97 protein-coding genes, 1 other RNA gene, 2 pseudogenes and 3 riboswitches (2 of these 103 cut by a window edge) are annotated in these 115,343 nt (G+C 28.7%); of the genes and pseudogenes, 10 read left to right on the top strand and 90 right to left on the bottom strand.

Going from position 1 to position 115,343, the window contains the following annotated elements; genetic code table 11:
* From BN2920_RS06185 to BN2920_RS06160, 6 genes are all read right to left on the bottom strand, one after another.
* A protein-coding gene (locus BN2920_RS06185; RefSeq protein ID WP_058294322.1) for an ABC transporter ATP-binding protein crosses the window boundary here: on the bottom strand, positions 1-168 show its 5' portion. 621 nt of this gene lie to the left of the window's left edge; the window shows 168 of its 789 coding nt (coding positions 1-168); it begins with the start codon at positions 166-168; its stop codon lies off the left edge, out of view.
* Between the two features lie 10 nt (positions 169-178).
* Positions 179-1,228: a FecCD family ABC transporter permease gene (locus BN2920_RS06180; RefSeq protein WP_058294140.1), complete on the bottom strand. Its 1,050-nt coding sequence runs from the start codon at positions 1,226-1,228 to the stop codon at positions 179-181.
* Positions 1,229-1,243: 15 nt separating this feature from the next.
* Complete coding sequence (locus BN2920_RS06175) at positions 1,244-2,188, bottom strand: ABC transporter substrate-binding protein (RefSeq protein ID WP_058294139.1); 945 nt, start codon at positions 2,186-2,188, stop codon at positions 1,244-1,246.
* Between the two features lie 34 nt (positions 2,189-2,222).
* A riboswitch (cobalamin riboswitch) is annotated at positions 2,223-2,430 on the bottom strand.
* Between the two features lie 200 nt (positions 2,431-2,630).
* Positions 2,631-2,972, bottom strand: a complete 342-nt coding sequence (locus BN2920_RS06170) for a hypothetical protein (RefSeq protein WP_058294138.1) — start codon at positions 2,970-2,972, stop codon at positions 2,631-2,633.
* Positions 2,965-4,887, bottom strand: coding sequence for an OPT family oligopeptide transporter (locus tag BN2920_RS06165; RefSeq protein WP_058294137.1), 1,923 nt, complete (start codon positions 4,885-4,887; stop codon positions 2,965-2,967). The genes BN2920_RS06170 and BN2920_RS06165 overlap by 8 nt, the downstream gene beginning before the upstream one ends.
* A 373-nt stretch (positions 4,888-5,260) precedes the next feature.
* On the bottom strand, positions 5,261-5,767 hold the full coding sequence (locus tag BN2920_RS06160; RefSeq protein WP_058294136.1) for a GNAT family N-acetyltransferase: 507 nt from the start codon (positions 5,765-5,767) through the stop codon (positions 5,261-5,263).
* 684 nt (positions 5,768-6,451) lie between these two features.
* On the opposite strand from BN2920_RS06160, the gene BN2920_RS06155 reads away from it, so the two are divergent.
* Complete coding sequence (locus BN2920_RS06155) at positions 6,452-7,498, top strand: serine hydrolase domain-containing protein (protein WP_058294135.1); 1,047 nt, start codon at positions 6,452-6,454, stop codon at positions 7,496-7,498.
* Positions 7,499-7,680: 182 nt separating this feature from the next.
* On the opposite strand, the gene BN2920_RS21255 is transcribed toward BN2920_RS06155, so the two are convergent.
* The 4 genes from BN2920_RS21255 to BN2920_RS06145 form a co-directional block, all read right to left on the bottom strand.
* Entirely contained in the window at positions 7,681-7,854 is a 174-nt protein-coding gene (locus tag BN2920_RS21255; protein WP_157065761.1) for a hypothetical protein, read from the bottom strand.
* Between the two features lie 445 nt (positions 7,855-8,299).
* On the bottom strand, positions 8,300-8,602 hold the full coding sequence (locus tag BN2920_RS20905; RefSeq protein WP_276325916.1) for a protease inhibitor I42 family protein: 303 nt from the start codon (positions 8,600-8,602) through the stop codon (positions 8,300-8,302).
* Between the two features lie 29 nt (positions 8,603-8,631).
* Positions 8,632-10,932 carry a M56 family metallopeptidase gene (locus BN2920_RS06150; protein ID WP_058294134.1) on the bottom strand — a complete coding sequence of 767 codons (2,301 nt, stop codon included), beginning with the start codon at positions 10,930-10,932 and terminating at the stop codon, positions 8,632-8,634.
* 4 nt (positions 10,933-10,936) lie between these two features.
* Positions 10,937-11,305, bottom strand: a complete 369-nt coding sequence (locus BN2920_RS06145) for a BlaI/MecI/CopY family transcriptional regulator (protein ID WP_172437840.1) — start codon at positions 11,303-11,305, stop codon at positions 10,937-10,939.
* 1,079 nt (positions 11,306-12,384) lie between these two features.
* On the opposite strand from BN2920_RS06145, the gene BN2920_RS06140 reads away from it, so the two are divergent.
* Both BN2920_RS06140 and BN2920_RS22575 read left to right on the top strand, forming a co-directional pair.
* Complete coding sequence (locus BN2920_RS06140; RefSeq protein WP_058294133.1) at positions 12,385-12,594, top strand: hypothetical protein; 210 nt, start codon at positions 12,385-12,387, stop codon at positions 12,592-12,594.
* Positions 12,595-12,823: 229 nt separating this feature from the next.
* Positions 12,824-12,928 carry a hypothetical protein gene (locus BN2920_RS22575; RefSeq protein ID WP_159136059.1) on the top strand — a complete coding sequence of 35 codons (105 nt, stop codon included), beginning with the start codon at positions 12,824-12,826 and terminating at the stop codon, positions 12,926-12,928.
* Between the two features lie 239 nt (positions 12,929-13,167).
* Here the strand turns inward: BN2920_RS22575 and BN2920_RS06135 are convergent, their stop codons facing one another.
* The 4 genes from BN2920_RS06135 to BN2920_RS06120 form a co-directional block, all read right to left on the bottom strand.
* Positions 13,168-13,689 carry a GrdB-related putative oxidoreductase gene (locus BN2920_RS06135; RefSeq protein WP_058294132.1) on the bottom strand — a complete coding sequence of 174 codons (522 nt, stop codon included), beginning with the start codon at positions 13,687-13,689 and terminating at the stop codon, positions 13,168-13,170.
* Between the two features lie 102 nt (positions 13,690-13,791).
* Positions 13,792-15,105: a PTS cellobiose transporter subunit IIC gene (celB, locus tag BN2920_RS06130; RefSeq protein ID WP_058294131.1), complete on the bottom strand. Its 1,314-nt coding sequence runs from the start codon at positions 15,103-15,105 to the stop codon at positions 13,792-13,794.
* Between the two features lie 26 nt (positions 15,106-15,131).
* On the bottom strand, positions 15,132-17,048 hold the full coding sequence (locus tag BN2920_RS06125) for a BglG family transcription antiterminator (RefSeq protein WP_058294130.1): 1,917 nt from the start codon (positions 17,046-17,048) through the stop codon (positions 15,132-15,134).
* A gap of 20 nt (positions 17,049-17,068) precedes the next feature.
* Entirely contained in the window at positions 17,069-18,157 is a 1,089-nt protein-coding gene (locus BN2920_RS06120; protein WP_058294129.1) for a DUF871 domain-containing protein, read from the bottom strand.
* A 620-nt stretch (positions 18,158-18,777) separates the two neighbouring features.
* Here BN2920_RS06120 and BN2920_RS06115 point away from each other — a divergent pair.
* Positions 18,778-19,668: a glycoside hydrolase family 16 protein gene (locus tag BN2920_RS06115; RefSeq protein ID WP_058294128.1), complete on the top strand. Its 891-nt coding sequence runs from the start codon at positions 18,778-18,780 to the stop codon at positions 19,666-19,668.
* A 149-nt stretch (positions 19,669-19,817) separates the two neighbouring features.
* The gene (locus BN2920_RS06110; RefSeq protein ID WP_058294127.1) at positions 19,818-20,645 is read left to right on the top strand and encodes an AraC family transcriptional regulator; all 828 of its coding nucleotides are present in this window, start codon (positions 19,818-19,820) and stop codon (positions 20,643-20,645) included.
* Between the two features lie 84 nt (positions 20,646-20,729).
* On the opposite strand, the gene BN2920_RS06105 is transcribed toward BN2920_RS06110, so the two are convergent.
* The 17 genes and pseudogenes from BN2920_RS06105 to BN2920_RS06040 form a co-directional block, all read right to left on the bottom strand.
* Positions 20,730-22,964 (bottom strand): glycoside hydrolase family 2 TIM barrel-domain containing protein, encoded by a 2,235-nt coding sequence (locus tag BN2920_RS06105; RefSeq protein WP_479680403.1) that lies wholly within the window; start codon positions 22,962-22,964, stop codon positions 20,730-20,732.
* A 121-nt stretch (positions 22,965-23,085) separates the two neighbouring features.
* Positions 23,086-23,973 (bottom strand): sugar-binding domain-containing protein, encoded by an 888-nt coding sequence (locus BN2920_RS06100; RefSeq protein ID WP_157065764.1) that lies wholly within the window; start codon positions 23,971-23,973, stop codon positions 23,086-23,088.
* A gap of 690 nt (positions 23,974-24,663) precedes the next feature.
* Entirely contained in the window at positions 24,664-25,881 is a 1,218-nt protein-coding gene (locus BN2920_RS06095; protein WP_058294124.1) for an IS701 family transposase, read from the bottom strand.
* Positions 25,882-26,052: 171 nt separating this feature from the next.
* Positions 26,053-26,544, bottom strand: coding sequence for an LPXTG cell wall anchor domain-containing protein (locus BN2920_RS06090; protein ID WP_058294123.1), 492 nt, complete (start codon positions 26,542-26,544; stop codon positions 26,053-26,055).
* A 515-nt stretch (positions 26,545-27,059) separates the two neighbouring features.
* Positions 27,060-30,779 carry a carbohydrate binding domain-containing protein gene (locus tag BN2920_RS06085; RefSeq protein WP_058294122.1) on the bottom strand — a complete coding sequence of 1,240 codons (3,720 nt, stop codon included), beginning with the start codon at positions 30,777-30,779 and terminating at the stop codon, positions 27,060-27,062.
* Between the two features lie 287 nt (positions 30,780-31,066).
* Positions 31,067-31,240, bottom strand: a complete 174-nt coding sequence (locus BN2920_RS22010; RefSeq protein WP_268259395.1) for a PTS sugar transporter subunit IIB — start codon at positions 31,238-31,240, stop codon at positions 31,067-31,069.
* 493 nt (positions 31,241-31,733) lie between these two features.
* A pseudogene (locus tag BN2920_RS06075) lies at positions 31,734-31,928 on the bottom strand (family 1 glycosylhydrolase); the annotation flags it as partial.
* 95 nt (positions 31,929-32,023) lie between these two features.
* Positions 32,024-32,923: an ROK family protein gene (locus BN2920_RS06070; protein WP_058294120.1), complete on the bottom strand. Its 900-nt coding sequence runs from the start codon at positions 32,921-32,923 to the stop codon at positions 32,024-32,026.
* 1,066 nt (positions 32,924-33,989) lie between these two features.
* Positions 33,990-34,344: a transfer-messenger RNA gene (ssrA, locus tag BN2920_RS20895) on the bottom strand.
* Between the two features lie 429 nt (positions 34,345-34,773).
* The gene (locus BN2920_RS06065; RefSeq protein WP_058294119.1) at positions 34,774-35,484 is read right to left on the bottom strand and encodes a YczE/YyaS/YitT family protein; all 711 of its coding nucleotides are present in this window, start codon (positions 35,482-35,484) and stop codon (positions 34,774-34,776) included.
* Positions 35,485-35,653: 169 nt separating this feature from the next.
* Complete coding sequence (mgtA, locus tag BN2920_RS06060) at positions 35,654-38,305, bottom strand: magnesium-translocating P-type ATPase (protein WP_374116942.1); 2,652 nt, start codon at positions 38,303-38,305, stop codon at positions 35,654-35,656.
* A gap of 113 nt (positions 38,306-38,418) precedes the next feature.
* Complete coding sequence (locus BN2920_RS22290; RefSeq protein ID WP_268259064.1) at positions 38,419-38,547, bottom strand: hypothetical protein; 129 nt, start codon at positions 38,545-38,547, stop codon at positions 38,419-38,421.
* Positions 38,548-38,667: 120 nt separating this feature from the next.
* Positions 38,668-38,822, bottom strand: a riboswitch (M-box (ykoK) riboswitch).
* Between the two features lie 224 nt (positions 38,823-39,046).
* Entirely contained in the window at positions 39,047-40,438 is a 1,392-nt protein-coding gene (gene gltA, locus BN2920_RS06055; protein WP_058294117.1) for an NADPH-dependent glutamate synthase, read from the bottom strand.
* Positions 40,438-41,328, bottom strand: coding sequence for a sulfide/dihydroorotate dehydrogenase-like FAD/NAD-binding protein (locus BN2920_RS06050; RefSeq protein ID WP_058294116.1), 891 nt, complete (start codon positions 41,326-41,328; stop codon positions 40,438-40,440). The genes gltA and BN2920_RS06050 overlap by 1 nt, the downstream gene beginning before the upstream one ends.
* 424 nt (positions 41,329-41,752) lie before the next feature.
* Positions 41,753-43,006 carry a sensor histidine kinase gene (locus BN2920_RS06045; RefSeq protein WP_058294115.1) on the bottom strand — a complete coding sequence of 418 codons (1,254 nt, stop codon included), beginning with the start codon at positions 43,004-43,006 and terminating at the stop codon, positions 41,753-41,755.
* Between the two features lie 27 nt (positions 43,007-43,033).
* Entirely contained in the window at positions 43,034-43,162 is a 129-nt protein-coding gene (locus tag BN2920_RS22285) for a hypothetical protein (RefSeq protein ID WP_268259063.1), read from the bottom strand.
* A gap of 20 nt (positions 43,163-43,182) precedes the next feature.
* The gene (locus BN2920_RS06040; RefSeq protein WP_058294114.1) at positions 43,183-43,746 is read right to left on the bottom strand and encodes an accessory gene regulator ArgB-like protein; all 564 of its coding nucleotides are present in this window, start codon (positions 43,744-43,746) and stop codon (positions 43,183-43,185) included.
* 254 nt (positions 43,747-44,000) lie between these two features.
* Between BN2920_RS06040 and BN2920_RS06035 the strand changes: the two genes are divergently transcribed.
* A complete protein-coding gene (locus BN2920_RS06035; protein ID WP_058294113.1) occupies positions 44,001-44,561 on the top strand; it encodes a class I SAM-dependent methyltransferase in 561 nt (186 codons plus the stop codon).
* Between the two features lie 783 nt (positions 44,562-45,344).
* Here BN2920_RS06035 and BN2920_RS06030 read toward each other — a convergent pair.
* From BN2920_RS06030 to BN2920_RS06000, 7 genes are all read right to left on the bottom strand, one after another.
* Complete coding sequence (locus BN2920_RS06030) at positions 45,345-46,511, bottom strand: 2-aminoethylphosphonate aminotransferase (RefSeq protein WP_230142847.1); 1,167 nt, start codon at positions 46,509-46,511, stop codon at positions 45,345-45,347.
* Positions 46,501-47,640 (bottom strand): phosphonopyruvate decarboxylase, encoded by a 1,140-nt coding sequence (gene aepY, locus BN2920_RS06025; RefSeq protein WP_058294112.1) that lies wholly within the window; start codon positions 47,638-47,640, stop codon positions 46,501-46,503. Before aepY ends, BN2920_RS06030 begins: the two co-directional genes overlap by 11 nt.
* A gap of 93 nt (positions 47,641-47,733) precedes the next feature.
* On the bottom strand, positions 47,734-49,032 hold the full coding sequence (aepX, locus tag BN2920_RS06020) for a phosphoenolpyruvate mutase (RefSeq protein WP_058294111.1): 1,299 nt from the start codon (positions 49,030-49,032) through the stop codon (positions 47,734-47,736).
* A 2-nt stretch (positions 49,033-49,034) separates the two neighbouring features.
* Positions 49,035-49,808: a phosphocholine cytidylyltransferase family protein gene (locus BN2920_RS06015; protein WP_058294110.1), complete on the bottom strand. Its 774-nt coding sequence runs from the start codon at positions 49,806-49,808 to the stop codon at positions 49,035-49,037.
* Positions 49,809-49,981: 173 nt separating this feature from the next.
* On the bottom strand, positions 49,982-51,901 hold the full coding sequence (abc-f, locus tag BN2920_RS06010) for a ribosomal protection-like ABC-F family protein (protein WP_058294109.1): 1,920 nt from the start codon (positions 51,899-51,901) through the stop codon (positions 49,982-49,984).
* A 476-nt stretch (positions 51,902-52,377) separates the two neighbouring features.
* Positions 52,378-53,022 carry a DUF4397 domain-containing protein gene (locus BN2920_RS06005; protein ID WP_058294108.1) on the bottom strand — a complete coding sequence of 215 codons (645 nt, stop codon included), beginning with the start codon at positions 53,020-53,022 and terminating at the stop codon, positions 52,378-52,380.
* Entirely contained in the window at positions 53,022-53,687 is a 666-nt protein-coding gene (locus tag BN2920_RS06000; RefSeq protein ID WP_058294107.1) for a hypothetical protein, read from the bottom strand. Before BN2920_RS06000 ends, BN2920_RS06005 begins: the two co-directional genes overlap by 1 nt.
* 157 nt (positions 53,688-53,844) lie before the next feature.
* Here BN2920_RS06000 and BN2920_RS05995 point away from each other — a divergent pair, with 157 nt between their 5' ends.
* Positions 53,845-55,152: an aminotransferase class V-fold PLP-dependent enzyme gene (locus tag BN2920_RS05995; protein WP_058294106.1), complete on the top strand. Its 1,308-nt coding sequence runs from the start codon at positions 53,845-53,847 to the stop codon at positions 55,150-55,152.
* 86 nt (positions 55,153-55,238) lie between these two features.
* Here the strand turns inward: BN2920_RS05995 and BN2920_RS05990 are convergent, their stop codons facing one another.
* Positions 55,239-56,456 carry a 6-phosphofructokinase gene (locus BN2920_RS05990; RefSeq protein ID WP_058294105.1) on the bottom strand — a complete coding sequence of 406 codons (1,218 nt, stop codon included), beginning with the start codon at positions 56,454-56,456 and terminating at the stop codon, positions 55,239-55,241.
* A 261-nt stretch (positions 56,457-56,717) separates the two neighbouring features.
* On the opposite strand from BN2920_RS05990, the gene BN2920_RS05985 reads away from it, so the two are divergent.
* The 3 genes from BN2920_RS05985 (at position 56,718) to BN2920_RS05975 (ending at position 58,078) form a co-directional block, all read left to right on the top strand.
* Entirely contained in the window at positions 56,718-57,269 is a 552-nt protein-coding gene (locus tag BN2920_RS05985) for a manganese efflux pump MntP (protein ID WP_058294104.1), read from the top strand.
* 76 nt (positions 57,270-57,345) lie between these two features.
* On the top strand, positions 57,346-57,765 hold the full coding sequence (locus BN2920_RS05980) for a Fur family transcriptional regulator (RefSeq protein WP_058294103.1): 420 nt from the start codon (positions 57,346-57,348) through the stop codon (positions 57,763-57,765).
* A 127-nt stretch (positions 57,766-57,892) separates the two neighbouring features.
* Positions 57,893-58,078, top strand: coding sequence for an alpha/beta-type small acid-soluble spore protein (locus BN2920_RS05975; RefSeq protein WP_058294102.1), 186 nt, complete (start codon positions 57,893-57,895; stop codon positions 58,076-58,078).
* A gap of 88 nt (positions 58,079-58,166) precedes the next feature.
* Here the strand turns inward: BN2920_RS05975 and BN2920_RS05970 are convergent, their stop codons facing one another.
* The 51 genes and pseudogenes from BN2920_RS05970 to BN2920_RS05735 all read right to left on the bottom strand — a co-directional run.
* Positions 58,167-58,559 carry an HsmA family protein gene (locus tag BN2920_RS05970; protein ID WP_058294101.1) on the bottom strand — a complete coding sequence of 131 codons (393 nt, stop codon included), beginning with the start codon at positions 58,557-58,559 and terminating at the stop codon, positions 58,167-58,169.
* Positions 58,560-58,564: 5 nt separating this feature from the next.
* Positions 58,565-58,996: a MarR family winged helix-turn-helix transcriptional regulator gene (locus BN2920_RS05965; RefSeq protein ID WP_058294100.1), complete on the bottom strand. Its 432-nt coding sequence runs from the start codon at positions 58,994-58,996 to the stop codon at positions 58,565-58,567.
* A 185-nt stretch (positions 58,997-59,181) separates the two neighbouring features.
* Positions 59,182-59,643: a hypothetical protein gene (locus BN2920_RS05960; RefSeq protein ID WP_058294099.1), complete on the bottom strand. Its 462-nt coding sequence runs from the start codon at positions 59,641-59,643 to the stop codon at positions 59,182-59,184.
* 447 nt (positions 59,644-60,090) lie between these two features.
* Positions 60,091-62,700, bottom strand: coding sequence for an ATP-dependent chaperone ClpB (gene clpB / locus BN2920_RS05955; protein ID WP_058294098.1), 2,610 nt, complete (start codon positions 62,698-62,700; stop codon positions 60,091-60,093).
* A 438-nt stretch (positions 62,701-63,138) separates the two neighbouring features.
* Complete coding sequence (locus tag BN2920_RS05950; protein WP_058294097.1) at positions 63,139-64,620, bottom strand: flotillin family protein; 1,482 nt, start codon at positions 64,618-64,620, stop codon at positions 63,139-63,141.
* A 156-nt stretch (positions 64,621-64,776) separates the two neighbouring features.
* Positions 64,777-65,616 (bottom strand): helix-turn-helix transcriptional regulator, encoded by an 840-nt coding sequence (locus BN2920_RS05945; protein WP_058294096.1) that lies wholly within the window; start codon positions 65,614-65,616, stop codon positions 64,777-64,779.
* 13 nt (positions 65,617-65,629) lie between these two features.
* Positions 65,630-66,937: a helix-turn-helix domain-containing protein gene (locus BN2920_RS05940; RefSeq protein ID WP_058294095.1), complete on the bottom strand. Its 1,308-nt coding sequence runs from the start codon at positions 66,935-66,937 to the stop codon at positions 65,630-65,632.
* Between the two features lie 314 nt (positions 66,938-67,251).
* The gene (locus BN2920_RS21250) at positions 67,252-67,425 is read right to left on the bottom strand and encodes a YtxH domain-containing protein (protein WP_125149305.1); all 174 of its coding nucleotides are present in this window, start codon (positions 67,423-67,425) and stop codon (positions 67,252-67,254) included.
* Positions 67,426-67,502: 77 nt separating this feature from the next.
* Positions 67,503-68,453, bottom strand: coding sequence for a ribonuclease H1 domain-containing protein (locus BN2920_RS05935; protein WP_058294094.1), 951 nt, complete (start codon positions 68,451-68,453; stop codon positions 67,503-67,505).
* 19 nt (positions 68,454-68,472) lie between these two features.
* Positions 68,473-69,432: a YkvA family protein gene (locus BN2920_RS05930; RefSeq protein ID WP_058294093.1), complete on the bottom strand. Its 960-nt coding sequence runs from the start codon at positions 69,430-69,432 to the stop codon at positions 68,473-68,475.
* A gap of 272 nt (positions 69,433-69,704) precedes the next feature.
* Positions 69,705-70,181, bottom strand: coding sequence for a GNAT family N-acetyltransferase (locus BN2920_RS05925; RefSeq protein ID WP_058294092.1), 477 nt, complete (start codon positions 70,179-70,181; stop codon positions 69,705-69,707).
* Between the two features lie 20 nt (positions 70,182-70,201).
* Positions 70,202-70,855, bottom strand: a complete 654-nt coding sequence (locus BN2920_RS05920) for a CatA-like O-acetyltransferase, family 3 (protein ID WP_058294091.1) — start codon at positions 70,853-70,855, stop codon at positions 70,202-70,204.
* Between the two features lie 113 nt (positions 70,856-70,968).
* On the bottom strand, positions 70,969-71,820 hold the full coding sequence (locus BN2920_RS05915) for a GNAT family N-acetyltransferase (RefSeq protein ID WP_058294090.1): 852 nt from the start codon (positions 71,818-71,820) through the stop codon (positions 70,969-70,971).
* A 27-nt stretch (positions 71,821-71,847) separates the two neighbouring features.
* Complete coding sequence (locus tag BN2920_RS21245; RefSeq protein ID WP_125149309.1) at positions 71,848-72,036, bottom strand: hypothetical protein; 189 nt, start codon at positions 72,034-72,036, stop codon at positions 71,848-71,850.
* 57 nt (positions 72,037-72,093) lie between these two features.
* Entirely contained in the window at positions 72,094-72,936 is an 843-nt protein-coding gene (locus BN2920_RS05910) for an ATP-binding cassette domain-containing protein (RefSeq protein WP_058294089.1), read from the bottom strand.
* A gap of 179 nt (positions 72,937-73,115) precedes the next feature.
* Positions 73,116-74,882, bottom strand: a complete 1,767-nt coding sequence (locus BN2920_RS05905; protein WP_058294088.1) for an ABC transporter ATP-binding protein — start codon at positions 74,880-74,882, stop codon at positions 73,116-73,118.
* 1 nt (position 74,883) lies between these two features.
* Positions 74,884-76,617 carry an ABC transporter ATP-binding protein gene (locus BN2920_RS05900; RefSeq protein ID WP_058294087.1) on the bottom strand — a complete coding sequence of 578 codons (1,734 nt, stop codon included), beginning with the start codon at positions 76,615-76,617 and terminating at the stop codon, positions 74,884-74,886.
* Positions 76,618-77,351: 734 nt separating this feature from the next.
* On the bottom strand, positions 77,352-77,939 hold the full coding sequence (gene rbr / locus BN2920_RS05895; RefSeq protein ID WP_058294086.1) for a rubrerythrin: 588 nt from the start codon (positions 77,937-77,939) through the stop codon (positions 77,352-77,354).
* Positions 77,940-78,255: 316 nt separating this feature from the next.
* On the bottom strand, positions 78,256-79,107 hold the full coding sequence (locus tag BN2920_RS05890) for a MetQ/NlpA family ABC transporter substrate-binding protein (protein WP_058294085.1): 852 nt from the start codon (positions 79,105-79,107) through the stop codon (positions 78,256-78,258).
* A 96-nt stretch (positions 79,108-79,203) separates the two neighbouring features.
* Positions 79,204-79,842: a methionine ABC transporter permease gene (locus BN2920_RS05885; protein ID WP_058294084.1), complete on the bottom strand. Its 639-nt coding sequence runs from the start codon at positions 79,840-79,842 to the stop codon at positions 79,204-79,206.
* Positions 79,842-80,807, bottom strand: coding sequence for a methionine ABC transporter ATP-binding protein (locus BN2920_RS05880; RefSeq protein ID WP_058294083.1), 966 nt, complete (start codon positions 80,805-80,807; stop codon positions 79,842-79,844). The genes BN2920_RS05885 and BN2920_RS05880 overlap by 1 nt, the downstream gene beginning before the upstream one ends.
* 98 nt (positions 80,808-80,905) lie before the next feature.
* Positions 80,906-81,029: riboswitch (SAM riboswitch) on the bottom strand.
* Between the two features lie 296 nt (positions 81,030-81,325).
* On the bottom strand, positions 81,326-81,793 hold the full coding sequence (gene smpB, locus BN2920_RS05875; RefSeq protein ID WP_058294082.1) for an SsrA-binding protein SmpB: 468 nt from the start codon (positions 81,791-81,793) through the stop codon (positions 81,326-81,328).
* A 207-nt stretch (positions 81,794-82,000) separates the two neighbouring features.
* Positions 82,001-84,199, bottom strand: coding sequence for a ribonuclease R (rnr, locus tag BN2920_RS05870; RefSeq protein WP_058294081.1), 2,199 nt, complete (start codon positions 84,197-84,199; stop codon positions 82,001-82,003).
* A gap of 348 nt (positions 84,200-84,547) precedes the next feature.
* A complete protein-coding gene (locus BN2920_RS05865) occupies positions 84,548-85,114 on the bottom strand; it encodes a hypothetical protein (RefSeq protein WP_058294080.1) in 567 nt (188 codons plus the stop codon).
* Positions 85,115-85,771: 657 nt separating this feature from the next.
* Positions 85,772-86,431 (bottom strand): class I SAM-dependent methyltransferase, encoded by a 660-nt coding sequence (locus BN2920_RS22470; RefSeq protein WP_242868320.1) that lies wholly within the window; start codon positions 86,429-86,431, stop codon positions 85,772-85,774.
* 9 nt (positions 86,432-86,440) lie between these two features.
* Positions 86,441-87,346: pseudogene (gene cysK / locus BN2920_RS22465) on the bottom strand (cysteine synthase A); the annotation flags it as partial.
* The gene (locus tag BN2920_RS05855) at positions 87,347-88,504 is read right to left on the bottom strand and encodes a trans-sulfuration enzyme family protein (protein ID WP_058294078.1); all 1,158 of its coding nucleotides are present in this window, start codon (positions 88,502-88,504) and stop codon (positions 87,347-87,349) included.
* A 451-nt stretch (positions 88,505-88,955) separates the two neighbouring features.
* The gene (locus BN2920_RS05850) at positions 88,956-89,975 is read right to left on the bottom strand and encodes a D-cysteine desulfhydrase family protein (protein ID WP_058294077.1); all 1,020 of its coding nucleotides are present in this window, start codon (positions 89,973-89,975) and stop codon (positions 88,956-88,958) included.
* Positions 89,976-90,419: 444 nt separating this feature from the next.
* Positions 90,420-91,343 carry a radical SAM protein gene (locus BN2920_RS05845; protein WP_374116948.1) on the bottom strand — a complete coding sequence of 308 codons (924 nt, stop codon included), beginning with the start codon at positions 91,341-91,343 and terminating at the stop codon, positions 90,420-90,422.
* Between the two features lie 6 nt (positions 91,344-91,349).
* Positions 91,350-91,700: a NifB/NifX family molybdenum-iron cluster-binding protein gene (locus tag BN2920_RS05840; protein ID WP_058294076.1), complete on the bottom strand. Its 351-nt coding sequence runs from the start codon at positions 91,698-91,700 to the stop codon at positions 91,350-91,352.
* Positions 91,701-91,780: 80 nt separating this feature from the next.
* Complete coding sequence (locus BN2920_RS05835; protein WP_058294075.1) at positions 91,781-92,635, bottom strand: MetQ/NlpA family ABC transporter substrate-binding protein; 855 nt, start codon at positions 92,633-92,635, stop codon at positions 91,781-91,783.
* A 21-nt stretch (positions 92,636-92,656) separates the two neighbouring features.
* Positions 92,657-93,325 carry a methionine ABC transporter permease gene (locus tag BN2920_RS05830; protein ID WP_058294074.1) on the bottom strand — a complete coding sequence of 223 codons (669 nt, stop codon included), beginning with the start codon at positions 93,323-93,325 and terminating at the stop codon, positions 92,657-92,659.
* Positions 93,322-94,101, bottom strand: coding sequence for a methionine ABC transporter ATP-binding protein (locus BN2920_RS05825; RefSeq protein ID WP_058294073.1), 780 nt, complete (start codon positions 94,099-94,101; stop codon positions 93,322-93,324). The genes BN2920_RS05830 and BN2920_RS05825 overlap by 4 nt, the downstream gene beginning before the upstream one ends.
* A gap of 139 nt (positions 94,102-94,240) precedes the next feature.
* On the bottom strand, positions 94,241-95,098 hold the full coding sequence (nifH, locus tag BN2920_RS05820; protein WP_058294072.1) for a nitrogenase iron protein: 858 nt from the start codon (positions 95,096-95,098) through the stop codon (positions 94,241-94,243).
* A 207-nt stretch (positions 95,099-95,305) separates the two neighbouring features.
* Positions 95,306-96,604, bottom strand: coding sequence for an O-acetylhomoserine aminocarboxypropyltransferase/cysteine synthase family protein (locus BN2920_RS05815; RefSeq protein WP_083498719.1), 1,299 nt, complete (start codon positions 96,602-96,604; stop codon positions 95,306-95,308).
* Between the two features lie 42 nt (positions 96,605-96,646).
* The gene (locus BN2920_RS05810; protein ID WP_058294070.1) at positions 96,647-97,978 is read right to left on the bottom strand and encodes a nitrogenase component 1; all 1,332 of its coding nucleotides are present in this window, start codon (positions 97,976-97,978) and stop codon (positions 96,647-96,649) included.
* Positions 97,966-99,444, bottom strand: a complete 1,479-nt coding sequence (locus BN2920_RS05805; protein ID WP_058294069.1) for a nitrogenase component 1 — start codon at positions 99,442-99,444, stop codon at positions 97,966-97,968. The genes BN2920_RS05810 and BN2920_RS05805 overlap by 13 nt, the downstream gene beginning before the upstream one ends.
* Before the next feature lie 237 nt (positions 99,445-99,681).
* Complete coding sequence (locus tag BN2920_RS05800; RefSeq protein WP_058294068.1) at positions 99,682-99,834, bottom strand: YezD family protein; 153 nt, start codon at positions 99,832-99,834, stop codon at positions 99,682-99,684.
* Positions 99,835-100,350: 516 nt separating this feature from the next.
* Positions 100,351-101,031, bottom strand: coding sequence for a TIGR00266 family protein (locus BN2920_RS05795; RefSeq protein WP_058294067.1), 681 nt, complete (start codon positions 101,029-101,031; stop codon positions 100,351-100,353).
* A gap of 138 nt (positions 101,032-101,169) precedes the next feature.
* A complete protein-coding gene (locus tag BN2920_RS05790) occupies positions 101,170-103,194 on the bottom strand; it encodes a sodium-translocating pyrophosphatase (RefSeq protein WP_058294066.1) in 2,025 nt (674 codons plus the stop codon).
* A gap of 173 nt (positions 103,195-103,367) precedes the next feature.
* A complete protein-coding gene (gene secG, locus BN2920_RS05785; protein ID WP_058294065.1) occupies positions 103,368-103,598 on the bottom strand; it encodes a preprotein translocase subunit SecG in 231 nt (76 codons plus the stop codon).
* 226 nt (positions 103,599-103,824) lie between these two features.
* Entirely contained in the window at positions 103,825-104,184 is a 360-nt protein-coding gene (locus tag BN2920_RS05780; protein ID WP_058294064.1) for a DUF805 domain-containing protein, read from the bottom strand.
* A 114-nt stretch (positions 104,185-104,298) separates the two neighbouring features.
* Complete coding sequence (gene eno, locus BN2920_RS05775; protein WP_058294063.1) at positions 104,299-105,594, bottom strand: phosphopyruvate hydratase; 1,296 nt, start codon at positions 105,592-105,594, stop codon at positions 104,299-104,301.
* A 441-nt stretch (positions 105,595-106,035) separates the two neighbouring features.
* Complete coding sequence (locus tag BN2920_RS05770; RefSeq protein ID WP_058294062.1) at positions 106,036-106,617, bottom strand: hypothetical protein; 582 nt, start codon at positions 106,615-106,617, stop codon at positions 106,036-106,038.
* 349 nt (positions 106,618-106,966) lie between these two features.
* Positions 106,967-108,505, bottom strand: a complete 1,539-nt coding sequence (gpmI, locus tag BN2920_RS05765) for a 2,3-bisphosphoglycerate-independent phosphoglycerate mutase (RefSeq protein WP_058294061.1) — start codon at positions 108,503-108,505, stop codon at positions 106,967-106,969.
* A gap of 486 nt (positions 108,506-108,991) precedes the next feature.
* Entirely contained in the window at positions 108,992-109,738 is a 747-nt protein-coding gene (tpiA, locus tag BN2920_RS05760; protein WP_058294060.1) for a triose-phosphate isomerase, read from the bottom strand.
* A 335-nt stretch (positions 109,739-110,073) separates the two neighbouring features.
* On the bottom strand, positions 110,074-111,252 hold the full coding sequence (locus BN2920_RS05755) for a phosphoglycerate kinase (protein ID WP_058294059.1): 1,179 nt from the start codon (positions 111,250-111,252) through the stop codon (positions 110,074-110,076).
* 185 nt (positions 111,253-111,437) lie between these two features.
* A complete protein-coding gene (gap, locus tag BN2920_RS05750) occupies positions 111,438-112,439 on the bottom strand; it encodes a type I glyceraldehyde-3-phosphate dehydrogenase (RefSeq protein WP_058294058.1) in 1,002 nt (333 codons plus the stop codon).
* A 77-nt stretch (positions 112,440-112,516) separates the two neighbouring features.
* Positions 112,517-113,545 (bottom strand): sugar-binding transcriptional regulator, encoded by a 1,029-nt coding sequence (locus tag BN2920_RS05745; protein WP_058294057.1) that lies wholly within the window; start codon positions 113,543-113,545, stop codon positions 112,517-112,519.
* Positions 113,546-113,710: 165 nt separating this feature from the next.
* A complete protein-coding gene (gene rpoN, locus BN2920_RS05740; protein ID WP_058294056.1) occupies positions 113,711-115,084 on the bottom strand; it encodes an RNA polymerase factor sigma-54 in 1,374 nt (457 codons plus the stop codon).
* A 197-nt stretch (positions 115,085-115,281) separates the two neighbouring features.
* Positions 115,282-115,343, bottom strand: partial view of a DegV family protein gene (locus BN2920_RS05735; RefSeq protein WP_058294055.1) — the final stretch only. It continues 775 nt past the right edge of the window; the window shows 62 of its 837 coding nt (coding positions 776-837); its start codon lies beyond the right edge, outside the window; it ends in the stop codon at positions 115,282-115,284.

Here is a 115,343-nt window from a genome sequence, read left to right as displayed (position 1 = left end):
TAAAAATCTAAGAATATGACGTATAAAAGAAGTCTTACCTGATCCATTTGGTCCCAGAATACCATAAAATCCCCCTTCATGAAAATCTTCTGAAATATTATTTAATATATAATTTTCATTATCAGGCTTCCAGCATAAATTATTTACTGATAAAGTTTTATCTTTCATTTTCAACATCTTAAAACCTTCCACTTTTTGTATTACGATAAAGTAAATATATAAAATATGGTGCTCCAAATACTGCAGTAATAACCCCTACTGGTATTTCTGTAGGTTGTGCTATTGTTCTTGCAATAGTATCACAAATAACCATAAAACCAGCACCACCAAAATAAGAAAATAAAATTAAAAATCTATGATCTGATCCCACAAGTAATTTCATGCAATGTGGAATTATCAATCCAACAAATCCTATTGTTCCACTTACAGATACACCGGATGCTACTAAAAGTGCACATATTAATATCAAAATATTTTTTAATCTAACTGTATCTATTCCTAAGCTACTTGCTATATCATCACCAGTCAAAATTACATTTAAGTCTCTGCCAAACATAAATATAGTAGTAACACAAATTACTGATATCACCGTTAAGAATATAACCTTATTCCAATTAGCTGAACTAAAACTTCCAAGCTGCCATAAGTACACTTTTTCTAATTGCTCCCTATTATAGATCATAAGTAAAGATATTAATGCACTCAGCATTGTTCCTATAGCTGTTCCTGTTAATAACAAATTTGTAGTCATAAATTGTCCACCTAAACAACCAATTTTATATACTAAAAGTACTGATAAAACAGCACCAACAAAGGCAAAAATACTAGTTATTCCTAGACCAAAAAAATTCAATGTAATTCCTGATAAAATAGCCAAAGTTGCTCCAAGGGATGCTCCTGATGAAATCCCAAGTATATGAGGATCTGCTAGAGAATTTCTAAATATTGCTTGGAAGGTGCACCCCACCACTGCAAGGGCTCCTCCAACAAGAGAAGCCTGCAATATCCTCGGTAGGCGCACCTTCCAAATAATAACTTCATATACTTCTTTTATATCTGCTGTATCTATCAAATTATTTATAATTGGAATTTTAGAAAGTATAACTTTAAAACTATCGCCAATTGTAATAGATGATGATCCAACAGACGCAGAGGCTAATATACATAGGAACAAAAAAATACTCAATATAATAACATAAAAACAATACTTTTTTTTCTTTGCTTCCACTCTATTATCCTCCTATTATTTAAATGCTTCTGGATGGAATATTTCAGCTAATTTTAATAATCCTTCTGAATTACGGTATCCTTGACGATCTAATAGATTATTGTCAATTTCATATACTCTACCTTCTTTAACAGCAGTTAATTCTTTATATCCTTCTGTAGACATAAAGTTTTCTTTTTCACCTGCTCTTACGACTATAATATCTGGGTCTGATTCTAATAATGATTCTAATGAAAATGACCAGCTATCTGATTCTGGTACTATATTGTTTCCACCAGCTAATTTTATAAGCTGACCTACAAATGTATTTTCTGGTGCTGAGAAGTCTCCACTTTCTCCATATCCAACAACATAATATACACTCGGCTTTTCTAATTCAGAAACAGTTTTTGTAACTTTATCAATTGAAGCTTTCATTTCTTCTACTGTCTCAGTTGCTTCTGGCTGTTTATTTAATGCTGTTCCTAATGTCTCAATCATACCATATACACCAGTAACATCATTTTCTTCATATAAACCAATCACTTTAATACCTGCTGCTTCAAGTTTAGCTGTATTTTCTTCATCAAAATGTGTAGAAGCAATAACTAAATCTGGTTCTAATCCAATTATCTTTTCAATATCTGGTTTTCTTAACGTTCCAATAGATTCTACATTCTCTACTTGCTCTGGATAATCACAATAATCTGTTCTTCCAACTAATTTATCTTCTGCTCCAAGTTTATATATAATTTCAGTTATATTGGGAGCTACAGAAATAATCTTCTTCGGTTCTTTTTCAAGTGTTAGCTCTTTTCCAAACGAATCTTTAATTTTAACAGGATATGATACCTTTTCTGATTGAGCTGATTCCTTTGCATTATTTCCACCTGATACATTGCTATTTCCACAACTCATTAAACCTATAGACATGACAACAAATAATAGTAATACCGAAACTTTTTTTAATAGTTTATTCATTTTATCTCCTTCTTGTTTTCTCCCGCCCAAAGAAGAACACGATTTAAGTTATGGCAGGTTTCCTGACTTAAGAATCATATTACTTACCAAATTCCTTCTCAAGCTTAATGCTCAATGGTAAATATAATTTTGGCTTTCATCCTCTCTCACAGTAGTGGGGGCTGCTATGGAATCTCACCATATTCCCTTTTAACTTCTAAACATTATGTTAATATAGAAGCACCATACTAATACGCAATTTATTATATATACCTCTTTAATATATTTCAAGGATAAATAATTTTATTAACTTTGAAACATAAATATGAAATTCATATAGCTGCTGTATTATCAGTATCTTATAAAATAAAGCACGTTAAAAGAATATATATTTTTAAATTCTTATATTCTTTTAAAAAAACACACATCACTATAAAATGTGCGGTTTTCAATAAACTATTTCTCACTCTACTTCTTCAATATACTTACAATTAATGTATATATGATTTAGAAAAATAAATAATCTTTCATAAAGCGGATATATTTTTTCACCAAATCTGCCTTCTAAAATCTCACCTATTTCTTTAACAGTTTTGATCCCATCAATCTGCATAAATACTTCACTGCTATATTCATCTAACATTATCTTTTTATACATAGGAATTTTAAATCTTAACCTTCTAAAAAACTTCTGTATTTTATGATCTTGCTTTTCAAGTACAGTAACTCGCCTGTTTTTATCTACTTCATATTTAATATAGTCACATATTTTAAATTTTAAGTTTAAAACTTCATCATTATTCATTGTTGTTCACCTTAGATAACATGATTGGTATTGTAGTAGCTACAACTAAAATTACTAATAAAAGTATAGCCATCATATTACTATCAGCAAATCCTAATGGAGTTTTAGGTGTTATAATCCCAATTACTTGTAATACAATTCCTAACAATCCTATTATAGATCCACCTGCAACAAGCCCTGATGATAAACTTATTCCATTTGATACCCTAATTTCTTTTTCCTTTTCACTTTTACTCATTTTTTCAACAAATACCCTTATTAAGGCTCCTACTAATATTATAGAAGTTGTTGATATAGGTAAATAAAATCCTATAGCAATAGTCATTATTGGTAAATCCAATAAGAATAAAAATAATGCCATAACAACACCTACTATAATCATAGGCCAAGGTAAATCACCTGACATTATACCTGAAGTTAATGTAGACATTAAATTGGCTTGAGGCAATGCAAATTGTGCATTTACTCCTGTAACCGCTAATTGTCCTGAAAGTACCATTATTGTTCCTGTAACAACTATAACACCTATTATACTTGCTATTGCAAAGGAATTTTGCATTTCTTTTTTACTTCCACCTATTACATATGTCACTTTTTGGGATTGACTATATCCACCGGCTACTGATATTGCTACAACCATAAATGCAGCAAATAAAAGTAATGATTTATTATCAGCTTTAGTAGTCCATCCCATTATAACAAATACTAATGTTAATATAACTAATGAAGCTATTGTCATACCTGATACAGGAAGATTTGATGTTCCTATTGTACCAGTTAAACGTCCAGCAACAATTACAAATAATAAGGATAAAATTAATGAAACAATCACGGCTATTATAGCCATTGTAGTACTTTGAGAAACTATAAATGCTGCTATAAATGCTATTATAATTCCTCCTAAAAGTACCATGATTTCACCTGAACTCTTTCCCGAGTTTTTATCACTTCCTGATTTTGCTTTGAATGTTTCTTTCAAAGAAATAAATATAGTAGGTATAAGCTTAATAGCTCCTATTATACCTCCACAAAGCATCATTCCTGCTCCTATATACTTAACATAACTTGATGATATTGCATTTACATCCATTTGATGAAGTAATATTGTAGCATCATTCCATGTCTGCATATTACGATCTGCCAAATCAGTGAAATAACCTATCAATGGAGCAATACCAAAGTTAGCTAAAACTGAACCTGCAAACATATATAAAGATACTTCTAATCCTACAATAAATCCTATACCTAATAATAATGGATTTACTTCAGTAGAAAACTTCCACTTATAAAACTTACTTCCTATAAAATTAATAGTATTATTAATTACATTTAAAAATGATCCTGTTAAAATATTTATAATACCACTTATTACAAAACCAATTCCCATAAATTTTATAGCATCTCCGCCACCTTCTGATGCAACAAGAGTTTCAGAAATTGCCATTGATTCTGGATACATAAGCTTTCCATGCTCTTCAACTATTAAGTAGTTATAAACTAATGATAGACAGCCTATACCAAATAAAGCTCCACCAATCCCTACGCTTACTCCTTCTAAAAAAGTAATATTCCTTCCTATTAATATGATTGCAGGTAACACAAAAATCATACCACTTGCTATAGATTCTCCACCACTTGACATTCCTTGTATTATGTTTTTTCCTGCAACTCCTTTGCTGCTTGCAAATGCCTTTATAAACATTGAACCTATTATAGCACCAGGTATTCCTGCTGCAACAGTTAATCCAGATTTCATGCCTGAATAAGCAGTAGATGCTGCAAATAGAGCTGCTAATATTATTCCTATTATCATTACTGCTAAATTTGATCCTTTATTTGATTTTCCAGATAAATATGGAACATATTCTTTTCCATCTACTCCGCCATAAGCTTCTTTAGGTAATTTGTTGTTCATAAAATATTCTCCTTCTTTTGTTTTATTAATCCAATTATATTTAGTATATCCATTTTATTATTTAAAATAATTTAACCTTCTATTTTTTATAAAATAAATATAAATCTTCACAATCAAAAAATAGTACCTTTTCAGCCTTATGACGCTTAAAGAAACATTGTATAAAAATTTTGCATGATAAATAATATGGAAATTAAAGAACCCCACAAAAATCTTATATTTAGATTTTTGTGGGGTTCATATTTATAGAAAAAATGTTCTTTAAAATCATCACTCTTAAATTATAATATATTTAATAATTTACTATACTTGAATAATTCTATTAATCTTTAGACGTAATATTTAAAAAGATTCATTAATATAAATAATACAACTAGGAAGCAATTTTGAAAAACATTTCTTTAGTTATTTGATATTCGATTTCTCTATCCAATTCTTTAGCTTCCATAAATCCTATTCCTTTAAATAAATTTCTTGATCTATCATTTGTTTTTTTGATTTTTGCAATAACCTTATTTGTTCTCATATCAAAAAACGCTTTTTTTAAGGCTTCAATTACAGCATCGTGACCTATACCTTTTCCCCATAACTCCTTTTCTCCAACTGCGATTACTATTTCAATATCCCCATTTTTAGGGATTAATCTTAAAAAACCGATTGTTTCATATGTGGCTTTAATAGTAAAAAAACTGCAATTATTATTAAATAAATGAGTTAGTATAGGCATATCTATTCTGTTTATAACATTAATTAGATTCTCTTTAGCATTTACACCTTCATTTAAGTTACTTGCTATTTCTTTATCGCTAAGCCAATAAGCCATTTTTTCTGCATCAGATTTATATACTTCCTGACTTAGCTGAATACTAATCGTTTCCACTAGTTACACTCCTTAATCTATCTATTCTCTTTACGAATATATTATTACTGGACCGGCCTTACATACATATTACTATCAATATGGCAATAAGTAAAAATCTATATTGTTTATTATTTGAGTTTGGCTTATTTTTTAAATGTTTCTCTCAACTTTTTACTCTTTTTCTATACAAGTTATATTTTCCATTTTTAGCCTTTAATTTCCTTTTAAAGTTATTAAAAGGATTTTTATTACATAACTAATTATCAATATTTTATAATGAAGCTTTCAAATTCTATTTAAAATATTATCTATATTATAGCTGTACGATTTCAAGTTATATTTGCATTATAATCTGTGATAATTAGAATATTTTATATTTGTCTATTAATATAATTATTTATTATATTAAACTGAAAGATGAAATCACAATTTCCGATAAATAATTTATATACATGCCAACTTCGTCTTTAGCTTCTTTGTATAACAAATTCTGATATAAACTTTAATGCAATAAAGTATTTAAAATATGAATACTTTATCTAAAATTTTTTTAAAATCTCTTTAATTTTTCTTATATTTCATATTTTTTTAAATACTCATTGAAAAAAATTTTAAATCATATTATTCTTCATTGTAGTGGAATGTTATTATTCTGCAATGTTCCGGAACAATTATTGTATTAATAGAAAGGGATTTGATAAAATGAAAAATTCAAATTGTAATTATACTGCGGCTCAATGGCAAAGTGTACCTCCTTCTAAGGTAGATATAAATGAAGAAACGCTTTTAAAGCTTGATCCTATTATACGTTCACAATATAACAATATAAATGGAATTATTATTGTGCATAAAGGAAATATTGTTCTGGAGAGATATTATAATGGATATAGAATTAATGATAAATTTCATGTAGCATCTATAACTAAAAGCATTTTAAACGCCTTAATTGGTATTGCTATAGATAAAAAATATATCAAAAGTATTGAAGAACGAGTACTTGATTTCTTTCCAGAATACACATTTTCATCACATGATGAACAAAAAAATAAAGTTACGCTCCATAACCTTCTTACCATGACTACTCCATACCCATTTGAGGATTGGAAAGAACCATTAGACAAGCTATGTACTCAAGCCGATTGGGTAAAATATACTCTTGATTCCCTAGGAGAAGATGGTGAGATTGGCAAGTTTAAATATTCAACAGCAGGAGCACATCTAATTTCAGCTATAATTACACGTTCTACAGGAAAGTGTGCACGAGATTTTGCAAATGAATACCTATTTAAACCAATCGGAATTAAACCAATTTCAGATTACAAAGTAGATAAATTTGACTATGAATATTTGTTTGGCAAAAAATTAAAGGGATGGCCTCATGATCCTAATGGTAATTCTACAGGTGGGTGGGGACTTAACCTAACAACTAGGGATATGGCTAAATTGGGCCTCCTATATTTAAATAACGGTATTTGGAATGATAAACAAATACTCTCTAAAAATTGGATTAAAGAATCAACGACTATGCATGAAGGAGAAAATGATTTTATGTCCTATAAATATGGCTATTTATGGTGGCTTCAAAAAGATGACGTTTTTTCATATTCAGCTATAGGAGATGGAGGTAATATGATTTGTTGTATACCAGAAAAAGATTTGGTAGTAGCAATTTCATGTGAAATAATTCCGCAAACAAATGATAGATGGGAACTTATAAAAAACCATATTATTCCATTTATAAAAAATTAAGATTTATATTAATGTAAATAATATAAAACAAAAAAACTACTATCAATCAGAGATTAATAGTAGTTTTTTATAATTATTAAAAAATCTTACATTATAGTATACTTAATCAAATAAAAAGTCTTTAGTATAATATGTTAATATTCTTGTAAAAATAATCATTTATATATCTATAATTCATTTTTCTAGTTCAATCCTGCTGCTGCTTTACGATTGCTTATTTCCTTTTTTGCTCTATCTATATAGCTATTTATCTTACTTCTTTCTGAATCACTTTTTGCATTTTGTAAATTATGTTCATAAACTCTTAAAATTTCATTTTCATTTTTAATATCTATTTCTGCATTCATTTTATTCATACTGATTACTTCCTTCTTTAATTTAATACTATTTTATATAATAATAAAATTTCATAAATTTCATTTTTACTTATATTAAATAATACTATTTATATAGTAAAAACAAAGTTTAATATTGATACAATAATTATATCTTTCGATTCTAAATATATGCATTTATAATTTCCATAGCTTTCGATATTATATCTAATATATTTTCTTTAAATATTTTTTTCGCCTCCTGGATATTATTTGCATCTATTTAAACTAATTCTTTGCACTATACTATAACTCTATTTTTGTTAAACACCTCTTTTTAATACATCATATTAACATAGGCAATACTTTTTATGATTAAAAAAATGTATATATTAAAGTCCTCAGATGATAATTATTAGATATCTCTTTCTATTAATTATTATAGCACTTTTATCTTTATTTGTTAAGAAACAACAATAATTATATTCTATATATAAAGTAAGATAACTAAATATTTTTCTTTTATAAAAATATTTAGTTCTTTATCAACTGTACAGATATAAGTCTTTATTTCATATACTTTTTCTTTCTCCCAAGGCTGACTATATCTAAAAGTAATTTCAGTTGTACCTTCTTTTAAAGCCAAGAACTTCCAAGTGTATATTCCTCCAGAACCATATAATCCATTATTATTGGTAATATACTCATCATAATCTTCATTTATAATACCATCTGTCTTAGTGCTATATTCCCAGCCACAGCTTGCTATTGGGTTTCCTTCAAGACTTATATTTATTTCGGTTAGCTATTTTATAAATTTTATTTTTCTCCTCTAAATACATCTATGACATTCTCAGGTGCATAATAACCATAGTACTCTGTAGAACTAAAATTTAATGAATCAGCAAGCTTAGTTTCTAACCCATCTTTTGTCTTCCATAAACTAAATAAATCTCCATCTTTTCTTACAAACAGCACTTCATTGTTTGATAAATATTTAGGCATAAAATCAAATGATTTGCTATTTGTAATTTGACTTACTTTCTTTGTATCAACATTTACTGCATATATATAGTGTGGTTGACTTTCCCAATTTTTTAAACTTTCCGTTTCATCATCTTTTAAAGTGTTACTTCCAGAATACATTATATTTTTTCCATCGCTAGAATAGTCAGGTGTCATTGATACTTGGTCTTTTGGAATTAAACTTGTAAATGTGTTATTTTTCACATCGAAAACTCCCAATGTTTTATTATAATACATCTCTCTATATTCACCATTATTAACTGCAACATAGTTACTATTCACTGGATTTTGTGAAATATTATCTTTATATGCCAAAGCAATCATATTATCATTTTCTATAAACTTATTATTTAAAATATCATATACTGTAAATTCTGTCATATCAGCAGACATTGAAGCAGCATTAGGTTTGTTCCATATATATAAATACCTATCATCATTTGAAATTTTCGAAATATTAGGTGTTGATCCTATTGATTCCAACAAGTCAGACATTTTTGCTTCTTCTCCAATATCTTTATCATTCCCCTTTTTACTTTCTAAAATAACCTTTTCTTCTTTAGTATCTAAATCATAAACAATTATTCCTATTGATTTAATATACTGATCATTTCCTTCAGTATATTCTAGCTGTTTATTGGCATATATCTTATTCTTACTATCACAATTAATATTGTAGTAGTTATACTTATTATTTATAATACTTGTTGAATTTTTTAAATTAATATCATACTTTAATATTCCAGAATTCTTAACAGAATAAATCAACTTTTCTGAACTGTTCCAATTATATGACTCTACATTTTTTGATACTTCTATTATTTCTTTAGTCTTAATATTGCAAACATATAAATTGTCTTCCTTGGTATAAGCTATATATTTACCATTTCGAGATATTATAGGCAAATTAATATTATCGCTTTTATCAAGAAGAATTGGATTGCTTCCCTTTAGTTCTGACATATATAATCCATCCTTTGACACAAAAACGGCAAATTCCGTTGTTTTATTAGTTGCTAAAGTATTATTGCCTTCAGCAAATACAGATTTCGCTGCCAATAGACTTGTAGATGTAAACATAACAACAGCTATAAGTGAAATGCCAACAATTAACTTACGTGATTTTTTAAAAAATATTATATTTTTCAATCTTTTTTCAAGCTCCCTTCTACTTTTGCAAACTGATGCCCCTAATGATAATGATTTATTTTGCGAATATTCTATTTGTTCTAATATAATTTCTCCATAATATTTTCTTTTTACTTTATCCATATTTTTAATAATTTGTTCATCTAAAGACAATTCGCAAATTATATTTATCTTATTTCTAAGAATATATACAACAGGGTTAAGCCAGTTGATTACATTTGCAATAAGTGGCATTATTTTTATCCATAAGTCTTTACGTTTATAGTGAATTAATTCATGTGTAAGTACTATTTCAAGCTTGTCCAAATATTGATTCATTTTAGGAATTATAATTACAGGAGCAAATATACCTGTAATCATTGGACTTCTTATAAATGAACATTCTTTCAAAATTATTTTTCTATTTATATTCAATTTTTTCTTACATATTTCTAAAGAAGTAATTATAGATTCATCTTGAATTAAATGACTTATATTTTTAAGCTTTTTAGAAAAAGACATATACACATATATTTCTTTAGCTGTAAATATTATTGCACCTAACATCCATACATAAAATAATATTTCTTTATTAAAAATCTCAAACATTATTTTTGATTTTTCCAAATCACATTGTTGTTCACTTGTAGATTTTAATTGCTTGTCTTTATTATTCGGAACTTGATTACTAATTATTCCATTATGTTCTTGTGATGAATTCATTTTATTAATGTGTAATATCTTACTTTCACTTTGGGCAGGCAGGTAATTATTGTAAATTGTTACTGATGGTAATTTAACAAAAGTTCCTATAGGTATAATAAAAACTAAAAGTGTCAGAACTAACATATAATAATTCCAAGTTGCACTAAAGTTTTTATTTGTAAATGGCTTAAATATACAAGTAATTATAAATAAAAAGCTTCCTGTTACAGACATTTGTAGAATCGGGGTTAAACTCCCCATATTTCTATACCTCCTTAAGCCATTTTTTTAATTCAGCTATATCATTTTTGCTTATTTTCTTATTATTAAATAATGTGGCTATAAAATTTTTAACAGAACCATTATGCATATCTTCTAAGAAATTATCGGCTTGAATTGCCTTGTATTCATCTTCAGTGATTTTAGCAGAGTAATGATTTAATTTTCCCACTTTAGTCATACTTAATATTCCTTTTTCCACCAACCTTGATATAAGAGTCATTACTGTTGTAGTTTTCCATGAATTATCTTTCGGCAATTCTTCTAAAATCCCCCCTGTTGTAACCTGCTCATTTTTCTTCCAGATAATTTTCATTATTTCCATTTCCGCTTCTGAAATCTTTCCCAATTTCATATATATCATCTCCAAAATTTAATTCTACAATCTGTAGTTTATGTTTTTATACTACGCCTTGTAGAATGTATTGTCAATATATTCCTTGTAAAATTATTTAACTATAATAGTGTATTTATCTGAAAATAAGTCTCCATTCTATGCAATGGCATTGAATGAGAAGATTTTCTTTTTCCTTTGTAGCATTAATCATATCTATGAGTTTGCTTTTCTTTACCACTCTATATTTTCTATAGGCGATTATTATGAAGATCCATGAAAATACTAAGATTACTATAAGGATAAAATTTATTGAAATTGTAAAAGGATGGATTTTGCTAATAGCTTAAAAAATAGTTTAGATAAGATTATATCAAATGCAAGTTAAATTGAAAAAAACTTGAAGTTCTAATATTAAAAATGATGAAAATGCCTCCCTGGTTAAAGCCTCACTAAAATGTGTGCACAAATACTCAAAATATAAGAAAATATCTGAATTTATATATTTAAACTTCTCCATAAAAAGCAAAACAATGGTTGAGCCAATTATTTCAAGGCCTTTCCATTGTATCACATTGTTTGTTCTTATTTGGTGGAGGCGAAGCATTGTCTTTGAAAGCCACCATTCTATTCTTAAATAAAAATACGAATAACATTAAAAATATCTATATTATAAAAATCCTCAACTTTCATAGAAGAAAAGTAGCTTATTATTCTTAACTCTTTATTGTTGCAGTTTGCAATTGTCAGAATTATATATCTAGCAAATGCTATTGAAGTATAAAAGCATCTTTGAATTATCAGTGTTTTATTCTGAAGCAGATTTTAAATCATTTAGTAATTTATCATTATATTATTGAGATAGTATTTCTCTACTAGTAAATAATTCAACATATAAGTAAAACTCTTCTTTAGTTTTTATTCTCTGTCTTATCCAATAGTTTATATTTTTTATAATTAACTTTTGATTGTTTCTTAATACATTTCTACTTTTTATCCATACATTTCTTATATATTCATATTTAATTTCAAGATTTTTAGCTGCGTCATAAATATAAGATTCACAAAAAAATAAAATTACAATCCATCACCTTCTCACCATGACTACTCCATATGAATTTGAAGGTTGGAACGAACCATTAGATAAGCTATTTGCTCAAGTTGATTTGATAAAATATGCTCTTGATTGGTTAGGAGAAGGTGATGAAATTGGCAAGTTTAAATATTCAACAGCCGGATCTCATTTACTTTCATCTATAATTACACGTTCTACAGGAAAATGTGCAATGTGCATGAGAGTTTGCAAATGAATACCTATTTAAGCCAATTGTGATTAAACCAATGCCAGATTACAAAGTAAAAATTTAATATTTATATTAATATTATTTGTAATATCGGATATTTTTACCGATCAAGAATAAGTTAATTTTAAGATGTTTTTAAAATATGTGGCTAGTCAGCCTATACTTCAGCACTCACACCTGCTACTAAAAATTTACTCAAGTATTAAATCCCCTTAAGTAACACAAAATATAATTAATAATTTTTTTTGGGAATAATAACGTTAAACGTTCTGCTGATAGATTTATTTATGAAAAGACTAATAGAATACCAACTGTTCTTCCAATGATAATGGAAATCTAAGCTTAAATAAAAAAATATAGGTAAACAATATAATAGCAAATTGTTTACCTATATACACACATTTATGCTTGGAAATATTTATCTTACAAGTTTTCTAAAAAGTATAATTGATAACGATGATTTGATTTATAGCTTAGGTATACCTAAAATTATTTTTTATCAATTATTTATTTGATTTAACTGTAATCTATCATAATATATATACTTCATTAAGCATCTTCACTGGAAAATTTAAGCTTTTAAAAGCATAATTTCCTCTTAATTTCCGTTATATTTATTCCTTCAACCATTGTTTTTGCAAAGATGCATATATTATTAAGAGCTTCATTCAATCCTCCATCACCTTTTTTAGGCATCTTAACAATATTAATACTATCTTTATAGCCTGCTATTACATCTTCATTTTCTTTTGACATCACAGCAAATGCTTTTATAGAAGTTTTAGTTGTAATATCTGTTGCTAATTGTGCACACATTTTTGCATAATCTTCATAATTAAAAGCTGGTCCACATACTACAATATCCGGTTTGATTTTTTCTAACATAGCACATATTTTACGGCTAACTTGATCTGATTCTGAAAAATAAGTTCCAGTTCCACAATAAAATATTGCATCTATCCTAGAATCTATCTCTTTTAAATACGGTTTCATCATAATTGCTGGACCAATCATCTCTCTAGTTCCAGTTAATGGTATAGATTTATCTTCCTTTGTACCACGTCCAGATTGAATCTGGTCAAATATCATTACAATGTTCATATCCTTATCTCCATTTACTTATTTTTAAATGTTCATTAGCTTTACATCAAATCTGTAATCATAAGCTTTTCAAAATTAACTACAAATACTTTACATAATGCTTTATAAATCATCAAATGAAATTGCATTATCTGAGTCACTAACTGATTCCACTTCATCTTTTATATATTGTTTATCCATCATTTTTACAAATGGCATATAAATAAATATACCACCAATTAAAAGAATTAGTTGAAGCAAAGCGCCTCTCCATCCAGTTGTCAAAAATCCTGATATAATAACTGGTGTTGTCCATGGTAAACTTACCCCACTGCAAAATGGTACTAATCCACTTAACATTACAAAGTATGATACTAAAATATTTATAAGAGGTGTTAATAAAAATGGAATCAAAATCATTGGATTTAATACAATCGGAAGACCAAATATAATAGGTTCATTTATTCCAAATAATGCTGGAGCAAAAGATATTCTACTCAAATCTTTAATACGTTTTGATTTACAGAATAATACCATAGCAATTACCATCGATAAAGTAGAACCAGCTCCTCCAAATGTTGTAAATAAATCATAAAATTGTTGATTTATTACATGCGGAAGTGGATTTCCAGCTTGATATGCTGCTAAATTTTCCATTGATAACGGTGTTAATATTGGTTGCATGATACTTCCTACAATTGATCCACCATTTATTCCAAAGAACCAGAATACATGTTGAAATCCCATTGCAATTAATACGGCACCTACTGTACTACCTAGTGATTGAAGTGGTCCTTGTAAGCATTTAAATATAAAATCAAATGCATTACCATATGGTGTTAATGAAAATAAAATATTTATTAGAAAAAATATAGTTAAAACTACTGCAGAAGGTACTAATGCTTCAAACGATTGAGTAACAGCTGGAGGTACACCTTCTGGCATTTTTATCATCCAACCTTTTTTCTTTACAAATGCATAAATATGAACTGATATAAATGCAGTAATAATTCCAACAAAAATTCCTTTAGATCCTATCCATCCAAGAGGAATTCCTGGTAATGTAACATTTCCGTCTGTAACTGAATATGGCATCAAAATAAACCACGATACAAGTGCTACTGCTGCTCCAGACAATTTATCTACATTTAGTTCTCTCGAAAAAGAATATGCAATTCCAATAACAGCAAAAATAGCCATAATGTCAAATGTAGCATTTGTTGGTTTTGACATATATGAAGTCCAATTATCGCCAAAAAACTTTGCCCAAAATTCTACCCAATTAGGAATTGGAAAATTTGCAACTAGTAAAAAGAAGGAACCAATAATTAATAGTGGAGTTGTTAATAAAAATCCATCCCTAATAGCAAGTAAATATCTATTTTTACCAATCTTTTCAGCAAGTGGTATAAAAATTTTTTCAAGTTTATCTATCATTAATAATCTCCTCTTATTGTTATTTTTTAGACTTTGACTTTGTTAATAAATTCGTCATAACTGCACGATTCACACAATAATTCCATTTTATTCGGATTATTTATAAGATAAGATATCCAATCAAATAATATTTTAATAAGTTGTTTCTCAAATTTATTAATTACGACTAATATTACAAATTTTATATAAAATCCACCCCATTTTATCGGTCTTTTAAGTTGTGCAACTGATATGATTGTTTCTTCTCCTAAAAAACCTAATGTATGTGGAATTGCAAATGTATTAGTTATTGATGTGGCACATATCTTTTCACGATTTAATACTAATTCTTTAAATTTAGAATTTACCTTATTATCAACATATAATTTATCGCACATATATTCTATGATTTCGTCTGGTGTAGAAAGTTCAATAGATTCATAATAGTATTCTTTATATATACGCTTCCTTATATTTAAGTTAAATTCTACCCTGAAATTGTTGATTTCTAACTTATTTAATATTTTACAGATACTCATATTTACATCTAAATCCGAAAATAATTTAATAACTACCATCTCTATTGGTAAATTATGAATAAATGGTGTAGTAGTAAGAATTAAATCTGGCTTTATTTGGTAAATACTATTTTCTTCAAAGTAATGAAGTATTTCTACAATATCAATATAATTTTTGAATATATGTAATATTTTTTCTACATATACTTTTGAAAACATTTGATTATACGGAACTATAGCTACAGCTCTATACTTAACTCTATTCTTAGCCCATCCACTCGAAACTCCTATATATAAAGAAATAATTTCAGCTTCACTATACGGTATATCTATACTTAATTTTTTTGCCCAAAATTCTACAATGTACAATCCAACTTCAAATATATGTGGATTCTCAAATCTAATATTACTTATATTTTGATTCTCTAACTCAACATTATTGTTCTTGCGTTCAATTATTCTATGTAATTGCATTTTCAAACTATTAATTAAGTAATTATCCCATCTAATGTCTATATTAAAAACTTCATAAACTTCTTCTAATACCTCAGTTACAATATCCATAGTATTTATAAATTTTTCTTTAATACTTACTAATTCATTTGCACCACAATTTGATAAACCTTTATTGCTAATCATAAGTGCAAGTGCTTCTATTTCTATGTCTTTTACCTTAATATTAATTTTTTTTGATATACTCTTATAAAATGTACTTGAAATTTCATATTCAATTCTCCTATTTAACTTATCTTGCAATATATTCGAATTTATATAATTTCCTTGAATCATTCTTTGAATATTTATTCCTATCTGAAGTATTAAGCTTGGAATCATTTCTTCATAAATTGAATAGTTATATTTTTCACAAGTGCAAATTAATATATCTTTTATTTCAATAAGATTAAATAATTTAAAAAATACTGAGAGCTGATTTAAATTTAATAAATTTTTCTGAACTTTTGATATTATTAAATCTTTACAAAGTTTTCTTTTGTTAATTTCATCACCCTGTAAATATATATATCCAAATCTATGAATTAATTTTAATCCACTATATTGTTCTAACATTTTACGAATTCTACAAAGGTCCCGCTTAATTGAATGTTCACTTACATATATTTTACTTTGAAGACTTACCAGATTAACTTCTTTTCTTTCGATTAATAGCTTTCGAATTATATAGATACAACGTGAAATTGAAGTTTGTGGAATTTTAACTTCCTCTTTTTTATAAAGATAAAAATATACATCTTGATTAATTATTCTATATCCTTTTCTTATGTTAGATTTAATTAATTGGATTGAAGCTTGTTCATTAATAAATTCTATATCAGAGCGAATTGTTCTATCAGTTACTTTCAATATATTTGAAAGTTTTTTCCCTGTAATCCATTCTTCTCTCTCTTTTAATATATTAATTAATCTGTTCTGTCTATCATTTAACATAATTCAATCCACAACTTAACTTACTTAAACTTGAATCGCTTTCTTGGCTCCATATAATCTAATAAAAATAATTCATTTTCAGGAATATGTCCTATTACATTTTTCCTATTATCGTTAGGCATATCCTTTAAAGCAATCTGAAGTTCCCCTTTATATCTAGAATAATTATCATTCAGTATTACTACATCACCTCGTTTTAAATCACGAGTATTTTCTGCTGGTATTGATGCTTCAGAGAACATTGCTCTCGGTTCACTTGAACGTATCATATATTCGCTGACATCACCACGATCTGCATGATTCTTTTCATAATATAAAATATTACGCTCTATATTAGTTAGCTGTTTTTCAAATTCAATTCCAAATGTTAAAATTCCAGAATTAATTTCAGAACATGATTTTAATTCTTCTTCAGAAGCATATGCATTAGCAATAATTACATCATCAATCATTTCTGTTGCAAACAAGTGTCTAACTTGTAAATCAATAGGCAGACCTCTATGCATTTCTAATGTACATAGTCCTTCATTAACAGGCCAAGGACCAAAAGTATTTTCATTATTACTTGATACAAACGCTGCTGTATGCAGATTATATGATTTCATTAATTTATTACAGTTATTAAAGTGATTTAAACTTAAACCCGTATATTTTTGTGGATAAAAATTATGACACGTAATTAACTGATTTCTGTTTGGAAAATTGCTCATTATGTTTTCAATGTATCCATTACCTGAACTTGCATTCAGTTCAATTTTGATATTGTTTTCATTGTAGGTCATAAGACTTTCTTTAATTCCATCAAATCCTTCATCCAGACGTATACCATCTGCATTTATTTCTTGGAATAAAGATAAGTTATCATATGATACATTAAAAATATCAAATACTTTGGGATTTACATCGAATATTATCTCCATACCTTCTTCATGAGCAGTATCAATTAGTTGTTTAAACTCCTCCAATAATTCTTTTTTTGTTTTCTTTCCTACACTTAAAAGACATGTAAAAACTCTTTTAAATCCATATTTTCCAGCTAAGTGAATATATTCAATGTCTTTTTCTTTTGTTGAATGTTCTGGGTAAATAGATATTCCAAGTCTTTTCATTATTGTTATTCCTCCTTTAGTAATATATTTTTAAGTAATCTATCTTTATTTAAGAAAGATAATTTAAAATTTATTTTGTAACAATATTTTATTTATAAATAAATTTTAAATCTTTTATAATGTTAATTATATTAGAAAACTTTATTCACAAAAATAGACTCAAGATGCTAAAATATGTATTTATGTTTCCAAAAGATTTTATAAAAAATGGCTCAGCACTAAAAACTTTACTTGACAATATGAAGCAAGACTTTTTTAGAATTTAATAACCGTGCATTGACATCTTGATTCTGTCAAGAGCACATTTGTGTGTTGATCCTACAAAATTATTCATTTTTATATACACTTCAATGTTATAACAAAAATATTAATAAGTTTTTAATAGATAGATCTAAATCCTTACTTTAATTAAAATATTATTTTATTAAAATGTAACTTTGATAATTAGATTTTTAAAATCATATTAATTCCTAGTAGTTAGGAAATCAAATTACCTATTATCCGTCAATTACAGTGTATAATTTAATTTAATGAAAGTACTTTCTTAAACTACTAGATGATAAAATACTATGTATTCTTAAAATCTCAATTAAAAATATTTAATTAAAGGAGTAAATATTATGGCAATCAAAAAAATTTTATCATTTTCTTGTAAATTATGTTTTATTTCATTTGCGTTAACATCATTTCTTAATCCAATTGCAAAAGCTGATACAATAACATCAACTTCACCAACTTTACCTTATGCAACATCATATTATAATGGATATAATATGGTTTGGAATGATGAATTTAATGAAAACAATTTAGATCTTACCAAATGGAAGTATGGAACTACTCCAGAAAATGGTTCAATGAAATATGTGAATTCTTCAGATAATGTTTATGTAAAAGATGGTAATTTGGTATTAGCCGCAATTAAAGATGATTCACTTGGTGACAAGTTTACTGCAAGTTCTGGAATGGTAATTACTGAAGGTTTAGCTTCTTGGAAATATGGACGTTTTGATATTCGCGCAAAGCTTCCTGTAGAGCAAGGCATGTGGCCTGCAATATGGATGATGCCTCAAGATTCAAAATACGGCTGGCCAAATGATGGTGAGATAGATATAATGGAAGCTCTCGGCTCAGAAAAAAATAAAATATATGGCACACTTCATTCTGGAAACAATACTGATGGAGGTCAAAGTACTGGTGTAACTTATACATTATCAAGCGGAGATCTTTCTGATGATTATCATACTTATTCAATTATTTGGGAGCCAGAAAAGATTCACTTTTTAATTGATAATAAGGAATATGGTGTTGTTGATAAATGGCCTTCATACTTCAAAGTAAACGATACTCAGTATTCATTAGATTTTCCTGATCCATTTAACAAGCCATTCTACTTAATGTTAAATTTAGGTGTAGGCGGAGACTGGGGCGGTGAGCCAAATAATACTACTAAATGGGGAGAAAATACAAAGATGTATGTAGATTACGTACGCGTTTATCAAAAATCTAAATAGATTTAATCTCAACTGTAATCAAATATTAACATTACTTAGGATTATACTTCTAGTAATGTTAATATTTTTGACTATATTTTAAAAAGTACTTATAATAAAATACAAATATATACTAAAACATCGCTAAAATTATCTATAGGAGAAATTTAATGCAAATTTTATGGAAGAAATATAAAATCACTAATTTTGAAATGAATCTGGATGAATGTGGTATTGAACAATGTACTCCTGGTATTAAATATAATTACGAAGTAGTAAAAAATTCTGTTATACATTATATTTCAGAGGGAGAAGGTACATTTAAAATAAATAACCAAATATTTGATTTAAAAAAAGGGGATGGCTTTATTCTATTTAAAGGAATGAATGTTGAATACACTGCATCTATAGACAATCCATGGAAATATTATTGGGTAGGATTTAGTGGAACAAATGCAAATGAATATTTACATAGGAGTTCAATTTTTGATAATTATATAATAAATTATCAATCTAATTCCAAGATTCCATCTATAATAAAAAATATGTGTGCCTTATCTAAAACATATGATCAAAATTCATCCGATGATATTCTCCTGTTAAATAAACTGTATTATCTTCTATACACAATAACTCAAGAATTCCCTAAACCATTTCAATTGGTAAACAATTTAACACATACATATATACAACAATCAATTGATTTTATAAATTCTAAATATGCAGAAAAAATAACAGTTCAACAAATTGCAGATAATGTAAATTTAAGTAGAAGCTATTTATATAAATTGTTTATAAAATATCTTGGCGAATCTCCTCAAAAATATTTGCTAAATCTTAGGATGTATAAAGCCACCTTATTATTAAAAGAAACTGATCTGTCTATATCTCAAATTTCTAGTAATATTGGATATGATGATCCCCTATTCTTTTCAAAAACATTTTCAAAACATTTTTCCATCTCAGCTTCTCAGTATAGAAAGCTCTATAAAAAATAATTAAGACTATCCAGATATTTTATATTATATCTTGATAGTCTTTAATCATCTTACTAATGTTAAGTTTTACATTCTAAGCATTATTTAATTATTGTTATTCTCTGAAAATTTTAAGTAAAAGCTAAAATCTATTTCACTTTCATTAAGCTGATATTTTTCTTCTAAAACAGGGCCACAACTGTTTGATCCAATACCGCTTTGTTTATAATCTATTATCAAAAATGTTGCATTACTTTCTTCTAACTCATAGTTATGTGTTTTATCTGTTAATTCCTCTTTAGAAAAATGAGATGCATTAAAAGAAAAATCCTTATTTTCTGATAAAACATAAATTTTACTGTTATCATTTTTAATACATAATTCTTTACAACAGCTACGACTTCCATTTTCCTGAGGTCTAATATAATCTTCATGCATTTCAGAAACTTTTGAATCAAATCTTCCTAAATAGCTTGAATAGTGCTTATCTTGATAGTTTTCATATGGGCCTAATCCAAAATAGCTTAAATCTTCATAAGATTTATCTAGTTTAATCTCTACTCCAAACCTAGGTAAAAATGGCTTATCTAATTTCTTATACGCTTTAATCCTACAGTTTATAAGACCATTTGAAAATATGCGCCACTCAACTAAAATATCTAAGACTTTTTGACGATATATTGGTGTCAAACTCAATCTACTTATTATTGCTAGACTATTTATATCTTCTTCTATAGTAACCTCATTTACTCTTACATCTAATTTATCAAATCCAGCTTCAATCCAATCATTCTTTATTTTTCTATCATTATCTGTAGGTGGACGCCAAATTGTAAAATTCAGTGGATGATTAATAAATTTTTTATTTCCTTTTTCTATTAGAGTAAACATTCCTATTCTTTTATCATAAATATATTTAAAATCTCCATTAGTAATTTGGATATTGTTCTCTATATTATCTATATAATTTATTTTAAATTTTTCTTTTTCATCAATATTTATAAGCTGCTTAAATGATTTTAATTTTTCTATATTATTAGGCCAAATTATTTGATCATAACCTAATACAAAACCTTTTTTATATAATAGTATATCTAATTTCACAGTATATTCAAATAATATAGTAACAATAGTTTTAGGTAAATCCTGAATACTTAAATCATACCATTTTTCTTCTTTTGGTTTTAACGTATCCAGTTTAATTTCCTTCTTACAAATCATATCTCCATCTGAAAATAATTTATAAGTAATTTGCACTATATCATTTACATCTCTAAAATCTAACATATTTTTCAATTTAACTTTATTATTCACCGTATCAATTTCGATTACTCTTATTGGACGATTTATATTTTGATATTCTAGAAGTCCTATATGCTTTCTTCTATCTGGATATACTAATCCGTCAACACAGAAATTCCCATCATTAGGGTATTCTCCAAAATCGCCACCATATGCATAAATGCTTTTACCATCTTTATTGCTTCCATTATATATAGAATGATCACACCATTCCCAAACATAAGCACCTGCAAACTCTTCATTTGCTTGTATCAAATCATCATATTCTTTTAAACCACCTGGGCCATTCCCCATAGCATGAGCATATTCACATAATATTAAAGGTTTATCTATTCCTTTATCAAAATATTCTTGTATTTCATCAATGCTTGGATACATTCTACTAATTACATCTAGTTCAGTAAAGTCATTTTTTCTATTCTTATCTGCATAATACGCCCCTTCGTAATGAAGCAAACGTGTAGGATCTAATTTCCTAGCACATTTTAAGCCTTTCTCAAAATTATATCCATACCCTGATTCGTTTCCAAGTGACCACATGAAAATTGAGGGTCTATTTTTAAATGGAATAATTGATGATTCAATCCTATCAATAATTACTTTTTCATAAATCGGATCATCAGCTATCATATTATAATTTTCAAGATATCCCAAACCATATAATTCAACAACACCATGAGTTTCAATATCAGCTTCGCTCATAACCAAAAATCCATATTCATCACATAACTCATAAAAAATAGGTGACTTTGGATAATGTGCTGTTCTTATAGAATTAATATTTGATTCTTTCATTAATTTTAGATCTAAAAGCATGTCTTCCCTGCTCATTACATATCCTTTTTTAGGATGACTATCATGATGATTAACCCCTTTTAGCTTAACCGGAATACTATTTATTTTTAAAACTTTATCTTCAATATTTATTACCCTAACTCCAATTTTTTCTTTAATAACTTCAGCTTTTGTTTCCATTAATAAAGTATATAATTTAGGATCTTCAGGATTCCATAATTGAACATCCTCTATCTTTAACATAATTTTGTCATCAATAATATTTCCAGATAAAATCATATCATTATTATCATTAAACAAATAATACTTAATATCTGGCTTATTTTTTGTATCTAAAATATCAATATATATATATCCTATGTTTTTAACTAAANACTTTATCTTCAATATTTATTACCCTAACTCCAATTTTTTCTTTAATAACTTCAGCTTTTGTTTCCATTAATAAAGTATATAATTTAGGATCTTCAGGATTCCATAATTGAACATCCTCTATCTTTAACATAATTTTGTCATCAATAATATTTCCAGATAAAATCATATCATTATTATCATTAAACAAATAATACTTAATATCTGGCTTATTTTTTGTATCTAAAATATCAATATATATATATCCTATGTTTTTAACTAAATATACATTTGTTTTTATACTATAATCATTTATTCTTTGATTTGCCCTCTCTAAAATATACACATCTCTAAAAATTCCAGACATCCTAAATTTATCTTGATCTTCAAAATATGTTCCATCACACCATTTCAAAACAAGTACTTTAATTACATTAATACCAGAAGATAAATATTTTGTAATATCAAATTCTGAAATGCTATGTGATATTTGACTATATCCTACAAAGTAATCATTTATCCATATATAAAAGCATGAATCAACACCTTCAAAATTTAAATGATAATCTCTTTTGTCACAAAAATTCTCTAAGTTGAATTCCTTTATATAAAGACCGCATGGATTATCTTTAGGAACAAAGGGTGGATTAAATGGAATTGGATATTTTACATTTGTATATTGGTTATAATCATATCCCTCCATCTGCCATACTGATGGAACATTTATATTATTAAATAACTCATCTTTATATTCTAATTCTACTTCATCTAAACTATTAAAATATCTAAAACTCCAATTACCATTAAGTGAATTGAATCTAATCTGATTATTTCTATCTTTACATTTAAGTGCCTCATCACAATTTTCGAATGGTATATAATAACTTCTTCTAGGCAACATATTTATATGTAGTGAAGCTATATTTTCATGATATAAATTTTTTAACAAATTAATCACCCTTTTTTATATAATTTATTTATAGAAAATACTTTCTTAAACATTTTCATTATATAAAAAAAATATTTTTATCAAAATGGATTTAAAATGCTAAAATATGTTTTTATGTTTCTAATTTAAAAGATTTTTCGCAATTATTTTTGTATTAATTGATAACATTTGTAGTGTAGCGTAAACATATCCAGTCAAAAAATAACTCTGTTTCCGCTTTCCTTCTTCTAGCCAATCTAACTAGAACTTTTTTCATAAAGAGACTTGGTCTTTTCTCATTAAATTGCTGAAGCCCGCAATAAATAAGCATATTCTTATCTGGTAATATTCTAATATTCTCGTATGTATATATTCTTTTATTCTGATATTCTTAAGAATATTACAATATATATTTATTGTTTGAATTACATAGGAAGGGATCTATAATCAATTGGAAGAAGTTGAGATTTCTATATATCTACTTCTTGTACTTCAATTGCTAAAGCTCGAACTTTTCCACTTCTCTTAAATATGTTATTTCTATCATCTAAATTCCTCCTAAAATAGAAAAACGAATATTTAAAGCTTTTTTCTACTTTAAATATTCCTTTTCTTTATTACATGATAATAATATACTAGACTTGTGCAGTAAATAGGAAAAATTTAAGCTACTAGTCCTAATTTGGCAATAGTAGACTGTAAATCAATCCCGTTATCTGCACATTCATGTGCAAAAGAAACTATTTTTACCAAATAGTTGTTTCGGAAGTGTAATATTACATCTCCAATATTTTTAAATTTATATAATTTTTCACATTTGACTCTGAAAATCTCAAGAAAAGTATACGTTAAAAATATCATGCTCCAATATCTATGTATTGATTTTAAAGATTGAATTTGAAATTCATCAAAACCAAGAGCTGTTTTATGATATCTATAACTTACTTCAATATCCCAACGCTTTTCGTAATATGAAATTATGGTTTTATTATCGAGTGAAACATCCGTACTTATAATGAATGCTGGATTATCAGATAAATCGTTTTTAGTCCAGCTTATAAGTACAACTACATTCTCAATATCATTAAGTTTTCCTTCATATCTATAAACATAGTACTTGTTATTACTAGCGGTAACTAAGCTAGTCTCATTAGTCCTAATGTATGAAGAAAACTTTTTGACATTTGTTTTAATGCCAGCCGGATATATTACTCTGTTAGATTTTATTCTCCCTATAGTGTGACAACCATTTATTAAACCGTGAAGCAAAATTTTTGCTGAAGTATACCATGAATCAACTAGTAAATAATTGTTTTTAGTTACAGGAGTGAATTCATTAATCAGTTCCATCGCAAGTTCATTTTTATCTAGAAATTTTTTAGATAGTTTTTTACTCGATTCCTTTCGGTGATATTGTCTAAAATCTAAAGGTATAGAATAATCATTAATCTTATAATGCGATGTAACTAAGCAGTGTGACCATTTAGGTTTATTGCCATCAGCATGTGAATTGTGAAAATCTAAGCCTTCAATTTTTTTAGTTGAAGTATTTTTCTTAGTTAAGGTATCATCAATGATTAGGAATCCAACATCACTATCTTCACAAGTGTTGGAAATTTCAGATATTGCATGAAATATGCGTTCTTGCGTAACATATTCATGATTCCATGAATATGAACTTAGGAACCTTGAACCAGTACTTCGATCTCTATTGCATGTAATTTTATTATGAACAGATGAAATAGTTTTGCTTCCTTCTGTTACAATAATTCCAGATACTATATTTACCATATGATTCTTTATCGCAGAAGAATATGGCAGATTTAACTCTGAAATATAGTTGATAATTGTTTCATTTTGGTTTAATATTGTTGTCAGCATATAAATCTCCTTAGATTTGGTTTCGCAACAATAAATCTAGCATGTTTGAGGTTTATATGCTACTTTTTTATTTAAAATTATACTGGTAAAATGTCAATAAAAATCCAATGGTAAATTTTCTTAAATTAATGCACAAGTCAAGTTAGTTAAAGTGTATGCACTTCTCTATAATTATTTCAATTTTTTTATAATTGGTGTTGTCATTATTCCGACACCAATCAAAGCTAATCCAAATATAATTTGATAATATATTTGCTTGTCCCCTGTTTTAGGAAGTTTTTCTTTACCTTTTATATTATTTTTCTTATACTCTTCTGATGATTTAGCTTCTAAATTTCGAGAAACATTATTCATATTTTCAGCATACACATTATTTGAATTATTATTAGCGCCTTGAGCATTATATGTGTTGTTTGAATTATTATTAACCCCCTGATCATTTATTTTATCTAGAGTACTAGAATTATCTTTTTTATCATCTGAAGCCTCTTCTTTTGTTGTATTATCTTCACTAGAATCCTTTTTTGATTTCTTAGATGACCTTGAATGTCTGTGTTTTGGTGTTATCACAGAACTCACTGGAGTTTCTGGATTCACTGGTGTTTCTGGGTTTACCGATGTCTCTGGTCCTGGTAGATTTCCATCAAATAAGCAATCTACCATCAAACAATACCAAGTCAGGACCACCCGTAAAACGGGTGGCTTGCTCTGCGCCTATAAGGCTTTGTTACTGGCCGTGCTACTCGCACGTTGAAATTACTTACCTTTTGCAAAAACATCCCCTAGTGCCATTAAAATGGCTCTTTTTTTGTTCTTCCTCTTACTTTCAGCTAAAAAATACACTTTATTACTTACTTCAAAAAATAATTACTAACTTTCTTTAAGTAAGTTTATTTTTATACTTTAAGCTCTTAAATTTAATTTTTCTCTTATTCATAATTAGCTTTTTTCTGCTCACCGCTGAAAGCTTTCCGGAACCACCGGTCTAACCGGTGGTATTCTAGATACAAAAAGAATGTAGTAGATTTGTTTTACACAAATCTACTACATTCCCTTCAAATAAAATATTATTTAGTTTAGAATATAAATATTTATAAATTCTAATTTTTATAATTAGTTGTATTTCTTCTCATTCATATATACTGAATCTCATCAGTATATATGATATCATCTTGTTTTTATTCTGTGCCTTCAGTTCCTGTGCCTTCAGTTTCTGTGCCCTCAGTTCCTGTGCCTTCAGTTCCTGTGCCCTCAGTTTCTGTGCCCTCAGTTCCTGTGCCTTCAGTTTCTGTGCCCTCAGTTCCTGTGCCCTCAGTTCCTGTGCCTTCAGTTTCTGTGCCTTCAGTTCCTGTGCCTTCAGTTCTTACACCCTGCATTTCTTCCAATACCGGTATTTCTTCCGATACTGGTATTTCTTCCAATATAATATTGTCTATTATAATTGTATGTTCCTCAGTAATTTGTTTTTCTCCTACTGCTCCCATTGCTATATTGAATAATGCACTTTCATCTGCCTTATCCATTACAAATGTTACTTCGAATTCTTTCTTTTCATCCTTATTTAATTCTATTAATCCTTGAGAGTATGGAGTCCATCCACCACCATTTTCCTGTAAATTATACTGTATTGTTCTGTCAATACTACTTTCTACATCAAAACTCAATCTATATTTTTTCCCTTGTTCTAATTTAACATTCTCCTGCTTTAATTGAATTTTCCAATCAGCATCTCCAGTATCCTTAATGTTTATATTTGCATTTCCGCCACTTAAATCACTCTCTGCATCAGCTGATCCATCTGCAAATACTCCCCATCCAGTATTTCCCTTACTGAAATCACCATTTTTTATTAAAGCATTATCAAAATTATCAAGTTCATCCACTTCTTCAACTTTAACATTATCTATAGTAACTGTATGTGTATCAGTAATTTGTTTTCCTCCTACTGCTCCCATAGATATTGTGAATATAGACTTAGAATCTGTATCCTTCATCATTTCAAATCCAAGTTCATAAGTTTCATAATCTTTTCCTAATCTGATTACATTTGATCCTGTATATGCATCCCAGTTATTATCACTAGATCCATCTCTTTGTATAGCATACATAATGTCTCTGTCCAATGTAGATTTAGCATCGAAAGTTAACTTATACTTTTTGCCCTTTTCTAATTTAACATTATTTTGCTTGAACTGAATTTTCCAGTCAGCATCTCCAGTATCATCAATTTTTACTTGAATTGCATTCTTTTCACTTAAACTATCAAGTGCTGCTGATGCTTTACTTGCAACACTAGAATCTTTAAATAATTCCCATCCAGTAAGACCTGCATCAAATTGTCCATTTCTTATAATTGAATTTTCTTCGATTCTTACATTATCAATATAAGTTATACCTGCTGCTCCTAATAGAAGTTCTAAATTTTTATTATCTAATGTATCTCCAGTTTTAAATTCAAACTTATAAGTCTGTTTATCTGTAGTAATATTAGCGTCAAACGTTTCTCCAGCAACCTTTGCTACAATATCTTTATCTTCCTGTGCATAAGCATCAAAATATAATACATACTTTGTATTTTCCTTCATTGCAAGATCTGTTTGTTTTACTATTACATCTTCTAATGCACATTTATTATCTTTTACATTAACTTTTAATTCTCTTAAATTATTACTATTTGTTACAGTAATTTCTGCATCCTTAACTTTTGATTCAACTTCCCAATACTTCATACGATTTTCGCCAACATCAAATGTACCATTATTTACATAATTACCATCTGGCATAATCTTCTTTAAACCATCATCTTCTTTTTCTATCTGACCTATTTTTTCAATTTTTACATTACTTATTTCAACATCAGCTGTAGAACCTTGATTTCCTAAATTGAATTCTAATCTTCCATTTGCATCATCTTCTTTTTCCATAGTAAATTCATAAGAATAATTTTTAACTTCTGTTGTTAAATCTAATGATGTATCATCAAAATATCTTACATATGATTTATCTGGTCCTGATATATCCACAATCATAGTTCTATCTTCACTGGCTTTTGCATCAAAAGAAACTCTGTATTGTCCTCCCTCTTTTAATGGTATTCCAGCTTGTACTAATTGAATTGAATAATCAACTGTTCCTGGATTTTCAGTCTTTATCTTAATTTTATTATCTGCAATTTCAGAACTTCCTTTACCGTTTAATGCAGTCATAAACTCCCAGTTTTTATCTTCAGAAAAATCTCCATTGATTACATAATTTCCATTTCCATCTGGATCCCTAAGAATAACCTCTTTTTCTGGCTTTTTAACATTTTCATCATAGCTATCTAATTGATATGCCTTTATATAATCAACTTTGAATTCTGCATTATTGAAATCTGTAGTCTCATCTGGATTTCCTGGCCAATTTCCTCCAACAGCTAAATTACATATTAGATAGAATGGTTGGTCAAATGGAGCTGGATAAGTAACCTCATCTCCACCTTCTACTTTAGTGTACCAATCATTAACCTTATGATATAATTTTCCATCAACATAGTAACGAATTTCTCCTGGTTCCCACTCAATACCAAATAGATGATAATCATCTGCAAATGTTCCTTCTTCTAATGTATAAGATCCTTGGCTTTCTGCATGTGGCTCACCATAATGAATTGTTCCATATAATTTTTCAGGTTCATGTCCCAATACTTCCGCCATGTCTATTTCACCACATTTTGGCCATTGACCATATAAACTTTCATCATTAGGCATCAACCATAACGCAGGTAATAATCCTTGTCCTTTTGGGAATTTTGCTCTTATTTCAAATTTACCATATTTAAAGGTTTGCTTGTTTTGCGTTGTTATTCTTCCTGATGTATAATGTTTTTTTCCGTCCTTTTCTGTTTCAATAGCTTTAATAACAAGGTTTCCATCCTTAATAAAGGTATTATCTTCTGAGTCTGTATATTCCTGCAATTCATTGTTAACCCAGCCTGGTTCATGCTTTTCATAACTCCAATTTTCCAAGTCTAATTTATCCCCTTCAAAACTATCTTGCCACACCAAGTTCCATTGTTTATTTTCTTGCTGATTATTATCAGAACTGCTTCCACTATTACCACTGCTTCCACTATTACCACTGCTTCCACTATTACCACTGCTTCCACTACTACTACTACTACTACTATTGTCTTCTTTATTTTCATAATTTGTTATATCTGTTATATTATTCATACTTTCATCTGTTTTTTCTATATGTTCAAATACTTTATTATTAGCTACAGGAGGAATTTCTCCAACTGCTTCACCATTAATATTGAATTCATACACTTTTCCATTTATATTAATCTTTCCAGTCTGCATTGCTCCACTTTCATTTAAGTAGTATACTTTATCTGCAACACTTATTGTTCCAGTCTGCATTGCTCCACTTCCACTTAAATAATACCAGTTGTTATTGTCTTTTAACCAGCCTGTTTTCATAGCTCCTGATTCTGAAAGATAATACCATGTTTCATTGTCTTTCAACCAACCTGTTTCCATAGCTCCTGATTCTGAAAGATAATACCATGCTCCATTATCTTTTACCCAACCTGTTTTCATAGCTCCTGATTCTGAAAGATAATACCATGCTCCATTATCTTTTACCCAACCTATTTTCATAGCTCCTGATTCTGAAAGATAATACCATGTTTCATTGTCTTTCAACCAACCTGTCTGCATTATTCCTGCATCATTAAAGTAATACCAAGTATTGTCATAAAGTTTCCATCCAATAGCTCTCTGACCATTTTCAATATATGTCCATGTATTGTTTTCACTCCTCCAATCCGCTAACGTTTTCATAGGAAATATGTTAACCCCTGTCCCTATTATTGATGCGCTTAATAAAAGTGTTAAAATCTTTTTCTTATTCATTATTATAACTCCCTTCATGTGGTTCTTGTTTATTAATCTATTTTTTCAAAAACAGTCTAATAATTTATTTATTCATATAAAATTCCATTAAATTTATGGTACTCTGTAAATAAAGAAACATTAATTGCACTTTGAAATTTTCCCATGATTTTCTCCCCCTTTTTATACTAGTTTATTTTAGTAAGAGCATCTTCTAAAATTGCTCTTCCATTCATAATTCCATAGAATCGCATGTTCATTACTTCTACTGGTATTCTACCATTTACAAGTTTTTCAACTTGTAATTTTTAGAAACGAACTTGTGGTCCTAAAAATACTATATCTACACTATCAATTACAGAACTACATTCTGCTACTGGTAGGACATCTATTCCTATTTCAATTTCCTTTTGATCTGCTACTTCTTTTATTTTAGTTACAAGGAAGCTTGTACATATTGCTGCCAAACATACTAATAATATTTTTTCATTATTAATTCCTCTTTAATAAATATTTCATATTATATATTAAATTAAAATTATAAACTTTAAATTAATCCTGTTATTTATTGATGCGCAATCACCTTATATAATATATTTAGGTTGATAAAGGTAACCTATAACCCTTTATTTACTGTATATTTATACAATATTGAATTAATTGTATAATAACTTTATTAGATAGAGTGATGTCGATTCACCCTTGAGGTAATAGCCTCGTCATTGAAAGACTGACACCTCTATCTGATAAACTGGTTACGAATAAGTTGGATGTTGACTCTTTCGGAGTACTTCGTATGGTCTTATGTCAATATTTTGCTATTCTAAAAAAGAACTGTACATACGAAATTCGATACTCAAACGTCTAACTTAATTTTTCAAAAAACTTGCTTATGCTGGTCTTTTTATCATGCTTAAATATACATTTTTTATTCACAATTTTTTTCTATTTTCTTATTGACTTTTGATAGTTGGTCTTATATCTGTTGTAATGATCTACTGCAACATTACCATTTGTATTTTTAAAAGTTGTTCCAGGTATTCTTGTGTATACATCCCATATACTTTCTCCCTTCCCATCTTTGTCCCATGCACCTTCAACTTGATACGCCGCTGATGCTGATCCCCATAGAAAATCATCTTTGAATTTATCTAGCTTTTCGTATATCACTACATCCACTCCTATACATTAATGTAAATTAATTATTTGCTATTAACCTATATATAAATTTATTTTTAAACTATTTCTTTCTGAAACAAAAAACTCTATTTTTTTATAGAAGCATTTATAATTGCACCTAATATGTTGGCATCATTATTGTACTTGCATCTATCAATTTTAGTAGTAATAAAATCTGCTTCAAGGTATTCAATGCAGGTCTTCTTATACTGTTCCTTTACTTTATTTATAAACCAATCCTCTTCTGATATTCCTCCACCTATGCATATAACTTCTGGATTATAGAAAACTGTAATTACAATCAATTGAGCTACTATGTTTATTATCCACTCATCTACTGATAATTCAGCTGTTTTGTTTCCATCTAAGTACTTCTTACATACTTCATATCCATACTGCACCTGATCACCCATATCAACTTTGCTATTATATATATTTATTAAGCCAGTCATTGATGCATAATCACCCATCTTAGCAAGACCACCTATCGCATCGTTTACAAAGGGCATATTATGAAACTCTCCTGCAAATGCATCTTTTCCATATACTACTCCATTTTCATCACATATACATCCGCCAGTTCCCGTTCCTATGATTAAAAATGCTGAAGATTTGCTTCCTTTTGCATTTCCTATTTCAAATTCACATAATCCTGCTGATTTTGCATCATTAATTGATGACACTTTTTTATGTGTTCTTTTCTTGATTTCATCGTTTATATTTGTGCCATACATAATGGCTACGTTAGGGGCAGCATATGATTTAACATTTGAATCTTTATCAATGAGCCCTGGTGCACTTATACCGATTACATCAATTTCATCAATTAATTTTATGTTTGAACATATATAGTCATAAAATTCATCTGCAGTATCGTATTTAATAGTTTCAATTTTCCACTTGTCTTTAATGTGGTATTGCTTGTCCATTAAGGCATACTTAATGAATGTTCCTCCTATATCTATTCCTAAATTAAATTTTTCCATACCATCTCTCCTTAAAATAAAGGTCTTATAAATTGCCTGCTTATAATACAATAATGAATTAATTCTGTGAACTCGTGTTTATTTTTTGTCAAAAAATAAATCCATACATTCTTTTTTTGATTTGTTTTACTTTTATGTTCTTTATTCAATTCTTTAATTCATATAATCTACAAGTATCATCAATCTATAAATGTTATTTCAATGTATTAATCTAAAAAATCATAAATACTCTAGTCTATAACTCTGTAAATTATTACTCTATGAATTATTAGTTATGCATTTATAACTTTGAATTATATCAGTTTATAATATCTAATATAGCTTCATCATAAGTATAACTACAATTTATAAACACTTTCTGTAAGATAGAACACTTAGTGAACTCGTGTTTATATATATAATATAATAAAAACAATTATATTTCAATATATTTTTTCAAATTTATGCTATGCCTTACTTATCTTATAATCCTTTATTTTTTGTGTCATCAAACTAAGTCCAATAAACTTGCCAGCAAGTCAGGTACTAAATCACTGAAATAAAAATTACTAAATATGAATTAGCATAATAAAAAAGTGGCTGTCACAAAACTAATGTTCCCTATGAAAAAGGCTAGCAAGCTTTTTAATTCCCCATTGGTATCTGTAATTATTATAGTAATCCATATAATCATCTATTATTAATTATAGTTGTACAGTTTTTTTAAGTCTATCTCAAAAAGGGTTGCATTTACTTATGATACGGTTCTCCACAACTTATCCTAAAACTCTAAAAAGTCACTTTACATTTTCATGGTTTTCTATATAAAAATGGAAAATAACACAACACACATAAAATTTTATAAAATTCCATAACATAAAATAATTTTTAGCTATTAGAAAATCCCACAAAATAAGACTTTAGACAATACTATAACAAATAGTAAAATCTAAAGCCTAGAACAACTGGATCTAGCCAACCATATGAGAAGCTATATTAATATGTTTTTAATGGTTATACCCTTTAATTTTCTTCAAAACATAAATAAACCCACGAAAATCCAAAATTTAGATTTTCGTGGGTTTCATGGTGGAGGCGACGGGTGTCGAACCCGTGTCCGAAAGGAGCGTCATCTGCCTTTCTCCGAGTGCAGTTCATGTTTTAAAATTCCCTAGAAGACACGCCCATGAACAGGCTTATCTTTTCGGTAGCTTCATGAATACCCCTCTAGCTCAAAGCTTTGCTAGACTTCGTTTCCCACTCTATGACACCAGCTACCCGAACCGTAGGCAATCCGGACTGATGAGTAGCTTAAATTAAGCTGCTAATGCAAAATTGTCTTCTGCGTTTACATTTAATGCATACTTTATTAACGAGGACACATGCTTCCCTCGACTCGCTTAGCAAACCACTTCCCCCCCCGTCGAAGCCAAAACGCCCCCAAGTTAAGAATGGTTTCTTTAGAACCATATTTAATTTTTAAAGAACTATCTTGCAATATTCATTTTATATTATTAGTCTTTAACTGTCAACATAAACATTATTGGTATCTATATAGTTTATTAGAAATACTAGAAGGTTTAATTTTTTTTGAATTTTTTTGGTATCTGTTTACAAAAAATTTTTCAAAAAGCTTTGATACTATGTTGAACTATTAATATTACTATCCATTATTTCATAATCTTTTTCGAAACTTTATCTGATAAAGCCTCATAAAAATCATACCCCTGAGCTATTAATAAAAATATCTATATTTAATCCTTTACTCATTATTTCATTGTACAATTCAATTTGTGAATTTACTTTTATTAATATATTTTTACAAAATAAAAGGTAATTTAAACATTATTTAAATCACCTTTTATATATATTTATGCTGCTATCTCTTGTTTTTCAGATTCATGCTGGCTTAAAATTGAGCTCACAATCTTTTCTCCATATGGTAGGCAAAGCTGTATAAATGGGCCTTGTGATAGCATAGCTATAATTGTACCAATCCCAACTTTTCCACCTAATAAAAAGCCACCAATTAAAAATATGGCATCTAAACTTATCCTAATCCATCTATATTCTATTTTAGTTTTATCTTGAATAATAAATGGAATTATATCATTTGGTGCTACTCCAAGATTGCTTGCAGAAAGTATTGAAAAACCAATAGCTATTATAAAACAACCTGCTAGTAATAAAATCATTTTTATCACATAGTTATATGACTCAACTGGAAAATACGAAATAATATTTACTCCAAGATCAATTATTGGCCCTACCCCAACAACACAAATCAGTGTTCCTATTTTAATACGGCTTTTTTCAGTAAATAATATTATCACAAATAATACTATTAAAATTATCATATTAGCAATACCTGGAGTAACCTCTGATTTTCCAGCCAACATTTGCACAAGTGAGAAATCTTTTAAACCAGTCTTATTTAAACTCATTGATAATCCTTGAGTAAACACAGTAAACGGATCTGATCCTATGTTTGTTTTTAAAAATAGTGCTACGCCCAATTGAATTATGCTCATTCCTAAAAAGAATAAAATGATTCTCTTCGTTAAATTTAATCCCTGCTTCATCTATTCATCATCCTTTGCTAAATATATTAATACGTATAAGCTACAAATATACTTTTTTCACAAGAATTAATTTTATCATATGTAACTAAAATGTCAAAACCATTTTTAATAATATTTTTTATAAAAATGCTAGGAAATTAATATTCCCTAGCATTTTAACATTTATTTTTTAAAGAAATTCACCATAATATTTCTTATAAACTTCTTTTATTGCACTTGCTACAATTATATAACATAATAATATTACTATTAGCCAGCCAAAATACATTATTGGCATTGACACCATTTGTAATGCTCTACCAATAGAAGTATACTGAATTGCTATTCCTACAGTAATTGCAATTATAGTACTTAATATTACAGCACCTGATGCCCTACTGTTAATAAATGGTATTTTTGCTGTTCTAATTATATGAATGACCATTGTTTGTGAACATAGACTTTCAACAAACCATCCAGCATTAAAAACTGCCATAAATAGAGTCTTATTTACTCCGTAGTCATTATAACCACCATGGCAGACCATAGGACAGATTATAAAGAACATAACTGCATAAGTTACAATATCAAAAAGAGAGCTTGTTGGGCCTATCCATAACATGAATTTACCTATTGAAGAAGCATCCCATTTTCTTGGTACCTGCAAATAATCTTTATCTACATTGTCCCATGGAATAGAAATACATGAAATATCATAAATTAAATTTAATATTAATATTTGTATTGGCAACATTGGTAAAAATGGTAATGCAATACTTGCAACTAATACTGAAAACATGTTACCAAAATTAGAACTTGCAGTCATTTTAATATATTTAATTATATTTCCAAAAGTTCTTCTTCCTTCAATAACTCCATCTTCAAGTACCATTAAATCTTTTTCAAGTAAAATAATATCTGCACTTTCCTTTGCAATATCAACAGCAGTATCAACTGATATTCCTACATCTGCCTTCTTCATAGCCAAGGCATCATTAATACCATCTCCCATAAAACCAACAATATGTCCATTCTCTCTAAGAACACTTACTATTCTTCCTTTTTGATTTGGACTTAATTTTGCAAATATACTTACCTCTTCAACTTCTGCTGCTAATAATTCCTCATCCATTTCATCAATATCAGAACCTAGCAAAATCTTATCTGCTTTAATTCCAACCTGCCTACATATACATCTTGTTACTTCATCATTATCTCCTGTTAATATCTTTACTGCAACTCCATAATTCTTTAATGCCTCTACAGCAGCTTTTGTGCTCTCCTTTGGTGGATCTAAAAATGCAAGGTAACCCATCAATACCATTTCACATTCATCATTTACAGAAAATACGCCTTGAACTGAAGGATTGTTTTTTTGAGCAATTCCTATTACTCTCATACCTTCTTTATTTAATTTCTCTACAGTTTCTAATATTTCTTCTTTTATTTCATCAGTTAACACTTCAACATTGCCTTTATATTCTGCATACTTTGATATTTGAAGCATTTCTTCTACTGCACCTTTTGTTATAAGCTGTGTTTTTCCTGATGTGTCTTTAATAACTACACTCATTCTTCTTCTATTGAAATCAAATGGAATTTCATCTACCTTAACATATTGATCTATTAAAACTTTAAATGAAGCATTATCAGCATATTCAAGTATTGCAATATCCATTAAGTTTTTAAGACCTGTTTGATAGTAGCTATTTAAAAATGCATGCCTTAATACACGCATATCTTCATTTCCATGAATATCTAAATGATATTCCAAAACCACCTTATCTTGAGTTAAAGTTCCTGTCTTATCTGTGCAAAGTACATCCATAGCTCCAAAATTTTGTATTGAATTAAGGCTTTTTACAACAGTCTTTTTCTTAGCCATTTGTACTGCACCTTTAGCTAAATTTGTAGTAACTATCATAGGTAACATTTCTGGAGTTAATCCTACTGCTACAGATAATGCAAATAAAAATGCTTGAAGCCAGTCTCCTTTAGTAAATCCATTAACAAAAAATACTATTGGAACCATAACCATCATAAACTTTATTAAAAGCCATGATACTGAATTCACTCCCTTGTCAAAACTTGTTAAAACTTTTTTTTCTGTAATCCCCTTAGCCATAGTTGAAAAATAAGTGTTGTCTCCTGTTGCAATAACCACACCAATTGCAGTTCCACTTATCACATTGGTACCCATAAAACCAATATTAGTACATTCTAATGGTGTCTGAGCCTCATTTATCATTGGTTCAAAACATTTTTCAACTGGTTCACTTTCACCTGTTAATGCTGACTGAGCAACAAACAAATCTTTTGCAACCAATATTCTCAAATCAGCTGGAATCATGTCTCCTGCAGCTAAATAAATAATATCACCTGGTACTACTTCTTCAAGAGAAATCTCTTTTTTACCATTTCGTTCAGCCGCTACAGTTGTTTTTACCATTTCTTTAAGCTTTTTGGCAGAGTTATTTGAGCGTGTTTCTTGTACAAAACATAATACTCCGCTTATTGTAACCATCATAGTCATTATTATTATAGATGTAAAATCATGATCTTTCTTACTTACTAATATTACATCTGTAAATAATGAAATAATAGCTAATAAAAAAAGTACTATTGTAAATGGATTTACAAATGCATCAAATATTCTTTTTAATGCTGAATCAGGCTTTTCATGAGAAATTTTGTTTTCTCCATAAATTTCTCTAAGTTCTTCTACACGTTCATCTTGAAATCCATTCATAGATGTCCCCATATTTTCTAAAACAACTTCATTTGTTAATCTGCTAACTTTAAGTAAATTTTCATCAATATAATTCAAATTATTATTTTTCATAGTTCTTTCCTCCATTCTAATAACAGTTGATAATTTAGAGATACAAAAGGATAGAACCTAGAAATGCTTAATTAAGCGTAATATATTAAATCCATTAAATATTATTTAGTGAATCATATTGCATATAGCTTATATTTTCTATTCAGAATAAATAAGAATAGACAGTTATCTGCTATATTACAATTATTAAATTTAATACTCGGCAGTTCTGGTTCCATACTGTTTCTACTCTGTTCGTCCATTCTTATTCACTCCTTTCCAAAATACATTTTAAAAATTATAAATGATTGCATTAAAAATATCCTCAATCATAAACATGATGAGGATAATTCAAACACAAATATAAGTAACGTAAAAGTAATTACTTTTCATGTTCAAGCTTTAGCATCATAGGGCTTGTAATTGAATTAGTTTATGCCTTAACTACGACATAAACTGCTAACCTTCTCATAGTGTCTCCACTACTCCGCGGTATCAACCCGTATCCCTATGGTAACCTCACCTACCATGTTTTGATTTCATATAATATTTTTAATCTTTATATATAATATTCCAAATTTATAGTTTTGTAAATACATTTCTTATAAAATATATATTATTATTAATATCAAAATTTATAAGTTAATCTTATATCACATTATCAAATTCATATACTTAATAATTCTTTTTAATATCAAAATAATAAAATTATACATAATAAAAAGCAGAAGAAAAAATTCCTCTGCTTTATATATTTCTGCATTATTTACTTAAAAATTTATCAATTGCAGATGCAGCCTTTTTACCAGCGCCCATAGCTAGAATAACAGTTGCAGCACCTGTAACTGCATCTCCTCCAGCATATACACCTTCTTTACTTGTAAGGCCAGTTTCTTCTTCAGCTACTATACATCTTCTCTTATTTATTTCAAGGCCTTCTGTTGTAGAAGATATTAATGGATTTGGTGATGTACCAAGTGACATTATTACAGTGTCTACATCCATAATAAATTCTGATCCTGGAATTTCAACTGGGCTTCTTCTTCCTGAAGCGTCTGGCTCACCAAGTTCCATTCTTATGCATTTCATACCTTTAACCCATCCCTTTTCATCTACCAATATCTCTGTTGGATTAGTTAATGTATCAAAAATAATGCCTTCTTCTTTGGCATGATGCACTTCTTCTGCTCTAGCTGGAAGCTCAGTTTCACCTCTTCTATATACAATATGCCCTTCTGATCCAAGTCTTACTGCAGTTCTTACTGCATCCATAGCAACATTTCCACCACCAACTACTGCGACCTTCTTTCCAGCTCTTACTGGAGTTGGATATCCTTCTTCTGCTGCTTTCATTAAATTAACTCTTGTTAGGAATTCATTTGCTGAGAATACACCATTTGCATTTTCTCCTGGAATTCCCATGAATCTTGGAAGACCTGCACCAGAGCCTATAAATACTGCTTTGAATTCCTCTTCATCAAACAACTCATCTATAGTAATAGTTCTACCTACTATTACATTAGTTTCTATCTTAACACCCATTTTTTTAATGTTTTCAACTTGCTTTGCAACAACCTTTTCTTTTGGAAGTCTGAATTCTGGAATACCATATTCTAAAACTCCACCGGCTTTATGAAGCGCTTCAAATATAGTAACATCATATCCCATTTTAGCTAAGTCACCAGCACAAGTTAATCCTGATGGACCTGATCCTATTACTGCAACCTTTATTCCATTTTTAGGTGCTGTTTTACTTAAATCAATATTATTTTCTGTAGCCCAGTCTGCTGTAAATCTTTCAAGCTTACCAATAGATACTGGATCTCCTTTAATTCCTAAAACACATTTTCCTTCGCATTGTTTTTCTTGTGGACATACCCTACCACAAACTGCTGGAAGTGAGCTATATTTTGCAATTTCTTTTGCTGCACCTTCGAAGTCTTTATCTTTAACCTTTGATATAAAGGCTGGAATATCTATTGATACTGGACATCCATTTCTACATTTAGGATTCTTACAATTTAAACATCTTGCTGCTTCTTTTACTGCTTCCTCTTCATTATATCCAAGACAAACTTCTTCAAAATTAGTAGCTCTAACTCTTGGATCTTGTTCTCTTACTGGTACTCTAACCATTCTTTCATTCATATCCATTACTTATCACCTCCGCATCCGCAGCCACCATGGCTATGAGTATTTCCTTCTTCTACCTTCAATTGAGCCTTACCTTCTTCTGTCTTATACATTGCTTGTCTTCTCATTGATTCATCATAGTCTACTAAATGCCCATCAAATTCTGGTCCATCAACGCAAGCAAACTTAACTTTACCACCAACAGTCACCCTACAAGCTCCACACATGCCTGTACCGTCAACCATTATTGGATTTAAGCTTACTGTTGTTGGAATATTTAATTCCTTAGTCAACATAGATGTAAATTTCATCATTATCATGGGTCCAATTATAACAGCATGATCATACTTTTTACCTTGATTATTAACTAATTCTTTAAGCATATCTGATCCTGTTCCTTTAAATCCATATGATCCATCATCAGTTGTTACATAAAGGTTTTCTGCTACTTTCTTTAATTCTTCTTCATATATTAATAAATCTTTATTTCTGCTTCCTAAAATCACATCAACTGCTACACCATTTTCATGCATCCATTTAACTTGTGGATATACTGGTGCTGCACCAACTCCACCTGCTATAAAAATTAATTTTTTCTTTTTTAATTCTTCCATATCCTCATGAACAAATTCACTAGGTTGTCCAAGTGGCCCCACAAAGTCACTCACATATTGTCCTTCTTCATATGTAGCTAATTCTTTTGTACTGTTACCTACTGCTTGAAAAACAATTGCAACTGTACCTTTTTCTTTATCATAGTCTGCTATTGTTAATGGAACTCTTTCACCCTTTTCATCATTTTTTATAATGATGAATTGTCCTGGCTTAGCAGATTTCGCTACTCTTGGAGCTTCTATATCCATTAAGAATATATTACTTGTAAGCTCTCTTTTGCTAACTATCTTATACATTCATAGCACCCCTTTTAAAATATGTTAATATTATTACTCATTATATAGTTTACACCATATCAGTATATTTTTGAAATACTTTTTCATGAAAGTTTTCTATGATTTTAAATTTTTCTTCATACATGAATCTTATCTATGTTAAAACCTACTTAGAATTAATTTTTATTATATATGTCTTTAATTTACTCAATAAAAATTTAATGTGACACACTCTCATCTTTTCTTTAGCTTCCTAGACTTGTTTGTTTTATAAAGCATATCCTAATAATTAATGTGTATATATTTAATTGAATAATATCAACAATAATATGCTTATTATCAATTTATATTATAGTATTTATAGAATAATTTTGAAATTAAAAAGACATCCAAATTTAACTGGATGTCTTTTTATATGTATGTAAATTTAAATATATATGTACTTTTATTCCATTTCCTTTGATGGCAACACTATTTTAAATTCAGTCGATTTATCACTGCTTCTAACTGATATATTACCTCTATAGCTTTCGACTAATTCCTTAACTATGCTTAACCCAAATCCATGGTTGCCGTTCTTATTATCTTTACTTGTAAATCCCGCATTAAAAATATTTTCTAAGTCTTCTTCCGGTATTTTCGGTCCATCATTTTCAATTTTTATTACAACGTTTTTTAAGTGTTCATATACTTCAGTAGTAATTATCCCTTTTCCATTCATTGCTTTTACTGCATTATTTACTATATTGCATATTATTCTATACAATTCCATTTCAGTAATATCTATTTTCTTTAAACTACATTTATCTTTGATTATTACATGTATTCCTTGATCAATAGCTGGTTGCATTGCTAGAGATAATAAAACATTATTATTTTTATTTATTTCGACTGCACTAGTTATTGAATCATTATTATTGATTATATTCTTTAATGCATCTCCTAAATCATCAAATCTCTTCATCAGATGTAGACCATATAAATATGAAATTTGTGCTCCATAATCATGTTTTATCTTTCTAAGTTCTTTATTTTTTTCATCCAATACTGTATTCAGTTCAAAAATCTCATCAGCTCTTTGTTTTATCCTTGCAAAATATACTATCATCGTTACTAAATACATGCAAAGTATTAATATAACAACATTTTTCAATAATTTACTTTCATCATTATAAATTACTACTTTTAATGCTATAATAATGTCAACTATAAAGCTTGTAGTTATTAAAATTATGATATTCTTTGTTTCACATATCATCTGGTTATAAAATTCTTTAACTTTATCAATATATTTAAAAAATCCAGCTATAAAAATTATTTGTGTCGAATATATGGTTATAATTTGTACTATAACTTTCCGATTTTCTGCAATTCTATCATATAAAAAACCAAAATACATATTGGAAAAAATAATAATAATTACCGATAAAAAACAATATGCTATAGAAAACGCCACTATTGCTTCTTTCTTCTTTTCATTATATATAATACCAATTAGAATTATACTTAATATATGTGTTATTAAAACACACAAAGATAAATTTCCAAACGTACTAGTAAAATATGAACTTATACAAAATGATAATATACCCATCAATGCGATTTTATATTTATTATTTTCTTCTAGACAAACATATACAGTTAAAGCAAATAAAAAAACTTGTAATATTGAAACTGCAATATCAATCATTAAAACCACCAAATTACCACCCCCATAGACTTATGTCTATCTCATTTTTTTCATTGATTCTGGCATTTCTTCAGCACCAGCTGATAAATAAGATGCTGTAGCTGAAGTCACCATCTTCTCAGAAGCTTTCTTTAAAATCTCTGCTGTTAATTTTTTTATCATCATAATTTCCATCTCCTCAAAAGTTAATTTTTATTTTTTTCTAATCTATTGAACATTAAAAGTGTTTGAAACATTACTGTCCAGGTAATTAATAGGTAATAATTACTATACTTGTACATTATAATCGAAGCAAGTATAAATAGAATTATGTTACATAATCCCTTTCGTCTATTCTTTTGTATTAAATGGGGATGTGTAATTGGCATTTTTGGATTTATTACTGGAGCCTGATTATATATGCAAAAAATACATATAATAAGTACAATACAATTTCCTAAAAATGTAAAAGATGTATTTAGACTTAAAATCAAAATTCCAGCTGTTAATAGCATAGTTGCTATAAAACACTTTAATTGTGTATCTTCATGATATCCACCTATAAAAGGTTTACTCAAAGACATTACAGAAATAATAATTACTGATTCGATAAAATATCCCAATATAGAAAATATCACTATTGTCGAAATAAGTTTTATACTTTCAAATAGTATAGTTCTTAAAACATAATCCATTTCTTCTTTCTCTTCTTTTGTATAATTATCCTGTGCTACAAACTCAACAACTTTTTCCGATATTTTTCTCACCATAATTTATCTTTATTTCCTTTTTGATTTTATATTAACATTATATAACATTTAATCTATCTACTCAATATATTTTTACATATGATTCTATTTTTTTCTTATTCTTTTTATAAAATTCACTTTTTACTAACTTTTATATATAGGCAGTATGGTAATATATGTATTTCAATGAACATATTGTTATGAACTTTGAACACTGTTAACATTATATTGTTCATAAATTGAACTATATATTTTCATCTTGGAGGTAAATTAATATGAATGATAATATGTCTTATTGGAAAGAAGTTTGGGAAAGAAAAGGAAATTCATATGCTATAAGCTTAGAAGAATTTGATGGTTATGAAGACACTTGTGCAAATGTAAAAGAAATCGCAGACTATATTACAAAGGAATTATGTATAACAGAAAATGATACAATACTAGAGGTTGCATGTGGTGCAGGTGGACTAGCTCAATATTTAAAATACAAAAAATACGTAGGAGTAGACTATTCTAATTCTCTTGTAAAAAAACATATTGAAATCCTAAAAAATTCTGTTTTATGTGGTGAAGCTAATGATTTGATATTTAAAGATAAAAGCTTTGATTATGTAATATGCTTTGGTGCATTTCATTACTTTCCAAGTCATGAATATTCTAATCAGGCAATTTCAGAATTCAAAAGAATTGCAAAAAAAGGAATATTCATTGGTGATCTGCCACTAACATCACACAGAGATACACATCTATTATACAAAAAGGAAGATTTCTCTGACTGGAAAATAACTGACGGTTGCTATAATCCTTGTAGATTTAATATAAGCTTAAAATTATAATCTAAAACATATAAATAAATTGTGTAGAATCAAAGTTTAGTGGATAACAACCGAAATTCAATATATGATAGGCTCGATTGTAAGAAAATTTGAAGCAAAAATTCTAAAGCCAGAGGATGCCCCCAAAAATGTTTGCTCCAAAAAGCAAGTTTTGGACAAACAATTTTGGAACATCCTCTGGCTAAGAATTTAATGCATAAAATTTTTAATACAATACTACGCCTATTCATATATTGAATTTCTTTGTTTTCTCTATGATCATAGAAATCGAACTCTTGTTAATTATGATTTATGTTTTCAAGAATATTTCATGACTAAAAATATACTTTTCAAGCAATTGTAGTAATCTATGAAACTACTTATAAAATCTCTGTAATGCCTAAGAAATAAGCAAATTCTTAAGAATTTACATTCTGATATTTATAAATTCATAAAATTATACCTTTTAAAAAATAATAAAATATTAACTTTTTAAATCTTTAACATAGATAAATAAATATTATTTAATTTAAAAATGTATTTATTTAAATCAATGATGTTAATAGTATGAGTTTAGATGAAACAAAGAAATAAAGTTCTTATGTTGGCGGTGTCTTGCATTCGAAAATGAAGGTGTAGAATTTTTACATTAATGATTGTTCCAAAATTGTTTGTCCAATACTTGTTATTGGAGCAAACGATTTTGAGCACAATCATTGATGTTTAAATTCACAGCTTCATTTTTGTGGCAAGCGAGCCACACATAAGAGCTTTATTTCGGTTATTTAACTCTAAACTCTGATTCTACATCCTATTTTTAAATTTCACATAATCTTGCAATTTTATTTTCATAAAATATTCACTCATTGCTTCAATGAATCTTTCAATATCATCAGTTTTAATATCTCCCATATTAGCAACTCTAAAAGTATTTTTTTCTGCTAATTTTCCTGGATATATTGTAAATCCTTTTTCATATAAATAGTCATGAAACTCTTCAAAATCATAATTTTCATTATCCGGCTCTATTACTGTTGTTAATAACATTGAAGCATTTTCATCACCGACTAATCTTTTTAGCTTTAATTTATCTAATCCACTCCATAAAATCTTGCAACATTCCTTATATCTTGCTTCTCTTTTTTCTACTGTTTCCTTTTTTGTCTCTTTTATTGCTTGCTTTAGTGCATACACAACTTGTACTGGAGGTGTAAATCTCATTTGATTATTTTCTTTGAAATACTCATACTGTTTATATAAATTTAAATACATATTTCTCGGCTTAATATACTTAATTTTATTTAAAGTATCTTTATTACATATAACAAAACTAACTCCAGCCATACCTTGTATGCATTTGTTTGAACTGGAAATCAAATATTTTATATTCATTTTTTCCATATCTATTTCAATTCCAGCAAAAGAACTCATAGCATCTACAATTAAGTTTACTTTATATTTTTCGCACAGTTCTCCAATAGTTTTTATATCATTTAAAAGACCTGTTGTAGTTTCATGATGAACTACTGCTAAATGTGTTATATCTTCAATTTCATTCATCTTCTTATCTAATTCATTAAAATTTATTTTTTTTATTGATGAACATTTAAATTCTATATAATTTAAATTATATATTTTACACATTTCACATATTCTTTTACCATACGCGCCATTATTAATTACAAGAACCTTCTCTTCATTATTGATTACTGAGCTTATTACTGATTCAACTGCTGCTGTGCCAGAACCTCCAAATAATATTGTAGTATATTTAGAATTATCTGCTACAATATTTGTTAATTCTTTTGATATGTATCCCATAACATCTCCAAATTCTTTTTCCCTTGGGCAAATATCTGAAACTATCTGTGCAGATTTTACACTGTCTGATGTTGTTGCTGGACCTGGATTTAATAAAATATTTCTTTTTATATCTTTACATATCATAATTTTTTCCTTTCTATATTTCATCCAAATATTCCATAAGCATATTTTTATTTTCAATTGGAGTTGTAGTAGGTCTGCCTAAATCTTTTCTTGCCCCCTTATTTACCTTAATCTCTAGGAATGCCAATTCATTTGTTTCATTAATTTCTTTTAAGCATCTTCTAATCTCACTTGTATTTACACATGAATAAAATTTTTTATATCCACAAGCCTTTGCTATTTTCAATAAATCTATATCTAATCCAACAGTTTTTTGTCCCCCTACTGAATCATGTGCTCCATTATTAATAACTATATGAACATAATTATTTACATTTTGATTTCCTATAATAGCCATTCCGCCCATATGCATAATTAAAGCCCCATCCCCATCTAAGCAGTAAACTTTAGTATTTCTTTTGTTAATTGCAATTCCCAAAGCTATTTGTGAAGCATGTCCCATAGATCCCACTGTCAAAAAATCTTTATTATGACCTTCATTTCTCTTTTCTCTTATCTCAAATAATTCCCTTGATGCCATACCAGTAGTTGAAACAATGACAGATTCCTTATTTATCTCTGATAATATTATTTCTATAGCTTGCTCTCGTGATAATTCAAATTTATTTTTACTGTCACCTAAAGATGTTGAAGCATATTCTTCAAAAGTTTCCTTCCTTACAATAATTGCATATGGCTCTTTTGTTTCTATCATATAGTTATATGCTCTTTTTAATACATTCTTTATATCATCATTTGTAGTATCTTTGCTTATTACTTCATATGATATTCCTATACTTTCCATAAGCTTAACTGTTATTATCCCTTGCTTTTTGTGCTGAGGTTCATCTTTTTTCCCTGGTTCACCTCTCCACCCTATTAATAGCAACATAGGAATTTTATAAACTAATTTATCAGCTAATGAAACTAGTGGATTCACTGCATTTCCAATTCCTGAATTCTGCATATATACTAAAGGAATTTTTCCTGATGATAAATAATATCCTGCAGCAAGTCCGATTGCATTACCTTCATTTGCTACAATTATATTGCTTTTTTCTTCTTGGTCAGAAATATATGCACAAAATGATTTTAATAGTGAGTCTGGCACTCCTGTAAAAAAACCTATTTCATAGCTTTTTAGTGTATTATAAAAACTTTCAACATTTATCATATCTTTTCTCTCCGCATAATATTTTTTAAATTAGCTTTCACCTATTATTAATAACTAGATTTGATACAATATAAGACTTACTAAAATATATAATTAAATACTACTAGGAATTAGATTTAAAATTTCTTTTATTGGCATACAATTTATTGATGCTTCCTTAGACCTTTCATTTAGTAATATGGTTTTCGCTGTATCTACCATTGCTGGATATGCGCTTCTTATTAAATGATTTGCATAAATTATCACATTGATTCCGAGTTCTGATAGTTCATTTTCAGTCATAAAATTATACGAGGTAGGTACAACAACAAGTGGAACTCTATTTTCTAATTTATTATATAATCTGCAGAATTCAATTATTTCTCTTCCATCACTTTCTTTACTATGAATCATAATTCCATCACTGCCTGCTTCTATGTATGCTTTTGCTCTTTTTATAGCATCATCCATTCCATTTTTAGCAATCAAACTCTCAATTCGTGAAATTATCATGAAATCACTAGTAACTCTAGCTTCTCTTCCCGCTCTTATTTTTTCACAAAAATGTTCAATAGTATCTTGTGTTTGAGTAACTTCTGTTCCAAATAAAGAATTTTTTTTAAGTCCAGTTTTATCTTCAATTATAATAGCTGACATGCCTAATCTCTCTAAAGTTTTTACTGTATATACAAAATGTTCTATTTGTCCACCTGTATCTCCATCTACTATTATCGGCTTTGTTGTAACCTCTAAAATTTCATTTATTGTATTTAGTCTAGATGTTAGATCTACAAGTTCAATATCAGGTTTCCCCTTAGCTGTAGAATCACATAAAGAACTAATCCACATCCCATCAAATTCTTTAACTTTTCCATCTTTCTCTACTTTAGTCTTTTCAACTATTAGACCTGTCAGTCCATTATGAGCTTCAAGTATTCTTATATGTTTCTTTGAATATATCAATTCTTTTAATGATTTCATTCTTTGCTCTGGGGTTATACCAATATTATAAAGTTGTTCTTCTAATTTACTTATAGATACTCCTTTAGTATATGGGACTTCAACAAGCTTACCATCCCATTCTTTTAAAACTTCTATAACTTTATCTCTTATTTCCCTTTGATCTCCTTCCATCCAATCATCACCATGCAAAACATAATCTGGCTTAATTTTTCTAAGATTAGGCACTTGATTTAATATATCTTGAGGTATTACTTCTATAACACCTTTAATATTTTCAACCACTTTTTTTCTTTCTTCATATTTCATTATTGGATTTCTCCAATATCCTCTAATAACCTTATCTGTATGCAATCCTACAATAACATTGCCAAGCTTCCTTGCTTCATTAAGAACATTTAAATGCCCTTGATGAATTATATCTGCACTCATAGCTACATATACTTTTTTCATAATTAAATTCCTCTCACTTTCATTTTTTCTAGTTGCGGTAATATTTCATTTTTTATTCTTTTTAAATGATGTTTATCATCAACTTCGCCCCATATTAAATTATCAATTTTTAAATATCCAACTTTTCTATTCTTAGCTGCATCAAATATTGCATTTTCATAATCATATTTTCTGATTTCTTCAACTAGATTATTATCATAATATACATCACTCATTTTACTTCTATATTCTTTAATCATTTCTTTATACAATTTCATAGAAATCTTTGATATCCCAACAAGTTCTCCATAAACTTCATCAATTTCTTCCCTAGCTTTAGATATTTTATATAGGTTATCATCTCTAACTTCTACATAACATTCATCACCTGAATTTGTTTTTCCACTTAAAAGAACACAATCTTCGCTTTCAGAATTAATTGTCTTAATTAATCCATAAACCTCGTATAGAATATCACTTTCAAGTAATATAAAATCCTCTTTTAACTCATTTTCTAATATTGACAGTGAAGTCATGCTTCCTGTTGCTTTATATTTTCTATTTTTAACTGTATGAATACAGCTTTTGTCTTTTGCAAATTCCTCATATAATTCACTAAGATATCCAGTTACTATATAAATTTTTTCTATTCCAATACTCCTCAATTTTTCTATTGACCGTTCCACTAAACTTTTCCCTTCTATTTTTAGAAGGCCTTTAGGTACTTCATTTTGGGTTATATCTTGCAAGCGACTCCCCATTCCTGCCGCTAATATTACTGCCGTTTTAATACTCATAACTCAACCTCCATATAAAGTTCATTTTTTGAACACCTTTATCCTATCACCTTTCATTGTTCAAAACAATATGTTCAATAATTGAAATTACAATTTTTACAAAGAAATAATCATGCATAAAAATAAACACTAAGTTTTACACATATAAAACCTAGTGTTTATTTAATAATGCTTTATTCAGATAAAAGTTCCCATTCTTCATATAGCTTCTCTATATTTTCTTGTATAATCTTAATTTCCTTATTAACTCTTTCGCTCTCTTCCGGATTAGAATATATTTCTTCTTTACACAACTCTTCTTGTAAATTTTCAAGTTTTTCTTCCTTTTTGCTTATATTATCTTCTAATTCCTTAATTTTCTTTTGTTTTTCTTTTTCTTCTTTTTCTAACGCCCTCTTTTTCTTCTTCTCTTCATTTATTTGAGTTTTGGTTTTTCCTCCGGCTAAGCTTTCAAAATGCTCAAATCTTTGTGGATTCTTTTTCTTTTCAACATAATAATTATAATTTCCTAAATATTCATTAACCCCATTCTCTTCTAATTCCAATATTCTATTAATAACCTTATTCAAGAAATATCTATCATGTGATATAACTATTAGTGTTCCATCATAAGTTAAAATTGCTTCTTCTAAAGCTTCCCTTGATGGAATATCTAAATGGTTAGTAGGCTCATCTAAAAGTAATAAATTTGATTTAGATAACATTAATTTTAATAGATTTATTCTACATCTTTCTCCACCACTTAGCTTATTTATTTCTTTAAATACATCATCACCTCTAAATAAGAATGATCCAAGATAGTTTCTTAGCTCTGTGGTAGTTAATTCCGGAAACTCATCCCATACTTCATCTATTATTGTCTTATCAAGGTTTAAGTTTGACTGCTCTTGATCATAGTATCCTAGATTAACATTTGCTCCAAGAACCTTACTTCCACTATCACTTTCTATTTTATCCATTATTATTTTAAAGAAGGTAGTCTTTCCACGCCCATTTTCTCCTATTAAAGCTACTTTTTCTCCTCTTTTTAAATCAAAGCTTAAGTTAGTAAATAGTTTTTTATCGCCATAACTCTTAGATAACTTTTCTACATGCAATACATCATACCCACTCTTCACCATTGTCTCAAAATTGATTCTTGATGCCTTCTTTTCTTTATCTGGCGCATCAATTCTTTCAATTTTTTCAAGCATTTTTTCTCTACTTTCTGCTCTTTTTATACTCTTTTCTCTATTAAATGATTTAAGCTTTTCAATTACTGCCTCTTGTCTTTTAATTTCTTCTTGTTGAAGATTATATGCCTTAAGCTTTGCTTCATAATCTTTTTTCATAAGCTCTAATGCTTTAGTATACGGTGCATTATAACAATTAACATGACCATTTATAACTTGAAAAGTATTGTTTGTTACAGAATCCAAGAAAAATCTATCATGGGAAATTACAATAACAGTTCCTTTATAAGTTTTTAGATATTCTTCTAGCCATTCAATAGCCTCTAAATCTAAGTGGTTTGTAGGTTCGTCTAAGAGTAATATTTCCGGCTTCAAAAGCAGTAACTTACATAGTGCTACTCTTGTCTTTTGTCCACCACTTAATGTATGTATTTCTTTACTAAAATCATCTTCTGTAAAGCCTAATCCTTTAACAACTCTTGATATTTCACCTTTATATGTATAACCGCCTCTATTTTCATAAAGATCTTGTGCTGTTCCATAATCCTTTATTATTTTTTCATGATAATCAGCTTTACTTTCATCATATGGCTCATTCATTTTTTCTTCTAAATCTTGAATTTTCTTTTCAAGCCTTTGTAGATCTTCAAAAACTAACAACATTTCATCATATATACTATTACACGATTCTAAATCTAAATGTTGGGATAGATATCCCAAAGATTTATTTTTATCTATAAAAACTTCACCATCATCTTGAGATAATTCTCTTGTCAATATTTTAAATAAAGTTGATTTTCCTTCTCCATTAGCACCAATGATACCAACTTTATCTCCTTCATTAATTGAAAATGTTATATCTTTTAATACTTCAGTTATTCCATAACTTTTGCTTATGCCTTTACAACTTAAAACAATCATTTTTCTTCCTCCAGCAATACTATGTCAATTATAATTTCCCACAGAATAATTTTAAAATTATTCTGTACTTTTACTTTTGTATAAATTAAAAATTACAATAACTTTCTGTAGATTATTATACTATAGATAACTAACTTATATCAATTTTACTCATTTTCATATACATTATATTCTATAGTTAATTTGTTTTACAGTTGTAATATAAAAACATTAACAAGAAAAAAATTAGAATGATTCAATAATTTGAACCATTCTATTATCAGTAATTTTAAAACTAATCTCATTTTTCTACTTTGTCTATTTCATCTTCATCAAATATCTTAAATCCGGCTTCTTTTTCTAACGACTTCATTTTATTGCTAATACTATTTTTCTCTCTAATAAAACAGCTTATCTTCCCTTATAATAATATTTAAGTAATGTTCAAGTTTAGCCTAAATATTATTATATTAGGAGATGAATACATCTCCTAATAATTAAGCATTCAAAATTAATCTTGTATTTTTCATTGTATCATCTTGAACTAAAACATACCCTATCTGTGGTCTCTTATTGAATAATCCTATTATATATATTGTTATGAACTGTGCCTTACGTAACCTAATATTACTAATATACTTAGCAAATGATCCATCATCGCTTACTACCAAGAAATTATAAATTCCAGGAGATATAGGATAATATTCATTTGTTTCAAGATATGATACTTCATCGAACAAAACAACATTTTCTGGTAATCTTAAAGATAAAAGCGGAGAATCTGGTGATAAATTTATAAATCTAACTGATGACAATAATGGATTGGTTATATTATGTGTATCATCTAATACAAAGAATGATATTTCACCATTTTCATAGGTCACAGCAATTGTATAAACTCCATTTGGTTGAACCTCAGATGGTTCTGTTATTAATGGTCTTGATTTTGTCCCAGCTTTATATAATTGAACCTTATATTTATCTGCTGGTATTGATATATATTCAGTTATAGTCCCAAAAGCTAAATTAGAATATATAAGTTTTCCATTAAAATATACATCTACATTTGGTCCATCTGGAATAGCATGTAACAATCTTACTTTTCCATTTACCCTAGGTAATGAATCATCAAATAACATCATTACTCCATTTCCTCCTTATTATAATATTGTAAAGATAGCTTAACTATCCTTTTTGTAATCACTTTTGCCAATGGAGAAGGTATTTGATAATCAAAAAATGCACTCATTACATTTTGATTATTTGCTTCAATTTCTGAAAATATTCTATTTACCTCTGCATCTCCTCTATTTTCATCAAGATCTGTTTCTTCATTTAATTCTAAATCAAAGTTTTTTAATATCTCTGATGGTAATGGAACTTTTACTATTGGCTGCATTGGTATATACTTATCAATGTCGCTTCTGCCAGCACCCATAGAATTTGTACTTTCTTCTTCTGTATAACTCATGGAACTTGGATTTTCACCACCTGATTCACTCATAGAACTTGGATTATAGTCCAAATTTTCTGTATTCCCCATTGCTCCTTGGTTCATATTTGTATTTGATTTATTGCTTCCTTTATAACATTCACCTATCTCATTATAGTAGCAATATAATTGATCCTTACTTGTTTCACTAGGAAATAAGTTAGGACTTTCCAAATTCTCATCTACTGGATTATTAATTTTTCCTCCCATTATACTACCTTCATCACTTCTAAATAAATTTTGATCAAATTTAGGTGGTATAAATCTAAACTGTTTATTCTTAACTTGAGACATATATTTATCTGCTATATTCATTTAAATCCCTCCTTTAAAATTCTTTATAAATATATGAGTAAAAATGCTATTTGTTCCCTTTAATAATATGAAATCATAAAATGATATAGTACAATATATGATTAAGATTATCACATTAAATATCTTCTATGAATAAGATATACTGGAGGAGATGCATATGAAGATAAAAAATAAAGGAAACATCAGAGATTTATTTATTGGATTAAATGAAAAAGTCTGCGATGGTAACGGTGAATGCATAGATGGAATAAACTTTGATAATGCTGCTACTACTCCAACTTTTAAATCTAATATAAATGTTCTAAAAGATATGAGTAAAATTTATGCTTCCATTGGCAGAGGAGCTGGGCAAAAAGCTGAAATATCAACTAATCTGTATAATGAAGCTAGAAATTTTTTAATCAATTACTTTAATATAAAAAATAAAGATGACTATACAGTTGTCTTAGTAAAAAACACCACTGAAGGTATAAATAGACTTTCAAAAATTCTACCACAAAATAATGACGATGAGATTATTATAAGTTCTAGAATGGAACATCATTCAAATGATTTACCATGGAGAAATCGTGGTAAGGTAGACTATATCGAAATTGATGAATATGGAAGACTCAAATTAGAAGAATTAGAAGATAAACTCAAGAAAAACTTAGGTAAAATAAAATATGTATCACTTACTGGCGCTTCTAATGTAACAGGCTATATAAATGATATTCATTATATAGCAAAAATTGTTCATAAATATAATGCCAAGTTAATCGTGGATGGAGCTCAGCTTGTTCCACATAGAAGAATCAATATTGGTGGTAATTCTAAAGATGAGCAAATTGATTTTTTAGTCTTCTCTTCTCATAAAATATATTCTCCATTTGGAATTGGCGTAATTATAGGATTAAAAAAAGATTTTGATTTAGGTAAGCCTGATCATATAGGCGGCGGCACAGTTGATTTGGTACTAGATAATGAAATTACTTATCTCGGTCCACCAGAAAGATACGAAGCTGGTACGCCAAATTTTTTGGGTACTATGTCATTGATTAATTCTTTAGAAGTTTTAGACGACATTGGCTATGATTATATTGAAGAACACGAAGACAAGCTACTAAAAGCCACCATAGAAGGTCTAAGTAGTATCCCAAAAGTTATTAATTATGGTGATACGGAATTCTTTGATGACAGGTTAGGAATATGTACTTTTAATATAAAAGATATGTATCATCGTGATGTTGCTGAAATTTTAGCTAAGAGAAAGGGCATTTCAGTTAGACATGGTTGGTTTTGTGCGCACCCTTATTGTAGAAGGTTAATGAATGCTACTGAAGAAGAAGCAAAAGCTTTTCTTAAAAATCCAGATGAAAAAATGCTTGGCATGATAAGAGTAAGCTTTGGACTTTATAATACTATAAAAGAAGTTCATGTATTTTTAAATGTTGTAGAAGATATATGTAATGGAAGATTTCAGTAACAAAAAATATTGATTTAATTATATTAAAAGGGAGATACATCAAATTGATCAATAAAATCGATTATGATAATCTCCCTATCTGTTTATTATAAATTAAACACTTTGTATTTAGGTAAGTTTCCTTCAAAAGCTAACTCGGGCATATTCTTAATTAATGGCTTAAAATAATCATAAGCTTCTTGCATAACGAAGTTTCCTTCTTCATTAATCCATTCTTTTGGAAAATATTTAACTTGATTAGCTATTTTTTCTGTATCAACTAACGTATATGAAACATCATATAAGAAATTACTTGTTCTATTAATTGCAACCATTTTTCCTGTTTCACCATCAACTGCATACTGGTATGCACATTTACCAACATCATATGCTTCTTTTAAGTCCATATCAGAAGCACAATGCATTGAACAACGTTGTAAAATTCCAAGTTCAAGTGCCTTAACTCTGTTAGTAATTCCATTTTCTATAATAATGTTCTTTAAATAATTACATACTCCGCCTAATTGTGCATGCCCAAATTTATCCTGTGTTGAAGATTCAATTTCAGAAATGAACTTTCCATCTTTATTTCTTATTCCCTCTGAAACCACTATGTATACTTTATTATTTTCTTCAAATCTCTTTCTAACATCTTTTAAGAACTTTTCCTCATCAAAGACTACTTCTGGAAGATATATAAAGTCTGCCACAGGCTTATTATCAATTCTTGCAAGGCAAGCTGATGCTGCAAGCCATCCTGTATCTCTACCCATAGTTTCTAATATAAATATCCCATTATTAGTATATACGGAAGAGTCTAAATATGTTTCTATTGCTGTAGTTCCTATAAATTTAGCTGCGCTTCCAAAACCAGGTGTATGATCGGTATACATTAAATCATTATCAATTGTTTTTGGAATTCCTATGAATTTAATATCTATATTTTTCTTCTTAGCATACTTCGATAATTTATTTATTGTATCCATTGAGTCATTTCCACCAACATAAAAGAATGCTTTTATATCATACTCATGGAATATTTTCATCAATCTATCATATTCTTCTTCATTGGTTTCCGGATCTTTTAATTTATATCTACAAGATCCAAGTCCAGATGATGGTGTAAATCTAAAGTATGAAATTTCTTCATCTGAAATTTCTGAAAGATTTATTATATTTCTTTCTAATATTCCTTCAATACCATTTAACCCACCATATACATTATCAAATGCTTTCATCTTCTTATTGCCTTTTAATAATCCTACAACACTTGAATTAATTACTGCTGTAGGTCCTCCTGATTGAGCTATTATACAATTAGACATGAAAATCCTCCTTATATTTGCTACACTAATAGTTTTAAATAACGTATACTATTTAGCAATAAATATACTCTATTTAATAATATACAATAAAAATAGACTTAAATAAAGGGTTTTTTTATTATAAAATAGATTTATTTTCTTTAAAGCTTTATATTATACTGCTCTTTATTAAGTAATATAAGTTTTTATTTTATTTTGGCATATATTCTTATTTCCGTAATTATTATTAAAGTAAGAGATTTTTTTAGAAAGGATTTTTATATGGAAATTCAATATCTTATTTTAATTGCTATAGCATTGGCTATGGATGCATTCGGCGTTACACTTGGAATTGGCTTAAATAATTGTCTATATGCAAAACATAAAATTATGTATATAATATCATTTTCTTTTTTTCAATTTCTATTCACATATATAGGTGGAAGCTTAGGATATTTATTTGATACTTATGTAACCAATATTCCTTCTGTAATAGGAGGAATTATAATGGCTATAGTTGGAATACTTATGATAATTGATGGAATAAAAGAAAAAGAAAATACCATTTTAATAAAAAAAAGTACATCATTAATATTAGGTATATCAGTTAGTATTGATGCTCTTGTTATAGGATTTACCACTTTCCATAGTCAAGGAATAAGTCTATCACTATTTATTAATTCTGTTTTTATAGGTCTTATAACAATGTTTATATGTACATTGGCATTTTTTATATGCAGATTTATACGTAAAATTGATTATGTTGTTAAATATTCAAATTTCTTGGGTGGATTAGCACTTATAGGATTTGGAATAAAAATGTTATTATTTTAATGATTCCTTCTCCTATATATTTATGTTACATATATGCTATAATATATTTAATATTTTATTGTTAGGAGATATTAATATGGATCCAAAAGAACTTTTAAAAATTAAAGGTCTTAAAGTGACCAATGGACGTATTAAAATATTAAATATATTGTCAAAGTCTGAGAATAGTTTATCTGCTGAAAATATATATCAAATTTACCTTAAAAACAATATAAATATAAATTTGAGTACAATATATAGAACATTAGAATTATTTTATGAAAAAAAAATAACCGAAAAAATAATCCAAGATGATAAAGTATTTTCGTATAGATTAAAACGCAATACTCATAGACATTATCTAGAATGTGATATTTGTCATAAAGAGATAGAAATTCCTTGTCCAATGAGTCAGATAGAAGAGACTGTAAAAAACACAACTGGATTTACTTTAACTGAACATGACCTAAAACTTAGAGGCGTATGTAAAGACTGTAAAAATAAAAAACATGATTAATTTAATTCCTTTTTATAGGATATATTCCTCCAATTTCATAGATTATATTTATTGTCTCTGCACACAATAATAGTGCAAAGCAAAGATGCTTAGCAAAAAATATTACATTCCAAAGGAGGAATACATTATGGCAAATTCATCATTAGTACCAGAAGCAAAACAAGGATTAGCTAAATTCAAAAATGAAGTAGCTAGTGAAATGGGAGTTCAATTTAGTGACTACAATGGAAACTTAACTTCAAAACAATGCGGAAGCGTTGGTGGAGAAATGGTTAAGAGAATGGTACAACAATACGAATCTGGCATAAAATAAGGATTCCAAAAGAGTGTACCAAATAGAGAGATAGCTTATTAAAGCTATCTCTTTTCTTTTACTTATGATATATATTATTATAAATATTTTAAGACATTCCGATAAACATACCTATAAAATATGGTATTAACCAAATAATCCATACTGTTATACTAAATTTGTGAAAAGTATCTTTTTTCTTTTCATCATTTTTATATAAAACCCATGTTGCCCATCCTGCATGAAATAACATTAATATTATTGCTAAGGCACCTGTGATTCCATGAATACTTTGACTTGTAGGATTCATAACTTCTATTCCTGACTTTGCTATTTCTCCCATTGTAAATGTTCCTATTGTATCAAATATTAATCCTAACCAAAATATTATAACATGATTTTTATTAAGAGTTTTTGCCTTTCTTTCTCCAAATACTCCTATTGTATAAAACACTAACGCTAATGTTATTGTTATTATTGCAAAAATTAATTTTCCATCCATATAATTTATTTGTTCTCCTTTATTTTATTTCTTAATTTTGTTAAAGCATCTTTTACTTGCTTTACTTCTTCTTCTGTAAAATTTTCAAATACCTTATCAAAACTTCCATTGATTTCTTCTATAAAGTTTTTTGCAAATTCAAATCCTTTATCTGAAAATGCAACATATGTGTTTCTTTTGTCCTTTTCATCTTTAATCTTTTTAACATAATCTGCTTTTTCAAGTCTTGCAACTATTCCAGATATTGTTCCTTTTGATAGAGACATTTCTTCACACAATTGAGAAATATTAACCTGTTTATTATGAGCAATAAGCTTTATTACCATGATCTGTTGATTTGTAAGTCCACTTTCTCTTAAACTCTTACTAACTGTGCCCATTGTATTTGCATATATTTCCTTTATAAGCATTGCTACCTCGAAAGAATCTTGTCTCATCTAATCTTCCCCCTGTTACTTCAATAATTTTATTATATTTCATCTTAATTTTACTTCTGTTATTTAATAATTTTCCTATCTTGTACTCTAACCGTCCTTAAAACTATTAAACAATTAAATTCTAATAATGATTAGATATTTAATTGGTGCTGATTTAGTTTCATGTTGTTAATTTCCCCCAAAAACTAATTACTATATTTTAACTTTGTATCAGTAAATTTTATTGAGCTTAATAAGAATAATACTCCTGCCATAAATAGTGCTAAGCCAAGTCCCATATAAAAGTCTCCTACATATACTGGATTAAATACTCCTATATTTCTAACTGTAATACCTAAGAAAATCATAAAACTCATTATGAAATAGCTTTTAAAATCAAAAAATGAAAATACACAATGCTTTTCTAAGCTGCTGTTTATAATCCTTCTTGTATGCTTTTTAAACATTTTACTAAATATAAATTTGAAAAACATATAAAATACTATACTTCCAGAAGCTATGCTAATAATCCAGTTGCCATTATTAATTTTTACGTCTCCTAAGCCTGAAGTTAATACTCTAAAGCCAGCAAATCCCCATACTATTCCTGCTATTAAAAGTAAAGTCCTCTTTTCTACTTTTGGTGTATATTTAATTAAATTTTTCATATTATCATCTCCTATAAAGTTAAGCATAAAATAGTTTGCATAGAAACTAATTAGTTTCTATGCAAACTATTTTATGCTTAAAATTTCATTTAGTCAATATAAAATTCCAATATATCTTTAAATTTTAATAAAAAAATCGCCAAGGCGACTATGATATAATCCCCCATAAAATATAAATCCAATAGAATACAGTAACTTAAATTCAAAAAATCCTTTAGCCGTCGATTTTTTCAGCGCATTCTGGATTTTCTGAGCTTACCGAAGAAAAGGCCAGGCGCATATATTTTATTTTTTTATTCTTTAGGTTAAATGACATTAGTTTATTGCAATATTTTTCAAAACAGTTTATACCCTCAAGGGGTACCTCCTCCACAGATTGTCCATCAATATAATTTCCTAAAGAATAAAAAAGCAGGAAACAATACATTTCCTGCCTAATTACTTTTATTATTCAACTGGCATAAGAACTGGTGTAATTGTGATTTCATCACCTCCCCCATCAATCCTTACTTTAGATCCATAATTAATGTCTCCCCTAATTATCATCCTTGCAAGTCTATTCTCTAAAGTATTTTGAATATATCTCTTTAAAGGTCTTGCTCCATAAACTACATCATAGCCTTCATTTGCCATTATAGTCTTTGCTGCATCTGTAACTTCAATTTCAATATTCTTTTCTTTTAATCTTCTTGAAACATCTTTTAAGAAGATATCGATAATCTTCTTAATTCCAGATTCAGATAATGGTTTAAACATAATTATATCATCAACTCTGTTTAAAAATTCTGGTTTAAATCTTAGTTTTAACTCATTCATTACCTTATCTTTTATTTCAGGCTGAACAGCATCTTCATTGTTATTCTCCAATAAATATTGACTTCCAATATTAGATGTCATAATAATTATTGTATTTTTAAAATCTACTGTCTTACCTTTATTATCTGTAAGTCTTCCATCATCTAAAATTTGAAGAAATATATTAAATACATCTTCATGTGCCTTTTCAATTTCATCAAATAATATTACACTATATGGATTACGTCTTACAGCTTCAGTTAACTGACCACCTTCATCATATCCAACATATCCTGGAGGCGCTCCAACTAATCTTGAAACAGCATGCTTCTCCATATATTCTGACATATCAATACGTATAATGTTTTCTTCTGAATCGAATAGGTTTCTAGCTAATGTTTTAGCAAGTTCAGTTTTACCTACACCTGTAGGTCCTAAAAAAATAAATGAACCAATTGGCCTATTTACATCTTTAAGTCCAGCTCTTGCTCTTAAAATAGCATTAGTTACAGCTTCAACTGCTTCTCCTTGGCCTATTACTCTTTGACTCATATCGTCTTCAAGTCTTAATAATTTTTCTCTTTCACCTTCAAGTAGTCTTGAAACAGGAATTCCAGTCCACTTAGAAAGTACAGCTGAAACTTCTTCTTCTGTTACTTCTTCTTTTAATAAAGCGCCTTCATAGTTTTCTTTTGTCTCTGATTCTTTTTGCTTTATCTCTTCTTCAAGTTTTGGAATTATGCTATATTGAATCTCTGCTACCTTATTATAGTCAAAATTCCTTTGAGCTGCTTCTATTTCTCCTCTAGCTTCATCCAATTTGCTCTTTAAAGTTTTTATAGCTGTAATATTTTCTTTTTCCTTTGTATATTTAGCAGTCATTTCATCATTTTTTTCTTTAAGTTCAGCTAATTCTTTTTCAACATCACTTAGTCTCTTTATAGAACCTTCGTCTTTTTCTTTAGACAATGCTTCTTTTTCTATTTCCAATTTGAAGATATTTCTTCTTACAACATCAAGTTCTGTTGGAAGAGAGTCTATTTCTGATCTTATCATTGCACCAGCTTCATCAATTAAATCAATTGCCTTATCTGGCATGAATCTATCTTGAATATATCTATCAGAAAGTTTTGCAGCAGCTACAATTGCTGAATCATGAATTCTTATTCCATGATGAATTTCGAATCTTTCTTTTAATCCTCTAAGTATTGCAATTGTATCTTCTACACTTGGTTCATCAACAATAACTGGTTGGAATCTTCTTTCAAGTGCTTTATCCTTTTCAATATATTGTCTGTATTCATCAAAAGTTGTAGCACCTAAACAATGAAGCTCTCCTCTTGCTAAAAGCGGCTTAATTAAATTACCTGCATCCATTGCACCATCAGTTTTACCTGCACCTACTATAGTGTGAATTTCATCTATAAATAATAGAATTCTTCCTTCACTATTTGATACTTCTTTAAGTACTGCTTTTAATCTTTCTTCAAATTCACCTCTATATTTAGCACCTGCAATTAATGCTCCCATATCCAATGAGAATATAATCTTATCTTTTAATCCTTCTGGCACATCGCCTCTTACTATTCTTTCTGCAAGTCCTTCAACTATTGCAGTTTTACCAACACCTGGTTCACCAATAAGAACTGGATTATTTTTTGTTCTTCTTGATAATATTCTTATGGTTCTTCTTATTTCTTCATCTCTGCCTATAACTGGATCTAACTTATGCTTTTTAGCTAATTCAACTAAATTAGTACCATATTTAGCAAGTGCATCATAAGTTCCTTCTGGATCTTGAGTCTCAACCCTTTGACTTCCACGTACTTCTGATAATACTTTTAAAAAATTATCCTTTGTTATATTGTATTGTTTTAATATTTTTGAAACTTCTGTATTTTTATCAACATCCATAATAGCAAGCATCAAATGTTCAACACTTATATATGAATCTTCGAATTTCTTAGAAATTTCTTCTGCTTTAATTAATGCTTCATCAACTTTTCTTGTTATATATACATTACCAAGACCTTCTCCTGTGACCTTTGGCATGCTATCTAAGGCACTATTTATTGAGCTAGATAATGCCTTCATATTTACCCCCATCTTAGTAAATATGTTAGGTACTAATCCATCTTCTTGTTCTACAAGCGCAGAAAAAAGATGAATTAAATCTATTTGAGCATTATTGTACTTAACAGCAGTAGCATTAGCATCACTTAATGCTTGTTGTACTCTTAATGTCATTTTATCAATATTCATAATCTTTCCTCCCTTTTACATAAACTACATTCAATACTTAAATATAAAGCATTCAAAATATATCTTTCCCAAATAATTTAATATATTTGCTTAAATATATTTTTGATATTTTCTTTATTTCTATACATATATAATAATACAAAGGTCAAAGAAAGTCAAAGTGTATTTTAGATTTTTTATAATTTTTTTAAATATAAATGAAGTTAGACATATTACTGCCTAATAAATACAAAAAAATAAAGCTCTAATGCTCTGCAGTTACTTGCATTCAAAAATGAATCTTTAGAACTTTTACATCAATGGATTGTTCTAAAATTGTTTGTCCTCTTTTTCATCAAAACAAACAGTTTTGCTTCAATCAGTGATATTTAAATTCGTAGCTTTATTTTTATAGCAAGCCAGCAGAACTTAAGAGCTTTATTTCACTTGTATTAAACTTTATTCTTTATCAAAAGTATTTTCCTTGTTAACCTCTTTATTTTTTAAAGCTTCTACGATTTCATCCATATCCACTTTACCATTTTCTTTTGATTTTATATATGATTTCAATATTTCTGATACATCAAGACCTGTTAAATCTTTTAAAACTTCAAACCCTGATCCTACAACATTCGTTACTGTTTTAGCTATTGAAGATGCTCCACCTTTTCCATCACCAGTATCAATGACAGTTATCTTATCAATATTACTCATCGGTTTAGCTACTTGTTCCATTATTTGTGGAAGACTTGAAATTAGCATCTCTGCTATTGCAGCTTCCCCGTACTTAGACATAGCATCTGCTAATCTGTCTTTAGCTTCTGCTTCTGCAATACCTTTAGCCTTTATTGCTTCTGCTTCTGCTTGTCCCTTAGCTCTTATAGCTTCTGCTTCTGCTTGAGCTTCTATCTTTTTTGCTTCTGCTTTGGCTATTGCTTCTATTCTTATTTTTTCTGCTTCAGCTTCTGCTTCTTTTATTGCTTGAATTTTTTTAGCATCCGCATATATTGCCATTTTTGTCTTTTCTGCATCAGCTGGTTTTTCTACTTTAGCTATAAGTTCTTTTTCTACTCTAATTGCTGCTTGTTCAGCAAGTAATGCTTTTTCTTTTTCTACTTCTGATTGCTTTTCTATCTCTTTTAAACTATACGCAATATCCGCTTCTGCTTTAGCCCTATCTTGTTCTGCTCTAAATTGTTCAACCCTTATTCTCTTATCTCTTTCTGCTGCTGCAATTTCAGTATCTGCTGAAAGTTTAACCTTTTCACCTTCTCTTATTGCCTCAGCAGTTTTGATATCAGTGTCTCTTTTTCTTTCTGCTTCTGCAACTTCTGCGTCCGCTTTAGATTGAGCAACTTGTGGTCTAGCTCTATTTTCCAAGTATCCACCTTGTGTTGATATTTGCAAGATAGAATAAGAAATTAATTGCAAACCCATTTCTCCAAGTTCTCTTTTTATATCTTCTTCAACTTTTTTTTCGAATGCAGAACGATCATTATTAATTTGTTCCACAGTCATTGTTGATACTATCCCTCTTAAGCGGCCTTCAAGAACTGGCTCTACCATTGCTCTTATAACAACAGTGGTATTCTTTGCATTTCCATTACAAAATTGTTCAACTGCTTTATATACACTTTCTGTTTTATTTTCAACCTTTACCACCGCTGTTCCTGTTACATCAACAAAAATACCTTGCTGAGATGGTGCTTCTTTAACATCTGTTGTCATAGATATATTTTCTAATGAAATTGTACACCATGTTTCAAGAATTGGGATTATAAAACCACCTTTTCCTGTTAACACCCTCTTTTTAAGACCTGTAATAACCATTGCCTTATCTGCTGGAACCTTACGCCAAAAGGCTAGTATTATAGCTAATAAAATAATTACCAATAAAACTATAGGTCCATATTCAAGAATTTTTGATAAAGTACTATCCACTTTTACGCCCCCTTATTCATTATAAAATAATATTACTATATTAATTATATATTATTTTCTATGATTTAATAATTAAATTCACCTTAAAAATATATAAATAAAAGAAGATTATCCATAAATTTCATTAAGATTAGATAGTCTTCTTTTCACATATAATTATAGTTTTTTATCCACTGCAAATGCTAAATTAAAATATTTCAACGAATCAATAGTATCACCAAGTTCATAATATAGCTTAGCCATATCTATATATCTGTCTTTTCTTTCCTCTCTAGATCCAAACTTAAATAAAGAATCTAAGGATAAATTCATATATCTTTCAGCTTCCTTTAGTCTATCCATTTTTTGAAGTATAGTTCCTTTTAAATAATATGACTTTTCTATTAATCTAATATTATCAGTAATTATTGCCATATTTAAAGCTTCTTCTGCAATATCATAAGCAATTTGATATTCATTGTTATCAATTAAAATTTTTATACAATAATTCAAAAATTCTACATGTCTTTCATTATTGTCTTTTGGGAATATTTTTATTCCTTCGGTTATTTCTTGTATTGCTTTTTCTGTTTCACCTACGAATAAATCATAATATTGTGATACAATAAGCTGAATTTTTTCTACTTTATTTTCCTCAACATAACAAGAAAATAAAATGTGCATTAATTCAAATGCTAAATCAAAATATTCATACTTAATTGCATACTCTATATTATCTATTAATTTTTCTTCTGAACCATCATAACATGATACATTTTTTCTTAGACTTATTAGATTGTTATAAAGCTGATCATAAACATCTTCTAATAAATAATCAACATCTATTTCTATTTTATCTGCAATGTATTGCAATAACTCTTTATCAGCCTTAACTTTCCCATTTTCTATACAGCTCATTTTAGCAATAGATATTTTATCTTGGCATAATTCCTTTAAGGTAATGCCCTTAAAAATTCTAGCCCTCTTTATTTTTTCACCAGTAGATAGTATTTCCACATATATCACCCATTTACTTATTAGTTTTTATTTTTTCTGACTCATTAAATAATTTAATACCTTCATTTAAATAATATGTTGCTTGTTCTTCATCTTTTCTATCTATGAAATATTTACCAACCCTCATAGCTAATTCTCCTGCCTTAGCTAATTTTCCATTTTCTTTAGCTATATAGTATGTATTTATTAAAACTTCTTTTGCCTCATCTGCTTGTCCTTCTATGTTATATATAGTATATCTAATCAAATTACATTGAATGATTCTATCTATATCATTTTCATCTAAAACATCTTCTATATTGATCAAAATTTCTTCGCACTTTTTAATATCTTTCACTTTTAAGTAATTATTACAGATTCCTATAAGTGTGTCATTTATAGATCCTACACGGCTTTGATAACCGACATTTTTTGAAATATCAAAATGTTTAAATGATTCATTTAAATCATCTAATTCATAAAATAGTTCTCCAAGTGTTCTTTCAATTTCAACTATATTTTTATTATGTTCTATCTTCCTATATACTTCTAATGATTTTTTAGAGTATTTTAATGAATTAATTAGATCTCCTTTTTTGCTAAATTCTTCTGCAAGATAAAATAAGTTTTTTGCATACTCTTTATCATTATACATTTGCTCAAACTTATCTTTAGCTAAATATGAATATTTTAAGGCATTCTCCATATCTTCTATATCAAAGTATGTTCTTGCAAGGTTATAATGAATTTCTCCTATTAATAAATCATCAATAACTTCATTATCCACATATACTTTTTCCGCTTGTTTTAAGTAACTGCTTGCAGAATGATATGCTCGTAACTCTAATGCTATATTAGCTAGATTAATGAAAGTTTTTATTATTTCCTCATAATTATTGTTTTTTACAAATATTACATTGGATGATAAAAAAAACTTTTGAGCCATAGGAAAATCTTTTTTTATCATATATGACTTTGCTGTAATAAATAATATTTTAGCTTTTCTATACTCTAAGTTATACTTTTCAGAATAATATAAAGCATTATCTATGTATCTTTGTCCTTTTTCATAGTCCCCTTGTAGAATGCATGCTTCACCTATTTGTTCATAGTAAATACTAATCTTTTCAGCTTGGCTCTCTTCTGATTCCATTAAATATTCAACCGTAGTATCTAGCGAATCTGCTAAATATTCAAGAAGATCAACTGAAGGATTAGACCGACCAGATTCAACTAAGCTGATTTGTCCGGGTGTTATCCTATCTTTAGCCAAGTCTTTTAAAGTCATATTCATTTGTTTTCTTTTTCTTTTAATCTTTTCCCCTAATGATAGTATCTCCATTTATACATCCTTCTCTATTCAACAAATTATTTAATTGGTTAATGTAATTTTACTTAGATTATAACATAAATTTATAAAATACTGCATAAAAAAATATATATTTTACTAATTTTTTTCTTTTTTTATTCAATTATTCATAATAATTACTATTAATTATTATCTAATACATTTTTAATCATATATTTTTATAATCTAATTATTAGAATTTATTATTCTATAATATATTTATTTGATTATATATATAAAAAGAAGATGCAAAATCACTCATTAATAAACAATTTTTCATCTTCTTTTTTACTTTAAAATATATTCAGTTATCTTATAAAATTTTGCATTCCATCATACGTATCTTCCATCATAGATCTCATCTTTTCTCCCGCTCTTTTCATTCTTCTTCTAGTTCTTCTATCGCAATTTGGTAACATCATCATTTCAACTGCAACTCCAATTAATACCCCTGCAGCCATTCCTTTAATAAATCTTCCCATAACAACACCTACTTTAAAATTATTTTTTATATATGTATGTTATGTATTATTAAAAAAGTTATTCATGCTAAATTCTTTTACATTTTATCTTCTAGCAAATAAAATATAAATCTTTCTTTTTCCTTACTTAAAAGTTTTGATATTATCTTTTCCCCTTGTTCCTTATCCACTTTATACACATTTAATATATTTTCAAACTTCTCTTTTTCTTCATCATGCTCAGAAACTTCATTTGTTATGATATCTTCATCTGTGTCTATTTTACTGTTTTCACCAGCTATACATATATTTTTGTTACCATTAGGTGCAATAGCTAAAATTTCATTTTTCACTTTAACATCGCTCACATATATTTTATTTTTAGAAAGATGTTTTTCGACCATTCTATCAGAAGGTATTCCTAAACATTCTTTACACTTTTCATCTACCAATTCATTAAATAAATCACCGGTGTGACTATCTACTTTTACAAAAATAACATCAATCCCCGTATTCATAAGCTTTTGCATATCATTATAATACTTTTCTGAAGAAACTTCTTTTCTTTGCCATGCTCCTGTTGCGTGATGAGCTATTCCTTCATAATCATGAAATAATACAAGTTTTTTCTCATTTTTATTAACTGCATATTCTAAGGCTTTAAATGCCCCTTGGAGTTCTCCTGCAATCTGTCTTATATTATTTTCTGAATCACTATTATCACTTCCACTTTCTATATATTCAACAACATTATCTCTTACAGCAACCACACCATAAGAGTATTTATTACTCGTTGAATTATAACTTCCATCTACATAAATATGAAGACAGTCTTTTGGATAGGTATTGTCACATTTTTTAAGCATTCTATTTCCTTCATTTAGATATGCTTTTGCTTCTTCTAAATCTTCAAAACTTTTATATTTTGCTCCCTTTACACCTTTAACATACTTTAAGCATTCTGACCATGTATTTACTATTTCATTTTCTATTTTTTTATTATTATCAAAATCAAATCCATATTGAATTGCATAAACTTTCTTTCCCATGATATTTTCCTTTCACATTTTATAATGTTGATAATTCTGATATTACATTATAAAGGCTCTCTACATTTTTAGCTTTTGTAAAATTAATTAAATAATCTAATCCACTAGTAAGAACCAGAAGTATATCATTATTTCCTTCCCAATTTTCTACAATAATTTCTAATGGAACATCCTTAACTATTCTATTTAAGGCAAAAAATACTACTGCAACATCATCAATCTTACCTATTAGTGGTATTCTATCAGGTATCATATCTGTTGGAACTGTAACATAAGCAATTGCTGCTGATATTATAACTTTAGTTCTTACAGGTACATTTTTATCCTTAAGAAGCCTATATATTAATGTAACTATATCCGGCAATACAAATATGTAATCACTATATTTCTTTCCATTATCAGACATCTTATTCTTTAAAATTTCTCTTCCCTTAGAATAATTATCTTTAACTTTTTTAATGCTTTCTAAATCTACTTCTGACTTTTCCTCTTCATTGACTTCTTCATCTTCAACTTTTTTAATCAATGTGCCTGCTATTGATACCTCAACATTATTCACTTCAACATAAACTTCATTTTTCTTTATATATATATCATCTATATTAATATTCACATAAGGAACATCTTTTAATACCTTATTTATATCTATTACAGCGACTTCTTTTTCATTTGTTATTCCAAATTGTTCACAAATCTTTGTTAGTTGCTTTAATGCAAAACTTCGTAAAATTCTAAAAACACCAAGTTTTAAGATTTTAACTTTTGCAAGCCTTACAAATATTTTATTATTTTCACATTCTACTATTTCTGCTTTAGCTGAAAAATTTATAGTAATTCCTTTATGAAAACTTCCTTCAAGAATTATCCCATCCTCAATTATTATCTTTTCTAAATTTAATCCATCGATATTAATAAATTCATTTATTATACTTAAAATATCTTGTCCAGTTAATTTAACATTAACTTGTGATATGTTCATTTTTATTCCCCCATCTTACACTACAATTAAAATTACATATTAACACATATATCTTCTTAACACTTATATCTTCATTAAATTACCATTAGCATATGCATGATAAAAGTATACATTATTTATTAGAAAGATAAAAGAATAAAAAAATAAGTGTAGATGGTTATGTAATATTTTACTTATCATCTACACTTATAAAATGCAAATTTTGAATCTATAAACTCAAATTTTAAAGATTAATATAAAATTATTTTTGATTTTTTATAAATAATATTTTATCAAAATTTCTTTACAAATATTTGTTCCATGCTGCCATTATGATATTTTTCATCAATTTTAACAAATCCATACTTTTCATAGAGTCCTATTTCTCCACTCACAATATATACTTCATTAAAACCAATTTTTTTAGCATAATTAATCGCCACTCTGATTAACCCCTCACTTAATCGTTCTCCTCTATATAATTCGCTAACAAACATATATCCTATATATGGAGTATATTCCATATCTTCAATACTATCTTTTTTAGTAAAACTACAAAATCCCGCTATATTTTCATTCTCAATAGCAACAATAACTCTTTCCCACTCTTCGAATTTGCTTTCAAGTATTTTTTGTGCAAGAGATTTTCCCGCTTTCCATGAACAATTTTGGGCAAAATCAGCTACTTTATTCCATAACTCTTCTTTATTGGTAATTATTCTAAATTCATATGATTTAAAATCTAATAAATCTTTTCTTATAGCTCTCATTATGCTCCCCCCTTTTCCTACTATGAACTCAACGATAAAGAATTTATTTCTTTTTCTAATAACATGAACACTTTTGCATTCAAATATCCATCTGCCACTGCATGATTTAATCTCACACTAACAGGCATCAAGAATTTTCCATTTTCCTCCCTATACTTTCCCCAATTTATAATTGGAAGAAAATATAGATATCCATCTGGCAATTCAACATTTAGTGATTCATAAGAAAGCCATGAAATATATGAAGCATCAAAATAATTTGGATGATTTTCAGGATCTAATCCATACTCTCTTGTTTTCTTTGCTTTTCCAATTTCCGCCACACAAGAATTATAGAACTTTTCATATTCCTCAAAATATTCTGTATAAACAACTGTACATGTCTCTGTATCTTCATGAAAAATATAATTAGCAGGATTAATTTTATCAAATACAATTAGTTGCTGTTTATCATACAAATACTGCATTCTATAATCTTCCCTGGAATTTAAAACCTTTGCTAATATGTACAAAAAATTAATATAAAATTTTGTGTTTGTTTTTTTAGAATATTCAATAAGCTTTGATACATCAATCTTACTTGTAATTGATGTAGAGCATTTACAATCTTCTGTAAAATGACGATAAACTCCCCTGCGATAATATTTTTCCATATCTACTACTTTATAATTCATGTTTATTTTCCCCCTTATAATTTCCTATCTTCTTACTTTATACAATTCTTTTTTATTTAATCTATATCTTTTATATGATATAATCCATTAATATTTAATTGTTTTAAAATACATTAAATTTTATATTTATAATAATCAACTTGAAAATCTATTTTAAATCCACATTTTTTATATAAATTAAATGCAATTGGGTTATTAGAATCAACATCAAGAACTACCTTATTACGTTTTTTAAGCCCTTCCTCTAACGCAAAACCAATAAGCTGTTTTCCAAAACCTTTGCCCCTATAATCACCATGAATAGCAACTCCATATAAAAAGGCATCGCTATCTTCATAATTATAGTCAAAAACACCAATTGGAGTGTCATTCTTATATGCTATGTATCCCACTCTGTTTTCACACTCTATTACTCTATCAATAAAGCTGTCATTTTCATCTAAATCATTAAAGGCATCTAATGTAATATCACTAAAGATTTTTTTATTTTCATAATTTACTTCTGAAAAAAACAAATCATTGTATTTTGGAATAGTATCAGATTTTTCATAAGACATTCGATATTCAGAATGTTCAAGTTTATATTCTTCAAATTTTTTTAAAGCTTTTAAGCCACTTTTACTTTTTGTTTCTATAACCAATAAAATGTTTTTTATTCCTGCACATAATAAGATTTCTTTTGCTGCCTCAAATAACATACTAAAACATCCTTTTTGTCTATATTCAGGATGTACAACAGCTAATATTTCTGCATCATTTGATGTTGGAATAAATGTTGTTAAAAAACCGATTAATTTATTATCATCATATGCCATATAAAAACATTCCAAATTTTTATCAAAGTTAATTTCATTTGATAAGAATGCATGATTTTCTAACTGTTCTTCCTTAAATGCCATATTTTCTAAATTTAATATTTCATTCTTTTCACTTTCTGTTAAAACACTACATTTCTTTACTCTCACGATTATCATCTCCACAAATATTAAACTTTATTTTGATTTTCCATCTAATAATTCAACTACATTTTCCCATTCTGAAATCATTTTCTCCAATTCTTTTTCCATATCTCTTTTCATACAATCAAGGTCCTTAAGCTTATTATAATCGCATGAACATTCAGACATGTCTTTATCTATCTCTTGTATTTTTTCTTCTAAATCCAATATGCTTAACTCCATTTTCTCTGCTTTTGATTTTAATTTTCTAAGCTCTCTTTCTTGTTCTTTTTGATTTTCCTACATATCTTTTGAATTTTTTCTACAATTACCCAATTTTTCTTTTGCATCTATGGATTGTTTTTCCACATTTGTTGATTCTTTATTTTCTTTATAATAATCATAGTTGCCTAAATAAGATTCAAATTTTCCATTTTCAATTGCAACAATTCGTTCACTCATCTTATTTAAAAAGTATCTATCATGGGAAACTATTATAACCATTCCTTTATATGACTTTAAAAAGCCTTCAAGCCATTCACAAGATTCCATATCTAAATGATTTGTTGGCTCATCAAGAAGTAATATATCTGGATTTTCAATAAGTATTTTTCCAAGAACTACAGTTGTCTTTTCTCCACCACTTAATATTTTAAAATCCTTTTTTAAAAATTCTTCATTTATTTTTAAACCTGTACATATTCTTTTTAACTTTTCATCCTGCTTATATCCATCATGAGCTTCATAGAATTCTTGAAGCCTATTATATTCCTTTAACGCTCTTTCAAGTTTTTCATCTTTAAACTCTCTCATTCTGCTTTCTAATTCTTTCATTTTAACTTCAGCTTCTTTTACAGTATCAAAAGCTTTATTTAAAACATCCAAAACAGTTGTATCTTGAGAATAACTAGGCATTTGATCTAAATATGATATACTTGCATTTTTTGTTATAAAAATACTTCCTTTATCATCACGTGTCATTTCATAGATTCCACATATTATTTTTAATAAAGTAGTTTTTCCACATCCATTATCCCCTACAATTCCAACTTTTTCTCCATCATATATATTAAGTGTTATATCATCAAATATTTTATTGCTATCCAAGTATTTTTCTAGTTTGTTTATTGATAGCTCGATCATTTTACATCTCCCCTTTAAAACATAAAAATAATTAATTGCTGCAAAATATGGTTTTATCACAATATAATAAAATTTAGTCAAACTCGAATTAGTATTATATTGTAATATTATTCATATTGCAGCATTCCCTTTACTAAATTATATTTATATTATTCAATCACACATGTGCCTCTAATTGTTTAGGCATCTTTTAAGAAACTATATTGTGCTGAATACAATTTATAGTAATTACCATGTTTCTTAAGTAATTCGTCATGTGTACCTGCTTCAATAATTCTTCCCTTAGACAAAACAAATATTTTATCACAGTCTCTAATTGTAGAAAGTCTATGCGCTATAACTATTGAAGTTCTACCTTTCATTAGCGTTTTAATACCTTCTTGAACCAATATTTCTGTTTCTGTATCAATATTAGCTGTTGCTTCATCTAGTATCAATATTCTTGGATCTGCAATTAATGCTCTCGCAAAAGCAATTAATTGTCTTTGTCCAAGTGAAAGTCTTGAACCTCGTTCATTTACTTCTGTATCATATCCCTTATCAAATTTCTCTATGAATTCATGGGCATTAACAGCTTTACAAGCATTAATTATTTCTTCATCTGTAGCATCAAGTTTTCCATACCTTATATTTTCTTTTATACTGCTTGAAAATAGAAATGAATCTTGAAGCATTATTCCCATTTGACTTCTTAAGCTTTCAATATCTACATCTTTTATATTTATTCCGTCAATTTTTACTTGTCCAAATGTGGGATCATAAAACCTGCTTATTAAATTAGTTATTGTTGTCTTTCCAGCTCCTGTCTCACCAACCAAAGCTATCTTTTGTCCTTGCTCTATTTCAAAAGTTGCATCTTTTAAAACTGCAGCTTCATCTTTTACATAAGAAAATGTAACATGGTCAAACTCTATATTTCCTTTAATTTGAGGCATTTTTTCTTCTGCATTTTCTTCTACCATAGTGTTTTTAGTATCTAAAATATCAAATATTCTCTCTCCTGCAGACATACTTGTTACAAATGCATTATAAAAAGATGATAATTGTATTATAGGCCTCCAAAGCATCTCTATATACATTATGAAAGCCATTAATGTACCAATAGTAATACTATTATTTTTCATAAGTATAAAACCTGAAAATAATAATATTGCTAAACTTAATCCTCTAAATAAATCTAAAAATGGCCAAAAGAAATCCTGTACATAAACAGAAGTCATAAATCCATCTGCATGTTTATTTATATGATGATCAAATTTATTTTTTGTATATGATTTTTTACTGAATCCCTGTATCACTTTCATTCCTGATAATGATTCATGAGTATATCCAATCATGGCTGATCTATTTTCTCTAAATATCTTCCATTTCTTATCTGCTTTAATTTCAACAAAAAACATAGTAAATGTTAAAAATGGCATGGTGATAAGTGATATTAATGCAAGTATAGGATTCATAACTATCATAATACAAACTACTAATATTATTGTAAAAATATTAGGTATTAAATTTGCTATACTATTATTTAATAAATTTTGAAGTGCATTAACGTCACCAACTACTCTTGAAATAATTTTCCCAACTGGTCTATCATCAAAAAACTTAAAACTTAAGGTTTGAATATGAGTATACAAGTTATATCGTATATCCACTAAGATTTTATTTGTTATTTTTGACATGGATATTGTTCTAATTCCTGATAATATTGGTGCAATTAGATTTAACAATAATAATCCTAAACCAACAATTAGTAATCCATTTATATCTTTACTTTCAATAAATTTATCAATAGAAATCTGCATTAAATAAGGAGTTATACTACTGCATGTCATAACTATAAGTAATAATAAAACTACGAAAATCACTTTCGACTTATATGGTTTTACATATGATAATAGTCTTTTTATTATTTGCAATTTAGATGATTCATTATTTATATCATTCATATTAATTCGCCTCCAATTGTACAGCTGCAAAATCTTGAAATTGGTGAGCATAAACGTTATAGTAATTTCCTTTTAAATTTACTAAAGATGTATGATTTCCTTTTTCAATTATTTTGCCATCTTTCATAAATATAATAATATCTGCATCCTTAACAGCTGAAATTCTATGTGCTATTAAGAAATTTGTACATTTCTTTTTACCTTTTCTTAGATTTTGAAGTACTTTAAATTCTGTTTCCATATCAAGAGCTGAAGTTGAATCATCAAGAATTACTATAGGTGTCTTTCTTATAATAGCTCTTGAAATAGCTAGTCTTTGTTTCTGCCCTCCTGATAAACCGACACCTCTTTCTCCAATAATAGTTTCAAGTTTATCTGGCATATCTTCTATAAATGAATATGATTCACTATCTTTAACCGCTTCTATAAGTTCACTTTCTGACTTGTCACTTCCAAAATCAATATTATTTCTAATACTATCTGAAAATAGAAAAGTATCTTGAAATACTACTGACATATTGCCTCTTAAAGTCTCTAAGTTCCAATCTTTAACATTAACACCATCAACTAAAATCTCTCCTTTAGTAACGTCATAATATCTTCCTATAAGCGAAAGCAATGTACTTTTACCAGAACCTGTTGCTCCCATAATAGCTACTTTGCTCCCATGAGGAATAGTTAAATTAATCTCATGTAATATTTCCTCATCATTATATGAAAAACTAACATTTTTAAATTCTATATCTCCTCTTACAAATTCAGGATTATAAGCATCCTTTTTTGAGATTATTTTTGATTTTCTATTTAAGATAGCATTTATTTTTTCCATTGAGGCTTTATTTTGAGAAAGTAAATTAACAAGCGAACCCAAATTTCTTACACACCAAGATAAGTTAAATATATAACTTGTAAATGCAATTAAGCTTCCTAAGCTTAATTCACCATTAATACATAAATAACCACCATATACTATTATTAGTATGGGAGCACAGTTAGTTAAAAATTCTACTAGTGGGCCATAGGTTCCTAATATCTTAGCTTGTTCAACGTTCAAATCATAAAATTTTTCATTAATCTTGAGAAATTTTGATATCTCATACTTTTCACGTGCAAATGCTTTTACAAGTCGTATTCCACTTACATCCTGTTGAACTATTGAATTAATTTCAGCTGTCTGATCACTAATTTGTGAATATATATCCCAAAATTTTTTATCCATAACTTTGGCAATAAATATTACTGGTATTAATACACTTACACATATAACAGTCAATGATACATTGATTTTTAACATTATAGTAATACATACTACAAAAAGTATAAAAGCTTCTATAAAAAGCCTCATTCCAAAAGCTAATGTATCCCAAACAACATCTACATCTTCTATTATTCTAGACAATAATTCTCCAGTATTATTATTATCAAAAAATGAAAATTCAAAAGACTGAAACTTTGAGTATAAATCTCTTCTCATTTGCCTACAAATCGTAAGTGCAAATTTATCAAAGAAATATTCTTTTACATATCCAAATATCCCTTGGGTAAACGCCAATACAGCAAATATAGTTAGAAATCCAAACAAATATTTTTGCTCATTACCTAAAATAATGTCATCTACAAATATCTTTTGTAGATATGGATACGATGAGTCAATACAAATACAAACTATCATTGCAATTATAGGAAGTATTGTTAATCTACATTCCTTCAAAATATAATTTCTAAAAAAATTCATTAGTTTTATTCCCCCTTTGATTGTCTACTAAATTTTTGTCGTAAAAAAAAGCACAGCTATTACTCATAGCTGTGCTAGTCCAATAAAATAGTAATTAAGATTTAAATCATATTAATTACACAATATTATACCTCCATTTAAAATGCATCACAGATGAATAACTAAAACTATAATATTTAATTTTCATATTTAAATATAATATTTTTACCATTTTCACTGCTTTGCTTCAATTATCTTTTCTAGTACTAGTTATATAAAAATTATAATTTTATGCAAAATAAAAGCGCAGTTACTTACAACTGCGCATACAATCTCTAAAAAATATATTTCAAGTCTTATTTTATTAAAATAATCACAAAATATACACTCCAGAAGGCATTACAGATGAATAAGTAAAAAAATTATATTTAATTTTAATATGTCTTTCAAATCTATTACTCATTTTCATATTTTTACCTCCTTTTGATTTTTTTGCTTTTACAAAATATATCATAACTCCATATTTTTATTAAGTCAATATTTTTTTAAAATTTTTAATAATAATTTTTAATTTTTATTGCTTTTTAGGTATTATAAATTTAATACATGGTCATATTTAGCTAAAAATTATATTATCAAATGCCACCTCATCAATAGATTGTCCAACAATATAATTTCTTAAAAAATAGGAAAGCCCCCATATATTTATATGGGGGGCTCGTACACAAATTTAATAATTTATGTTTATATTATTTTTAATAATTTTCTACAAATACTTCAAAGTATGATTGTGGATGTGCACATGCTGGGCATGCCATTGGTGCTTCGGCACCTTCATAAATATAACCACAATTATTACATTTCCAAAGTACAGTTTCGTCTTTCTTAAATACTTTATCTTCTTCAATATTTTTAGCTAATTTATTATATCTAATCTCATGGCTATTTTCTACTTTTGCTATTTGTCTATATACAGCTGCTATTTCTGGATATCCTTCTTCATCTGCAATTTTTGCAAATGTAGGGTATAAATCAGTCCACTCTTCATTTTCTCCACTTGCTGCTGCCTTTAAATTCTTTAATGTGTCATCATAAAGAGCTACTGGATAGCCTGCTGTTATTTCAATTTGTTCTCCTGAATAATCATTCTTTAAGAACTTATAAAATCTTTTTGCATGCTCTTTCTCATTTTCTGCTGTCTCCATGAAAATGTTGGAAATTTGAACATATCCTTCCTTTTTAGCAACACTTGAATAATAAGTATACCTAGTTCTTGCTTGACATTCTCCAGCAAATGATTTCATTAAATTTTCTGCTGTTTTGCTTCCTTTTAAACTTTTCATGTAAAACCCTCCATTCTAAATCCATATATATCTATATATGTTTACATTTATATTATATCACTTATAAATTTTTTTTCTATATCTCAACTTAATTTAATTATTTTATATTTCTTGTTGCTTTCTAATAATTAGCCATTTTATATTTTTTATCTTCTGTGACTTCTTTTCCAAGCCACGTTGGTACAGTAAAACTTTCTGCTTCCTTTTTAGATTCAAACTCTATTTCCCCATAATATTAATACACTGCATTTATCTGCAGAATCAGAATAAAAAACAGCTTATGTAAGATTTAACACATAAGCTGTTTTTATATAATCTAGAATGCTGGAACTACTGCTCCATCTGGATATGTTTCTTCAATATACTTCTTAACTTCATCTGAATTTAATGCTTTAACTAAAGCTTGAATCTTAGGTAAGTTTTCATTGCCTTCTTTTACAGCAATTATATTTACGTAATCAGATTCTTTACCTTCAAGAATAATTGCATCAGTAGATATATTAAACCCTGCTGGTATTGCATAGTTACCATTAATAACTGCTGCATCAACATCTTCTAATGCTCTTGGAACAGATGCTGCTTCTAATTCTTGGAATTCTATCTTCTTTTCATTTTTAGTTATATCTTTTGGAGTAATTAATTCTCCATCTGGAATTTCAATTAATCCATTAGCTGCTAATAATTTTAATGCTCTAGCTTCATTTGTAGCATCATTAGGAATTGCTATTGTTGCGCCCTCTTTTAATTCATCTAAGCTCTTTATAGTATTAGAATATAACCCCATTGGTTCTACGTGAACTCCTCCAACTGAAACTAATCCTAAGTTCTTTGATGAATTTTGTTCATCTAAATAAGGCTTATGTTGGAAGAAGTTCGCATCTAAATCTCCTTCTGATACTGCTGTATTTGGTTGAACGTAATCATTAAATTCTGTTATTTCTACAGTATATCCTTCTTTTTCAAGTAAAGGTTTTGCTGCATCTACGATGCCTTTATGTGGTTCTGGTGTTACACCAATTTTTATAACTTTATCATCTCCACTGTTTGATGCTTCTGTTTTAGCTCCATCACTCTTTGTTCCTTCATTTGAAGCTGTCCCCCCACAACCTATTAAGCTTAATGCAAGTACTCCTGCTAATATTGATGATATAATTATTCTTTTTTTCATATTTTATACCCCCATTTAATCAATTCATATTTTACAATGCACAATTCACAAATCAAGTAAAAATTTAAGTTAAAAGCACATTGTACTAATTTAATTTTATTTTGATAATTTATTGTAGAAATAGTTTCCTAAAAATTGTAGTAATTGAACTACTATAATAAGTATTATACAAGTTACTACCATTACATCTGTCTGGAATCTTTGGTATCCATATCTTATTGCTACATCACCAAGTCCTCCTCCACCAATAGCCCCTGCCATAGCTGAATAACCAACTATGCTTATTATTGTTAATGTTATTCCTGACATTATTGATGGTATAGCCTCTTTTAGCATAACTTTAAATATTATTTGGAAATTTGAAGCTCCAAATGCTTTAGCAGCCTCAATAACGCCTTTATCCACTTCTCTTAATGAAGATTCAATAACTCTTGCAACAAAAGGTGCTGCTGCTATTGTAAGTGGAACTATCGCTGCTGTTGTACCAATTGATTTACCTACAATAAATCTTGTTAGTGGTACTATTATTACCATTAATATAACAAACGGAAAACTCCTTAATGTATTTACTATAAAATCTAAAATATTATATATTATTTTATTAGGTTTTAATCCATCATTTGCTGTGACTGTTAGAAGAATTGCTGGTATAAATCCTAATATTACTGCAAAAATTGTTGATGTAAAAACCATGATTAGTGTTTCTTTTAATGCATCTAATACTATCTCACCCATTAATTAAGCACCTCCAATAAGATTTCTTTACCTTCAAGATACTTAATAACAGCATCCTTGTCTTCTTCTTTTATATTTATTACAAGCCCACCTAATACATTTTGTCTGAATTTTTCAAGTTTGCCCCAAACTATTGAAAAATCTATATTTAATTCTCTAGCCATCCTAGTTATAAGGGCATTTTCTGAAGAATCACTTGGGAAAAATATTTTAATATTTACTCCATCTTCAGGTAATACCTCATCATCTTCTTCACCTAAGAATTTTTTAAGTGATTTTCCTGGTTGTAAAAATACATCCTCAACTTTACCTTCTGCTCTAATTTCGCCACCATCTATTAAAGCTACTTTTTCACATATTTCTTTTATTACTTCCATTTGGTGTGTAACCACTACTATGGTTATTCCAAGTTCTTTATTTATTTTCAAAAGTAATGCCAAAATATCTTTTGTTGTTTTTGGATCTAAAGCTGATGTTGCTTCATCACAAAGTAATACCTTAGGTTCTAGTGCTAGTGCTCTTGCTATTGCTACTCTTTGTTTTTGTCCACCACTTAATTCTGATGGTTTATTTTTAACTTTTTCTTCTAGTCCAACTAATTTAAGAAGCTCTAAAACTCTAGTCTTTATTTCTTCCTTACTGTATCCCCAAACTTCAAGAGGAAGAGCTACATTATCAAAAACGTTCTTTCTTTGCATTAGATTAAAGTTTTGAAAAATCATTCCTAAATCTTTTCTAAATTTTCTAAGTTCATAGCTGCTTAATGTAGAAACTTCTTGTCCCATTACATTTACTGTTCCTTCATTATATCCTTCAAGACCATTTATACATCTTAATAGTGTTGATTTACCTGCACCACTATGCCCAATTATTCCGTAAATTTCCCCCTGCTTTATGCTTATTGAAATATCTTTTAAGACTTTAGTTTCCCCAAAACTTTTAACAACATTTTTTATTTCTATCAAAGCACTTTTCCTCCTTGAAGCTGTTTTTGAATTATCGCGATAAAAACAAAAGCGCTAGAGAATAAACCTCTAGCGCATAAAACACTCATTAATTTACTCTCTCATCTACCAGTTTTAAATATAAAAACTGCAGGAATTAGCACCGTATATAATTGGAAAATGAGCCAATCTATCGGTTGCTGGGCTTCATCGGGCCAGTCCCTCCGCCACTCTTGATAAGACTATATATTTAATTTAGCTTCTGTCTGTTATTATAGATATATTTTTTTCATCTGTCAAACAACACCTGAAATATTACTTATCACCTTTTAAAACTTTTTCAATATATATAGTTTTAAATTATCCATTTATCACAATATATCGCTATTTATTGACTACTCTCATAAATTTCTACAATATATTTATTAAATTAATAATTCAATTTGCAAAACTTTTAATTTTTAAGTAATTGTTTACTAAATAAAAATGAATATAAATGCTTCTAAAAAGCCTATATTCATTTACATAATTATAATTTATTATCTATACTTTTCTTTAATAGCTCTGTCAATATCTCTCTTATGAGCCTTTTCCAGCATAGCATCCCTTTTATCGTAATTTTTCTTACCTTTACATATACCTAGTGCAACTTTAACTCTTCCTTGTTTCAAATATAATGATAATGCAATTAATGTATATCCATCCCTAGATACAAGCTCATCAAGTCTTCTAATTTCTTGTTTATGAAGTAATAATTTTCTTTCTCTAAGTGGATCAACATTAAATATATTTCCTTGTTCATATGGAGATACGTGCATATTTTTTATGAATACCTCTCCATTGTATATATCAGCATAGGAATCTTTGAGATTCGCTCTTCCATTTCTTATAGATTTTACTTCTGTTCCTACTAACTCTAATCCTGCTTCTATTGTTTCTTCAACAAAATAATCATGTCTTGCTTTTCTATTTTCAGCTAATGTATTTGAATTTTTCTTTCTTACCATTTTTATCACCTTCTACTTCGGTTAAAATTTCCCTAAATAAAATTATATTATAGCTAGAAATTTTAATCAATTAAATCTTTATAGCTATAATGTCTATTAAATATTCGATTATTTTTCTATTGTCAAATCTTCTTATAACATTTAATTATGCCAGCATCCATTATTTATTATATTGAAGTGGCTGGCATATTAAGGTATTTATATTATTTATTCTTCTATGTTTTCTTGCTCATGCATTATTTCATTTTCTTCATCATCTAAAGTTTTACCTTCTTCTTGGGTAATCTTAAAGAAAATTTCTCTATTATCTATATCTACATGATCACATTGAACTTTTACCTTATCACCAAGCTTATATATTTTTCTAGTTCTTTCACCAATTAAAGATAATTGACTCTCATTATAAACGTAATAATCGTCGTCTAAATCTGTAATATGAACTAATCCTTCTATTGTATTTGGAAGTTCAACAAATACACCAAATGATGTAACCGAAGATATAACTCCTTCAAATTCTTCACCAATTCGATCTTGCATATACTCAGCCTTCTTTAAATCATCAACTTCTCTTTCTGCATCTTGTGCTTTTCTTTCCATTTCTGATGATTGTTTTGATGCCTGACCTACAATATTTTTAAGTTTATTTACTCTCTTTTCATCAATTTCACCATGAAGATGCTCTTTTATGATTCTATGAATTTGTAAATCAGGATATCTTCTTATTGGAGAAGTAAAATGACAATAATATTTAGCAGCCAAGCCAAAATGTCCTGTACATTCAGGTGCATATCTAGCCTGCATCATTGAACGTAATAATAATGTACTTACTACGGTTTCCTCATTTTTACCCTTTACTTTCTCTAATATTTCTTGGAACATCTTTGGATGAATATCCTCTTTCCACTGAATTGTATAGCCTAAATTATAAATAAATTCTTTAAATTTAGCCAATTTCTCTTCATCTGGATTTTCATGAATTCTATATACAAAAGGCATATGTGTCCAAAACATATGCTCAGCTACAGTTTCATTAGCTGCAAGCATAAATTCTTCTATCATTCTATTTGCAATTGCCCTTTCGTAAGGCTTTATTTCTATTGGCTTTCCAAGCTCATTTAAAACAATCTTAGCTTCTGCTATTTCAAAGTCAATAGCTCCTCTTTTTTCTCTTTTTGTTCTTAAGATAGTGCAAAGTTCTTCCATAAGTTTAAAGTCATCATATAAATAATCATATCTCTTTATCAATTCTTCATCATGATCTCTTAACATTTTAGTTACATCTGTATATGTCATTCTTTCATTTGTCTTAATTACAGATTCAACAATCTCATGATCTACAACCTTACCTTTTGAGTTTATTTCCATAAAGCATGTAAGTGTAAGTCTATCAACCTTTGGATTTAATGAACAAATTCCATTTGATAACTTTCTAGGCAGCATTGGAATAACTCTATCTATTAAATAAACAGAGGTAGCTCTTTTTAACGCTTCTCTATCTAATGGATTATTTTCTTTTACATAATTAGTAACATCAGCTATATGAACACCAAGTCTGTAATTACCATTTTCAAGTTTTTCTATAGATACTGCATCATCTAAATCTTTTGCATCTTCACCATCTATAGTTACCATTCTTAACTCTCTTAAATCTCGTCTTCCCTTAAGCTCTTTTGGATCTATTTCCTCGGAAATACCATCAGCATACTTTAAAACTTTATCTGGGAACTCCTCTGGAAGTCCATTTTTCTTGATTATTGTTAAAATATCAATTCCTTTGTCACCTTTTTTACCTAGAATTTCTGTTACGACACCTTCTGGCTTTCTTCTTTCAGCTGGATATTTTGTTATTTTTACAACAACTACATCACCATCTTGCGCACCATTTCTATCTCTCTTTGGTATATATATGTCTCTTGAAATTCTAGTATCTTCTGATATTACAAATCCAAAGTTTCTTGAATCTTCATATACGCCAATAACTTTGGTTACATTTCTCTCTAATACATCTACAATCTGACCTTCTCTTTTTTTAGTATCTGTATCTTCTCTTGTTACTTTTACTGCTACTTTATCACCATTCATAGCATCTCTCATAGCATTGCTTGGTATAAATACATCTTTCTGTCCTTCTTCATCTGGAATAAGAAAACCAAACCCTCTTTGATGTACTTCTAAAGTTCCAATAACAAGACCATCATAATTATTTATCTCTTCTTTTCCTGCAACTTTATATCTATCTCTTTTGGTTTTTACTATTAATCCCTCTGCTTCCATAGTTCTTAATGTCTTTTTAAATGCTTTATATTCATTCGGTTGTATATCAAATACAGCGCATAATTCCTCTAAATCCATAGGACTATAAGCTGTTTCTTTCATAAAGCTTACTAGTGTTTGTTTAATTCCCATAATGATTCCTCCTTTAAAAGGCATTATTTTACTATTTATAATTTAAATTTCTTAAACATTATAAATATTCTTTTATATCTATATACTACCACAATAACATCTTACTGAATATATCTCCATTACTATTCTCTCTGCTATAAATAATATTATTATGTCTATAATAAATAATAATTTATTATGATTTATTAATTTAGTATGTCATCTTCATTATAAATTATAGCCATTATGTATACTTTCTATAAAAAAAGTTATCATTATTCCTATACTACTTAAAATATATAAAAAAGCGATAATAATAAATCAGAAAAAACTAATCTATAATCATCACCCTTACTTCTCACCTAATTTTCAAATTATATTTTTAAGATCACTTTTGATTAAATTCATTTTATCTATTTTCACTTCTTCAGGAAACTCAAACCTAATTCTTGAAAATTCTTGTAAATTGCAATTTCCACTTCTTTCTCCTATTCCATCTAAAGTACAATCAACATATCTCACACCATTTTTTACTGATTCTATTGCAATTGCTAATGCCATTCCAAAATCATTGTGTGAATGTATCTCTATATCAACATTAGAATTTTTTCTTAATTCACTAATAACTTGTTTTGTTTTTGATATAGATAATATCCCAACCGTATCTGCATATCTTACTCTTTTTACACCTAAGTCTTCAACTAAATTACATAAATCTAAAATATATTTTTGAGTTGGATATCCATTAAATTTCTTAACTTCATATTTAATTGAATTTTCTTCTAAACTTCTGTATAAATCTATTCTCACTATTTTTAATGCGGTCTCTCCTCCAACTATTAACACATTCTTTCCGAACTCTTTAATAAAATCTCCTGCTCTTTTTATAATCCCAGCTTCATTTTCATAATATTTAGGTAAATTTATTGCACTCATTTTTAACACTCCTTCCATAATTAAAATTTTACATATCCCTCAAAAGCCCATAAAATAAGAAAAGTTCCTTATTGCAGCATAGCTGCTCTTTTTATAAGTGCACATTCTTAAGCAGAGAACCCGAATCTGTGATTTGGTGTGAATCGCTTACACCTACGAATGTATATGAGTAGGTGTTTCCTTGGCATATAATGCTTGGTGAGGTACGAGCCTAGCAGTATAGCCCATCTTTATCTAGTGATGAAGATGTTTCCTTAAATAATTCCTTCTACCCCGCATAAAATAAGCAAATTCTTAAATTCTTATATTCTTATATTCTTATATTCTTATATTCTTATATTCTTATATTCTTATATTCTTATATTCTTATATTCTTATATTCTGGACATTTTATCTTTATTAAGATATTTATGCAAATAATTTTTTTTAAACGAAACTCACTATTCACATCCGTTCATAGGAGTAAGTTCGATCAGCCAAATATAAAATTTGGGCTCTCACTTAAATTCTGGGCATTTTATTTTCTTTTAAATATTTGTGTAACTATTTTCTGCTCTTCTTTTATAAACAAATACTTTTTTATATTGCAAAAAAGACTTACGCAAAAATTATGCGTAAGTCTCCAGTTTTCTAGTCAACTTATAACAATTAAATTTATTAATCAAGTTTTGCAGTTAAAATCCATACAAATTTATTCATTTGCTGATAAGTTACTTTAAAACCTTCATTTTCAAATAGTTCTGTTAATAATGTCTCTGTTGAAGAAAATTCATTTTTCAATGTATGTGCTAAAGTAATCTCCCCAGACTCTTCTACTTCTCTTATAAAGTTCTTCTTAGCTTCATCATTTTCATAAATGGTATCTGCAATCACAACAGTCCCATTATCTTTAAGTTTCTTTTTAAATTCTGCAATTGCCTCTTTCTTTTCTTCATCAGTCAAATTATGAAATGCATAACTGCTTATTATTGCATCTAAACTACTATCATCTATTGGTAGTGATAAAAATGTTCCTGATAAAAATTTTATTTCCGGATATTTTGCAGTTGCAATATTTCTTGTTTTTAAATTTGGCTCTATTCCAACTATATCATATCCAATTTTAGAAGCAATATTTGTTAAATTTCCAGTTCCTGAACCGATATCAATAACTTTTGCATTTTCAAATTTTGATATGTGTTTTACAGTTTCATTCAATATCTCATTATAATTTTTAAATAACTCTTTATATTCTCCATCTTCCATAGAAATAGTTTCATCATAATTCTCTGCAAAATCATCAAACAAAGCATTAAATCTAAAATCGGAAAGCTGCACATTAAAATCATACAAATTTTGACTGAAATATCTATCACTTCGATCTGGAAGTATTACTACTATATTAGTTTTACTTTTTGCCTTATACGCCTGTTTTAGTGCTGCTGCCACTGCTGCTCCTGATGATGACCCAGCAAATACCCCTTCTTTTTTAGATAATAATCGTACAAAATACATTGATTCTTCATCACGAATTTTTTCTACTTCATCTATAAGACTTCTATCAAAGATACTTGGAATAAAATGATTTCCTATTCCTTCTACCTTATATGTGCCTTCTTCTCCACCTCCAAGAATTGAGCCAACTGGATCTGCAAGAATAATTTTTACGCTTGGATTTTTCTCTTTTAAATATTGAGCTATTCCAGTAATAGTACCTCCAGAACCTGCACCTGCTACAAGTACATCAACATTTCCATCAAGAGCATCATATATTTCTTTTCCTGTTTTTCTATGTGCAGCCACATTTGCCGGATTATCAAATTGCTTTGCCATAAAAGAATTTGGTATTTCTTTTAATAATTCATCAGCTTTTTTAACTGCGCCTTCTATCCCTTCTTCTAAAGGTGTAATAATTAGCTCTGCGCCAAGAGCCCTCATTAAAATTTGCTTTTCTATTGAAAATTTCTCTGGAATTACAATTATTAATTTATAATTTTTTTCAAATGCTGCGATAGCAAGCCCAATTCCAGTATTTCCAGCAGTAGCTTCTATAATTGTGTATCCTGGCTTTAATAAGCCTTCCTTTTCTGCACTTTCTATAATCTCAAGACCTATTCTGTCTTTAATACTTCCTCCTGGATTTAGATATTCTAATTTTGCAAATATATTAACATTATTATCCGGAGATATATGATTTAACTTAAGTAATGGTGTATTACCTACTAATTCTCTTATATCATCATAATATTTCATTTACATCAAACTCTCCTTAAATGCATTATTTAAATCATCTATTAAATCGTCAACATTTTCTATTCCAACTGATAATCTCAATAAATTGTCCACTATACCCACTTTTTGTCTTATCTCATATGGTATTGCCGCATGTGTCATAGTTGCCGGATGGCATATTAATGATTCAACTCCACCTAAGCTTTCTGCAAGTGTTATAAGCTTTAAACTTTTTACAAACTTTTTATAATCTACATTATCTGCTACAACAAATGATATCATTCCGCCAAATCCTGATGCTTGCTTTTTTTGTATTTCATATCCTTTAGAATCCTTGAGTCCTGGATAATATATCTTTGATACATAATTACTATTTAATAAAAACTCTGCTATTTTGCTTGCATTTTCATTATGTCTATCCAATCTTACTCCTAATGTTTTTATTCCTTGAAGTAAAATAAATGAATCAAATGGCCCAAGAACTCCTCCTGTTGAATTTTGAATAAAATGAAGTTTTTCAAGTAGTTCCTGATCATTTACTACAATTAACCCAGCAACAACATTGCTGTGTCCCCCTAAATACTTAGTTGCACTATGGACAACTACATCTGCTCCAAAGTCTAATGGTCTTTGAAGATAAGGTGACATAAATGTATTATCAACTACTGTAAGTGCACCAAATTCCTTTGCTAATATACTTACTTCTTCAATATCTGTTATATCCATAAGTGGGTTAGTTGGAGTCTCTATTAATATTGCTTTTATTGGCGTATTATTCTTATTATCTTCTAATACTTCTCTAACTTCACTTAATCTTGAAATATCCACAATTTCATAATTAATATTAAAGTTCTTAAACACTTTATCTACAACTCTAAAAGTTCCACCATAAAGATTGTTTGGTATTATTATTTTATCTCCACTTTTAAATAATGATAATACAGCTGTGATTGCTGCCATTCCACTTCCAAAAGCAAGTCCACCAACACCATTTTCTAGTGTAGCAATAGTTTTTTCCAACGCTTCTCTTGTTGGGTTTCCTGTCCTTGAATATTCATATTTATAATCTCCAAGTCCAGCTTGCTTATAAGTTGATGTTTGATATATAGGAACATTTACTGCTCCTGTGAATTCATCTCCATCAATACCTCCGTGTACTAATAATGATTCTATTTTCATAATATATTCCTCCCCTATAAATTTTCATGATTTTTATATATTTTATTAACAAAAAAACCTCTGTAACTAAAATTACAGAGGCAGATTAAATCCACGATTCCACTCTGATTATTATACATAAATTTATGTATAACATCTTATTTCATGCTATATCAGGCATACCTGCTAAGACTACTACAAATGTTCACCTCAGTGCTCAAAGATGCATTCTAATAAGTTCCATTTAGAATTCTTTTCAGCCGTTTTCGAGAATTCCTCTCTGAAAATTTTCCTTATTATACTTTTTCTTATCATCGCAATTATATATTCAACTATTCCTATTGATTTACTATGATTTATATTTTTATTATATGATTTCATATTATAATTGTCAACATTATTTTCTATTTTTTTGTTTTATTGTAAATAAGACCATTCTAATCAATGGTCTTATAACTCAATTTTTAAATTATTAAAATAAATCCCCTATTATTTCTTTTTCTGCAAACAATGCTGTCGATCCACCTGTATGCCAAAAAACAACATTACTGCCTTGTTTAACTTTTCCTCTTTCTATATAATCAATTAATGCAGAGAAAGCTTTCCCTGAATAAACAGGATCAGCTAATATTCCTTCTGTTCTAGCTAATCGCTTTATAGCATTGCTTGCTAATTCTGTTGGTATCTCATACCCTTTTCCAAAATAGTCTAAATCATGATTTATATCCTTGCCTGTAATTATTTGCTCAAATCCAACTCTTTTTATTGTTTCAGTTGCGAGCTTGGCTACATTTTCATAGAATTCTTCATCTTTGTCACTTACATCTATTGATATTATTTCTGTACCAGAATTTAATAGTTTCTTTCCTGCTACTAATCCAGCTAATGTTCCTCCTGTTCCTGTTGCATGAAAAATATAGTCTGCTTCAATCCCTTTTTTACTTAGCTGCTCTGTTAATTCTGCATATCCACCTACAAATCCGGTTGATCCTATTTCATTAGCTCCTCCCATTGGAACTACATAACATTTGTGTCCTGCACTTTCTAGTTGATTAATTTGTTTTTCAGCTTCTTTCATAAGGTCAATACCTTCTTCAAATATATGAATTTCAGCTCCCATAATTTTATCTAGCAATAAATTAGATCGTACATCATTTTCATCTGGCTCAACTATACTTTCTAGGTATAATACAGGTTTTAATCCACATCTGCAGCAAGATGTGGCTGTTTGCATCGCATGATTTGACTGAGTAGCCCCAAAAGTAAATACATATTCACAACCTTTAGAAACTGCATCTCCTATTAAATATTCAAGTTTTCTTATTTTATTTCCACCAAAAAGATTCATTCCAGAAAAATCATCTCTTTTTAAGTATAAGTTAACACCTAACTCCTTTGATAAATTTTCTAATTTATGCAAAGGTGTTGGGAAAAAGCCTAGTTTTACTCTTGCAAGATTATTTAATTTTTGTTTTAATTCCTCTATTTTCATTAAATCATTCCTCCACTTTCTATATTTTATTATTTCTTAATATTATTATCGTAATCAATAAAAAAACATTTCACACACCTCTCCCAAATATTTCTTAAATTTTAGTTTACTTCAATTTCACATTTCTTTATCATAAGGATATCTTTATGATATATTCTATAAATAATCAGCCTCTGTAATTAAAATTACAAAGGCTGATTAAATCCACAATTTCACTCCCATTGTTATAAATAACTGTTTTGTACACTATCATCTCAGATGCAAAAATACGATAAAATTGTATTTGTTAATTATGGCAAAATCATTGAAGAAGGTCGCTGTTAAGATTTAAATAATTCATCAAATGATAGAGTTACGCAGTTTTTAAACTTAATTAACTAATAATTAAAAACTAAATTAAAAGGATAACTTTGAATCTATCGAAGCTACCCTTTTACTAGATCCTTAACCATGTGAAAATGTTTCTACTACTTCCTTATCATATAATAATCCATGTATATCCTGATTCTTCCCCGGAACACCACATGCATCTGCTCTACAATACTTACAATGCCTGAATACATCTAGATATTCACCAGCCTCTTGTCTTACCCTCTCAAGCATTTCACATGTTGGAGCATTAAGGTGTGACAATTCATTTTGAGGTATAAGTGGTATTATATTTAATATTGAAGCTCCTAATTCTTTTGTAACTCTTGCTACTTCTTTAATATGCTTATCATTTATTCCTGGTACTAAAACACTATTTATTTTCACTATTACACCTAATTCACTAATCTTCTTGATTCCTCTAAGCTGTGCATCTATTAATTTTTTCGCTCCTTCAATACCTTCAAGTTTATTTCCGTTTTCATCAATAACAAATGAACATATATCTTTAAGGATTTCTGGATCTACAGCATTAACTGTAACAGTTAATGTTTGCACACCAGCTTTAACTATTCGCTCTGCTTTTTCTTCTAAACGTAATCCATTTGTACTTAAACAATTAACAAGATGAGGAAATTCTTTCTTAATAAGTTCAAATGTTTCTAACGCCAAATCAGTAGCTAATGTATCTCCTGGGCCTGCAATTCCTGCTACTCTGATCTCAGGACATAACTCCAATGCTTTCTGTACAGTCTTTACGGCTTCTTCTGGCTTCAAAAGTAATGAACTAACCCCTGGACGCACTTCTGATTTATTAAACCCCCGCTTACAAAACTTACATTGAATATTACATTCAGGACTTACAGGCAAATGAATTCTACCATATTTAAAATGTGCTTCTCCTCCTAAACATGGATGAGTCTTTGCAAGATGTTTAAACTTTTCATCTTTATGATGTCTATTATTTTTAGGCTCTTTCACAATCGCTAGTTTTTCCACTTGCCATCACTCCCTTTCATCAAATAATTTAACTTTTGAATTTATCAAATTATCTATTATATCTTCTATAAAATAAGGTGCTTCTATAGCTTGTATTCCACTTGCTTCAACCTCATTTAAAGCACCTTGTCCAATTCTAGCTATAAATACTGCTTTACAGTCTTCTATAAGTTTTATTGAATTTATTATTCCATCTTCTGTATGCTGGAAATCATTGCAAGGAGGTATATTCTCTCTACTTTCAATAAACTTATAATCTTTATCATCTATTTCAACAATATGAAATTGCCTAGCTCGTCCAAAATGTTCATTTACAACTTTTCCATCAGTACTTGCAAATGCTACTTTATAAGACATCTAAATCCTCCTTTTAAAATGATATTTAATATTAATTTTCACTTTTAACTTTTTCTCTATTATAATTAACTTATTACTTATTAAAATGCTGGAACAACTGCTGATCCATACTTTTCTTTTATAAAGTTCTTTACATCATCGGTAGTCAATGCTTCAATTAATGCTTTTATTTCTTCTCTATTTTCATCACCATTTCTAACTACAACAATATTGGCATATGGTGAATCACCTTCTTCTCTTACAATTGCTGAATCTGTTTTCATACCAGCTTCAAGCACCACATTAGTATTTATTACAGCTCCAGCTAAATCATCAAGTGATCTAGGAAGTTGAACTGCTTCTGCCTCAATAAATTCTAGATTCTTTGGATTTTCAATTATATCATCAGGTGTGGCACTGTAATCAGCCAATCCATCCTTTAATTTTATTACTCCGTTCTTTTCAAGTAATTTTAAAGCTCTATATTCATTGGATGGACTATTAGGTATTCCAATCTTATCACCATCCTTTAATTCATCTAAAGATTTGATTGAGTTTGAATAAAATCCAATAGGCTCTACATGGATTTTTCCTGCAACCTTAAAATCATATCCCTTTTCTTTTTCTACTGACTCTAAATACGGAAGATGTTGAAAATAATTAGCATCAATTTGCTTTTCATCTAATGCTGGATTCAATCCATTTTCATCATCCAAAGTTACAATTTCTAAATTTATTCCTTTTTCCTTAAGTTTTGGTTTTACAAATTCTAATATTTCTGCATGTGGAGTCAGTGCTGCTCCAACTTTAATTGTTTTTTCTTCGCTAGCACTCTCTGTTTTCCCATTACTGTTATTTGACTTTCCATTATCTTTTGATGATGAATTTGTGCAACCTGCCAAAATTCCTATTGCTAAGATTCCTATTGCTAAAGCTGATATAATTTTCTTTTTCATTTTAATCTCTCCTCTTACTCATTATTCAAATTTATATCTCTTTTTATTTATTAATCTCGCTATAAAATCCCCAATAAACTGAAGTAACTGCACAACCACTAATAATATTAAAACTGTTCCAATAAGTATATCTGTACGAAACCTCTGATATCCAAATCTTATAGCCAAACTGCCTAATCCACCTGCACCTATTGCTCCTGCAATTGCTGTAAATCCAACTATTCCAATAATAGCTATTGTTATTCCTCTAATAATCGATGGAAGTGCTTCAGGTATTAAAACTTTAGTTATTATTTCAAAAGAAGTAGCTCCCATTGCCTCTGCTGCTTCTATTTTCCCAAATTCTATTTCCTTCAAACTATTTTCTATTATTCTTGCAATAAGCGGTGCTGAACCTATTGATATTGATATTATTGCTGCATTTGCTCCAAGTGTTGTTCCAACAATCAACTTTGCTAAAGGAAGCAATATTATTATTAGAATCATCTCTGGCATTGATCTTATAATATTTATAAATATCCCTATTACCTTATTTACTTTAATCAATGGATATATTCCACCTTTATCAGTAACAACCAATGATATCCCTATAGGGATGCCTAATATTAACGCAATTATTGATGAAATTGAAACCATATATAAAGTTTCCTTAGTTCCATTTAAAAGCATCTTTAATAAATCACCACTCATATTCCTTCACCTCCAACAAAGCTCTTATTTTTATTAAAACTTTCTGTAATACTTATAAAATTCTTTAGTGTATCACTTTTAGGGTTTAAAAATAAACTTTCAGTACTTCCTACTTCTACAATTTGTCCATTTTCTAAAACAACCATATTATTAGTTGCATATCTTAATACATCTAATTCATGAGTTATTATTACTATTGTCAGATTTAACTTTTTATTTATACTTCTCAAAAGCTCTAGAATTGAATATGTTGTTTGTGGATCTAATGCTGAAGTTGCTTCATCACTTAAAAGTACATCTGGTTCATTTGCCAGTGCTCTCGCTATGCCTACTCTTTGCTTTTGTCCTCCACTTAATTGAAGTGGATAAGAATCTCTTTTTTCTGATAATTCTACTAGATCTAATATTTCTTCAACCCGTTCTCTTATGTTTTCCTTTTTGTATCCTGAAATTTCTAATGGGAAAGCAATATTTTCATAAACAGTTTTTGAATCAAATAAATTAAATTGCTGAAATATCATTCCTATTTTCTTTCTTGCGTTTCTAAGCTGCTTCCTATCTAACTTTGTTATTTCATTTTCTCCAACAATTATTGTTCCAGAATCTACTTTTTCAAGACCATTCAAGCATCTAATTAAAGTCGATTTTCCTGCACCACTAAATCCTACTACTCCAAAAACATCTCCATCTTCTACTTCTAAATTTACATTTTTTAAAACTTCTACCTTGCCTGTTGGAGTATTAAATGTTTTACTTATATTCTTTACTGATATCATTAAATATCACCCCCTTATTAAATTGACACTAGACAGTTAATAGTTGACAGTTTAATTCTCATATAAAATCATTCTTATTTGCACTTTAAAGAAAATCTCATTACTCATAATCAAACTATTACTTATTAATTGTCACTGTTTAAATTTGATATTCTTTTTCCAAGTCATCCATCAAGCCATATTCTATTAAGATTTCTTCAAGTCTATCTTGTGTCATTGGGTTAGGAATAACAAACAGTTGATTTTCTTCAATTTTCTTTGCTAATTCTCTATATTCATCAGCCTGTTTATCCTCTGGTGAATAATCTATTACTGTTTTCTTTCTGATTTCTGCTCTTTGTACAACATTATTTCTTGGTACAAAATGAATTAACTGAGTTCCAAGTTCATCTGCAAACGCTCTTAAAAGTTCAATTTCTCTATCAACGTTTCTACTATTACAAATTATTCCTCCAAGTCTTACTCCACCTTTTAATGCATATTTTTTTATCCCCTTACAGATATTATTAGCTGCATATAAAGCCATCATCTCGCCACTTGCAACTATGTAAATCTCTTTTGCTTTACCTTCTCTTATTGGCATTGCAAAGCCTCCACATACAACATCTCCAAGTACATCATAAAAAACATAATCCAAGTCTTCTGTATATGCCCCTAGACTTTCAAGCATTCCAATTGATGTTATAATTCCTCTTCCAGCACAACCGACTCCTGGCTCAGGTCCCCCCGATTCTACACATTTAATTCCATTGAATCCTGTTTTCATTATTGCATCTAGCTCGATATCGTCGCCTTCTTCTCTCAATGTATCAAGAACGGTCCTTTGAGCAAGGCCATTTAAAAGTAATCTTGTTGAATCTGCTTTTGGATCACATCCAACCACCATTATTTTTTTCCCTAACTCTGAAAGTCCTGCTGTTAAGTTTTGAGTTGTTGTTGACTTACCTATTCCACCTTTTCCGTATATTGCTATTTGTCTTAACTCTTTTTCTGCCATTTCCAATTCTCCTATCTATAATTTTTTTATTATAAACTTTTATCTAATTGGCTATTATGCCTATTTAGATATTATCTATATAGCCTTTAATCTTAAAAAATTATTTCTATGTGCGGTTAATTACATACAATAATTTATTTTAGAGATAATTCTATAATCGCATTCAGTTATGGTTAAATATATATTGTTGATCTATTTAATCTGATTTCAAGATAAAGCCTTTTTAAAAGCTTGTTTCAAATCATTTATTAAATCTTCTGGATCTTCAAGTCCTATTGAAAGCCTTATTGTTTCTTCTGGTATATCTGCAAGCTTAAATTCTTCTTCACTTAACTCACCATGAGTTGTCTTTTGAACATTTACAATTAAAGAACGTGCATCTCCAACATTGGCCTGATAACTAAACAATTCTACTGAGTCAATTAATTTATAAATTTGATCTGCATTTCCATTAAATCCAAATGAAAATGTTGATCCCACTCCTTTTTTATAATATTTATCTGCCAATTTCTTATATTGACTATCTTCAAGTTCAGGATATCTTATCCACTTTACTGCATCACTTGTTTTAAGAAAATTTACTATTTTTCTAGCATTAGCAACCTGCTTATCAACTCTTTCTGAAAGTGTTTCAATTCCTAATAATATTAAATATGCACTGAAAGGACTTATTACAGCTCCAAAATTAGTAACATAATCTAATCTTATCTTTCCTGCAAGTGCTGAATTTCCAAACATCTCATTAAAAGAACGATTTTTTCCCTGAAGATCTTTGAGCATTACATCAGGTTCATTGAATTGAGGGAATTTTCCATTATTCCAATCAAAATTACCACTATCTACTACAATTCCACCAATAGTATTTCCATGACCATTTAAAGCTTTTGTTGCTGAATGTACAACAATATCTGCACCAAATCTAATTGGATTAAATAAATATGGTGTAGCAAATGTATTATCAACAATAAGAGGAATATTATGCTCATGGGCGAGTTCTGCAAGTGCTTCGATATCACTAATGACTGCTCTTGGATTACTAATAGATTCTACAAAGATTGCTTTTGTATCATCTCTTATATTTTTTCTAAATTCATCTATACTGCTATCATTTTTCACCTTATCAATTTTGACTCCAAACTTAGGTAATAAACTATCTAAGTTGTATATTGTTCCACCATATAACTGTTGTGTTGTTAATATTCTTCCACCTCTCTCAGTTACTGCAAGTAATGAATAAGTTATTGCAGCCATTCCAGATGCTACTGCAACTGCTGCTACTCCGCCTTCAAGTTCATTTACCCTTTCTTCTAAAACTGCTACAGTTGGATTTGATAATCTGCTATAAAGATGTCCATTTTCTTCTCCAGCTGCGATTCTTTCAAATCTAAGTGCATCTCCAATTTCATAAGATGCAGTTGAATATATAGGTACTGAAACCGCATCATTGTGATCTTTAGGATTGTATCCTGCCCTTACTTTTAAGGTATCAAATTTATACTCTGCCATTTTCATTTCCTCCTCATAATTATGATTATTAATATATACTAGCTATCTATACGTTCCTAAAACTCTGTCATAGATATCTTCTATAGCTCTAAGTCCTCCAGCATATCCAGCATATCCGCAATTTAAAATTAACCTGTAGGTTACTGGAACACTTATTATAAGCAAATCCGCTTTAATTCTTTCTGCTAAATCTTTATCCCATCCACTGCCTAAAATCAATGGACGTTTATCTGGATTATTTTTAAAGTCTTCTTCAATTTTAGAGCTATCAGCTCCGGCATCTGGATTGAATTCTATTTCTACAGTTCTTTCTTTATATTCTGATATATTTTCAAACTGCTTTCTTATATATTCTTGATATTTTTCTGGAGTATCATCTATTATAAATTGCTTTCCTGGTATAATTCCAAGTTCGTTTAATAAAAATCTGCTGAAACCTAAAGCATACGTTGAATCAGCTATACTATATACCTTTCTTGGAATACCATATCTAAACTCCAACATAAAATCTGCTGTTTTCTCAATATGAGAATAATACTTTTCCTCTTCCCTTCTTATAAATGCTTCAACTTTTTCTTCATTAAGTTTTCCAAATTTAGCCACACCTCGTAAAAACTTTGATGTATCTATCCCTCCAATAGGTAAGTATGGAAAATGAAAATATGGTGTTTTATATTTTTCCTCTAAATGTTTTACAATATCAAGGCCAGCCCATGAATTAACTAAAATATTAAACTCCGCATTAGGAACAGTCTTCCACTCCTCAACACCATCAGATTCATTTCCAAAAAGTACATTAACTTTTAATCCAATTGCTTCAAGTATCCTTTTAAGTTCTTCCAAATTTCCATTCCAATATGGATCTTGATATGGTACTGTTGCAAATAAATTGACAAGTCCTTTCTGCACTCCATTATTATTTTTAAATTTATCCACATATTGATCAATTATTGCATTTACAACAACACTATGGCTAACATAGTTATTGCTTTTAAATCCGCCACTATCAACATGAACTATGGGCTTGTCATCATCTTGATACTGTGAAACTACACTTCCAACATCATCACCAACAATGGCTGCTGTACATCCTGTTAAAACTACATAAAGATCAGCATCTATAACCTTAAAAGAACCATCTATAACATTTTGTAATTTTCTTTCTCCACCAAATACGACATCTTTTTCTTCTGCATTAGTACAAGGTATTGTACTACCTCCTGCATATCCTTCTCCTTGACCTATTAATTTAGTGATTTTATTTGCACATCCTGGTCCTGAGTGTAATATTGGTACACCTCTTTTTATTGCTACTACACTTTGCATTGCTCCTAGAGCACATGAATATCTCGGTTGTTCAATTAATCTTGGCATCTCTTTTTACCTCCTAAAAAAGCTCCTGGTTCTTGATCCAGCCACCACTTTGTATATGGCATTGTGCTGTGCTTAGATAAGTTAGTTACAAATTCAATAGCATCTAAGGCTTCTTCTATTCTTGAAGCATAATTTAGTACACCTTGATATCCAAAACCAAATTGTTCATCGCCAACTAATAATGCTGGTATTCCAAGCTTAGTTCCCCATAAAGTCATTCCATCATGCCTAGCCACCATTAAATCTGGCTTAATTCGATTCAATGCATTTACAAGCTCGTATGCTTGCTTATTACATACATGATAATTTTTTATATCACCATAGATTTCAACATCTTGTGCTAATGCATCTGATTTTACATCCTTATTATCATAAAGTGGGTCGTGATGGAATATAGCTGCCCCTTGAACTTCTAATCCAAGCTCTCTAAGTAATGCTATAATCGCATGTCCATGTGCTGCCCCTGCTGTTACATATGCCTTCTTTCCTTTAAATTTTTCTTTATATTTTTCTACTTGTGGCAGTATTTTTTCATGTTCTTCTTTTATTATTTTTTCAATTTCCTCTTGTCTATCTAATACTTTTCCAACTTCTCTAAGCCATCTATCTGTACCTTCTATACCATAAGCTGGCGGCGCCTTTACTTCTGGAACACCATAAACTTGTTCAAGACCTGCTCCCATATAAGTGCTTAATGATGGACAAATATGAATTGTTGCAGCGGCTTCTGAAATATGCTCGAGTTCTTTTATTGAAGCAAAAGGCATTATATATTGTGCTTCATATCCCAACCTTCTTAATAAATCATCAAAAATATGGCTTCCCCAGAAATTTGGTATATTTACTTTATTGGTCTTTTTAGTTGGTGATTTTACTATTTTTCTTAAAACAGAATGATATGCTGCATCAAATCCTGTTGTCCATATTCTTGATCTAAAGCCTTCACACGAACAAGATACAACTGGTATTTTAAGTTCATCACTTAATAATTCAACAACAGATTCAATATCTTCACCAATAATTCCTGATGCACAAGAAGTAGTAACAAAAATAGCACTAGGATTTACTCTTTTATAAGCTTCCCTTACTGTATCCTCTAATTTTTTAACTGCCCCAAAAACAGTATCTTTTTCTTCGATACATGTGCTAAAATATCTTCCTATTGCTGGTGGTAAATTTCTTTTTACTTGTTCTACTCTATAAGTAAAATTGAAACCAAAGAAATCTCCTGAGCATCCAACAGGTGCATGATTAACTATAGCTACATCTTTTATCATTGATAGTTGACAAAATGCCTGCCCAGCATTACATCCCATACACTGTGAAAACTTTCTAGAACATTCTTTTAATTTTCCTGAATGTGAACACTCTACAAGCTCTTTGGCTGTTCCATTAAATCCAGTAATAGAGCCTAGTCTACTTTCTCTTATAGGTACATTAGCCTCTTTTAAATTAATAGTTGCCATTGCTTAATCCCCCTAAAATATTTATTATTTCAAAATCAACTTAATAAATTGCATTTTTTATTTAATGCAAGAAACTAAATCAATTTGATAGCAAATATAAATAAAAAACAAAAGAGGGCATACTTCATGTTTTAGAAGTATGTCCTCTGGTTTTCCAGTCAGATATAACTTTGTTCATTATAATATTTATTTTTATACTATATGTTCTTAATATTTTTAGCTTATTGTTTATTACTATTATTTTAATCTTATCTTCTCGTTTTTTTCTATTTGTAATAGTACTCCATCTTGTATTATTAGTGTTACAGATCCATACTTTACACTTGAAATAATTTTTTGCAATTCTTCTAACTGCTCAGGTTTTAATACTTTACCTTCTTTATTAACCATTTTCCCCACACTCCATCGTATAAAAATAAAACTACCTCTGCAAAAAGTTACAGAGGTAGATAAGTTATCTACGGTCCCACTCTGACTCATTATAAATCAAATAATAATTAGTAAAAATAAGTTTTAAAATAATTATTATAGCTTTCTTTATAATATCTCATTTTGTGCTATAACAGGCATACCTGCTAACCCTACTACTATTTCGGTTTAGTTGCTCCAGGACGCACTTCCATTAAGTTCCGTTTAGAATTTCTTGCAGCTTGGTTAAAAATTCCTCTCTTTAAACTTTCCTTAATATACTCTTTCCCTTCATTGCATTTTATATTTCTTAATTCATATCTGTTTACTATGATTTATATTTAGTATAAAGTCCCAGTTATATTTTGTCAATATATTTTGAAACTATTTTTAAATATTCTCAAAATAATCTATAAACTCAGCTTTTTATAATATATATAAGATACTTTATATTACAAAAATTATAAAGTATCTTATATATTAATGTTATTAAGCTTACTAATTTCCTGATGGGAAATATGGTCTTAATGTGCCTGCAACCGCACTTATAGGCATTGTTTGAAGCATAACTTTACCCGGACCAGTTACTACTGTATTAAAGAATCCTTCTCCCCCAAATACTTTATTCTTAAGTCCTGCAACTGTTTGAATTTCCATCTTACAACTTTCACTCATAGCTGCTAGATACCCGCTGTCAATTACTATAGATTGCCCAGAAGATAATTCATATTCTACTATATATCCATCTATTTCAATAAAAGCAGTACCATGCCCGCTTAATTTTTGCATTATAAATCCTTCTCCTCCAAAAAGGCCCGATCCTATTTTCTTTTGAAAGTGAACTGATAAATTAACACCTGCTTCTGAAGCTAAAAATGCTGATTTTTGAACAATAATACCTTGCTCTGGTGTAATTTCAATTGCTCTTATTGAACCAGGAAAACTTGATGCAAATGCAATCATTCCTTCTCCACCTTCAGCAGTGTATATGTTTTGAAATAAAGACTCTCCTGAAAACATTCTTCCCAATGCTTTCCCTAAGCCACCATTTGTTGTTGTTTCCATTTTCATATTAGGAGACATCCAGCTCATAGATCCCTTTTCTGTTATCATTTTTTCCCCTGCTTCCAAAGTACAAATTACTACTGGAAGCGGCTCTCCTTGAATTTTATATTGCATTATTATTCCCTCCATATATTCTTATCATAATAATTGTAATATATCATATATCTCCTATATTTTCTCTTAATTTTTTCATAATTCTAAATAAAGAGGAGATTATAACCTCCTCTTTATTCACTAAATCATTTAATCATTTTAACTAAATAGTGATAATAATATCCCACCATACTTAAGTATCAATGGTGCAAAAACAACTGAAACTATAGTCATTAACTTTATAAGTATATTCATAGATGGACCTGAAGTATCCTTAAATGGATCACCAACTGTATCTCCTACTACACCAGCTTTATGAGCAAAGCTACCTTTTCCACCATTTACTCCAGTTTCAATGTATTTCTTCGCATTATCCCATGCACCGCCTGCATTTGCCATCATAATAGCAAGTAATACTCCTGTAACAACACCTCCTGCAATAAGTCCAGCTAGCGCTTCTGTTCCAAGTAGTAATCCTATAGCTAATGGAACTACAATTGCAAGAATTCCAGGTATAATCATTTCCCTTAATGCAGCATTGGTTGAAATTTCTACACATCTTGAGTAATCTGGCTTATCCTTTCCTTCAAGAATACCTGTCTTTTCTCTAAATTGTTTTCTTACTTCTTCAACCATTTCTGTGGCTGCTTTACCTACAGATTGCATTGTCAAAGCTCCAAATAAAAATGGAAGCATGCCTCCAATTAATACTCCTACTAATGTCAATGGATTTAATAAATTTATACTTTGTAAATTTACAGCTTGAGAATAGGAAGCAAATAATGCAAGGGCTGTAAGTGCTGCTGATCCTATAGCAAATCCTTTACCTATGGCGGCTGTGGTATTACCTACAGAATCAAGCTTGTCTGTTATTTCTCTAACACTTTCATCTAACTCACACATTTCAGCAATACCACCTGCATTATCTGATATTGGACCATATGCGTCAACTGCAACAGTTATAGCTGTAGTTGCAAGCATTCCTACTGCTGCAAGCGATATTCCATAAAGACCAAGTGCTGGATTGCTTGATCCTCCAATAGCAAAATAAGATATTATTATTCCAATTACTATTAATATTATTGGTGCTACTGTTGATTTCATTCCAACACCAAGACCTGCTATTATATTTGTTGCTGGTCCAGTCTTAGATTCATCAGCTATGAGCTTAACTGATTTAAAATCTGCTGAAGTATATATTTCTGTAATCTTTCCAATTAATAATCCTACTATAAGCCCTGCAACTATTGGAATAAATATTTTAATTTCTCCAATCATCATATCACATACTATAAAACCGGCTACAAGTACAATTATACCTGCAATTGTACTACCTGCATTTAACGCTTTTTGTGGATTATCTCCTTTATATGATTTAACATATATTATTCCTACCAAGGATGCTAAAATTCCTAGTGCAGATAATATTAACGGAAATATAACTATGTTTTCCCCATATGTTGCTACAAGTGCGGCACCTAATGTGATAGCTGAAATAATCGATCCTACATAAGATTCAAACAAGTCAGCCCCCATTCCAGCAACATCGCCAACATTATCACCAACGTTATCCGCAATAACTGCTGGATTTCTTGGATCATCTTCTGGAATTCCTGCTTCAACTTTTCCAACTAAATCCGCACCTACATCTGCTGCTTTAGTATAAATTCCACCACCAACTCTTGCAAATAAGGCAATTGACGAAGCACCAAGTCCAAAACCAGTTATATATTCAGCATTCAAATCGAAAATAATAGAAAAAAATCCAAGTCCAATTAACCCTAATCCTACTACACTTAATCCCATTACGGTTCCACCAGAAAAAGCAATTGATAAAGCTCCTTTTATACCATCTTTAGCCGCTTCTGCCGTTCTTACATTTGCTTTTACAGCAATTCTCATGCCTACATAACCAGTTATTATAGAAAAAATTGCTCCCACCACAAAAGCCATAGCTGTTTTATAGCTTAAAAATATTAATATTGCTATGGCTACAACAACTATGAAAACACTTAAATATAAGTACTCCTTTCTAAGAAATGCCATGGCTCCTTCTTCAATGTAACCTGAAATTTCTTTCATTCTCTCGTTTCCTGAATTTTTCTTTAGAATGTCTTTCACTAGTAAAATAACAACCAAAATAGCTATAATACCAACAAGTATTGGAATATATAATAAATTCATACCTCTCACCTCTTTTTTAAATTTGGAGATAAGTATAGAAGATTAGGCTTTTCATTCTACCTTATAGATATATTCATTTGTTTCTTAAACATTCTTAATAAATTTCCATTTAGTTAAACCTTTACAAAAGCTTCATAAAAATAAGCTACCTTAATTAAAGTAGCTCAGATTATTTATATTATGTTTAAAATAAGTGTATTTATTGCAAAAAGTATTGAAAATAATACTGTCAATTTAACTAAAACAACTTCTTTTGTTCTAGATTTATTTTTTGCAAAGAAAGTCTCTTTATTTCCACCTTGAACTAATCCACTTAGTGCATCAGCTTTACTTGGTTGCATAAATATTGTTATTACTATACCCGCTCCAAGAATTACTTCTAAAATTAATAATATATTTTCCATTGGAACACCTCCATTTATCATCATAGCGTACATTCTAAATGATATCACATTTACAATATCATTACAACTTTTCTATTGTAAAAAATATACCTGAGCTTGGTTATATTATACCACACTTTGGTAATAAAGAGTGGAAATAAATCAAAATTTTAGGAATTGGCTTAATCTATAGTTCAACTCCTTTTTACGTTATCTAAAATCCTAGACTTAAATTATAAGTAATTATTTAATCTATATAGCTTCCTTCTTTAGGATCTAATCCATATTTATTTTCTCCGTGTGTCCCATCCATGCACATTAACACTAAAAACCATATCACTCCTACTAATGGAATAAAACTTATAAGGTACCACCATCCACTTTTCCCTATATCATGTAACCTTCTTACTACAACCGCTATTGTTGGTAATAAAAATGCCAATGAATATAATAAGTTTATTTTATTTCCAGCATTAAACATCATATCTGCAACAGTTACTGGTATAGCAAAAATATTAAAAAATAAAAAATACATCCAAAGCTCTTTTCTGCGTGCTCTGCCAGTGAATGTAGCATAATTTTTTAATACCTTCAAATAATAATTCATTTATTATTCCCCTTTATCTTTTGATTTATGAATTTAATAATTATATTGTATAAAAACAAAGATTGTAGACATTTAAGCTACAACCTTTGCTTCAAAATTATATGTTTTACCTATTTATTTTTTAATATTGAAGAATGCTTTCTTTCCTCTATATTCTGCTACATCATCTAATTCTTCTTCTATTCTTAACAATTGATTGTACTTAGCAACTCTTTCAGATCTAGCTGGTGCACCAGTCTTAATTTGACCCGCATTAACTGCTACAACTAAATCAGCTATTGTTGTATCTTCTGTTTCACCACTTCTGTGTGATACTACTGCAGTATATCCTGCTCTGTTAGCCATCTCTATAGCATTTAAAGTTTCTGTTAATGTACCAATTTGATTTAATTTAATAAGAATTGAATTAGCTACTCCTAGATCAATTCCCTTTTCAAGTCTTTCAGTATTAGTAACAAATAAATCATCACCAACTAATTGGACTTTCTTTCCAAGTCTTTCAGTCATTAACTTCCAGCCTTCCCAATCTTCTTCTGCCATACCATCTTCAATTGAGATTATTGGATATTTGTTAACCCACTCTTCAAAGAAATCAACCATTTCAGCAGATGTTAATGTTTTTCCTTCATTTTCTAAAACATATTTACCGTCTTTATAATATTCAGATGAAGCTGCATCAATTGCAATAAACATATCTTCCCCTGGCTTATATCCTGCTTTTGTAATTGCTTCAAGAATAACATCTATTGCTTCTGCGTTGCTCTTTAAGTTTGGAGCAAATCCACCTTCATCACCAATAGCTGTTGAATATCCTTTTTCATGTAATGTTTTCTTTAATGTATGATAAACTTCAGCACACATTCTTAAAGCTTCACTAAAGCTACTTGCTCCAGCTGGCATTACCATGAATTCTTGTAAATCTACAGAGTTATCAGCATGTGATCCTCCATTTATGATATTCATCATAGGAACTGGTAATACTTTTGCATTTAATCCGCCTATATATCTATATAGTGGTAATCCTAAAGCATTAGCTGCTGCATTTGCTACAGCTAATGATACACCTAATATAGCATTTGCACCTAATTTACCTTTGTTATTAGTTCCATCTAATTCAATAAGCATTTTATCAATATAAACTTGATCAAATACATTACATCCAATTAATTCTTCTGCTATAGTGTCATTAACATTTTGTACTGCTGTTAAAACACCTTTTCCTAGGAATTTATCTTTATCTCCATCTCTTAATTCTACTGCTTCATACATCCCAGTTGATGCACCTGATGGCACAGCGGCTCTTCCCATAGTTCCATCTTCCAAATATATTTCAACCTCTACTGTTGGGAAACATCTAGAGTCTAGTATTTGTCTTGCGACAACATCTACAATTTCTAAATAATCTTTCATTTTATTTCCTCCTCAAATTTAGTAATTGTTATATTTAATTTTCTTTAATATTATTATAGCACTTTTGATAATAATTATCAATGACATTCATAAACTTATTAATATTAAAGTATGTAACATTATTACTAGAATATTATTTGTTTATATTCTAATAAATATTCATACTAAAATTTTTCGCTATAAAATGCAGTATATAATTTAATAAAAATGCCTCAATACAATTATACACCAAATATAGCAACATATTAATATTGTTTGAAAATACAATCTACAAATCTATAACTAAATTAGATTTATTTGCAACAAAATAAGAAATATAGTTGTCTAATCCCATATTTCTTATAAAATGGTAATTATATAAAATATCTAAATAGGTCATTTCACACCTTTTAAAATATGTTTTATAGCAAAGATAGTAAATCTATTTGGGATTCTATAAGTTTAAATATTTTCAATATATTCTTGGAATTTTTCTTCCCAAATAACTGCTTTTTCTCTATCTATTTCACTTATTCCTAAAAGAAAATCTTCCAAAATACCTATACGTTTCATACCCTTCATCAAATGTCTTGGATAATCTACTTTTCTTTTATAAGCCTTTTTAGGATCTATTATCATTAATTCTTCATCAGTAGAAACGTATATATCTTTACATCTTGTGTCAAGTTTCTTAAATTTGAGTCTCTTAAATTCTTGTAGCAATGAATATATATTTCTAATTAATTTTTTGCTTAATCCATTTTTTTTTATATAATCATCAAGTCTTTCTCCTTCTACCATATCTCTAACGATATATAACTTACCCCTTTTATATATTCTAGGAAAGTATTGTGATCCATTAGTTTTTAAGAGTATGCTGCTCTCATCATTGCAAACTTTTGGGGTTAGAAAAATTTTAATTGCTTTCTTTTCTGGCAATTCATAAACTATCCCATTATTACCTTGCCCCAAATAATTAGCTTCCCTAAATAATATTTCAGTACTATCATCAAAATCAGCTGAATACCCAAAATTCTTTTTCATATACCACTCAACCTTACGTATTTTTTATAAATATATTAATAATATTAGCAGTTTATGATTACTCTCTCTATACAGTTTCTATATTTCACTATACATTTTACTATTAAGAACCTCTATAATAAAAAAACTTCAAAACAAATGTGTTTCTAAGGATCCTCCTTTTCAAACACATGTAAGAAAGACCTGTCCATCTACTAATTTTTCTTTTTATTTTTTATGTAATATCTCTTTCATTTTATTTCAACTAACAATTAGCTCATTTATAACTTTTAAATAGTATAATTTTATAAAAAACAAAAAGTATTTCAAAACAAAATACAGTTTTGAAATACTTTTTAAATTATAAATTTTATTTATTTACTATTAAGTTTTCTCCAGTCATTTCAGCTGGTGCCTCAAGACCTAATACATTTAACATAGTAGGAGCTATATCAGCTAACTTACCATCTTTAATAGTCTTTCCATCTGTGTTATTTGATACCCATAAAAATGGTACTGGTTGTGTAGTATGAGCTGTAAATGGATTTCCTGTTGAGAAATCAATCATAGTTTCAGCATTACCATGGTCAGCTGTTATAAATACTGTTCCATCTTTCTCTAAAACTTTATCCACAACTTTTCCTAAACATTCATCAACAGCTTCAATTGCTTTAATAGCTGCATCAACAACTCCTGTATGACCAACCATATCTGGATTAGCAAAGTTTAAGATTACCATATCATATTTATCTGAGTCTAATCTCTTTATTAATTCTTCTGTAACTTCATATGCACTCATTTCAGGTTTTAAATCATATGTTGCAACCTTTGGTGATGGTATTAATGCTCTTTCTTCATTTTCGTTTTCTTTTTCTACACCACCGTTGAAGAAGAATGTAACGTGAGCATACTTTTCTGTTTCCGCAATTCTTAATTGATTTAAGCCTTTATCACTTACATATTCACCTAGAGTATTAGCTAAAGTTTGTGGCTTAAATGCAACTTCTACACCTTCTAAAGTCTTATCATATTGAGTCATTGTTACAAATGTAAGATCTAATGCTTCTCTCTTGAATCCATCAAATACTTTATCATTTATAGCTCTTGTTATTTCTCTTGCTCTATCTGGTCTAAAGTTAAAGAATATTACTGAGTCTCCATTCTTTATTTTAGCTACTGGATTACCATCTTTTTCAATTACTGTTGGTAATACAAATTCATCTGTTTTATCATCATGATATGATTTTTCAATAGCTTCTGTTGCACTATTTGCAGTTTCTCCTTGACCTAATACCATTGCATTATATGCAAGTTCTACTCTTTCCCATCTATTATCTCTATCCATAGCATAGTATCTACCACTTACAGTAGCTATTTTACCTACACCCACTTCTGCCATCATAGCTTCTGTTTTTTCTATGAATTCTTTACCTGATGATGGTGGTACATCTCTTCCATCCATAAATGCATGAACATAAACATTTTGTACACCAGCTTTTTTAGCAAACTCTAAAAGACCTTTTAAATGATCTATGTGTGAGTGAACTCCACCATCTGATAATAATCCCATTAAGTGAAGGGCTCCATCAGTTTTCTTAGCATTTTCCATTGCTTTTACTAATGATTCATTTGTGAAGAAGTCTCCATCTGCAATTGACTTTGTTATTCTAGTTAATTCTTGGTATACTATTCTACCTGCTCCAATATTTAAATGTCCAACTTCTGAGTTTCCCATTTGTCCATCTGGAAGACCAACAAATAATCCACTGGCTTGTAATTCTGAATGAGGATATTTTTCTAATAATCTATCGAAATTTGGTTTCTTTGCTAAACTAACAGCATTTCCTTCTGATTTTGGTGCAATTCCAAAACCATCTAATATCATTAACATAACTGGTTTCTTTGACATATGCCTATCCCTCCAACATTTTATCTTAAATACGATAATATACTGATATTATCACTTATTTTCTATGCTTTAACCATTTAATTATATTATTTTTTTGCTTTTATTGCAACTTATATACAATATACTACTATTAAAAATATTTTTATGTTTGTCATAATAATTGAATTTAATCCAGTATATTCATAAATAATAAAAAAGTAAGACTTATAATAGCCATAAATTATTTTTATTATTAAAAATTCAATTAAATGTACTTTTCATCTAGTACTGTTTTAGTAGATTTATACATATTATTTACAAATAAATCCAAAAATATAGAGTCATTTGAACTTAATTTCAAATGACTCTATACTTGCTTATTAATAATTTATTCTATGCTTTCTTAATTAACACTAAATTTACTAATTACACTCTCATTTTTTATACATTCCTATTTATAAAAATTAAGAGATGAATCTATTAAAATTCATCTCTTAAATCTTTATTTTAGTAATTAACTATTGCAGAGAAGTCAGCAGCATTTAAACTAGCTCCACCAACTAAAGCTCCATCTATATCAGACATAGCCATTTGTGCTTTAATTGTAGCTGGTTTAACTGATCCACCATATTGAATTCTTACTTTATCAGCAACTTCTGATCCATACATTTCAGCAACCATAGCTCTTATTGCTTTGATTGTTTCATTTGCTTGTTCATCTGTAGCAGTTTTACCAGTTCCTATAGCCCAGATTGGTTCGTAAGCAATAACAACTTTTTCTGCTTGATCATTAGCTAATCCAGCTAAATCAGCTTTTATTTGAGCTTCAATTACTGTATTAGTAGTTCCATTTTCTCTTTGTTCTAATGTTTCACCACAGCAAAGAATTGGAGTTAAGTTGTGCGCAAATGCAGCTTTAACTTTTTTGTTTAAAGCTTCATCAGTTTCATTGAAGTATTCTCTTCTTTCACTATGTCCTAAAACAACATAATCAATTCCCATAGCTTCAAGCATTCCTGGAGCAACTTCTCCTGTAAAAGCTCCACTTTCTTCAAAGTGCATATTTTGAGCCGCAACTTTAATGTTTGATCCAGCTACTGCTTTTTTAACAGCATCTAAACATACAAAAGTTGGACATACTACTACATCACAAGTAGCATCTTTAACTAATGGTTTTAATTCTTCTATCATTTTTACTGCTTCATCAACAGTTTTATTCATTTTCCAGTTTCCAGCGATAATTGCCTTTCTCATTTACATTCACCTCATATTTTATTTTTATTAAAAATCAATCACATAAACTTAAGGAAAGTGATCAGCTTTCCTTAAGTTCATTTTAAATATAATAATTAAGTTTTTATTATTTAAATTATATCTGCTATACTTAAAATCAAGAATTTTGGCCTAAATTCTTATTAAGTTGCGTCCAACTTATTTTAAATAATGCATAATACTAATTTAGTTAATCTCTATATTAGTAATTACTAATTTTTCATTATATTCATAACCAGTTATTTAAAATACATATTTAATTTAAATATGCCTTGTGTGAAAGTTTAATATTATAATATTTAAAACCAATCTAAATACTATTTATCGTTTAATGCAGCTATACCTGGTAATACTTTACCTTCTAAGAATTCTAACGACGCTCCACCACCAGTTGAGATGTGAGTCATCTTATCTCCAAATCCTAATATATTAACAGCAGCAGCAGAATCTCCACCACCGATTATAGTAGTTGCATCAGCCTCTGCCATAGCTTTAGCTACTGCAATTGTTCCTTTGTTGAAGTTTTCAAATTCAAATACTCCCATTGGTCCATTCCAGATAACAGTCTTAGCATCTTTAATAGCATCAGCATATAAAGCTTCTGTCTTAGGTCCGATATCTAATCCCATGTTACCAGCAGGAATATTTTGATCTTCAGTAACTGTAGCTTCTACATCTTTAAATTCTGCAGCAACTCTGTGATCTACTGGTAATAAGAACTTAACGCCTTTTTCTTCTGCTTTAGCTATCATTTCTTTAGCGTAGTCAAGTCTATCTTCTTCAACTAATGAAGTTCCGATTTCATATCCTTGAGCTTTTAAGAATGTATAAGCCATTCCACCACCAATGATGATAGTGTTAACTTTGTCTAATAAATTGTTTATTACAGCAATTTTATCAGAAACTTTAGCTCCTCCTAAGATAGCAACGAAAGGTCTTACTGGATTTTCAACTGCTTCTCCTAAGAATTTTAATTCTTTTTGAATTAAGTATCCGCATGCAGCAGTATCTAAGAATTGAGTAACACCAACTGTTGAGCAGTGAGCTCTGTGAGCAGTTCCGAATGCATCATTTACAAATACATCAGCAAGTGAAGCTAATTCTTTAGAGAATTCTTCAACGTTCTTAGTTTCTTCTTTTCTGCATCTAGTGTTTTCTAATAATACAACGTCTCCGTCTTTCATTTCAGCAACAGCTTTTTTAGCATTTTCACCTACAACTTCTTCATCTCTTGCGAAAACTACTTCTTTTCCTAACATTTCGCTTAATCTTACTGCTACTGGAGCTAATGATTTAGAAGCATCTTTTCCAAGATGTGAGCAAAGTATAACTTTTGCACCTTTTTCAATTAAATATTTAATAGTTGGAAGTGCTCCATTTAATCTGTTTTCATCAGTTATAACACCATCTTTTAATGGTACGTTAAAGTCACATCTAACTAAAACTCTTTTTCCTGTTACATCGATATCTTCGATTGTCTTTTTATTAAAACTCATTACGTTCACCTCAAAATAATATTTTATATATTTCAAATTTAATTAAAGTGTACTCTTATTAATTCAGTATTTAAATTTAATTTCTATTTTAAAATAGTCTGGCTTTATAGCCTTATACTACAAAACCAGACTTATTCATTTTACATAAGATTTGCGCAAATTTATATGTTTAAATTAAATTCAAATTACTTTAAGTTAGCGAAGTATCCTAAAGTTCTGATTAATTGGTTAGTGTATGACATTTCGTTGTCGTACCAAGAAGCAACTTTAACTAATTGTTCTCCGTTAACTTCCATAACCTTAGTTTGTGTAGCATCGAATAATGATCCGAAGCTGCTTCCGATGATATCGCAAGATACTATTTCATCTTCAGTGTAACCAAATGATTCAGTTGCAGCTTCTTTCATAGCAGCATTGATTTCATCTACAGTTACTTTCTTATCTAATGTACAAACTAATTCAGTTAATGAACCTGTTATACATGGAACTCTTTGAGCACCACCATCTAATTTACCTTTTAATTCAGGAATAACTAATCCGATTGCTTTAGCAGCACCAGTTGAGTTAGGGATGATTGAAGCAGCAGCAGCTCTAGCTCTTCTTAAATCACCTTTTCTGTGTGGAGCATCTAAAGTATTTTGATCGTTAGTGTAAGCATGGATTGTAGTCATGAAACCTTTTTGTAATCCAAATTTGTCGCTTAATACTTTAGCCATTGGAGCTAAACAGTTTGTAGTACAAGATGCACCTGAAATTACTGTATCATCTGATTTTAATATGTTGTGGTTTACGTTGTAAACTACTGTTGGAAGGTCGTTTCCAGCTGGAGCTGAAATAACAACTTTCTTAGCACCTGCTTTAATATGAGCAGCAGCTTTATCCTTTGAAGCAAAGAATCCTGTACATTCTAAAACGATATCTACGTTTAATTCTCCCCATGGTAAGTTTTCTGGGTTAGCATCTGCAGTAACTTTTATTTCTTTTCCGTTTACTACGAAAGCTCCTTCTTTAACTTCGATTTCTCCATCGAATCTACCTTGAGATGAATCATATTTGAATAAGTGAGCTAACATTTTAGCATCTGTTAAATCATTGATTGCAACCACGTTAAATTCAGGGTTGTTAATCATTAATCTTAAAGCTAATCTTCCTATTCTTCCAAAACCATTAATTGCTACGTTTACCATTACAATTACCTCCTAATAATGCGTTTATTAATTTTTTTATAAAAATAAATTTTTACAAACAACTTTAAATAACTGAATTATGATTCCATTGTATTTAGTATAGCATAAGCTGTTGCTTCATCCGTTACTAATACACCATTTTTATCATTATATTCAGTTGATATTATTGACTCCACCTTATTTTTCCCACCTGCAACAGCAATATGTGTTTTAATTTTTTTTGCGTCATTAATTTTTATTCCAATTGCGGTAGTTTCTGTAATAATTTTAGAGTCTTTGTTAAAATAACATCCAAAAGCTTCTCCAACAGCACCTTTATTGATTAAATTATCAATTTCTTCTTGTGGTACTCCTCGTTTCCTAGCCATTTGTACTGCATTTCCTATTCCATAAATCAATATATCTGCCTTATGGATTGTATCAATAACAGCTTTTACTGCTTCTTCTTTTAAAAGGCTATCTATTATGTCAAGCCTTAGGCTTTCAGAAATATGAAGCATTTTATATGTACCATTTAGTTTTTTCGCTAAACTAGCTGCTAGTGTGTTTGCTTGGGTTTCAACATTTTTCCCCATGCCACCTCTAGCTGGCACAACTTGAATATTTGAATAATTATTTATTTTAGGGAAAGCTTCTACAACTTCTCTTAGTGTACTTCCACCAGTTAAAGCTATGATACAATTATCTTTCAAATAATCCTTAACATAATTTGAACATGCTTTTCCTAAATCTTTTAAGACTAATTGATTTTCTTCAACATCACCCGGTACAACTATAACTTTTTTCAGATTAAGTAATGATTTAACTCTATTCTCAATATCAGTGAGACCTTTTATTTGATGAATAAAATTTTTTAATTTCTTTAAAACCTGATCTCCATCATCTGTTATAACCATTCCTGATGAATGTATCTCAATTAATCCCTGTTCTTTTAAAAAAGTGGTTTCGGTTCTGACACTTCTTTCTCCAATGTTTAATTTTTCAGAGAGAATTCTACGACCAATTGGTTGATTATGATGTATTGTTCTCAATAGGTTATATCTTTTCTCTAATACATTGACAAGCTCAGGAACTACTTTTTTTTGCAACTCTAATATTTCCTGCACTCTTATCACTCCTTTGGTCGATGACTGTCCCACGCACTTTCAATCTGTCCCACATTTAATATTATAAAACACCTTTATGAAATTTTAAAGGCTTTAATTAAAATTTTTTTTAATATTTAAGAAAATTTCAAAAAAAGCCTATCACTCTTATTAAAATTTTAAGATCTATACTCTTTTTCTCATAGATGAGGATTTTATTCCCAACTCTTCTCTGTATTTAGCTACTGTTCTTCTAGATATTTTCATATTATCTTTAGCTAAAATCTCACTTATTGCTTGATCTGATAATGGCTTATTTTTATTTTCTTCACCAATAACCTTTTTTATTACATTTTTTATTTGTAATGTAGCCATATCTTGGTTAGAATTATTTACTCCGGCAGCAAATAAACTTTTTATTTTAATTGTTCCAAAACTAGTTAAAACATATTTATCTTTTACCGCTCTGCTTACAGTTGATTCATGCATTTTTATGTCATCTGCTACTTCTTTTAGAGTCAATGGCTTTATAAATTCCTTTCCCTTCAAGAAAAATTCTTCTTGTTTAACTAGTAAGCATTCTAAAACTTTGTATAAAGTATTTTTTCTTTGTTCAATTGATTTTATTAAAAACATCGCTTGATTAATTTTATCTTTAACATAAGCACTTGTTTGCTCATCTTGATTATTTTCAAGCACCTGCTTATATGTCTTGCTAATAGTCAGCTTAGGAAGTACACCTTCATTCATTATAATGAAAAATTCTCCATCAATATTTTTTATTTCAGCATCTGGTATTATATAATTAACTTCATCTCCAGTGTAAAATCCCCTTGATGGCTTTGGTTCTAATTTTTTAATTGCATCGCCATATCTTTGAGCTTCTCTTGGTGAAATTTTTAGACTTTTTCCAACTAAATCATATTTATTTGATGCTATATTCTCTAAATGATTATTAATCATTTCTTCCATTACATTATCTAAAATATTTAATTTCTCACTTTGTATTAATAAACATTCCTTGATATTTCTCGCACCAATCCCAAACGGTTCCAAATCTTGTACTATTTCAAGTGCTTCTTCTGCATCTTTTTGTGGAATACTTAACTCTTCTGCAATTTCATTAATTCCAATCTCTAAGTATCCCTTTGCGTCTAAGGATTCTATTATATATTTACAAATATTAATTATATACGGATCTTTTTTAAGTTCACCTAATTGTTCTTGTAAAAATTCCTTTAATGAAACACTTTTTTCTATAAAATTAAGAGGTGAAGTTTCATCTTCTTTAGAATAAAACTTTTCTGTATTATCCCTATAATCTTCATAAAATTCCTCTGCTATTTTTTTATGATCTATTTCTTTTATTTCTTTTGTTTCATTTTCATAAGAATTATATTCTTCATTAGCCTCAAGAACTGGATTTTCTGAATATTCATTACCTATATATTCTCTCAAATCATGAAGTGACATTTGTAAAAGTTTAATAGACTGCTGCATATTTTGTGTCATTATAAGTCTCTGTTCTTGAGTCATTTTTACATTTAAATCTAACTTCATATTTATTCCCCTTTATTACATATCATCTCTCTAAGCACTTATTTTATTAAACGTATTCATAGTAGGCATATTCCTCTTTTAAATGATTAATTATAGTATAACCCTACATCTAATCTTTTGACAAGTATTCATTTCTAGATAAAAATAAAATCCTAGTTAATATTTTAATATAACTAGGATTTTATACTCTACTTTAATTATTTATTTAAAAACACTAATCCGCAACATTTACGTCCAGAATGAATACATACTGTTGTTC

The sequence above is a fragment of the Clostridium neonatale genome (genome assembly GCF_001458595.1).
Taxonomy (GTDB): domain Bacteria; phylum Bacillota; class Clostridia; order Clostridiales; family Clostridiaceae; genus Clostridium; species Clostridium neonatale.
The sequence above is the reverse complement of the archived record's forward strand: the minus strand, read 5'-3'. Positions and strand labels throughout refer to the sequence as shown.

What these genes read in the sequence shown, in the direction of transcription:
- BN2920_RS06175 (WP_058294139.1), bottom strand. Translation starts at nt 2,188, where the DNA reads ATGAATAAACTATTAAAAAAAGTTTCGGTATTACTATTATTTGTTGTC.
- BN2920_RS06170 (WP_058294138.1), bottom strand. Translation starts at nt 2,972, where the DNA reads ATGAATAATGATGAAGTTTTAAACTTAAAATTTAAAATATGTGACTAT.
- BN2920_RS06165 (WP_058294137.1), bottom strand. Translation starts at nt 4,887, where the DNA reads ATGAACAACAAATTACCTAAAGAAGCTTATGGCGGAGTAGATGGAAAA.
- BN2920_RS06155 (WP_058294135.1), top strand. Translation starts at nt 6,452, where the DNA reads ATGAAAAATTCAAATTGTAATTATACTGCGGCTCAATGGCAAAGTGTA.
- BN2920_RS21255 (WP_157065761.1), bottom strand. Translation starts at nt 7,854, where the DNA reads ATGAATAAAATGAATGCAGAAATAGATATTAAAAATGAAAATGAAATT.
- BN2920_RS06150 (WP_058294134.1), bottom strand. Translation starts at nt 10,932, where the DNA reads ATGGGGAGTTTAACCCCGATTCTACAAATGTCTGTAACAGGAAGCTTT.
- BN2920_RS06145 (WP_172437840.1), bottom strand. Translation starts at nt 11,305, where the DNA reads ATGAAATTGGGAAAGATTTCAGAAGCGGAAATGGAAATAATGAAAATT.
- BN2920_RS06140 (WP_058294133.1), top strand. Translation starts at nt 12,385, where the DNA reads ATGACTACTCCATATGAATTTGAAGGTTGGAACGAACCATTAGATAAG.
- BN2920_RS06135 (WP_058294132.1), bottom strand. Translation starts at nt 13,689, where the DNA reads ATGAACATTGTAATGATATTTGACCAGATTCAATCTGGACGTGGTACA.
- celB (WP_058294131.1), bottom strand. Translation starts at nt 15,105, where the DNA reads ATGATAGATAAACTTGAAAAAATTTTTATACCACTTGCTGAAAAGATT.
- BN2920_RS06125 (WP_058294130.1), bottom strand. Translation starts at nt 17,048, where the DNA reads ATGTTAAATGATAGACAGAACAGATTAATTAATATATTAAAAGAGAGA.
- BN2920_RS06120 (WP_058294129.1), bottom strand. Translation starts at nt 18,157, where the DNA reads ATGAAAAGACTTGGAATATCTATTTACCCAGAACATTCAACAAAAGAA.
- BN2920_RS06115 (WP_058294128.1), top strand. Translation starts at nt 18,778, where the DNA reads ATGGCAATCAAAAAAATTTTATCATTTTCTTGTAAATTATGTTTTATT.
- BN2920_RS06110 (WP_058294127.1), top strand. Translation starts at nt 19,818, where the DNA reads ATGCAAATTTTATGGAAGAAATATAAAATCACTAATTTTGAAATGAAT.
- BN2920_RS06105 (WP_479680403.1), bottom strand. Translation starts at nt 22,964, where the DNA reads ATGTTAAAGATAGAGGATGTTCAATTATGGAATCCTGAAGATCCTAAA.
- BN2920_RS06095 (WP_058294124.1), bottom strand. Translation starts at nt 25,881, where the DNA reads ATGCTGACAACAATATTAAACCAAAATGAAACAATTATCAACTATATT.
- BN2920_RS06090 (WP_058294123.1), bottom strand. Translation starts at nt 26,544, where the DNA reads ATGGTAGATTGCTTATTTGATGGAAATCTACCAGGACCAGAGACATCG.
- BN2920_RS06085 (WP_058294122.1), bottom strand. Translation starts at nt 30,779, where the DNA reads ATGAATAAGAAAAAGATTTTAACACTTTTATTAAGCGCATCAATAATA.
- BN2920_RS06070 (WP_058294120.1), bottom strand. Translation starts at nt 32,923, where the DNA reads ATGGAAAAATTTAATTTAGGAATAGATATAGGAGGAACATTCATTAAG.
- BN2920_RS06065 (WP_058294119.1), bottom strand. Translation starts at nt 35,484, where the DNA reads ATGAAGCAGGGATTAAATTTAACGAAGAGAATCATTTTATTCTTTTTA.
- mgtA (WP_374116942.1), bottom strand. Translation starts at nt 38,305, where the DNA reads ATGAAAAATAATAATTTGAATTATATTGATGAAAATTTACTTAAAGTT.
- BN2920_RS22290 (WP_268259064.1), bottom strand. Translation starts at nt 38,547, where the DNA reads ATGGACGAACAGAGTAGAAACAGTATGGAACCAGAACTGCCGAGTATT.
- gltA (WP_058294117.1), bottom strand. Translation starts at nt 40,438, where the DNA reads ATGGATATGAATGAAAGAATGGTTAGAGTACCAGTAAGAGAACAAGAT.
- BN2920_RS06050 (WP_058294116.1), bottom strand. Translation starts at nt 41,328, where the DNA reads ATGTATAAGATAGTTAGCAAAAGAGAGCTTACAAGTAATATATTCTTA.
- BN2920_RS22285 (WP_268259063.1), bottom strand. Translation starts at nt 43,162, where the DNA reads ATGATGATAAAAAAATTAACAGCAGAGATTTTAAAGAAAGCTTCTGAG.
- BN2920_RS06040 (WP_058294114.1), bottom strand. Translation starts at nt 43,746, where the DNA reads ATGGTGAGAAAAATATCGGAAAAAGTTGTTGAGTTTGTAGCACAGGAT.
- BN2920_RS06035 (WP_058294113.1), top strand. Translation starts at nt 44,001, where the DNA reads ATGAATGATAATATGTCTTATTGGAAAGAAGTTTGGGAAAGAAAAGGA.
- BN2920_RS06030 (WP_230142847.1), bottom strand. Translation starts at nt 46,511, where the DNA reads ATGAAATATAGAAAGGAAAAAATTATGATATGTAAAGATATAAAAAGA.
- aepY (WP_058294112.1), bottom strand. Translation starts at nt 47,640, where the DNA reads ATGATAAATGTTGAAAGTTTTTATAATACACTAAAAAGCTATGAAATA.
- aepX (WP_058294111.1), bottom strand. Translation starts at nt 49,032, where the DNA reads ATGAAAAAAGTATATGTAGCTATGAGTGCAGATATAATTCATCAAGGG.
- BN2920_RS06015 (WP_058294110.1), bottom strand. Translation starts at nt 49,808, where the DNA reads ATGAGTATTAAAACGGCAGTAATATTAGCGGCAGGAATGGGGAGTCGC.
- abc-f (WP_058294109.1), bottom strand. Translation starts at nt 51,901, where the DNA reads ATGATTGTTTTAAGTTGTAAAGGCATAAGCAAAAGTTATGGAATAACT.
- BN2920_RS06005 (WP_058294108.1), bottom strand. Translation starts at nt 53,022, where the DNA reads ATGATGTTATTTGATGATTCATTACCTAGGGTAAATGGAAAAGTAAGA.
- BN2920_RS06000 (WP_058294107.1), bottom strand. Translation starts at nt 53,687, where the DNA reads ATGAATATAGCAGATAAATATATGTCTCAAGTTAAGAATAAACAGTTT.
- BN2920_RS05995 (WP_058294106.1), top strand. Translation starts at nt 53,845, where the DNA reads ATGAAGATAAAAAATAAAGGAAACATCAGAGATTTATTTATTGGATTA.
- BN2920_RS05990 (WP_058294105.1), bottom strand. Translation starts at nt 56,456, where the DNA reads ATGTCTAATTGTATAATAGCTCAATCAGGAGGACCTACAGCAGTAATT.
- BN2920_RS05985 (WP_058294104.1), top strand. Translation starts at nt 56,718, where the DNA reads ATGGAAATTCAATATCTTATTTTAATTGCTATAGCATTGGCTATGGAT.
- BN2920_RS05980 (WP_058294103.1), top strand. Translation starts at nt 57,346, where the DNA reads ATGGATCCAAAAGAACTTTTAAAAATTAAAGGTCTTAAAGTGACCAAT.
- BN2920_RS05975 (WP_058294102.1), top strand. Translation starts at nt 57,893, where the DNA reads ATGGCAAATTCATCATTAGTACCAGAAGCAAAACAAGGATTAGCTAAA.
- BN2920_RS05970 (WP_058294101.1), bottom strand. Translation starts at nt 58,559, where the DNA reads ATGGATGGAAAATTAATTTTTGCAATAATAACAATAACATTAGCGTTA.
- BN2920_RS05965 (WP_058294100.1), bottom strand. Translation starts at nt 58,996, where the DNA reads ATGAGACAAGATTCTTTCGAGGTAGCAATGCTTATAAAGGAAATATAT.
- BN2920_RS05960 (WP_058294099.1), bottom strand. Translation starts at nt 59,643, where the DNA reads ATGAAAAATTTAATTAAATATACACCAAAAGTAGAAAAGAGGACTTTA.
- clpB (WP_058294098.1), bottom strand. Translation starts at nt 62,700, where the DNA reads ATGAATATTGATAAAATGACATTAAGAGTACAACAAGCATTAAGTGAT.
- BN2920_RS05940 (WP_058294095.1), bottom strand. Translation starts at nt 66,937, where the DNA reads ATGGAGATACTATCATTAGGGGAAAAGATTAAAAGAAAAAGAAAACAA.
- BN2920_RS21250 (WP_125149305.1), bottom strand. Translation starts at nt 67,425, where the DNA reads ATGGGAAGATTTATTAAAGGAATGGCTGCAGGGGTATTAATTGGAGTT.
- BN2920_RS05935 (WP_058294094.1), bottom strand. Translation starts at nt 68,453, where the DNA reads ATGGGAAAGAAAGTTTATGCAATTCAATATGGATTTGATTTTGATAAT.
- BN2920_RS05930 (WP_058294093.1), bottom strand. Translation starts at nt 69,432, where the DNA reads ATGAACATATCACAAGTTAATGTTAAATTAACTGGACAAGATATTTTA.
- BN2920_RS05925 (WP_058294092.1), bottom strand. Translation starts at nt 70,181, where the DNA reads ATGAGAGCTATAAGAAAAGATTTATTAGATTTTAAATCATATGAATTT.
- BN2920_RS05920 (WP_058294091.1), bottom strand. Translation starts at nt 70,855, where the DNA reads ATGAATTATAAAGTAGTAGATATGGAAAAATATTATCGCAGGGGAGTT.
- BN2920_RS21245 (WP_125149309.1), bottom strand. Translation starts at nt 72,036, where the DNA reads ATGGAGTTAAGCATATTGGATTTAGAAGAAAAAATACAAGAGATAGAT.
- BN2920_RS05910 (WP_058294089.1), bottom strand. Translation starts at nt 72,936, where the DNA reads ATGATCGAGCTATCAATAAACAAACTAGAAAAATACTTGGATAGCAAT.
- BN2920_RS05905 (WP_058294088.1), bottom strand. Translation starts at nt 74,882, where the DNA reads ATGAATGATATAAATAATGAATCATCTAAATTGCAAATAATAAAAAGA.
- BN2920_RS05900 (WP_058294087.1), bottom strand. Translation starts at nt 76,617, where the DNA reads ATGAATTTTTTTAGAAATTATATTTTGAAGGAATGTAGATTAACAATA.
- rbr (WP_058294086.1), bottom strand. Translation starts at nt 77,939, where the DNA reads ATGAAAAGTTTAAAAGGAAGCAAAACAGCAGAAAATTTAATGAAATCA.
- BN2920_RS05890 (WP_058294085.1), bottom strand. Translation starts at nt 79,107, where the DNA reads ATGAAAAAAAGAATAATTATATCATCAATATTAGCAGGAGTACTTGCA.
- BN2920_RS05885 (WP_058294084.1), bottom strand. Translation starts at nt 79,842, where the DNA reads ATGGGTGAGATAGTATTAGATGCATTAAAAGAAACACTAATCATGGTT.
- smpB (WP_058294082.1), bottom strand. Translation starts at nt 81,793, where the DNA reads ATGGTAAGAAAGAAAAATTCAAATACATTAGCTGAAAATAGAAAAGCA.
- rnr (WP_058294081.1), bottom strand. Translation starts at nt 84,199, where the DNA reads ATGGGAATTAAACAAACACTAGTAAGCTTTATGAAAGAAACAGCTTAT.
- BN2920_RS05865 (WP_058294080.1), bottom strand. Translation starts at nt 85,114, where the DNA reads ATGAGTGCAATAAATTTACCTAAATATTATGAAAATGAAGCTGGGATT.
- BN2920_RS05855 (WP_058294078.1), bottom strand. Translation starts at nt 88,504, where the DNA reads ATGAAAATAGAATCATTATTAGTACACGGAGGTATTGATGGAGATGAA.
- BN2920_RS05850 (WP_058294077.1), bottom strand. Translation starts at nt 89,975, where the DNA reads ATGAAAATAGAGGAATTAAAACAAAAATTAAATAATCTTGCAAGAGTA.
- BN2920_RS05840 (WP_058294076.1), bottom strand. Translation starts at nt 91,700, where the DNA reads ATGTCTTATAAAGTAGCATTTGCAAGTACTGATGGAAAAGTTGTAAAT.
- BN2920_RS05835 (WP_058294075.1), bottom strand. Translation starts at nt 92,635, where the DNA reads ATGAAAAAGAAAATTATATCAGCTTTAGCAATAGGAATCTTAGCAATA.
- BN2920_RS05830 (WP_058294074.1), bottom strand. Translation starts at nt 93,325, where the DNA reads ATGAGTGGTGATTTATTAAAGATGCTTTTAAATGGAACTAAGGAAACT.
- BN2920_RS05825 (WP_058294073.1), bottom strand. Translation starts at nt 94,101, where the DNA reads ATGATATCAGTAAAGAATATAAGTAAAACATTTAATACTCCAACAGGC.
- nifH (WP_058294072.1), bottom strand. Translation starts at nt 95,098, where the DNA reads ATGGCAGAAAAAGAGTTAAGACAAATAGCAATATACGGAAAAGGTGGA.
- BN2920_RS05815 (WP_083498719.1), bottom strand. Translation starts at nt 96,604, where the DNA reads ATGGCAGAGTATAAATTTGATACCTTAAAAGTAAGGGCAGGATACAAT.
- BN2920_RS05810 (WP_058294070.1), bottom strand. Translation starts at nt 97,978, where the DNA reads ATGCCAAGATTAATTGAACAACCGAGATATTCATGTGCTCTAGGAGCA.
- BN2920_RS05805 (WP_058294069.1), bottom strand. Translation starts at nt 99,444, where the DNA reads ATGGCAACTATTAATTTAAAAGAGGCTAATGTACCTATAAGAGAAAGT.
- BN2920_RS05800 (WP_058294068.1), bottom strand. Translation starts at nt 99,834, where the DNA reads ATGGTTAATAAAGAAGGTAAAGTATTAAAACCTGAGCAGTTAGAAGAA.
- BN2920_RS05795 (WP_058294067.1), bottom strand. Translation starts at nt 101,031, where the DNA reads ATGCAATATAAAATTCAAGGAGAGCCGCTTCCAGTAGTAATTTGTACT.
- BN2920_RS05790 (WP_058294066.1), bottom strand. Translation starts at nt 103,194, where the DNA reads ATGAATTTATTATATATTCCAATACTTGTTGGTATTATAGCTATTTTG.
- secG (WP_058294065.1), bottom strand. Translation starts at nt 103,598, where the DNA reads ATGGAAAATATATTATTAATTTTAGAAGTAATTCTTGGAGCGGGTATA.
- BN2920_RS05780 (WP_058294064.1), bottom strand. Translation starts at nt 104,184, where the DNA reads ATGAATTATTATTTGAAGGTATTAAAAAATTATGCTACATTCACTGGC.
- eno (WP_058294063.1), bottom strand. Translation starts at nt 105,594, where the DNA reads ATGAAAGATTATTTAGAAATTGTAGATGTTGTCGCAAGACAAATACTA.
- BN2920_RS05770 (WP_058294062.1), bottom strand. Translation starts at nt 106,617, where the DNA reads ATGAAAAAGAATTTTGGGTATTCAGCTGATTTTGATGATAGTACTGAA.
- gpmI (WP_058294061.1), bottom strand. Translation starts at nt 108,505, where the DNA reads ATGTCAAAGAAACCAGTTATGTTAATGATATTAGATGGTTTTGGAATT.
- tpiA (WP_058294060.1), bottom strand. Translation starts at nt 109,738, where the DNA reads ATGAGAAAGGCAATTATCGCTGGAAACTGGAAAATGAATAAAACTGTT.
- BN2920_RS05755 (WP_058294059.1), bottom strand. Translation starts at nt 111,252, where the DNA reads ATGAGTTTTAATAAAAAGACAATCGAAGATATCGATGTAACAGGAAAA.
- gap (WP_058294058.1), bottom strand. Translation starts at nt 112,439, where the DNA reads ATGGTAAACGTAGCAATTAATGGTTTTGGAAGAATAGGAAGATTAGCT.
- rpoN (WP_058294056.1), bottom strand. Translation starts at nt 115,084, where the DNA reads ATGAAGTTAGATTTAAATGTAAAAATGACTCAAGAACAGAGACTTATA.